Genomic DNA, 114,999 nt, shown 5'->3' on the forward strand with positions numbered 1-114,999 from the left:
GGCCAATTCAGAAAAATCCTGAAAACAACAGGTCAAAAAACTGACCAAAAAAACACCACACCCAGAAAGCACGGGGGTACCCCCAGGCACGGCAAAAAAACAACAACAAACAAAAACCACCAAACACACTATTGAGTTCTCAAACAACACACCCGTTCCGGCCGCGCAACCACCCGCGGCTTAAAGCCGCCGGTCGGTAGTGCGGACAGTGAGGAATTCCCGCCGAAGCGGTATCTCCTCTGGGACGCCGTCGCGCTCTGAGGTTTCCCTCGTCGCGACGACTCGACATAAGTTACGCGAGTGGAAACAGCGAGTCAAATCGCCTGCACGCTGCGGCGTTTGGCCTGTTCAAGATCAACTCAGCCGCGCCGGATCCGCTGTACCCCGGCCACGTTCCGCTTGCCGCGACGCAGCACCAGCCAGCGGTCGTGCAGGAAGTCCGACGGGGCCGGCGTCCACTCCTCGGTGTCGATTCTCACGTTGTTGACCGAGACGCCGCCCTCGGCGATGGTGCGCCGCGCCGCCCCCTTGCTGGCCGACAGTCCGGTGGCGACCAACAGGTCGACGATTCCGTCCGGCCCACCGGGCGCCAGTTCGGCCACCGACGCCTCCCGCAACGCCGCCGCCAGCGTCGGTTCGTCGAGCCGGGACAGCTCCCCGCGCCCGAACAATGCCTGGCTGGCATGCTCGACGGCCGCGGTCGCCGCCTCCCCGTGCACCAGGGTGGTGAACTCCCGGGCCAGCCGGCGCTGAGCGGCGCGCTCGTGCGGGCGGCTGACGGTGGCTTCCTCGAGCTCGGCGAGCTCGTCGGCGGACAGGAAGGTGAACCAGCGCAGGTAGCGGATCACGTCGGCGTCCGCGGTGTTCACGAAGTACTGGTACCAGGCATAGGGGCTGGTCATCTGCGGATCCAGCCACAGGCTGCCGCCGCCGGTGGACTTGCCGAACTTCGTCCCGTCGGCCGCCGTCACCAGCGGAACGGTCAGCGCGTGCACCGTCGCCCCGAGTCGCTGGCGCACCAGGCGCACCCCGGCGATGATGTTGCCCCACTGATCGGATCCGCCGATCTGCAGCGAACAGCCGTGCCTGCGGTGCAGCTCGACGTAGTCGTTGGCCTGCAGCAGCATGTAGCTGAATTCGGTGTAGGAGATGCCCTCGCCGTCCAGGCGCCGGCGGATGGTGTCGCGGTCCAGCATCACGTTGACCGAGAAGTGCTTGCCGACGTCGCGCAGGAACTGCACGGCCGACATCTCCTGGGTCCAGGTCAGGTTGTTCTCGATGATCGCGCCGGTGGCCGAGCCGTCGAAGTCGACGAAGCGCTCCAGCTGTCCGCGGATCCGGTCGGCCCACTGTGCGACGGTGTCGCTGGTGTTCAGGGTGCGTTCGCCGGTTTCGCGCGGATCTCCGATCAGGCCGGTCGCCCCGCCGGCCAGCACGATGGGCCGATGCCCGGCGCGCTGGAAACGCTGCAGCGCCAACAGCGGCACCAGGTTGCCGGCGTGCAGGCTGGGGGCGGTGGGGTCGAAGCCGGCGTACACGGTGACCGGCCCGTCGTTCAGCTGGGACGCCAACGCATCGCGGTCGGTGGACTGCGCGATCAGGCCGCGCCAGTCCAGTTCATCGAGGATCTCCCTACTCATGCCCGACGATCTTTCCAGTATCAGTCGCTGGCGCCGGGCGCCGGTGCACGCGGACTGCGCCGATAGGCCGACACCTCCGGCACCCCGGGCAGCCACAGCCGCCACGGCCGGTCGGCGGCATGGGTGACCCCGACCCGCGGGCCGGCCACCGCCGGGGCGGCCGCGTTGAGCGTCAGCGTCACCGGGCTGTCCGGGTCGAACAGCTCGACCCCGTTGTCGGCCATGGTGATGCCCAGCGCTGCGCACAGATTGCCCGGGCCGCGGGCCAAGCCGGCGGGACGCACCGCCTCGCCGCGGCGGGATCGGGCGACCTCGGCGCCGTCGGCGATGACGGCGGCACGCAACAGCACCGCGGCCGCCGTCCCGTCCGGGCCGGATGCGACGTTGGCGCACACGTGAATCCCGTGGCTGCGGTAGGTGTAGAGGCGCCCGGGCGGCCCGAACATCACCGTGTTGCGCCCGGTTGGGCCACGGTAGGAGTGCGCCGCCGCGTCCGGCCAGGGACCGTCGGGCACCCCGCCGTAGGCCTCCACCTCGACGATCACCGCACTGACCCCGCGGCCGGTGAGGGTGGCACCGAGCACCCGATGCGCAGCGGCGAGCGGATCGACTGCCAGCTCGTCGGTGCTCACCGCGGTCATTCTGCCGTCCGCCGGAAAACCCTTGACAACCCGTCGCGCCGAGCCCAGTATTCATCACATGATGAGTTCATCGTGTGATGAATTATCGACCGGCGGCCCGGCCGTCGACATCGAACACCTACGGGTGATCCGCGGTAAGCGTCCGGCGCTGCACGACCTGTCGGTCCGGATCGCCCGCGGCAGCATCACCGGGCTGCTGGGCCCGTCCGGCTGCGGGAAGACCACCCTGATCCGCTGCATCGTCGGGACCCAGGTCGTGACGTCGGGGTCGGTGACCGTGCTCGGTCAGCCGGCGGGCTCGGCGTCGTTGCGCCGCCGGATCGGTTACCTGCCGCAGGACCCCACCATCTACGACGATCTGCGGATCATCGACAACGTCCGCTATTTCGCCTCGCTGTACGGGTTCGACACCGCGGCCGCCGCCGACGCCATCGAGCGGGTGGGCCTGACCGATCACGCCAGCGCGTACTGCGGCAATCTCTCCGGCGGTCAACGCACCCGGGTCTCGCTGGCCTGCGCGCTGGTCAGCGGACCGGAACTGCTGGTGCTCGACGAACCCACGGTGGGCCTGGACCCGGTGTTGCGGGTGGATCTGTGGCACCAGTTCACCGATCTGGCCCGCGACGGCATCACCCTGCTGGTGTCCAGCCACGTGCTGGATGAAGCCGATCACTGCGGGGATCTGCTGCTGATGCGCGACGGTCAGCTGGTCGCCCACACCACGCCGGACCGACTACGAAAGGACACCGGATGTCCGTCACTGGAGGACGCCTTCCTGTCCATGATCACCCGCGGCACCGCACGCCAGGCCGGTTAGCGCTGCGCGGCTACACCGCCACCACCGGGCGGATTCTGCGCCAGCTGGCCGCCGATCACCGCAGCGTGGCGATGATCCTGCTGGTGCCGGTGCTGGTCATCACGCTGATGTACTTCATGTTCGAGAACGCGCCGCACCGTCCGGGGACGCCGTCGCCGTTCAACAACGCCTGCCTGATTCTGCTGGGCCTGTTTCCGCTGTTCCTGATGTTCGTGATCACTTCGATCACCATGCAGCGGGAACGGGCGTCGGGAACCCTGGAGCGGATCCTGACCACGCCGCTGCGCCGTTTCGACCTGCTGATTGCCTACGGGACGGCCTTTTCGATCGCGGCGGCCGCGCAAGCGGTCCTGGCGTGCGGCGTCGCGTTCTGGCTGCTGGGGTTCGACACCGCGGGCAGCCCGATGTGGGTGTTCGTCATCGCGATCACCAACGCGGTGCTCGGTGTCGGACTCGGCCTGCTGTGCAGTGCGTTCGCCCGCACCGAGTTCCAGGCCGTGCAGTTCATCCCGTTGGTGATGGTGCCGCAGCTGCTGCTGGCCGGCATCATCGTGCCGCGGGCGCTGATGGCGACCTGGCTGCAGTGGGTCAGCGACGTGCTGCCGGCCAGCTATGCGCTGGAGGCGTTGCAGCAGGTGGGTGCGCACACCGAGCTGACCGGCATCGCGGTCCGCGACATCATCGTCGTGCTCGGATTCGCGGTCGCGGCCCTGGGTTTGGCGGCGGCAACCCTGCGGCGGCGGACCGCATGACCCCGGCGAGCCCCGCGCAGCGCAAGCGGCCCGGCCGCCCACCGGGCACCTCCGACACCCGGATGAGGATCCTGGCCAGCGCACGGGAGTTGTTCGCCCGCAACGGAATCAATAACACGTCGATCCGGTCGGTGGCGGCGTCCGCCGGGGTGGACTCGGCGCTGGTGCATCACTATTTCGGCACCAAACAGCAGCTGTTCGCCGCGGCGATCGAGTTGCCGGTCGACCCGATGACCCTGATCGGGCCGCTGCGCGAGGCGCCGCTCGACGAACTGGGCCATCTGCTGCCGTCGGTACTGCTGTCGGTGTGGGACTCCGAACAAGGCGCGAGCCTGATCGCGACGCTGCGGTCCATCCTGGCCGGCGCCGACGTCACGCTGGCACGAACCTTCTTCCGCGACGTGGTGGTGACCGAGATCGCGGCACGCACCGACAGCCCGCCGGGCAGCGGTGTCATCCGCGCCGAGTTGGTCGCCACCCAGATGCTCGGCGTGGTGATGGCCCGCTACATCGTGCAGCTCGAGCCGTTCGCGTCGCTGCCGGCAGCGCAGATCGCCGAGATGATCGCGCCGAACCTGCAGCGTTACCTCACTGGGGATCTGCCGCCTGTGCCATGAGCCGCGCGTGTTCGTCGTCGTCTGTGATGTAACGGGCCTCGTTGACCAGCAGCACCGGGATGCCGTCATCGATGCGGTAGGCGCGACGCAGCCGCGGGTTGTAGAGCACGTCGCCGATCAACAGCAGCGCACCGCGGTCCGCCGGGCAGACCAGGATGTCGAGCAGGGCGGCATCGATCATCCGCTGATCCCGAACCGCTCGGTGCGCACCGCCGCGGTCAGCCGCTGGTACTCGTTGGTGACCGGGTCCAGATACCAGCTCTGACGGCCGGCCTTGGGGACGCCGGCGGCGGCCAGACCACCGACCATCGGCCGGTAGACCGCGCTCAACGGCAGCTTGGGCACCACGTGCACGATGTCGGGGCCCAACCCCACCGACATGTTCGCCACCGCCTCGGTGAGGTCCGCCGCGGTGATCGTCGCACCCGCCAGCAGCGTCACCGCCGCCACCGCGATCCGCTGATCCCCCACCGGTAGTTGGTAATTCACCAGCAGGTCGACCCCGAGGATCGAGCCCAGGGCGTCGGTGACCGTGACCGGGTAGACGATGCCGCGGGCGGTGTGGATCAGCGAACCGCGCCCGCCCACCAGCCAGTAGTCGCCGTCGGCGTCGCGGCGGAACAGGAACTCGGTGGAGATCCAGGTGTCGGCGGGCGCGAACACGCCGCGCTTGACCGAGGCGGTCGGGTCGATCGGCCCGCGCGGCTGCGCCAGCAGCACGCCGACCTCGCCGGGCTCGGCGACCTGCACGAAGCCCCGGTCGGTTTCCAGGATCAGGTCGTGCTCGGGGTCGTAGGCGGCCAGTTCGATGTGGCCGGTACCGGGCAGCAGCCGGCCCTTGCTGCCGACCTTGGCGCCGGCGACGTTGGCCAGCACCGCTTGACCGTCGGTGGTGGCGAAGAACTCGACGATGTGGGCCGGGGCGAACGCCTCCTCCACCCGCCGCCACAGACCGGTCGGCATCCCGGAGCCGATGAACAGCCGCACCGGGTGGTTGCCGTGCAGCACGAACCCGGGGTCGTCGATGACCTCGCGCAGCATGGCCCAGGTGTAGGACACCACGGTGACGCCGTACTGGCGCACTTCGGCGACGAACCGGTCCGGGTGCAGACCACGCGACAGCGCGATGCGGGCACCGCCGACCACCGCGCCACCCAGGCTGACCAGCAGCCCGGACTCATGATGTAGCGGGGTGAGGCAGTACACGGTGTCGCTGCGGCCGAGTGCGGCCGCCGACGCGGTGCCGAACGCCGAGAGCGCCCAGCGGTAGTTGGTGATCTGTTTGGCGACCAACTGGCCGCCGGCGGAGCTGAACGCCACGAACGCCAGGTCGCGGGCGAACCCGGGGTTGGGCCGATACCAGCCGGGCAGCTCGACCGCGTCCGGGTCGATCTGTTCCATGTCGATCACTTGAGCCTTTTCCAAGGCATCTTCTGGAAGGTGCAGATCGCGTGACTCACCACCGCCGAGCACCAGCACCTGGCACGGCAGTTGGCGTGCCGCATCGAGGTTGGTGGGGTCGGTCAGGATCTCGGCCACTCCCCCGATACGGGCGGCTTGAGCCAGGTCGCCGTCCGGCGGCATCAACACCGCGACCGCGCCGAGGCGGGACAGAGCGGCGATCGCGACCAGGGCGCTGGGCCGGGTTTCCATCAGCACACCGACGTGGACGCCTTGGCGTACCCCGACCTGGATCAGGCCGCGGACCACGTTGTTGATCCGGCGGTCGACGGCTTCGTAGGTGTGCACCCGGCCGTCGAACAGCAGGAATTCGCCGTCCGGCGCATCGTCGGCCTGTTCGCCGATGATCCGGCCCAGCGAGATGCGGGTGTGGTCGTTGATCTGACCCAGCCGGGCCAGTCGCGGCAGGGTGCGGACGGTCTCCACAGCCAGCGTGCGCATGGACTTGTTCGCCGCGACGACGGCGTCGGCCGCGCCGCGGGCCAGCGCCAGCGCCGCCCCGGACACGTCGCCCAGGCCGTGCGCCACCCGGGAGCTGAACGGGACGCCGCGGTCGGTGGGTTCCTCGGGCTGATCGGCCATCGGCACCACACCGGTGGGCTGCCCGCCGTCACCGGAGATCCACTGCACCCAGCCGGCCACCGTCGGCCAGGTCAGTTCCGCGGCCTTGGACCCGACGACCAGACCGAAGTGCCCGGCGCGCAGCAGGTATTCGTACACCTCGGCGTTGGGTGCGGCACGTCGGATGCCGCGCACCGCGACGGGCTGGCCGATGTCGTCGACCTCGCCGACGAAGGCGAGCACCGGGCAGGTGATGTCGGTCAGGGTGACCAGCTGACCGTGGATCGCGAAACCACCGGTCATCATCCGGTTGTGGGCGATGAACTGTTTGAGCAGTTCGGCGATCGCCGGACCCGACCAGGCGATCCAGCCTTCGGAGTCCAGGAATCGGCGCTGCTGTTCGCGGGGCAGCAGCGCCTCGCGGTCGTGCAGCTGCCGCAGGAAATCCAGCCGCGCTTTGGCGGTCTTGAGCGGGTCCATCATCTGGAAGCCGGTGCGCGCCATCCAGCCGGAGATGTCCACCCGGCTGAACACATGATCGGCCATGAAGTTGGCGGTGCCGGCGGCCAGGTTGGGCGGCAGCCCCATCGGCAGCGCGGCCAGGGTGTCGACCGGCGAACCGAACGCGATGATGCTGGCCAGGTTCTTCGACCGGCGGTAGGCCCCGACCTGATAGCAGAACATGCCGCCCTGGGAATAGCCGGCCAGATGCACGTCGCGGCCGGTGGTGTCGCTGACGGTGTCGATGGCCTGGCTCAGGGCGACGATGTGGTCGGCCATGTCGCGGCTCATGCCGCCCTCGACCTCGTCGGGCGACCCGAAGTCGATCACCCAGGGGTCCAGCCCGGCGGCATGCAGAATGCCGACCGCACCTTCCTCCTTGGTGACGTCCCACATGTTCGCCGACATCATCATCGGATGCACCATCAGCACCGGCGGGCCCGCCGGCGGCTGGCCCGGACGGCTGTCCGGCGGGAAGTAGCGGCGCAGCTTGTACATCGGGACGCTGTCGACGATCTGGAACGGCGAGGGCACCGCACCGGTTTCCAGCCCGCCCAGCCGCATCACCTCCAGGCCGTTCTGCGCCGTCGCCATCAAGCGCTCGATCGGTCCCGTGACCGCTGAAAGATTCAACTCCACCCGACTCTCCCTGGGTTGACGTGCCGCTGCCCAGTGTCCGGACGGCCTGCACATCATAAGGCGTGGGCGGGGTCGGGCACCGGCCGATGACCGGGCCTACCGGCGGATACTCCCGACCAAGCGGTGGATAGGCTGGCAATCGATGACGGCCACCGAGGACGCGACGAGCCGCGATGCGGGCACCGGCTCGCCGAGCTGGATCGCCCGCTTGCTGCGCTACGACCGGCACGGCGACACCTTCGTCGCCTCGGATTCGCTGCGCGGACCGGGCTCGCGGCTGTTCGGCGGCTTGATCGCCGCGCAGGCGCTCGGCGCCGCCGGGGCCACCGTGGACGCCGACAAGCATCCGCAGTCATTGCATCTGTACTTCGTCCGCGGTGGCCGCTACGACGTCGACGTCGAACTGCACGTCGAGCGCACCCGCACCGGCGGCTCGTTCGACACCCGCCGTGTGACCGGCATGCAGGACGGCGAGGTCATCCTGGAGATGATCGCCTCGTTTCACCGGCCCGAGCCGAGCGCCGACTGGCATCCGGCCGCTGAGCCGGTCCTGCCGTTGGAGAAGTCGGTGCCCAAACGGCCGCCGATCGACCTAGCCGACCACTTCGAGATCCGCACCGCACCGGAGGACACCTCCCCGTTCGCGCTGCCGCCGTTTTGGATCAAGGTCCGCGACCCGATCGAGGACGACCCGCTGGTGCGCGCCTGCACGCTGGTGTTCCTGTCCGATATCGGGCCGGTTCCGGCGGCCCGCCCGCCCGGTACGCCGATGCGGCTGGGCCTGGGATTCACCACCAGCCTGGACCATTCGGTGTGGTTCCACCGCCCGTTCGCACCCGAGCAGTGGCACTGCTATGACGTTCGGCCGGTCAATCACGCCGGCGCGCGCGGATTGGTCGCGGGATCGCTGTACGACACGTCGGGATCGTTGGTCGCCACCACCAGCCAAGAGGCGCTGTGGCGGCTGTGACCGGTGGGGCTGGGTAGGGTCCCTCCGGTGGCGCACCTGCTGGGGGCCGAGGCCCTGCACCTGGAGTATCCGACCCAGGTCGTGTTCGAGTCGGTGAGCCTGGGCGTCAACGACGGCGCCCGCATCGGCATCGTCGGCCGCAACGGCGACGGCAAGTCCAGTCTGCTGGGCCTGCTCACCGGGCAGGTGCGGCCGGATTCCGGCCGGGTCACCCGGCGCGGCGGGCTGCGGGTGGGCGCGCTGGACCAGACGGACACGCTGGATCCCGGGCACACCGTCGGGTGGGCGTTGGTCGGTGAAATGGCCGACCATGAATGGGCGGCCGACCCGCGGGCCCGTGACGTGGTCACCGGTCTGGTGTCCGATCTGCCCTGGGATGCGCCGGTGGCCGCCCTGTCCGGCGGCCAGCGCCGCCGGGTGCAGTTGGCGGCCCTGCTGGTCGGCGAATGGGACGTGATCGCGCTCGACGAACCCACCAACCACCTCGACATCGAAGGCATCACCTGGCTGGCCGCTCATCTGCGGACGCGGTGGGCCCGAAACAGCGGCGGTCTGTTGGTGGTCACCCACGACCGCTGGTTCCTCGACGAAGTCGCCACCACCACCTGGGAGGTGCACGACGGGATCGTCGAACCGTTCGACGGCGGCTACGCGGCCTACGTGCTGGCCCGCGTCGAGCGTGACCGGCAGGCCGCGGCGATCGAGGCCAAGCGCCAGAACCTGATGCGCAAGGAGTTGGCCTGGCTGCGCCGCGGCGCCCCGGCGCGCACCTCCAAGCCGAAGTTCCGCATCGACGCCGCCAACGCGCTGATCGCCGACGTGCCGCCGCTGCGCAACACCGTGGAGTTGGCCAAACTGGCCACCGCGCGGCTGGGCAAGAACGTCGTCGACCTGCTCGACGTCACGGTGTCCTTTGCGTCGCACCGCGACGGACCGGTGCTGCGCGATATCGAGTGGCGGATCGGCCCGGGCGACCGCGTCGGGATCGTCGGCGCCAACGGCGCAGGCAAGTCCACCCTGCTGGCCCTGATCGCGGGAACCCTGGCGCCCGACACCGGACGGGTCAAGCGCGGCAAGACCGTTCGGCTGGGGATGCTCGACCAGCAGTCCACCGAACTGACCGCGCTGGCCGCCGATCGGGTGGCCGACGTGCTGGGCCGGCTGCGCGCCGGCTACCAGGTCGACGACCGCGAGATGACCCCGGCCCAGCTGCTGGAGCGACTCGGGTTCGGCCGTACCCACCTGTCGGCGCGGGTCGGTGAGCTGTCCGGCGGGCAACGGCGGCGGCTGCAGCTGATGCTCACCCTGCTGGCCGAGCCCAACGTGCTGGTGCTCGACGAACCGACCAACGACGTCGACACCGACATGCTGACCGCCACCGAGGACCTGCTGGATTCCTGGCCGGGCACCCTGATCGTCGTCTCCCATGACCGCTACCTGTTGGAGCGGGTGACCGACCAGCAGTACGCGATCCTCGACGGCCGGCTGCGGCATCTGCCGGGTGGGGTGGATGAGTATCTGCGCCTGGCGGATTCGGCGCGCCCGGCCGGATCTCGCCCGGTGCCGGCGGCGAGCGCGGTGGCCTCGGGCAGCTCGGGGGCCGAGCTGCGGGCGGTGCAGAAGGAGATCGCCGCCATCGACCGTCGGCTGGCCCGGCTGGCCGAGCAGATCTCCGCCAAGCACGAGGAGCTGGCCGCCTATGACCACTCCGATCATGTGGGGCTGTCCCGGCTGACCGCTCAGTTGCGGGCACTCGAGGACGAGGTCGGCACCCTGGAGGGGCGCTGGCTGGAGCTGTCCGAAGCGATCGAGTGAGGACACGGTCTCCAGCAAACGATCACCGAATCCGGTGACTACCGGCCACCTGTAACATCTGCCACCGAGATTGCAGGGAGGCAAAGGTGGATCAGGGGTTGGCGCGCTACCGGCTGCTCGGCGTGATCGGCGAAGGCGGCATGGGGACGGTCTACCGAGCCCATGACACCGTGATCGACCGCTACGTCGCCGTCAAGGTGCTGCCCGAACAACTGGCCGAGGAGCCGGGATACCGGGAGCGGTTCCGGCGCGAGGCGTACACCGTCGCCCGGCTCACCGAGCCCCACATCGTTCCCATTTTCGACACCGGTGAGGCAGACGGCCGGCTGTATCTGGTGATGCCGATCATCGAGGGCACCGACCTGGGTGCCTTGCTGCGGCACGAGGGGCCGATGAGCCCGCAACGCGCCGTGCACATCATCGAGCAGTTGGCCGCGGCCCTGGACTCCGCACACGCCGTGGGCCTGGTGCACCGGGACATCAAGCCGTCCAACGCTTTGGTGACGGCACGCGACTTCGCATATCTGATCGACTTCGGTGTCGCGCACGACGCGACCGCCACCAAGCTCACCAGCACCGGCATGATCGTGGGCACGCTGGCCTACATGGCACCGGAACGTTTCACGGCCGGCGTCGCCGATGCGCGCGGCGACGTGTACGCCTTGGCGTGCGTGCTGCACGAATGCCTGACCGGTAAACCGCCGTATCAGGGCCAGAGCATGGAACAGCAGATCGCCGGGCATCTGTCGCTGGATCCGCCTCGTCCCAGCGCCGAACGCCCCGACATACCAGCTCATTTCGACCACGTCATCGCCACCGGCATGGCGAAGAATCCCGATCTGCGTTACCAGAGCGCCGAGCAACTGGCGGCCGCTGCCCGACACGCGCTGAACAGCCCGCCGCTGCATGCCGGGTTCATCGGCCGGGCCGCGCCCGCCCCGCACTATCCGGCCGGTGCCGGGCCGGGTGCACCGGGACCCGCCGACCGGACCGTGGCCGCGCCCGTACCCGGTGCCCCGGCACCGATTCCAGCCCGACGGCCGTTCTACTCGCGCCCCGCCGTGCTCGTCGGGTCCGCCGCGCTGGTTGCCTTGATCGTGGTGGTGGTGTTGGTGGTCAACCTCAGCGGCTCGGTGCGCGGGTCCAGCACCCAAACCGCAACCGCGCAGGCTCCGCCGCCGCCGCCGACGCCCACCTCGTTGATCCCGCCGAATCCGGCGCCGCCACCGGTGCAAGAACCCGCCCTGGAGGGGCTGCTGCTCGACGGGGATGCCGTCAACCCGCTGCTGAACACCACCGGGATGCGGGTGACCGAGGTCTATACCGCGCTTTCGGGTTTCGACGTCGAGGTGTCGCCCGCCCCGTGCCTGCAGGTGGTGACGGGCGCGAATGCGAAGACCTACGCCGAAAGCGGATTCACGGTGGTGCACGGCGACAACCTCGGCCACCCGCCACCGACCCCGGGCGTCGACCAGATGTTGGTGTTGTTTCCGACGGCGCAGGACGCCTACCGATTCTTCAATGCGTCCGCCGACGCCTGGGCCGGCTGCGCGGACACGAACGTGAAACTCAGCAATCCCGAACAGCCGGACAGGTTTTGGCCGATCGGTTCGGTCGTCAACAACAACGGCGTCCTGAGCGCCAATGTGCGCCGGCAGTTCAGCGACGGGACGGTGCTGACTCAGCGGGCGCTGACCGTGGCCAACAACGTCATCATCGACATCTGGGTCGGCGGCCTCGAAGACGATACCCACGATGTCGCCGTGCAGGTCGCCACCCAGATCGCCGCGAAGGTTCCCAAGAGCTAGCCGCTGCGATGCAGGCGTTGCCGCAGTTCGCCGGTGCGGGTCGCGATCACCGCGAGTTGGGCGGCGACCTGCGTCGGTGCGGTGCCGCCGCGGGCATCGCGGGAGGCCACCGAGCCTTCCACGGTCAGCACGTCGCGGACCTGCGGGGTCAGCTCGGGGGCGATCGCGGCCAGTTCGGCGTCGGTCAGTTCGTCGAGGCCCACCCCGCGCCGCTCGGCGACCCGCACCGCCGCACCCGCCGCCTCATGCGCGACCCGGAACGGGACACCTTGGCGCACCAGCCATTCGGCGATGTCGGTGGCCAGCGTGTAGCCGGCCGGTGCCAGCGCGGACATCCGGTCGGTGTCGAACCGCAGGGTGCCGACCAGCCCGGCCATCGCCGGCAGCAGCAGCTCCAGCTGCGCCACCGAGTCGAACACCGGTTCCTTGTCTTCCTGCAGGTCCCGGTTGTAGGCCAGCGGCTGCGCCTTCAGCGTCGCCAGCAGCCCGGTCAGGTTGCCGATCAGCCGGCCGGACTTGCCGCGCGCCAGTTCGGCGATGTCCGGGTTCTTCTTCTGCGGCATGATCGAGCTGCCGGTCGACCAGGAGTCGTGCAGGGTGGCGTAGCCGAATTCCGTTGAGCTCCACAGGATGATGTCCTCAGCCAGCCGGGACAGGTCGACGGCGATCATCGCGAACACGAAGGCCGCCTCCGCGGCGAAATCGCGCGCCGCGGTGGCGTCGATCGAGTTGTCGGCGGCGCTGGCGAATCCGAGTTCGGCGGCGATGGCGTCGGGGTCCAGGCCCAGCGACGAGCCGGCCAGTGCACCGGACCCATAGGGCGACACCGCGGCGCGGGCGTCGAAGTCGGCGATGCGGTCCACGTCGCGCAGCAGGGGATGGGCGTGGGCCAGCAGGTGGTGCGCCAGCAGCACCGGCTGGGCGGACTGCAGATGGGTCTTGCCGGGCATGATCGCGTTCGGGTGCGCGGCCGCCTGGGTCGCCAACGCCTCGGCCACCTCGAGCACGCCGGCCGCCACACGGCGGACCGCGTCGCGCAGCCACATCCGAAACAGCGTGGCCACCTGGTCGTTTCGCGACCGCCCGGCGCGCAGCCGACCGCCCAGATCGGCGCCGACCCGGTCGATCAGCCCACGTTCCAGCGCGCCGTGCACGTCCTCGTCGGTGACCAGCGGCCCGAAACTGCCGTCGGCGACGTCGGCGCCCAGGCTGTCCAGGCCGGCCAGCAGCCCGTCGCGCTGCTCATCGGTGAGCAGGCCGGCGTTGTGCAAGACCCGGGCGTGGGCCTTGGACGCGGTGATGTCGTAGGGCGCCAGCACCCAGTCGAAGTGGGTGGATTTGCTCAGCGCGGCCAGCGCGTCGGCGGGTCCGTCGGCGAACCGCCCGCCCCACAGCGACCCCTCGTTGGTGCTCATGCGCTGCCGCCGAGTCGGAATTCCACGACGCCCCGCCGGCGTGTCGCGTCGTGAGAGTCCGCCTCGCGGGCAGGTAGGTGGCCGAAACTCACGAGCCCAGGTCCCGGCGGGCGGCGATCTTCGAACTGAGGCCGTGGATCTGGACGAAGCCGCGGGCCGCGGTCTGGTCGAAGGTGTCGCCCTCGTCGTAGGTGGCCAGGTTGAAGTCGTACAGCGACTCGGCGCTGCGGCGCCCGTTGACCGCGATGTGGCCGCCGTGCAGCACCAGCCGGACCTCCCCGGAGACCCGCGCCTGGGTGTGCGCGACGAACGCCTCCAGCGCGGACTTCAACGGCGAATACCAGAGGCCGTCGTACACCAGTTCGGCCCACTTCTGGTCGGTGTGGCGCTTGAACCGGCCCAGCTCACGCTCCAGCGTCACGTGCTCGAGCTCGGTGTGCGCGGTGATCAGCACCATCGCCCCGGGGGCTTCGTAGATCTCCCGGCTCTTGATGCCCACCAGCCGGTCCTCGACGACGTCGAGGCGGCCGACGCCCTGCGCTCCGGCGCGCCGGTTGAGCTCCTCCACCGCCTGCAGCACGCTCACCGGCCGCCCGTCGATGCTGACCGGAACCCCGCGCTCGAAGCCGATGATGACCTCGTCGGGCACCCCCCAGTTGACGGTGGGGTCCTCGGTGTAGTCGTAGACGTCCTTGGTGGGGGCGTTCCACAGGTGTTCCAGGAAGCCGGTTTCCACGGCACGGCCCCACACGTTCTGGTCGATGGAGAACGGCGAACGCTTGGTGACGTTGATCGGGATGGCGTTCTCCTCGGCGAACGCGATGGCCTTCTCCCGGGTCCAGGCGTAGTCCCGCACCGGTGCGAGCACCTGCAGATCCGGTGCCAGCGAGGCGAATCCGACCTCGAAGCGGACCTGGTCGTTGCCCTTGCCGGTGCAACCGTGCGCGACGGTCCCGCCGCCGTGCTCGCGGGCGGCGGCCACCAGGTGCTTGACGATCAGCGGCCGGCTGATCGCCGACACCAGCGGGTAGCGGTCCATGTAGAGCGCATTGGACTGAATGGTCGGCAGGCAGTATTCGTCGGCGAACTCGTCGCGGGCGTCGACCACGACCGCTTCGACGGCGCCGCAGTCCAGGGCCCGCTGGCGCACCACGTCCATGTCCTCGCCGCCCTGGCCGAGGTCGATGGCGACTGCGACCACTTCGCGGCCGGTCTCTTTGCCGATCCAGCTGATTGCCACCGAGGTGTCCAGACCACCGGAATACGCCAGGATGACGCGCTCGGACATGAATTGATCTCCTTGTTTCGGGGTCTACTTGAGGTTTACTTGAGCGTTTCCAGGGTGGTGACGAGCTCGGCGCCGGTCATCGGCTCGCGAGCTGCCACGAAAATGGTGTCATCCCCGGCAATGGTGCCGACGACGTACGGTAGCGCGGCCCGGTCGATGGCACTCGCCAGATAGTCCGCCGCACCCGGCGGGGTGCGCAACACCGCCAGATTGCCGCTGGCGTCGGCAGACACCAGCAGCTCACCCAGCAGCCGCGCCACCCGTTCGGTGCCGCCGCTGACGCCGCGCACCGGGCTGCCGTCTTCGGGGATGATGTAGCCGCCGGCTCCCCCGCCCGCACCGCGCAGTTTCACCGCGCCGAGTTCTTCCAGATCCCGCGACAGCGTGGCCTGGGTGACCTCGATGCCGTCGGCGGCCAGCAGCGCGGCCAGCTCGGTCTGGCTGCGCACCGGCGCCGAGGACAGCACCTCGACGATGCGGGCTTGGCGGCCCACCCGGGTGATGCCGCTGTCGGGTCGGGTCACCGGGATCGCTCCAACAGCCACACCAGCAGCGCCTTCTGCGCATGCAGCCGGTTCTCGGCCTCGTCCCACACCGCGCTGTGCGGCCCGTCGATCACCGCGTCGGTGATCTCGTCGCCGCGGTGCGCCGGAAGGCAGTGCAGCACCGTCACATCCGAATCGGCGAGGGCGACGAGCTCGTCGTTGATCTGGTAGGGCCGAAACGGCGCGACCCGGTCCAGGCCGTCGTCCTCCTGGCCCATCGAGGTCCAGGTGTCGGTGACCAGCACGTCGGCGCCGGCCGCGGCCTTGCCCGCGTCGGCGGTGAGCGTGACCGAGGCCCCGGTGTCGGCGGCGCGCTGTTCGGCGGCGGCGACCACCACGGGGTCCGGGGTGAAACCCTGCGGTGCGGCGACGGTGACGTGCACGCCGGCGGTGACGCCGCCGAGCATCAGCGAGTGCGCCATGTTGTTGGCGCCGTCACCGAGGTAGGTCAGTCGCAGCCCCTTGAGCGCTCCCTTGCGTTCGGCGATGGTCTGCAGGTCGGCCAGCACCTGGCAGGGGTGGAACTCGTCGGAGAGCGCGTTGACGATCGGCACCGACGCGGTGCCGGCCATCGCGGTCAGCCGGTCCTGGGCGAAGGTGCGCCACACGATGGCGTCGACGTAGCGCGACAGCACCCGCCCGGTGTCCTCCAGGGTTTCGTCGCGACCCAGCTGGGTGGAGCGGCCGTCGACGACGACGGCGTGCCCGCCGAGCTGCGCAATGCCGATCTCGAAGGAAAACCGGGTGCGGGTGGAGTTCTTGTCGAAGATCACCGCGACCCCGCGCGGGCCCTCCAGTGGCCGGCGGGAGAACGGAGACTTCTTCAGTTCCGCTGCCAACGCCAGGATTTCGGCCTGCTCGGCGGGACTGACATCGTCGTCGCGCAGGAAGTGGCGGGTCATTATGAGACCTCCAGGATGCCCGGCAGGGCGGTCAGGAAGCTGCCGATCTGCTCTTCGCTGATGATCAGCGGCGGGGCCAACCGAACCACGCCGGGTGCGGCGGCGTTGACCAGGAAGCCGGCGCTGCGGGCCGCCAACTCGACGTCCTTGGCCTTCGGCGCGGTGAGCACGACGCCCTGCAGCAGCCCCTTGCCCCGCACGTGATCGACCAATGGGTGGTGCAGTTCCTCGATGCCGTGGCTCAGGGTCTTGCCCAACATCCCGGCCCGCGCGATGAGATCGCCGTCGGCCAGCGCCCGCAGCACCGCGAGGGCGGCCGCGGTGCAGACCGGGTTGCCGCCGAAGGTGCTGCCGTGGCTGCCCGGCGTCAGCAGGTCACCGGCCGCGCCGACGGCCACACACGCTCCGATCGGCAGGCCGCCGCCCAGGCCCTTGGCCAGCGTGACGATGTCCGGGGTGATGCCGTCGTGCTGGTGGGCGTAGAAGGCTCCGGTGCGCCCGATCCCGGTCTGCACCTCGTCGAACACCAGCAGCGCACCGTGCGCGGCGGTGATCCCGCGAGCCTCGGCCAGGTAGCCGGCGGGTGGGACGACGACGCCGCCCTCCCCCATGATCGGTTCCAGGAACACCGCCGCGGTGTCCGAATCAACGGCGGCGGCAAGTGCTTTGGTGTCGCCGTAGGGCACGTGGGTGACGTCACCGGGCAGCGGCTCAAACGGCGCCCGCTTGTCGGGCTGACCGGTCAGTGCCAGTGATCCCATGGTCCGGCCGTGGAAGCCTCCCTGGGCGGCTACGACTTTCGTCCTGCCGGTGAGCCGGGTCATCTTGAAGGCCACCTCGTTGGCCTCGGTGCCCGAGTTGCAGAAGAAGACCCGGGCCGGTGCGCCGAGATGCGCGGTGAGCGCCTCGGCCAGCGCGATGCCCGGTTCGGTCGCATACAGGTTCGAGGTGTGCCCCAGCGTGTTCAGTTGGGTGGTGACGGCCTCGATCACCGCCGGGTGCCGGTGGCCGAGCACGTTGACCGCGATACCGCCGAGCAGGTCGAGGTACTGGCGCCCCTCGGTGTCGGTGACCACCGCACCGTCACCGCTGGCCAACGCGACCGGCGGGGTGCCGTAGTTGTTCATCATCACCGCCGACCAGCGGTCCTGCAGGCTGACAGGCTGGTCGGGTCGCGACCCGCTGCGCCCGGCTTCGCCGCGCTTGCGATCGCTCATCTGCTGGTCGGGTCGCGACCCGCTGCGCCCGGCTTCGCCGCGCTTACGATCGCTCATCTGCTGGTCGGGTCGCGACCCGCTGCGCCCGGCTTCGCCGCGCTTACGATCGCTCATGCGTTCACCACCTTGGTTCCGGTGCCGGCGTCGGTGAACAACTCGACCAGGACGCAGTGTTCGACCCGGCCGTCGATGATGTGGGCGCTGGGTACGCCGCCGGTCACCGCACGCAGGCAGGCTTCGACCTTGGGAATCATGCCGGACTCGAGCTTCGGCAGCAGCTGCGCCAGGGTGGCGGTATCGATCTCGCTGACCAGCGATTCGCGGTCGGGCCAATCGGTGTAGAGGCCGTCGACGTCGGTGAGCATCAACAGTTTCTCGGCGCCCAGTGCTTCGGCCAGTGCCGCCGCGGCGGTGTCGGCGTTGATGTTGTGCACCACACCGTCCGGGTCAGGGGCCAGTGTCGACACCACCGGAATCCGGCCGGCGGCAATGAGATCGCGCACCGCGGCGGTGTTGACCTGGTCGACGTCGCCGACCAGTCCGATGTCCGTGACGACCCCGTCGACGGTGACGCTGCGGCGCACCGCGGTGAACAGTGCCGCGTCCTCTCCGGTGATGCCGACCGCGTACGGCCCGTGCGCGTTGATCAGGTTCACCAGCTCGCGGCCGACCTGACCGAACAGCACCATGCGCGCCACGTCGAGCACTTCCGGTGTGGTGACCCGGAAACCGCCCTTGAAGTCGCCTTCGATCCCGAGCCGTTTGAGCATGGCGCTGATCTGCGGGCCGCCACCGTGCACCACCACCGGGTGGATGCCGCAGTTGCGCAGGAACGCCATGTCGGCGGCGAACGCGTGCTTGAGCGTGTCGTCGGTCATCGCGTTGCCGCCGTATTTGACGACGACGATCGTGCCGTGCAGCTGCTTGAGCCACGGCAGGGCTTCGGCCAGCACCCGGGCTTTGACGGTGGTAGTCAACTCGGTCATGAGGAATACGCCGAGTTCTCTTCGACGTAGCCGTGCGACAGATCCGTGGTGCGGATCATCGCCTCGCCGCCGCCTTGGTGAAGATCCACCACGACGTGGATGTCGGCGCCGGACAGGTCGACCTCGCGGGCGCCGGGCACCTGCGCGCCATCGCGGAACACCGGTGAACCGTTGAACGACACGGTGATCCGGTCCGGGTTGATCTCGAACGGCGCCATGCCGACCGCGGCCAGCACCCGTCCCCAGTTCGGGTCGGAGCCGAACAGCGCGGTCTTGACCAGGCTGTCTCGGGCGACCAGTCGGGCGGCGACCAGCGCGTCGTCCTCGGAGCCGGCGCCGGTGACCGTGATACTGGCCCGCTTGGTGACCCCTTCGGCGTCGGCCTGCATCTGCGCGGCCAGGTCGTCGCAGGCCCGCAACACCGCGTCGTCCAGGTCCGCCTGGCTGGGCGCGACGCCGCTGGCACCGGAGGCCAGCAGCAGCACCGTGTCGTTGGTGGAGCAGCAGCCGTCGACGTCGAGCCGGTCGAAGGTCCGCGCAGTGGCCCGGCGCAGCGCCTGGTCCAGCGCGGCGGCGTCGGCCACCGCGTCGGTGGTGATGACCACCAGCATGGTGGCCAGCGACGGCGCGATCATCCCCGCGCCCTTGCCCATGGCGCCCACCGTCCAGTTGTCCGAGTGATGCAGCGCAACCTGTTTCGGGACGGTGTCGGTGGTCATGATGGCCCGGGCGGCTTCCTCGCCGCCGGTCAGGCCGCCGGCCATCTCGTGCACCAGGTTCTCCACGCCGGTCAGCACCTGCGGCATGGGCAGCCGGTCGCCGATCAGCCCGGTCGAGCAGACCGCGACCTCGACCGCTCCGGTCTCGGTGCCCCAGCCGCTCAGCGCGGCGGCGACCGCCTCGGCGGTGGCGTGGCTGTCCTGGAAGCCGCCGGGCCCGGTGCAGGCGTTGGCTCCCCCGGAGTTCAGCACCACCGCCCGCAGCCGTCCGGTGGTCAGCACCTGCCGGCTCCACAGCACCGGCGCGGCCTTGACCTGGTTGCGGGTGAGCACCCCCGCGGCCGCATAGTCCGGGCCCTCGTTGAAGACCAGCGCCAGGTCCAACGCCCCGGACTTCTTGATGCCGGCCGCAATTCCGGTGGCCCGGAACCCCTCCGGCGCGGTGACGCCCTGCGTGCGCACCATCCGAATCATGGCGCCACCCCCACAGTCGACAGCCCCTCGGTTTCCGGCCAGCCCAACGCCAGGTTCATCGATTGGACCGCGGCGCCGCCGGTGCCCTTGACCAGATTGTCGATGGCCGCGATCGCGATGAACGTCCCGGCGTCCTGATCGACGGTCACCGCCAGGTGCGCGGCATTGCTGCCGATCACCGATCCGGTCTTGGGAAGCTGCCCCTCCGGCAGCAGATGCACGAACGGCTCGCTCTGGTAGGCCTTTTCGTAGACGGCGCGCAGCTCGTCGACCGATGCCGTGGTCTTGGCCGTGCAGGTCGCCAGGATCCCCCGTGACGCCGGAATCAGCACCGGGATGAACGCGACGGTGACGTCGCGATGGGTGACCGCCCGCAACCCCTGGCCGATCTCGGGGGTGTGCCGGTGCAGGCCGCCGACGTTGTAGGCCCGCGCCGAGCCCATCACCTCCGAGCCGAGCAGATCGGTTTTCGCGGCCCGCCCGGCACCGGAGGTGCCGCTGACCGCCACCACCGTGACGTCGGGCTCGATCAGTCCACCGGCCAGCGCGGGCAGCAGCGCCAGCAGGGCCGCGGTCGGATAGCAGCCCGGCACCGCGATCCGGCGCGCATCCCGCAACAGGTCCCGCGCGCCGGGCAGCTCGGGCAGCCCATACGGCCAGGTGCCGGCGTGCGTCGAGCCGTAGAACCGTTCCCAGTCGGTCGCCTGGTTTAGCCGGAAGTCGGCCCCGCAGTCCACGACCAGGGTGTCGGGTCCGAGTTGTTCGGCCAGCACCGCCGAATGTCCGTGCGGCAGCGCGAGGAACACCACGTCGTGCCCGGCCAGCACCTCGAGTTCGGTCGGCTCGACCACCCGGGCCGACAGCGGCACCAGGTGGGGGTGCTGTTCGCCGATGGTGCTGCCGACGCTGGTCGCCGCGGTCAGCGCACCGATCTCCAACCGGCCCGCTGCGTAGGCGGGATGCCCGAGCAGCAGTCGCAGGATCTCACCGCCGGCATAGCCGCTGGCACCCGCCACCGCTACCCGTATCGCCTCAGCCATGGCCGTCATTCTGTATCCTTATACGGATTAATGCAAATTAATTCAGTGCTTAGTGCTCGTCCATCGGGATCACATCGAAGTCCTTGGTGCCGGTGACGGCCGCCCCGGTCTGCGGCGTCACCGCCACGGTGATCGTGTACGTCCCCGGCGCATGCACGGTCAGCGACTCGGCGCCGGCGACACCGGTGCCTTGGCTGCAGGAATCACTGTGCGAGGTATTGGTGTAGCCATTGGGCCCGGTGGTGGTCATGACCACGGTGCACTCGTGGCCGAAGACTTGCGTTGCGTTCGCCGACGACGCCCAGCCGTACGCCACGTTCACGAACGGCTCGTTCCAGGAGTAGACCTGGCGCAACTGGTAGTGATCTGGGCCGATCCGGCCGCCACCCTGATCCGTCGTGGTGATCTCGACTTTGTCGATCGCACCCGGCCCGGCGCTGGTCGTGGTGGTGAGGGCGGGGGTGGTGGTCGCCGCGGATGTGGATGCGGCCGCAGTGGTGGTCACGGTCACCGTCTCGGTCACCGGCGCGGCGGGGTGACCCCCGGAGCAGCCGGCCGTGGCAAGGCACCCTAGTAGCGCGCCGGCAGCGCGCCATCCGACCACACGACCCATCGCGGTAACACCTCTCCGATTCAGCACGGGGGCAACGAAATCCATCAGCTCCGCAGCGCCGCGCCGAGGCGCTCGGCGGCGCAGGCCACCGCGGCGTCGCGAGCAGCGCTGGCCTCGTCTTCGGTCAGGGTGCGGTCGGCGGCGCGGAATCGCAGCGCAAAGGTCAGCGACTTGTGGTCCGCACCGACCTGCGGACCGGTGTAGACGTCGAACAAGACGACCTCCTCCAGCAACTCCCCCGCCCCGTCGCGCACCGCGTCGAGCACCGCCTTCGCCGCGACGTCGGCGGGCACCACCAGGCTGAGGTCCTGGAACACCGCCGGGTACGGGGACACCGTCGGTGCGGGGAGCGCGGTGCTCAGCGGCACCGCGTCGAGGTTCAGCTCGACCGCACAGGTGCCCTTGGGCAACCCGGCCCGCTCGACCACCGCCGGATGCAGCTGCCCGGCGTGGCCCACGACGACGTCGCCGATCAGCACCTCGGCGCAGCGCCCCGGATGCCAGGGCAGATACGCCCCCGCCCGCAGCGTGACGTCGACGCCGCCGGCGCGCGCGATGATGCGCACCGCTTCGAAGGCGTCGGCGGCCTGCACCGGCCGGCCCGGCCCCCACGGCCCGCGCGGTTCACGCAGTCCGGTCAGGACCGCGGCGACATGCCGGGGCTGGCGGGGCAGCGAGGCGTCCAGCGCGGCCAACTGCTCGTCGGTGGGCCGGCGGTCGACCGGGATGGGATCGATGCCGCGGGTCTGCTCGGTCGGTTGGACCACCTGGGCGATGGCGAACAGCGCCACATCCACCGCACCGCGGGATACGTTGCGCACCAAGCTTTCCAGCAGCGCCGGCAGCAGCGTGGTGGCCAGCGCGGGGCGGTCGGCTTCCAGCGGGTTGAGCACCCGGGTGGTGCGCCGGCGCGGGTCGTCGGCCGCCAGCCCCCAGGTGTCGAAGACGCCGGCCGGCAGGAACGGGCCGGCCAAAACCTCGACGTACCCGGACAGGGCGAGCCCCCGCCCGATGCTGCGGCGGCGTTTCTGCTCCGGCGTCAGGCCGCGGCCGGCGGGCGCCTGGGGCACCACCGACCCGATCTGGTCGTAGCCCTGCAACCGCATGACTTCTTCGACCAGGTCGGCGGGCTGTTGCAGGTCGGGTCGCCAGCTGGGGGGTGTGACGGTCAGGGTGGCGTCGGCGGCGGCCTCGACCACCGCGCCGATCTGCTCCAGCCGCCGGCGGGTGGTGCCGTCGGGATAGGCGACCCCGGCGATCCGGTCCGGCAGGTCCGCGGCGATGGTGATCGGCGGCTGCGTCCACCCGGTTCGGGGCGGATCCCCGGTCCAGTCGGTCAGCGCCGGTTCGGCGGTGCCGCCGGTGATGTCGGCGAGCAGCCGGGCCGCCCGGTCCAGGGCCGCCAGCGAGATCGCCGGGTCGACGCTGCGCTCGTAGCGGCGCCCGGCCTCGCTGGTCAGGTGCAGGCGGCGCTGGGTGCGTGATACCGCGGCCGGATCCCACACCGCCGACTCCAGCAGCACGTCGGTGGAGTCGTCACGCATCTCGGTGGTGCCCGCGCCCATCACCCCGCCGATCGCCGCGGTGGCGACGTCGTCGACGATCAGCACGTCGCCGGCGTTGAGCCGGCGCTCGACGTCGTCGAGGGTAGTGACCAGCTCGTCGGGGCGGGCGAAGCGGACCTGCAGCCCGCCGGTGATCCGGCCCTGGTCGTGGGCGTGCATCGGGTGGCCGAGCTCGAGCATCACGTAGTTGGTGACGTCGACGGCCGGCGAGATGGCGCGGATGCCGCTCAGCATCAGCCGGCGCTGCAGCCACCACGGGGACACCGCCGCCGGGTCGATGCCGGTCACCGGGCGCACCGCGAATCGCTGCACCCCGGTGCCGGGCTGGATCGTCAGCGGCCACGCCTCCCGGTCGACGGGCAGCGGCGGCACCACGTCGCTGGAGGCCGGGTCGACGAAGTCCAGGTCGTAGGCGCAGGCGATGTCGCGGGCCAGGCCGCGCACCGACAGCCCGTAGCCGCGGTCCGGGGTGATGGCCAGGTGATACACCACGTCGTCGAGGCCGAGCACGCGTACCGCATCGGCGCCGGGTTCGGCGGTGCCCTCAGGCAGCACCAGGATGCCGGCGGAGTCGGCGCTCAGGCCGAGTTCGGCCGTCGAGCAGATCATCCCGTCGGAGGTGCGGCCGTAGGTTTTGCGAGCGGCGATGGTGAAGCCGCCGGGCAGCGTGGTGCCCGGGAGCGCGGCGACGACCAGCTGACCGACCGCGAAGTTGGTGGCGCCGCAGATGATGTCGCGCGGTTCGGGTTCGCCGACGTCAACCCGGCAGGCCCGGATCGGCTTCTTGAAGTCGGTGAGTTCCTCGATCTCGACGACGCGCCCGATGGTGAGCGGGCCGGTCACCGGGCCCACCGCGATGGTGTCCTCGACCTCGTGGCCGATCCGGATCAGGGCCTGCTCCAGGTCGTGCGGCGACGCGTCGAATCCGGGCGCGCCGGCGGCCACGACCTCACGCAGCCAGCTGTACGGCAGCCGCATCAGGCACCCACCCCGAACGGCAGCGAGAACCGCACGTCGCCCTCGACCATGTCGCGCATGTCCGGGATTCCGTTGCGGAACTGCAGGGTGCGTTCCAGGCCCATGCCGAAGGCGAACCCGGTGTACTGCTCGGGGTCGATGCCGGCAGCGCGCAGCACGTTGGGGTGCACCATGCCGCAGCCGCCCCACTCCACCCAGCCGGCGCCGCCCTTCTTGCCGGCGAACCAGATGTCGACCTCGCCGGAGGGTTCGGTGAACGGGAAGAAGTGCGGCCGGAACCGGGTGCGGGCCTCCGGCCCGAATTCGGCGCGGGCGAACGCGTCCAGCGTGCCGCGCAGGTGCGCCATGGTCAGGCCGCGGTCCACCGCGAGGCCTTCGACCTGGTGGAACACCGGGGTGTGGGTGGTGTCGAGTTCATCGGTGCGAAACGCCCGCCCGATGGACACGACATACACCGGCAGCTCGCGGGCCAGCAGGGCCCGCATCTGCACCGGCGAGGTGTGGGTGCGCAGCACCTGGCGCGATCCCTCGGGGGCGACGTGGAAGGTGTCCTGCATGCTGCGCGCCGGGTGGTCGGCCAGGAAATTCAGCGCATCGAAGTTGAAGTGCTCGGCTTCGAGTTCCGGGCCCTCGGCGAGTTCCCAGCCCATCGCGATGAAGGTGTCGGCGACCCGGTCGGCCAGGATGGTGATCGGATGGCGCGCACCGACCGGCTGACGGGTGGACGGCAGGGTGACGTCGATGCGTTCGGCGACCAGCACCGCGGCGTCGCGTTCGGCGCGCAGCGCGGCCAGCCGTTCGTCGTAGGCCTGCTGGGCGGCGCCGCGGGCGGCATTGATCCGCTGACCGGCATCTGCCCGGTCTTCCTTGGGCAGGCTGCCCAACGCCCGCCGGGCCAGGGCCAGCGCGGAATGGTCGCCCAGATACTCGGTCTTGGCCCGCGCCAGCGCGTCGAGGTCGGCGGCGGCAGCGAAGGCGTCCCGGGCCGCACCGACCGCTGTGGCCAGAGCTTCCTCGGACAGATCGACGGGCTGATCGGCCACGCGGCGACGTTCTCCTCAAACGGGTCGGAAAGCGGCACGAGTGTGACGCAAGTGCCGATCATAAGTGGTGACGGGCCGCAACCCGATGGGCGGTCCGGGCGTCAGCCCACCAGGGCGGGGGCGGTCGCCATCTGCGGCCGCACCCAGCGGCGGCGGGCGATCCGGTCGGCCAGCAGTGCGCCGACGGTGCCGAGCCCGATCCCGGCCAGCACCGAGACGCCGGTGTGCGCCAGCACCACGAAGCCGAACGCCGCGGAAACCGCCAGCAGCGCGTAGCGCACCCGGGTCCAGCGGGCCGGGCGCGCCAGCCGGCCGGCCACCAGCATGCCCAGCAGCAGCGCCACCGCGTGCCCGACGTCGGTGAAGGAGCTGCACAGCGCGGCCGTGCCCAGCGCTACCGACACCCACCAGCCGATCCAGGCCGGCCGCCAGCGCTTCGGGATCGCCGTGGTCAGCCCGCCCAGCACCGCGGCCGCGCCGTAGCTCATGCCGACGTCACGGGCCAGCGCGATCGACATCGGCATCCAGCCCAACTTCAGCGCCGCGGCCAGGCCGGTCGCCACCAGCAGCGTCGCGCCGACGTGACCGGTGACGAAGACCAGCATCAGCCGGCCGCCGCGCCACAGCAGTTCGGCCAGGGCCAGCAGGCACACCAGGCTCGGCAGCCAGACGTAGATCGGGCCGTCGTCGGCGACGAACGCGCTGCCCAGCAGGGTCGCCAGATGTCCGTGGCTCAAGTTGTACAGGTTGGTGCTGACGTTGGAAACGACCTGGTCGCGCACGTCGGGGCCGAGCACCAGCAGCGTCATGGCCACCGTCAACAGGGCCGTCGCATAGCCGAGCGTCACCCGCACCCGCGCAAGCCGAGATAACAATTCGATAAACATCGGCTTCTACTATGCCTCGGATGCCCGGTCGGTGGATTGCCGGGTCCCTGGAAACTCTCTATGAGTTTCGAGCCGGTACATCACCAGGTCCGGGGGAACGCCGCTGGGTTTGGCGCCGAACCGCTGCCGGCGGGCCCGCTTGGCGACCACCCCGAGGGACTCCAGGTCGGCCTGATCGATCTGGTCCAGCGTGGCCCCGGATACGACGATGCCGCCCCGGGTCGCGCGCTCCATCACCCGTGCGGCGACGTTGACGTCCACGCCGAGCCAGTCCGAACCCAGCCGCTGCGGTCGGCCGGTGTGGATGCCCACCCGCATGCGGGGGGTGTAGCCGTCGACGTCCACCGACCTGATGGCGTCCTGGGCGGCCAGCACGGCCCCGACCGCGACCAGCGGGTTGCGGAACACCGCCATGATGCCGTCGCCCATCCGCTTGACGATGTGACCGCCGGCGTCGAGCAATGGTGACTCGACGGCCTGCGCCACCCGGCGCAGCAGCTTGAGCGTGGCTTCGTCGCCGGCGTCCAGCGACCACGACGAGAAACCGACCAGGTCGGTGAAGACCAGGGTGACCTCGGGGTTGGCCGGGCGTCGCGACACCCGCTCGGTCAGCGCCTGCCACACCTGCAGCGCGCCCAGGCTGACCTCGCGCGAGGCGGCGCTGCGGTCACCGATCAGGCGGTCGGCGGCGCGGGCGGCGGCCTGCGGGCCGCTGTCACCGGCGGTGGACAACGGATCGCCGAATTCGGGGTCGCCGGGCAGCACCCGCCGAAACCGCCGGATCGCGTCGATCACGCCGGGGCTGCTGTTGGTGCTGCGCAACCAGTCGGCGACGCCGGCCAGCGACAGCGCGGGACGCGGCGACTCGGGGGTCGGATCCGGCACCGTAGCCGCCTCCTTGGACATGCCGGTGGGCTCAAGGTCCACCTGCGACAGGGTATGTGGCCTGCACCGACACCGGCAACGACCACCGAAGTGGTGTCCGCCACGCCGATCCCCCAAAAGACCAGGTCACAACCGTACAACGAGAAGGGGCCGTCCCAGAAACGGGGCAGGCGACGCGCCGCTGAAACTGTCGACAACACGCGTTGTCATCATTATCGTGGAGGCATCGGGAAGCAGGAGGCTGTGATGACCGCATCGTCAACGACGACGACCTCAGCAAAAGTGTCGCGCCACATCAACCCGGAGCCGCTGGGCCCCGATTCGCTGACCTGGAAGTACTTCGGTGACCTGCGCACCGGATTGATGGGTATGTGGATCGGCGCCATCCAGAACATGTATCCCGAGCTGGGCGCCGGGGTCGAGGAACATTCCATCCTGCTGCGCGAACCGCTGCAGCGGGTGGCCCGTTCGGTGTACCCGATCATGGGCGTGGTCTATGACGGCAACCGCGCATCGGCGACCGGCGAGCAGATCAAGAACTTCCACCACACCATCAAGGGGGTGGACGCCGCCGGGCAGCGCTATCACGCCTTGAACCCCGAGACGTTCTACTGGGCGCACGCCACCTTCTTCATGCTGGTGATCAAGGTGGCGGAGTATTTCTGCGGCGGGCTGACCGAGGCCGAGAAGCGGCAGCTGTTCGACGAGCACGTGCAGTGGTACCGGATGTACGGGATGAGCATGCGCCCGGTGCCCGACTCCTGGGAGGAGTTCTGCGAGTACTGGGATCGCAAGGGCCGCGAGGAGTTGGAGATCAACCAGGCGACGCTGGACATCTTCCAAATGCGGATCCCCAAGCCGAAATTCGTGTTGATGCCCACCCCTGTCTGGGACCAGCTGTTCGAGCCCTACATGGCCATCCAGCGCTGGATCGCCGCCGGATTGTTCGAGCCGCCGGTGCGCGAAAAGGCGGGCATGCGCTGGACGCCCGGCGACGAGGTGCTGCTGCGGATGCTCGGCAAGGCCGTCGAGTTGGCGTTTTTCGTGGTGCCCGACGAGATCCGGCTGCATCCGCGCGCGCTGGCCGGTTACCGCCGTGCGCAGGGCCGGATTCCCGACGACGCACCGCTGGTGGAGGCACCGGGGTTCATGGCGCCGCCGTCAGACCGCCGCGGGTTGCCGATGCACTATTTCCCGCGGCGCAAATCGCTGATCGAGCGCGCCGGGACGCTGGTGCACACCACGTTGTCGCTGGCCGGAACGCGGGCCTCGCGCGGCAAAGCAGCGTGACGGTCCCAACGACTCGCATCGAGGGCCCAGCCGGCGGATCACGGGACCGGGTGGTCCATGGACCGGTTGGCGTCGAACCAGAACACGTGCAGCATGGTCATGGCGCTGTCGTGGGTGATCCGCCAGCGCCCACCCTGATCGGCCGACACGATCGGCTTGGTAGGAGGCTTGCCAAAACCCTCCCGTAGTGGAAACGGTGACCCCGGCCAGGTTGTCGGGTGCGGGCTGGATGTCGGTGACGACGAAGGCAGCAGCCTGTGCGCGTTCATCCGGTTGAGACAGTCGTCGGTAGTATCGCTTCCTCGGGGGTGAACCCCGGGGGTAACGATGTCGGTCTTGTTCGCGGCGGGGGTGTAGGTCTCCGAGTTGGGACTCCTAGATCTTGGCCTCGGCGTCGCGCCAGTACAGGTCGCGGATCTTGCGTTTGAACAGTTTCCCGGAATCCTCGCGCGGCAGGTTGTCGTCGAACACGACGGTCTTGGGTACCTTGAAGCCGGCGAGTCGCTCGCGCAGGAAGGCACGCACCTCGTCGGCGGTCAGGCTGAAGCCGTCGTCGACTTCGATGTGGGCGGCCAGCGATTCACCGTATTCTTCGTCCGGGATACCGAACACCGCGCAATCACGGACCGCGGGCATCTCGTAGAGCACCGCCTCGATTTCGGCGGGGTAGATGTTGACGCCGCCGGAGATCACCATGTCGTTGGCGCGGTCGGTCAGGTACAGGTACCCGTCCTCGTCGAGACGGCCCATGTCGCCGACGGTGACGAAGCCGTCGAGTTCCATCTCCCGGCGTTTATTGTCGTCGCGGTGGTAGCTGAAGCCGGGCCAGTAGTCGGCCGGCTTGATGTAGATCACCCCCACCTCGCCGGTCGGCAGCTGCTCCCGGGTTTCCGGGTCGACGATGCGGACCTGCGCACCGTCGGCCGGGCAGCCGACCGTCCCCGGATGGGCCAGCCACTCTTCGCTGGTGCACCACACCGCCGGTCCGGTCTCGGATCCGCCGTAATACTCGCTGACGATGGGCCCGAACCAGTCGATGATCGCCCGCTTGATGTGGGGCGGGCACGGGGCCGCGGAGTGCACGATCGTCTGCAGGGAGGAGATGTCGTAGCGGCCGCGCACCTCATCGGGCAGTCGCAGCAGCCGGGTGAACATGGTCGGCACCATCTGCACCTGCTGCACGCGGTGGCGTTCTACCGTCGCCAGGAACTCCTCGGCGTCGAATCGCGGCATCACGGTGATGTCCATCCCGAGTTTGGTGGCCAGCACCGCCATGGTGTTGGGTGCGGTGTGATACAGCGGCGCGGGAATGAGGGTCCGTACCCCCGGCCCGAGCCCCATACGCTGCATGGTCGCCATGGCCACCTGCAGGATGCGCTCGGCGGAAACCGGTTCCCGGACAATGCCCTTGGGCCGCCCGGTGGTCCCCGAGGTGTAGATCATGCCGAGACCGGCCGACGGGGTGAACTCCGCGCCGTCGGCATCCTGAGAGTTCAGCCAACTCTCGTAGTCTCGGGGGTCCGCCGCCGGGGCGCCGTCGGCCGGAACCACCAGCAGTAGGATCGCGGTGCCGGTCTGTTCGACGGTGGCAAGGAAGTCCGAACCCACGAACGCCGCCTTGCTTTCGCTGTTGTCGAGCAGATAGTGGAGTTCTTCGGATTTCCAGTGCCAGTTCACCGGGACCGGATTGGCGCCGGCCAGCGCGATACCCGTGGTCACCTCCAGGAACTCGACGGAGTTCGGCAACACGACCGCTACGTTGTCGCCCGCCGCGATGCCCAGGCCGCGCAGGCCCGCTGCGATCCGCGCGGCGCGGGCGTGCAGCTCGTCGTAGGACCGCTGCACCGTGTTGCAGCGAATCATCGCGGCGTCAGACATATCAGACCTTTCCGTTGACTTGCGAGTCGTGATCAATCAGCTGTGGCGGGCGCGTTCCTCATAGTCTCGACGCCGTTCGGTGTCCACGTCGTCGAGAAAGACCGTTTCGCCGCCGAGCACTCGGGCCAACCACTCGGCGAAGCCACGCGGCAAGAATTTCTGCGTCGCCGCGAGGCCACCGGCGAGCTTGGTCACCCGGACCCGCGGCCGGGGCTTGCCGACCAAGCGGACGATCGCCGCGGCAATATCAGCGGGTTCGGCGTTTCTGACGCCGCGGATGCCTTTGGTACCGGCGGTCAGCTCGGTGTTGACGAAGGACGGCATCACAATCGAGAACTCGACACCGGTGTTGCGGTGCTCGACGCGGGCGGCATCGGTGAATCCCACCACCGCGAACTTGCTGGCGCAGTAGGTGGACATCCCTGAGCCGTAGATTTCGCCGGCCAGCGACGCCACATTGATGATATGGCCGTGGTGCCGGCCCCGCATACGCTGCGCGGCGAGCTTCGAGCCGATGATCACGCCCATGACGTTGATGTCGATGATGCGCCGGGTCACTGGGTCAGGCTCGTCGACCAGCCGGCCGACCGGCATGATTCCGGCGTTGTTCACCAGTACGTCGATCGGTCCGAGCTTGTGTTCGACCTGGTCGAGAAATGCCGCGAAAGAATCCCGGTCAGTGACGTCGAGCTTGCCGTAGAACGCCAGATCGACCTCGTCGGCGGCGTTCTTGACGGCGACGTCGTCGATGTCTCCGATGGCCACCTTCGCACCCAGCTTGTGCAAGGCGGTCGCCGTCGCCAGCCCGATACCCCGCGCACCGCCGGTGATGACAACGACTTTGCCGCGCACCGCTGCTGCCCGATCTGCCTTTGAAACTGTCATGGCAACTCCTTCATACGGTGCCGGTACGAATCCCGCCCGCGGCGCCTGCCAGTTCCAGGGCGAGGGCGGTGACGCGGTCCGGCGCGTCCAGGTGGGGACAGTGCCCGATGCCGTCCAGCAGCTCGAGTCGACTCGCTGGATTGGCGGCATGCAGGCGCTTGCTGGCCGCGACCGAGACGAGCTTGTCCCGGGTGCCGTGCACGAACACGGTGGGATAGCTGATGTCATGTGCGGTGGCGACCACCGCGACCTCGAACATCAGCGGGCCGCCGAGGACGGCGAGATCGCGCCGTATTTGCCGCGAGCCGAGCTGATCGGTAAGCAGGGCGACTGTGGCGGCGTCGGCGAGCCGGTAGTCGCCGTAAAGCAGTCGGGCGCCGACGATGTTCGCGCCGCGCCCGAGGATCCCACGTGGCAGCGGGAGGCCGGCCAGTCCGGCCAGTGTCCGGCCGCGGCGGATCATCCCGGCCTTCATCAGCGGCGTCCACCGGTCGGTGGCGGTAGCCAGGGCGACCAGCCCGCAGACCGGCAGATCGGGTTCGGTGTCGAGCAATCGCACGGCGCTGCTCGCACCGAGCGAGTTGGCCACCAGCACAACGGGAGTGCCGGCTCCGTGCGTGGTCACCACGGCCCGTAGAAACGTCACCAGCTGTGGCAGGAAAGGACCCGGCGAGGGTGGGTCGGCCTCGCCGAAGCCGGGCAGGTCGACCGCGATGGCCGCCTGCCCGGCCGCGGCGCACCGCTGCAGGATGGGACGCCAACACGGCGCGGGATGGCCGAATCCGTGCACCAGAACCAGCGTCGGACCCGCTCCGTCGACATACAGCTCGCGGGTAGCGACACCGGCGTAGGTTGCGCGCCGTTCGCCGATCATTCGGTTGCGGCCCAGTGATCCAGTTGCGCGGGCAGCTTGTCCAACAGCCAGGGGCCGTCGGTCTCGACGACATCCTTGGTGGTCCAGCCCTGCAGCAGCGACACCGCGCCACCCTGCACCGCGAGGACCTTGCCGGTCAACGGGCAGTCCTCGGAGGCGAGGTACACCACGACCGGGGCGATGTTGGCCGGGCTGAAGGCGTCGAACTCGCCGTCGGGAACTTCTTCCAAGAACATCGCGCTCATGCCCGGGGTGGCCAGGGTGAGGCGGGTGCGCGCCACCGGGGCGATCGCGTTCACCCGCACGCCGTAGCGCTCGAGTTCCAGTGCGGCCACCTCGGTGAGGGCAGCGATACCGGCCTTGGCCGCACCGTAGTTGGCCTGCCCCGCGTTGGGCAAGAACGTGCCGGATGCCGACGCGGTGTTGACCACCGCGGCCTTGACCTCTTTACCGGCCTTGACCTGATCCTTCCAGTAGGCCGCGGCATGGTGGAGCACCGAGAAATGGCCCTTGAGGTGCACCGCGATCACTGAGTCCCACTGTGACTCGTCCATGCCCGCGATGAACGCGTCGCGGAGGATACCCGCGTTGTTCACCACGACGTTCAGGCCGCCGAACTCGGAGATGGCTTGGTCAACAAGACCTTTCGCCCCGCTCCAGGTGGCGATGTTGTCGGTGTTGGCCACGGCCTTGCCGCCGGCGGCGATGATTTCGTCGACCACCTGCTGAGCCGGCCCGGCGTCCGTGCCGCTGCCGTCGTTGCTGCCACCGAGGTCATTGACGACCACGCTGGCACCTTCCTTGGCGAAGAGCAGCGCATGTTCGCGACCGATACCGCGCCCGGCGCCGGTGATGACGGCGACGCGATTCTCCATTGAACCCATTGTGTTTTCCTTCGTAGTCGGGGCTGACGTCCCGGTCAGACGATCAGCGCGGTCAGGTTGTCCAGGGAGGCTTCGAGCTCCTTGGTGGAGGCCCGCTCGATCGCACCGCCGATGGCGCCGACCATCATCTGGCTGATGAACTCCGCGTCGAGCGTCGCGATCGACGCGTCGTCACCCTTGGGCTCGACAGTCAGCGTGAAGGTGATCTTGGCGCCTGCCATGCCGGTGCCCGAGAACTTGGTGCTGTTCGGCGCGTCGTACTCGTCGACGGTGAAGGTGATCGTGTTGGCCATGCCCATGATGGTGAGGACCTCGGCCATCGTTGCACCCTTGGACAGCTGCGCGGGCGGCGCTTCCTTCCACTTGGTGTGCAAGGTCAGCCACTCCTCGAACCGGTTCGGGTCGGAGAGCACCGCCCACACCTTTTCCTGCGGCGCCGCAAACTCTCGGGTCACGTTCGATGATGCCATTTTCATGCTCCTTGTTCGTGATCGGTATTGTGGGACAGTGTGTTTCAGCGCTGGGCTGGCCGGTAGGCGGTGACGACGGCGGCGCCACCGAGACCGATGTTGTGGGCGAGGGCAACCTTGGCGTTCGGCACCTGGCGGGCGTCGGCCTGGCCCCGCAACTGCCACGTCATCTCGGCGCACTGCGCGAGCCCGGTCGCGCCGAGGGGGTGGCCCTTGGAGATGAGCCCGCCGGACGGGTTGACCACCCAGCGGCCGCCGTAGGTGGTGTCGCCGGCGTCGACCAGTTTGTGGCCCTCACCTTCGGCGCACAGGCCCAGCGCCTCGTAGGTGAGCAGTTCGTTGGGGGCGAAACAGTCGTGCAGTTCGATGACGTCGATGTCCTCGGGGGTGATTCCGGCCTGCTCGTAGACGTTGCGCGCCGCGGTGGCGCTCATGTCGTAGCCGACGAGCGCACGGGCGGTTTTCGCGGAGAACGTCGACTCGGTGTCGGTGATCAGCGACTGGCCCACGATTTCCACGGCGCGATCGGCGAGATCGTGCTCCTCGACGAAGCGCTCGCTGGCCAGAACCGCGGCGCCGGAGCCGTCCGAGGTGGGCGAGCACATCAGCCGCGTCATCTGCAGCGGCTCGTAGACCATCTTCGCGGACTGGATCTCCTCCAGCGTGTACACATCCTGGAACTGGGCATACGGGTTGCTCGCCGAGTGCCGGTGGTTCTTCTCGGCGATCTTGGCGTAGTGCTCCGGGGTGGAGCCGTACTGCTCCATGTGCTCGGCACCCGCGGCGCCGAACATCCAGGGCGCCACCGGCATTGCGAAGTCCCGCAGCTGAGCGAGGGCCTCGATGTGGCGCAGCAGCGGCTGCTCCCGGTCGGAGAAGCCGGCGTCGAGTGAGCCGCTCTGCATCTTCTCGAACCCGATCGCGAGCGCGCAGTCGGCCAGCCCGCCGCGAATCGCCCGGGCGGCCAGGTACAGCGCCGAGGACCCGGTGGAGCAGTTGTTGTTGACGTTGACCACCGGGATGCCGGTCATGCCGAGCTCGTAGATGGCCCGCTCGCCGGAAGTCGAGTCACCGTAGACGTATCCGGCGGCGGCCTCCTGGATCTTGCCGTACTCCATCCCGGCGTCCTCCAGCGCCTTGGTGCCGGATTCCTTCGCCATCGCCGGGTAATCCCAGCCCTCGCGGCGGCCCGGCTTCTCGAACTTCGTCATGCCGACGCCGACGACGAATACCTTGTTGGACATAATGTTCACTCCTTGAATTCGGCGAGACCGTCGGTGATGACGAACTTGTCGGGCTTCTCGTCGCCCGCGGTCTCGTAGGCGTACACACCGTCTTCCTTGCGCCAGATCCGGCTGGTAATGGTCTCTTTCGGCCGGCCCGGCTTCGACAGACGCACCGCCAGCCGCTTCAACCGGGCGGGATCTTCGGGGCAGATCTTGGTGATCAACGCGTGTGAGGTGAAGGCGATGGTGCACAGCCCGTGGATGATGATCCCGGGCAGGCCCATGGCCTTGGCGAATTCGTCGTCCAGATGGATCGGCATCGGATCGCCGGCCGGCTCGCTGTACCGGAAGGTCTGGTCCTCGTCGAACTGCTGGACCGCGGTGAAGTCCGGGTCGCGCTCGCGCAGCGAGTCGTCGAACGCGTGATCGGGCGCGGGAACTCCCAGAGAGCCGTCGAATTGGCCGCCGCGGAAGAACCCGATGAAGTACTGCTCGTTGACCAGGTCACCGCGGTTGCTGCGCGTTTCCATCAGCGTGGTCACCACCACCCCGGAAGACTTGCCCTCGATGCCGATCGGCTTGGCCCGAACGGTGAGCACCTCGCCGGGCTCGATCGGCCGGTGGAACCGGAAGTCGTGCTCGCCATGCAGGATTCGCAGCATCAGATCGTCCGGGACCACAGACATGGTGGCGTCGGCCATCATCACCATCGCCGGCACGACGGCGAACACCGGCGGCGCGTAGGTGCCGTCCAAGTGCTGGGCGATCGGGTCGTTGGTGGCCTTGGCGTAAGCGATTGTGCGCTCGGCCTCAACCTTGAACTCCTGCTCGTCGCCCCATACATCGAGGCGGTCGAGGTTGTATCCCTCGTTATCGGCCACTGGTGAACTCCTGTGCGCATCATCGGGCGAGTTGTCGGGGTCGACGCTACGGAGCGGGGCCGCGCCGCGGCGATGACCAAACCTCTCGCCCCGTTGACCGAAACGCTCACGTCTTTCACCGGTGGGCCGGTCCGGTTGCTACGGTCGGCGTCATGTCCGCCGAGTCTGGATACACGATCGCGATTCGGCGCGTGCAGGACATGGTTGAGCTGGGAAGACGCCTGAACTTGGACGTCGAGGCCCTGCTCACCGAGGCGAGCATCGAGCCGATGCTGCTCGACGAGGGGCGCTCGCGCGTCACGATGGCCCAGGCCGCCGCGTTGATTCGAGACGTGTGGCGGGTCACCGATGACGAGCTGCTCGGCCTGGGTTTGCAGCCGGTGCCGCGCGGCACCTTCCGGCTGGTGTGCTTCGGTCTGCTCAGCGCCGCCGACGTGCGTGTCGCCCTGGAACGGTTCGAAAGCTTCAACAAGTCCCTGCCGGGGGTTCCGCCGGTGATGCTGTGCGAGGACGCGGGAGCCGCCCGCCTCTCGTTCGACATCAGCGCGGTGCCGCAGCCGGTGGCCCTGGCCATCGACACCATGCTGGCCGTCATGCACCGCTTCATCGGCTGGGCGATTCGTCGCAGGGTGGCGCTGCGAGGGGTCGAGGTGCCGTACCCGGCCGATCCCGGACTTGACGACTACGACCTGCTTTTCGGTGCGCCCGTGCGGTTCTCGGCACCGGCGCCGGCGCTGGTGTTCGACGCCGAGGTGCTCTCCGCACCGATCGTGCGCAACGAGCAGGAGTTGATGGACTTCCTTCGGGACGCCCCCGCCGGGGTGCTCGAACGACGTGACTACGGGGTCTCGCTGACCAGCCAGGTGCGGCGCATCCTGCAACGCGGGCTCACCGGAGCTTGGCCCAGCGTCGATGACATCGCGGCCGAGCTGGCCATGAGCCCGCAGACCCTGCGGCGCAAGCTGCGCGAGGAGAACACCTCGGCTCGCGACATCCGGGAAGACATCCTGCGCGACGCCGCCATCGACAGCCTGGTGCGCGGCGACGAAACCGTCGCGGCCCTGTCCCGCCGGCTCGGCTTCTCCGAACCCAGCGCGTTCTCCCGGGCCTTCCGGCGCTGGACCGGTAGCGCGCCGGGCTCATATCAGCACTGAACCGCCGTGGCACCGTGAGCGATCCGGTCAACGAGGTGATCGCCGCGGTCATTGGTGGCCGCCCTCCAGACCCATAGCGTCGAAGCAGAGTCATCACAGAACAGAGGAGTTCCACTGTGGCCTTGCACCGATCAGCATGGATGGACAAGGACCTGGACGCGCTGACCGATCTCGCGCGCCGGTTCTACGAGAAGGAATGCACCCCGAACGAGGAGCGGTGGGGCGCCCAGCAGCACACCGACCGCGAGGTCTGGAAAAAGGCCGGTGACCTCGGCCTGCTGTGCCCGAGCATCCCCGAGGAGTACGGCGGCGGCGGCGGCACCTTCGCCCATGACGCAGTGATCGCGATCGAGCAGATGCGTGCCCTGGCACCGAGTTTCGGTGGCCCGCTGCACAGCACCATCGTCGCCCACTACATCAGCAGCTATGGCACCGAAGAGCAGAAGCAGGCCTGGCTGCCGAAGATGGCCAGCGGCGAAGCCATCGGCGCCATCGCCATGACCGAGCCGGGCACCGGCTCGGATCTGCAGAACATCAAGACCAAGGCCGTCAAGGATGGTGACGACTATGTGATCAACGGATCCAAGACGTTCATCTCCAATGGCTACCTGGCGGATCTGGTGATCGTGGCCGCCAAGACTAATCCCGAGAGCAGCGGCGTGGACAGCACCTCGCTCATTGTGGTGGAGACCGATCGCGACGGCTTCCGGCGTGGCCGCAACCTGGAGAAGATCGGCCAGCACGGCCAGGACACCGTCGAGCTGTTCTTCGACGACGTCCGGGTTCCCCAGTCCAACCTGGTGGGGACCACCGAAGGGCTGGGTTTCATCCAGCTGATGCAGCAGCTGCCCCAGGAGCGGCTTTTCCTCGCCGTGATCGCGGCTGCCGTGATCGAGAAGACCGTCGAGCTTACCGTCGCCTACACCAAGGAGCGGGAAGCGTTCGGCAAACCCATCTTCAAGTTCCAGAACACCCAGTTCGTGCTCGCCGAGTGCGACACCATCAAGAGCGTTGCGTGGAGCTTCGTCGATGACTGCATCGCCAAGCACCTGGTGGGCGAATTGGACGTGCCGACCGTGGCCAAGGCCAAGTGGTGGCTCGCCGACCAGCAGTGCAAGGTCGCCGACGAATGTCTCCAGTTGTTCGGTGGCTACGGCTACATGACCGAGTACCCGATCTCTCGCGTGTTCGCCGACTCCCGTATCCAGAAGATCTACGGGGGCACCAACGAAATCATGAAGATGATCATCGGAAAGAGCCTGTGACGATGGGACCGCTGCACGGCGTCAAGGTCGTCGAGATGGCAGGGCTGGCGCCGGCCCCGTTCGGTGCCATGATCCTGGCCGACCTGGGCGCCGAGGTGGTACGGGTCGACCGCGGCGGCGCTCCCGGCGGCGGGTTGGTGCCGCCCGACGGGCCGCTGGACCGCGGCAAGCACACCATCCGGCTCGACCTCAAAGAACCCGCGGACCGCGAGACCCTCTTTGCGCTCGTCGACGCCGCGGACGTGTTCATCGAGGGCTTCCGTCCCGGTGTCGCCGAACGGCTCGGAATCGGTCCCGACGACCTGATGTCGCGCAACCCGCGGCTGCTGTACGGACGGATGACCGGCTACGGGCCGGACGGACCGCTGGCCCCTCTGGCCGGGCACGACATCAACTACATCGCGATCTCCGGGGCGCTCGATCTCGTCGGCCGCGCCGGGGAGCGTCCGCTGCCCCCCCGCCAACATCATCGGCGATTTCGCCGGCGGCGGAATGCTTCTCGCACTCGGCGTGCTCGGCGGGCTCTACGAGCGCGAACGCTCCGGCCTCGGGCAGGTGATCGACGCGGCGATGGTCGACGGTTCGGCGCTGCTCACCGCATTCATGCATGGCATGCACCAGAACGGGCTGTGGGACCAGCCTCGCGGGCAGAACCTGCTCGACGGTGGCGCTCCGTTCTACGACACCTACGAGTGCGCCGACGGCAAATACGTGGCTGTCGGCTGCGTCGAGCACCCGTTCTATCTGCAGCTGCTGGACGGACTCGGCATCGACGATCCGGAGCTGCCGTTCCAGCTCGACGGCACCCGCTGGGATGAACTGCGCGACGTCATCGGCGCCAAGTTCAAGCAACGCACCCGTGACGAATGGGCGGCGGCCTTCGCTGAAATCGGATGCCTGCGTCGTGCCCGTGCTGAGTCCGTGGGAGGCACACCAGCACCCGCACAACCAGGCCCGTAACGCCTTCATCGAGGTCGATGGAGTGCGTCAGCCCGCACCGGCACCGCGATTCAGCCGAACACCGGCAGCGACACCGAAGCCGCTGTCCGACGACCCGGAAGAGATTCGGAATCTGTTGTCCCGCTGGAAGGTTGCCAGGCCCAAGACCGAAGGAGAGCAGGTCATCCGACTAACAGGCTGGGTGACCCGAGTGGCCAATATCCCAGCCAAGGCGGTTTCGAAGGTTCTCACCAGACCGACAGCAGCAGGGCGAAACCGTCCGCTCTAATCGCTGCACCTCCTCGAGAACCTACGCGGCGGAAGCCTTGATACGAGTAAAGAAAGTTCTCACCGCCTCCCGCCGCCGCATCGTCGGGCCAGGTCACTGAGGAGGGCCTGATCGGTCCGTGGCGGCGGACGGAAGTGACAGCGGACGGCAGCGGCCACCGCGTCATGCGGGTCGCGTCCGGGGGCGCCGGCGAGCCGATTCGATACAGCCCCAACGGGTCAGATTGATGGCACCTCACCCTGTGTCACCTCACCCTGTGTCACCTCACCCAACGGGCCGCTGGACGTGCGCGCTCTGGTAGAGGCAGATCGCCGCGGCGGCAGCGACATTGAGACTTTCCGCCCCGCCGGTCATCGGGATCCGCACCCGGTGATCGGCCAGCGCGGCGACGTCGGCCGCCAGGCCATGGGCTTCCGGCCCGAACAGCCACGCCGTCGGCGCCGCCAGCTGCGCGTCATCGAGGGTCGTCTCACCGTCCAGCGTGGTGGCCAGTATCTGTAGACCGGCGTCACGCAAGGCGGCGACCGCGACGGCCGCGTCGGGGACCTCGATGACCGGCACCGAGAAGATGCTGCCCGCCGACGCCCGCAGGCATTTGCCGTTGTACGGGTCGACGCTGTTGCCGGTCAGGATCACCGCGGCCGCACCCATCGCATCGGCGATCCGGATCAGCGTGCCGGCGTTGCCCGGTTCACCGATCCCGACCGCCACCGCGATCAGGCGCGGATCGCCGGCCAGGATCTGGTCCAGCGCAGGGTTCGGCACCTCGCAGACCGCCACCAGTCCCGATGGAGTCACCGTGTCCGACAATGCTTTTGCCGCACGCTCGGTCACCAGGTGGATCGTGGCCGACGAGGTGTCCAGCAGCGCGGCGTGGCGGCGCGCCGCGGCCTCGGTGGCGTAGATCTCGGCGACCAGGCCGCGCCGCGACGCCGCCTCGACCAGGTTGAACCCTTCAGCCAGAAACCGCTGCGCGCGCTGCCGGCCGACATGCCGGTGCAGTTTGACCGCCGCGACCACCCGGGCCGAGCGTTCGGTCAGCAAGCCTGCGGCGGTCAGGCGGCCTCGCCGGACGGCGCATTCACATCACTGGGCAGCGCCTTACGGGCGACCTCGACGAGCGCGGCGAACGCCTGCGGGTCGCTGACCGCGATCTCGGCAAGGTTCTTGCGGTCCACCTCGACCCCGGCGGCCTTGAGACCCTGGATCAGCCGGTTGTAGGTGATGTCGTTGGCCCGAGCCGCCGCGTTGATCCGCGAGATCCACAGCTTGCGGAACTCGCCCTTGCGGGCGCGGCGGTCACGGTAGGCGTAGGTCAGCGAATGCAGCTGCTGCTCTTTGGCTTTGCGGTAGAGCCGGGACCGCTGTCCACGGTAGCCTTTGGAGGCCTTCAGGACTGTGCGCCGCTTCTTCTGGGCGTTGACTGCCCGCTTCACGCGTGCCATGGGGTGTTCCTACTCTCGTTGAAAAAGGTAAGGGGAAGGCTCTCGTCAGCCGTTGAGCATCTTGTTGACACGCCGGGTGTCGTTGGCCGCCACCACGGTACGACCGGCGAGCCGGCGGGTGCGGGTGGTCGACTTGTGCTCAAGCAGGTGCCGACGGTTGGCCTTCTGGCGCACGATCTTCCCGGTTCCGGTACGCCGGAAACGCTTGGCGGCGCCGCTGTGGGTTTTGGCCTTAGGCATGTGTCCTCAGTTCCTAGTTTTCTGGTGTGTCGTCGGCTGCGGGTTTGACCGCAGCCGCGCCGGCTTGTTCAGCGGCCTTGGCGCGGGTCTTGGCACCGCGGTGCGGTGCCAGCACCATCGTCATGTTGCGGCCGTCCTGCTTGGCGGAGGTCTCGACGAAGCCGTAGTCGGCGACGTCGGCGCCCAGCCGCTGCAGCAGTCGGTAGCCCAGTTCGGGCCGGGACTGCTCGCGTCCGCGGAACATGATCGTCACCTTGACCTTCGACCCGGCTTCCAGGAAGCGAACCACGTGGCCCTTCTTGGTCTCGTAGTCGTGGTCGTCGATCTTGGGACGCAGCTTCTGTTCCTTGACGACGGTCTGCTGCTGGTTCTTGCGAGACTCTCGTGCCTTCTGCGCCGCCTCGTATTTGTACTTGCCGTAGTCCATGATCTTGCAGACCGGAGGCCTGGCATTGGGGGCGACTTCGACGAGGTCGAGATCGGCATCTGCGGCGACGCGAAGCGCATCTTCGATGCGCACGATGCCTACCTGCTCCCCTCCCGGGCCGATCAATCGGACTTCAGGTACGCGAATGCGCTCGTTGACGCGGATCTCAGTGCTGATGGGACCTCCCTGGGTAGTCTTCCGGTCACGACCCTCGCCTGGCCAGGCCCGGGAATCAGCAGGGGAAGAATCCGCCCATCAGCGAAAAAGCCCTGCATACAGCAGGGCCCGATGCCGACCGATCATGGCCCTCCCCGGAGGGTGAACCACCTGCGCAACGCGCAGAACGGATATCCAGCGATACCCGCGACCGGACCGCTGAGCCGATCCGGCCAACGGTGGGAGTGGGACTCCACTTGCTGTCCCTGGCGTACGCCGGGACGGTCGCGCGTGTCAGTCTAGCAGTTGTGACCCCCGATCCAGACATCCAGCCGACGCCCACCCCGGACGACCCGCCGGTGCGCGAGCTCGCCGACATCCCCGCCGTGGAAGTGATCACCCGAGCCGCGGTGATGCTGATGAGCGCCGCGGCCGAGAAACTGGGCCTGGGCGCCGCGGACCCCGACACCAGCCCGCACCGCGACCTCGACGAGGCGCGGCGGCTGATCACCGCGCTGGCCGGGCTGGTGACCGCCTCGGCGCAGTACCTCGGGTTGCACGCCGCCCCGGTCCGCGACGGCCTGAAAAGTCTGCAGTTGGCGTTCCGGGAAGCCAGCGCGGCCCCCGACGAGCCCGGGCAGGGTCCCGGCGAACGGCAGACCGGCCCCGTATCGACGTAACCGAGACGTTTCCGTTCACCCATTACACGGTTTGACGGCTTATCCTCGCGCCTTGTGACCGTGACCGTGACCGTGCCCCGGGTGAACCGCCGGCCGGGTACCCGCTTTCACTGGGTGCCCGCGACCGCGGGCTGGATCGTCGGTATCACCGCCACCCTGTCGCTGCTGGGCAGTGTGTCGCCGCTGATCCGGTGGATCATCAAGGTTCCGCGGGAATTCGTCGACCACTACCTGTTCAACTTCCCCGACACCAGCGTGGCGTGGGCGTTTGTGCTGGCGCTGCTGGCCGCGGCGCTGACCGCGCGCAAGCGCATCGCGTGGTGGCTGCTGCTGGGCAACCTGGCGGTGGCGGCCGCGCTCAACGTCATCGACCTGACCACCCGCCAGCCCACCCGGCTGGGCGTCATCGGCGCGACCGTCGGCTTGATACTGCAGGCGGCGACGATCATCCTGCTGCTGCCGGCCTACCGGGAGTTCTGGGCCAAGGTCCGTCGCGGCGCCCTGCTGCGGTCGGCGATCGTGCTGGGGGTCGCCTGGACGGTCGGCATCCTGATTTCCTGGGGGCTGGTGGAACTGCTGCCGGGCACCCTGCAACCGGCCTACCGACTGCCCTACGTGATCAATCGGGTGGTCGGGTTCGCGGTGGTCGAGTCGGGCTTCTTCGCCGGCAAACCCGACGTGGTGCTGCGGTCGGTGTTCGGGCTGTTCGGCGCGATGGCGTTGATCGCCGCCGCGATCGTGCTGTTCTTGTCCCAGCGCGCCGAGAACGCGCTGACCGGGCAGGACGAGTCGGCCATCCGCGGGCTGCTGGAGTTGTACGGCAAGAACGACTCGCTGGGCTATTTCGCCACCCGCCGCGACAAGTCGGTGGTGTTCGCCCCGAGCGGCCGCGCCGCCATCACCTACCGCGTCGAGGTCGGCGTCTGCCTGGCCAGCGGCGACCCTCTCGGTGACCCCAAGGCGTGGCCGCAGGCGATCAGCACCTGGCTGCGGCATTGCCAGGATTACGGCTGGACCCCCGGCGTGATGGGCGCCAGTTCGCAAGGTGCGCAAGCGTTCCGCGAAGCCGGTCTGAACGCGCTGGAGCTCGGCGACGAGGCCATTCTGCATCCGTCGGACTTCCGGCTGTCCGGCCCCGACATGCGTGCGGTCCGCCAGGCGGTGACGCGGGCGCGACGCTCCGGTCTGACGGTGCGCTTCCGCCGGCACCACGAGATCCCGGCCGAGGAGATGACCCAGCTGATCCAGCGGGCCGACGCCTGGCGGGACACCGAATCCGAGCGGGGTTTCTCGATGGCGCTGGGGCGTCTGGGTGATCCGGCCGACGGCGATTGCCTGCTGGTCGAGGCCATGCGCCGGGACGGCGCTGGAGACACCGTGGTGGCGATGCTGTCGCTGGTGCCGTGGGGCCAAAGCGGTGTCTCGCTGGATCTGATGCGCCGTTCCCCGCAGTCCCCCAACGGCACCATCGAGTTGATGGTCAGCGAGTTGGCGTTGCAGGCCAACGGCATCGGCGTCAACCGCATTTCGTTGAACTTCGCCATGTTCCGCTCGGCCTTCGAGCAGGGCGCGCAACTCGGGGCCGGGCCGATCGCCCGGTTGTGGCGCCGTCTGCTGCAGTTCTTCTCGCGATGGTGGCAGTTGGAGTCGTTGTACCGCTCGAACATGAAATACCAACCCGAATGGGTGCCGCGCTATGCGTGTTACGAGGATGCGCGGCTGATCCCGCGGGTCGGCATCGCCTCAGTCATCGCCGAAGGCTTTTTGATCCTGCCGTTCTCCCGGCGCAACGAGCAGCACACCGGCCACCACACATCGGTGCCGGAGAACCTGGTGGCGACCGGACTGCTGCACGGCGACGGCTCGGCACCGGACCTGTCGTCGTTGCCGGCCGACCTGATCGGGAACGCCGAACGGGGCGCCCGCCTGCCCGAACAGGTGCGAGTGCGGATGCACAAGCTGAAAGCCTTGCAGGAGGGCGGCGTCGACGCCTATCCGGTAGGGCTGCCGCCCAGCCACACGGTCGCCGAAGCGCTGGCCGGCCGGGACGACGACGACGGCTCTGCTGTATCGGTCGCCGGGCGTGTGCTGCGGATGCGTGACTACGGCGGGGTGCTGTTCGCCCAGCTGCGCGACTGGTCGGGTGAGCTGCAGCTGCTGCTGGACAATTCAGTGCTATCCCAGGGCCGTGCAGCTGATTTCGGCAACGCCATCGACCTCGGTGACCTGGTCGAGGCGACCGGGCAGATCGGCTTCAGCAAGTCCGGGACCCGATCGCTGATCGTGCGCAGCTGGCGGCTGACCGGCAAATGCCTTCGCCCGCTGCCCGACAAGTGGAAGGGGCTCACCGATCCCGAGGCCCGCGTCCGCAACCGCTATGTGGATCTTGCGGTCAACGTCGAATCCAGGCAGCTGATCAGCGCCCGCAGCAACGTGCTGCAAGCCATCCGGCACACATTGCATGCCAAGGGGTTCCTCGAAGTGGAAACCCCGATCCTGCAGCCGATTCACGGCGGCGCCAACGCCCGACCCTTCATCACCCACATCAACGCCTACGACCTGGATCTGTATCTGCGTATCGCGCCGGAGCTGTACCTGAAGCGGCTCTGCGTCGGCGGCGTGGAGCGGGTCTTCGAGCTGGGCCGCGCTTTCCGCAACGAGGGCGTCGACTTCAGCCACAACCCGGAATTCACGCTGTTGGAGGCCTACCAGGCGCACGCGGACTACCGGGTGTGGATCGACGGTGCCCGGGAGTTGATCCAGAACGCCGCGGCGGCCGCCAACGGCGAGCAGGTGGTGATGCGGCCCCGCGACGGGGGCGGGCTGCAGCCGGTGGACATCTCCGGCGACTGGCCGGTGCGCACCGTGCACGACGCGGTTTCCGACGCGCTCGGTGAGCACATCGACGCCGACACCGACGTGGTCGCCCTGCGCCGGTTGTGCGATGCGGCCGGAATCCGCTATCTGGCGCAGTGGGACGCCGGCGCGGTGGTCCTGGAGCTCTACGAGCACCTGGTCGAAGACCGCACCGAACAGCCCACGTTCTACACCGATTTCCCCACCTCGGTGTCACCGTTGACCCGGCCGCACCGCAGCAAGCCGGGGGTCGCCGAACGGTGGGATCTGGTGGCCTGGGGCGTCGAATTGGGCACCGCCTACAGCGAACTCACCGATCCGGTGGAACAGCGGCGGCGTCTGCAGCAGCAGTCGCTGCTGGCCGCCGGTGGGGATCCGGAGGCGATGGAGCTCGATGAGGACTTCTTGCAGGCCATGGAGTATGCGATGCCGCCGACCGGCGGGCTGGGGATGGGCGTCGACCGGGTGGTCATGCTGATCACCGGCCGCAGCATCCGCGAGACGCTGCCCTTCCCGCTGGCCAAACTGCGCTGAACACGCCAGCTCACAGCGCCTTCTCAGTGTTGCGGCTCACGATGTAGCAGTGAGGGCTTCGGTGCTCGCCGCGGAGCACACGTCGTTGATGCACGGCTGGCTGCCGCTGACCGTGCAGGCTTTGACGGTGGCGGCACTGGTGGTCGCGGTCGGCTGGCGCTCGCGCCGCTGGCGGCTGCTGGCGCTGCCGGTGGCCACGGCGCTGGGCGTCGCCGTCGCGGCGGTGGTGCACTGGTACATCACCGCCGGCGGCCTGGCCGACGATTCAGCGCCCACCGTGCTGTGGATCTGGCTGGCGCTGAGCGGTCTGGCCGCGGCGGTCGTGATCCTCGGGTGGCGCAGCGCACGGTGGTGGCGCCGCGGTCTGTCGCTGCTGGCGGCGCCGGCCTGCCTGCTCAGCGCGGCGTTGGCGCTCAACCTGTGGGTCGGCTACTTCCCCACCGTCCAGAACGCCTGGAACCAGCTGACCGCCGGGCCGTTGCCCGACCAGACCGACCGCGCGACCATCGCCGCGATGACGGCCGCCGGCATGGTGCCGGCCAAAGGTCGCGTTGTGCCGGTGACGATTCCGGCCGACAAGTCACATTTCAAGCATCGCGGCGAGCTGGTCTACCTGCCGCCGGCGTGGTTCACCCACAATCCGCCACCGCCGCTGCCGACGGTGATGATGATCGGTGGCGAATTCAACACCCCCGCCGACTGGCTGCGGGCCGGGGAAGCCGTGACCACCGTCGACGACTTCGCCGCCGCACATCACGGCAACGCCCCGGTCCTGGTGTTCGTCGACTCCGGCGGATCGTTCAACAACGACACCGAATGCGTCAACGGGCCGCGCGGCCGGGCGGCTGACCACCTCACCAAAGATGTGGGGCCCTATCTGGTCTCCGAATTCGGGGTCAGTCCGCGGCCGCAGCATTGGGGCGTCGTCGGCTGGTCGATGGGCGGCACCTGCGCGGTCGATCTGACCGTCATGCACCCGGAGCTGTTCAGCGCCTTCGTCGACATCGCCGGCGATGTGGGTCCCAACGCCGGATCCAAAGCCCAGTCCATCAGCCGGCTGTTCGGTGGCGATGCCAACGCCTGGGCGGCGTTCGACCCGACGACGGTGATGACCAGACACGGCCGCTACTCCGGGGTGTCGGGCTGGTTCGCGATCAACACCTCAGCACCGGCACCGCATGGGGCGACGCCGGTCAACCCCGCCGCGTTCGCACCGACGACCGGCGCGGGCGGACAGCTCGGGGCGGCGCAGTCGCTGTGCGGAACCGGGCGCGATCACGGAATCACGTGCGCGGTCGTCGCTCAACCGGGCAAACATGACTGGCCGTTCGCCGCGCGGGTGTTTCGCGCCTCGCTGCCCTGGCTGGCCGGGGTGATCGGCACGCCGGGCGTGCCGCGGGTGCCGTTGCCGGGGGCGTAACCGTTGCCGTTTGGTGAGCGAATGTGAGTCCGCTTGTCCATTAGGCAGCCTCGCCTTGCGGGGAGGCGGTCCCCGTCTGATCCACCGGGTGGTGGTGCGGGGTTGACGCTTCATCGCCGGCTGCCTCGCCCGCTGGTGCGGGTTCGGTCTCACGCGTGGCTCCACGTCCTGCCACCGGGCCACTCCCGGCGGAACTCTGTTCACCCACCTGTGTGGGTACGCCGAGTCGGGCGAGGGTGATCGCAGCCCCCAGATCACGATCGATCTGATGACCGCAGTCGTCGCAGTCGAAGACTCGATCGGCCAGGGTGAGGTTTGGCTTTCGCCTCCCACAGGCCGTGCACGTCTTCGACGACGGAAAATAACGGTCGGCCTCCACCAGATGGCTGCCGTACCACCGTGTTTTGTAGCCGAGCATGCGCCGGATCTCGGCCAAAGCAGCATCAGCGAGCGCCCGGTTGAGACCCCGCTTGTAGGCGCCGCCTTTGGTGCGCATACCGGCGGCGTTCAACGTTTCGACCACCACCACCTGGTGCTGCTGGGCCAGGGCGGTGGTGGCCTTGTGCAGCACGTCGCGGCGCACCGCGGCGGCATGAGCATGAGTGCGGCCGATCCGGGCCTGAGTGCGCCGCCACCGATTCGACGGCACCTGCTTGGCCTTCGTTGCCGGGTCGTAGGGGCCACGCTGGCGCGCAGCTCGGCGCTGCAACGCCCGCAACCGAGCCTGCGCCGCGGTCAACGACTTCGGCGCACCGACGCGGTCAACCTCGATCCCGTCGGGTGTAGCCACGACCAGCAGACTGTCGGCTTTGACCCCAACGTCGACACCGACCACCGAATGCGGGGACGGCCGTGCGTGAGCGGGCCGGGCCTTGCCCGCCACGATGGTCTGCAGGGCGCAATGCCAGCGCCCAGCACTGTCTTGACGCACGGTGGCCGACAGGATCCGCGCCGTGCCGGTCTCGATCCGTCGGGCGAGCTTGCGGGTCGACTCATGGGTACGGACCGTACCCAGGCGTGGCAACGTGACATGGCGGCGATCAGCCTCGACCCGGATCACCCCGGTGGTGAATCGCACCGCTCTTGGCGCTCGCGCCGACTTGAACCGCGGAAACCCGACCACCGGACCCTTGCGCTGCCCCGTCCGGGACTTCGACCACGCATCCAATCCGCGGGCCAACCCGTCCAGACCGGTGTTGTAGGCCTCCTTGGAGTTCTCGCCCCACCACGGCGCGCACGTGGGCTTGCGCTGATTCCACGCCTTGCGCAGCGCCGGCAACGACCACCCCACTGACGGGGTCAACTCCGCTTCGCCGATGCCGTAACTGCGTTCAGCGCTCCGCTGATCCATCACGGCCTTGACCAACGCGAGCATGTGATTGTGCGCGAAACGCGCAGCCCCGGCATGAGAGGTCAACCCGCGCAACTGCGTTGGTGTGGGATCCGACGCGAACCGATACGCCTGCGCAGTCCAACCCTCGGGGATCTCGAACCTAGCCACCAGCAACCACCCCGACAGGCTCGGCCTGTTTGGTGGCGGTCACCGCACGCATCGCCCGGTTCCGCGCCCCACGCCGGCCATACAGACGTGCACACATCGAGGTCAGCACCTCGATCATGTCGCGCACTAGATCATCGTCAGTTTCGCCCTGGTCGGCAACGATGATCCTGCGGCCCTGCGCGCACAACGCCGCTTCGAGGTGCTCCACCCCGAACCGCGCCAACCGATCCCGATGCTCCACGACCACCACCGAAGCAGACGGGTCCGACAGAACCCGCCGTAACTTCCGGCGCTTCCCGTTCAGACCCGACCCGACCTCGGTCACCACCTCGCCGACCACATAACCATTCGAAGTCGCCCAATCAGCCAATCGTGCAACCTGCCGATCCAGATCAGCCCGTTGATCATGCGAAGACACCCGCGCATAAACGACGGTGCGTCCCGACTCCCCGGCCTCCGGCGCATCGACCCACATCGTCCCCGACTCCAACCGGCGAGCAGGCACCGGCATCCGATCCTCCCGGAATCACGTTTACTCACATAACGCCGAGCAGTTCAGAACCCCCTACCGCGCAACCTGATACGTGCCGTGCCCTTCGATCACCAGGCCGTCGTCGAATTTGAGGACCTCGTTGACGAGGTGGTCGTTCTGGTTGCGGTAGGTGATGACGACGGTGTCGATGCCCTGGTAGACGCCTTCGACGGCGAACCGGAGGTCCGGAACGTGTTGCACGGCAGCCAGCCAGTAGCGGCGTAGCGCCGGCTTGCCACGGACCACGCCCGCCGTCTGCGGTAGCAGCGTGGCAGCCACCGGCGAGGTGAAGACGATGTCCTCGTGGAACTCGGCGAGCACCGCGTCCACGTCGTGCGCGTTCCAGTTCGCACACCACCGCTCGGCGAAGGCGCGGGCATCGAGGTTCATGGCGGGCACCGTAGCACCGGCACGCCGCGCTGCCCCACCGATTTTCACCGCCGGGATGTCGGATGACCGGAGTACGATGGCGCCATGTCCCACGACACCGTGCCCAGCTTCGAATCCGTGCGGGAGAAGATCGAAAGCCGGTACAGCACCGCGGCGGGCGCCGCCGAGTTGGACGCCGAGACGCCGGAGGGGGCCGCCGTCGAGGAGCAGTACGCGGCCCGGCAGCGGGCGGCCGCCGACCGGCTGGACGAGATTCGCGCTGCGATGCGCGACGAGCAGCGCTGAGCGGTGCGGTCGTTTTCCGTCGCGGAGCGGCGCAACCGCTTGGCGCGCAGGCACTTCCTGGCCGCGCAGCAGGACTCGATCGCGCACATCACCACCGCGCTGATCGGTCTGCACGGCAGCGATCCCGCCACCCCATACCTGTCGCTGTGGGCGCGATCGGCCGGCTTCGCCACCGGCGACCTGGATCGCGCGCTGTACCGGGACCGGTCGGTGGTGAAGCACCTGGCGATGCGGCGCACCCTGTGGCTGATCGGCGCCGACCGGTTCACGGCGGTGCAGGCCGCCGCCAGTGACCGGGTCGCCGACAACGAAAGCCGTCGGCTGATCGCCGATGCCGTCAAGGCCGGGGTGGCCGCCGACAGTGAAACCTGGCTCAAGCGGGCCGCCGCCGCCGTACTGCAGCACCTCGACCAGCACGGCCCGGCCAGCAGTGCCGAGTTGCGGACCGCACTGCCGGAGCTGGCCGGCAGCTACGACCCGGCGCCCGGCAAGCCCTACGGCGGCACCACTCCGCTGGCGCCGCGGGTGATGACGGTGCTGTCCGCGCGCGGGGAGATCGTGCGCGGCCCCAACGACGGTGGATGGACCGTGTCGCGGCCGCGGTGGGCCGCCGCCGCGGAATGGCTGGGCGGGCCCAACGCCCCGGTGAGCGCCGACGCGGCGCGCGCCGAACTGACCCGCGCCTGGCTGGCGGCGTTCGGCCCGGCCACCGCCGAGGACATCACCTGGTGGTTCGGCAGCACCAAGACCGCGGTCCGAAAAGCGTTGCGCGACATCGGCGCCGTCGACGTCAACCTGCACGGCGCACCCGGCTGCGCGCTGCCCGACGACCTGGAACCCGACCCCGGCGTTGCGCCGTGGGGCGCGCTGCTGCCCGCCCTGGACGTCACCCCGATGGGCTGGTATCACCGCGACTGGTACCTCGGCGGGCACCGCGGCCAGCTGTTCGACCGCACCGGCAATATCGGCCCGACGGCCTGGTGGAACGGGCGGATCGTCGGCGGCTGGTGCCAGGACGCCGACGCACGGGTGCAGCTGCAACTGCTGGAGGATCCCGGCCGCGACGGGCGGCGGGTACTGCAGCGGCGGGCCGACGACCTGACCGACTGGCTGGGCGGGGTGCGGGTCAGCCCGCGGTTCCCGTCGCCGCTGGCCAAGGCAGCTAGCATCGCTTCACCCTCGACCAACCTACGGACGACCAGTTGAGCGCTGGTTCCCGATCGCGACATTCCCTCCCGCCGCACCGTTCACGGCCCGCGTTGCGGCGTATTGATGTGCGCGCGCCAGCGACAAGCCGCGATGTTGTGGCGCTCGGACCATACTCGTATGGCGTTCAAGAAGACTACGGTGATGGTCGACGAGAACGACCTGGCGGTAATCAAGGAGACGGCCGCGGCGACTACTGTAGTCGCGATTTCGGCGGGTGCGGGTTACGCGCTGACCTACCCCGGGTACCCGCCATCCGATCTGGCGAATCGGTTCGATTGTCGCAGCCAGGGCCTCAGGTGAGTCGTCGAACCGCTTGACTGGCCGACGGCGGAGAATGCCTTGCGGAACTTGTTCAGCGTGGTCTGCCGCCACACGGTGGGCGGGCCGGCGTCCTTGGGGCAGTTGTTTCGAATTTGCCGGACTGCTGCCTGTCGACTGCCGTTCTCTTTGGCGCAGTGATTGTTTGGGCGGTAGCCTCCGACGCGGACGGCAATTTGCACTGCGGTGAAGGCGCCCGACTTGGGGCGGTGGAGGCCTAGCTCAGCAGCTCACGGCACACCAACCGCTGCGGCACCACAGACGCCAGCGTGTCCCAAACGGGGCTTGTCGTTCGCTACACAATATGTTTATTATGTAGCACCACCTCGGAGGGGCGCCTGCGGAGAAGGAGCGTTCATGGCTTGCCAACCGGCCACCGACGGCACTTCACCCGTCCCGGTCGGCATTCAACCGGTACCGTGCGACTTTGTTCCGGCCAGCCCCGAAGCCTTCAAAATTTTCACCACCCTCATGGCGGTGATTGGGGTCGGCGCCGTGATCTATATGGTGTTCGAAGCTCGCCGCACAAGAAGCGTCCTCCCCCTATGGCTGCTGATCAGTTCTGCAATGTGTGCCGTGCTCGCAGAGCCTCTCGGTGACATCATTGGCGGCATTTACATCGCCAAAGAAGCCCCGCTTCACCTGTTTACCATCCTCGGACGGCCGATGCCGCTTGCAGATGTGTGCGTCTGGCTGACACTCGGCGTGGCGACCTATGTCATGTACGGCCTGATGCTGCGCGGCGCGAGTCTTACGCAACTGCTACTCGTCACCGGTGCGATCGGCGTGGGCGAGGTTGTCGTCGAGATGATCGTGGTGCGACTTCACTTGATGCTCTACTACAGCAACCATGCGCTGGTCTTTGGAGTTCCGATATCCTCCGTTGTTCAAAACGCGGTATGCAGCATGATGCTCGCGTCGATCTTGATCGTGATGATGCCCCATATTCGCGGAATTCGCTGGCTGATCTTCATTGTCTGGCTTCCGTGCATGGGCATGGGCTTCATGATGGCCACCACCATCCCATCGTTCATCGGCATCCACGAATACCACCGGATCAGCCCGCTGACCGGATGGCTGCTGGCGTTGACTGCGGTGGGCTTGAACCTGCTGGCGGCAGTTGCCCTCGCGAACATTGATCAGGTCCGGCAGCTTCGCAACCCCAAGGCGACGGTAAGCGGACGGGAACCGTCCCAAGTCTGATCCTCCCAGCTCGAGCAACGCCAGCGCGAGGGGATCACACCGATGACGGTGAGGCCACCGGATCGATGTCGATGAGTTTGCGCCGAACGAGCTTCCCGGACGACGTCGTAGGTAGTTGTGCAACGAAGACGACCGCACGAGGTCGCTTGTAGGCGGCGAGCGTCGTCGCGCAGTGATCCAGCACGGATTCTTCAGTCGGGGCTGTTTGCGGCTTCGCGACGACGAACGCGACAGCGATTTCACCGCGGACCCGGTCGGATCGTCGGCCGACCGCCACCATCGCGACATCCGGGTGCGTGGCGATCACCCGCTCGATTTCAGCTGGGTAGACGTTGTAGCCACCAGTGATGATCATGTCTTTGATCCGGTCGACAATGAAGAAGTGACCAGTCTTGTCGCGGTAGGCGACGTCCCCGGTACGCAGCCATCCGGTAGGAAGGATGGTCTCCGCTGTCGCTTCCGGCTTTCCGTAGTAGCCCAACATGACGATGGGACCGCGCACCTGCAGTTCGCCCCGTTCACCGGGAGGCAATTCGCGGTCCGAGCCATCCAGTGGGCCAATACGCATGTCGACGCCGGGCAGTGAGACGCCAATGGACCCGGGCACTGGTGGTGCGAGCACGCTGTGGGTGGCGCCCAGGCCGGAAAGCTCAGTCATGCCCCACAGCTCAATCACCGGCGCACGGCTGCGGCGTTGCCAGTCCTCAAGCACTGCCACCGCCAGGGTTTGGCCACCGACCGTCGACAGTCGCAGGCTCGATAAGTCAGTCGTCTCGATCCCTGGGTGGGCGAGCAGCATCGAATACATCGTGGGCACCCCTTCGAACAGGGTGGCGCGTTCGCCTTCGATGAGCTGCAGCGCCTCGCCGGCATCGAACCGGTCCATCAGGACGACGGTGCCGCCGGCCAAGAAGGTGGAGTTGATGGCCACATTGCCGTACACGTGTGCAGCGGGCAGGGCGGTGACCATGACGTCGTGGGGTCCGCGGTGATGCATCGATAGGGTAAGTGCACAGTTGAGCAGAATCGATTGGTGAGACTGCATGGCGCCCTTGGGGTATCCCGTGGTGCCGGATGTGTAGGCAATGGCGCCCAGCTCACCGGGGGCCGGGCAGTACGGCATATGCCTGACGCGGTTGCCGTCGGCGAGTAGGTCATCAAATGACAACGCGTCGTCGGACTCGATGTTGGTGGCTCCGAAGGTCACCAGCAGGCCGACAGAGTCCACATCGGTCAGCGCGGTGGCGGCCGTAACGGCTTGTGCAGCACCGCACAGGAGCGCGTCAGATCCGCAGTCGTTGAGAACATGAGTCAGCTCGGGCCCGGTCAGCATCGAATTGATTGGGTTGACCACTGCGCCCGCGCGCAACGCGGCGTGGTAGCCGACGATCCATTCCCAGCTGTTCTGCCCATATAGCGATACCACGCTGCCTGGACCGATCCGCCGCTGCTGGAGTGCCGCGGCCCCCGCGCGTGAACGCCGCTCCAACTCCCGATAGGTCAAGCGGCAACAGTGGGTGATCAGCGCTTCCTTGTGCGGAAAGCGCTCAGCGGCATAGGCAAGGATCTCACCGGGACCGACGGTAGGCTCATACGCTGGCGGCGAAGCCCCCGCTGCCGTCATGCCACGACGTCCGGGGCTTTGTTGAGGGTGATGGTCTGGTGGTTGGTGTACTCAGCGAGACCATGCAACGAATTCTCCGCGCCGATACCGGACTGTTTGTGCCCACCGAAAACCTGGTACGGCGAGTACTGGTGAACTTCGTTGAGCCACACGGTACCGGCTTCAAGTTGCTGCCCGATGCGCTGCACCGCCTCGATGTCCGCCCCCCACACGCTGGCCCCCAAACCCCAGGGGGTGTTGTTGGCGCGGGCGATCACATCGCGCTCGTCCGACCAGCGCAACAAGGGCAGGATCGGGCCGAACGGCTCCTCTGTCACTAGCCTGGAGTCCTCCGGCGGGTTGTCAACCAGCGTGACAGGGACGAACCAGCCTTCCTGCTGCTCGTCGATGTGACCACCGAGCGCGAAGGTGTAGCCGTTGGCGGCGCAGTCGTCGAAATAATTGGACACCTTTCGGTATTGCGGCTCGTTCTGGATGGGCCCGAGGTCGGTATCGGCGTCGGCACCATTGCCGACCTTGACGGTTCGTGCGTAAGCGACCAATTCGTCGCGAACGGCCTCGTAAACGATGTCGTGGATGTAGAGCCGCTTGGTGGCGTTGCAGAACTGGGCACTGTTCTGAAACGCCGCCCAAAACAGCTGCGGAGCAACCTTCTTCGGGTCAACATCACCAAGCACGATGGCCGGGTCGTTGCCACCGAGCTCCAGCGTGATCCGTTTGAGGTTGCCCGCCGCCGACCGCATGACGTGCTTACCGGTCTCGGTGCTACCCGTGAACGCAATTTTCGCGATACCGGGATGCGCCGTCATCCATTGACCGAGCTCGTCCTCCCCCGACACGGCACTGAGCACCCCGGGCGGAAGGAGATCCTGCATCGCCTGCACAAACTTCAGATCGCATAGCGGCGTATACGGAGATGGCTTGACGATGACCGTGTTTCCCGCCACCAACGCCGGCGCGATCTTCCACACCGCGAGCAGAAGCGGAAAGTTCCACGGCACGATCGCGCCGATGACGCCGAGTGGCGTGTGGCGGCTGATGACGCGGCGTGTAGGCCCGTCTTCCAGCAGTTCTTCCGGCAGCGACTGTTTGGCAATTTCCTGCAGCCAGCTCACGCAACCCAGCACTTCCCACTCGGCGCCGGCGCGCGGCTTACCCTGCTCTGCGGTCAGCAACGCCATGAACTCCTCGGCCAGGGTCGCCAAGCGGTCCGCCACCGATGACACCACGGCCTGCCGCTGTTCAACCGGTGTCCTCGACCACCCCACAAACGCACCGCTTGCCGCGGCAACCGCCTCATCCAACTGCGCCCTCGATGCTACCGGTACCCGCGCAATCACCTGCTTGGTCGCCGGGTTATACACAGACGCAAAGTCACTGGCGGTCGCAGGCTGACCGTCGATAGTCATGACAAAATCGGCATCCACGCCGACCACAACAGCGGACCCAACTGTCATCGGGCACTCCTCAACTCGAGCGTTCTCCGGGCATGATCACTCCCCCATCCTCCAGCCGGCCACGACCCGTGAACTGTCCGGATTCTGAACACGCGGTGACCCATCCCCATCCCCCAGTGAACTCATCCGCACATCGCGCATCGGCCCGGCCTCGCCAGCAGGCCGGCTCACGCGGCTATCCGGTACCGCCGCAGACGTGAATACGGCAGCATCGGGCTCGCGATCCCCCAGAGCGCAGGCCGCCTTCGGCTTGTTACCACCGGCAGAGAACCCGCTCTGGCCAACAAGTCAGACGGGTGAACGATCGAGGTTAGGCGCTCCGACAACGATCGGGAGGTACCTTGTTAGGCGAAGCGCGATATCAAGCAGGCTGTGGCCGACTTGCGCGCTGGCCGAGTGGTCAAGGCGGTGCTCTGTTGGTAGTTGGCGATTAGCTCGTGATCACACCGCCGTCAATTCAGCCACGTCGCGGTGGGGGTAATGAAGAACCGGAGATGCCCTCGCTCACAGTACATGCTGCCATCCTGAACCGTGCCGTCCTGCGTTGTAGAGCAGGTGGTCCCATCAAACATCACAGAGTTATGCGGTGGTAGTACCCGCTCGGCTTGGCCGGGCGGCCACCGGACGCCCACCGACGGGTCGTAATGCACCCTCCAATCGCCGCGGAAATTGCCGATCCGACTAGTTCCAGGGGGCGCGCCAGGAATGTTTCCAGCGCAGCCAAAACTTCCGCCGGGCCAAATTCCACAGTTCAGGCCCGAGGTGGAGAGAAACCATATCCCCGGACTGCCCAGGATCCTGAACTCATCCGGGCTCAGTATGGGGTAGCGGCTGACGTCGGGATATGGGCTGGGCTCGCGATCTGCTGGATCTGCCAGTGCTGGCGTGGCAGAGCCCAGTGTCACTCCGGTCAGCACGGCAATGAGGACTGGCCGGCACCATTTCACTGAGCGCGCCGCGCAATCGTTTCCCGACAGTGCCCGTGGTAGGCGTCTGCGCGGCCGGCACCTACGAGGTGTGTGGCGTGCTGCCGTAGCATGTCGCGTCGCCCACATCGAGTGTGCTTTCACATAAGACCTTTCCATGCACATAGATACGAACCGTGACCCAACTGCCCGGCTTCGCGTCGGGCCGCCAATCGGCGCGCACTTGCGCACCATCTCGCCATGGGTCGCGCGCCCTGAGGACTGTCGCATCGATTCGCCACGGCAGCGGAACCCGCTCTAACGCCTTGCGTTCAGAATGATCGAAGTACTCGACGTTGGCTGCGGAGATCTTTTCTGAAACGATCTCATAGGTCACGGTATCGTCGGCGCGGGCGTCCGGAGCCGTAACCGTGGCAACGATTCCGATCATCGCGGCAATCGGTGTGACCAATAGGCGAGTCGGGAGATGTCCCAAGACTTGAATTGCGCGCATGATTCCTCTACGGACCCGCCAGCACCGCCGACGCTAACGTGTAGCCGGTCGACGAATTCGCCAGCATCGCCACGCCAAAGTCCGTGTAACAGTCAGGCTTTGCCGCGACCCCCTCTAACAGCACATACTTTATGGCTGCCGCCTCAGTCCCGTGCCCCTGGAGAATACGTCCTTTGCTGCCGCTGTAGCCAAATCGACGTAACTCCGGAACGGGATCGTCGTTGATCGGCAGAGCCCTGGCCGTGTGGTCAAGGTAATCGCTGGTCGACCGAACCACGGATTCGGCGGCCTGCGCGGCAGCCGCGTTGTAGTGCAGCGGCCCACACGACGTTATGTTGGACAGTGCCGCCACGCCATCTCGCAAGCTGGCTATCGGATCGGCCAGCGCACGGGGCATCGTGAGGACACCGATGACACACACGATCCCGATCAGACCTACCCGCACACTCCAGGGCCAACACTGATATTGTCGCGTCTGGCACAACCAGCGCCTACGGCGCTGTGCCCGTCGGCATTTCATCAACTCAAGCCCTCATCCCCTACTGGCATACATGCGAACGGTTGATCCTGGTTCCCCAGCGCTTTACTCGTTGCACCGACGGCCCTGTAACCCAGTCGGGCTGATGACTTTTGATTCCGGCGCTTACGTTGGAAAGGTGCTGCCACAGCAGATAGAAGCTCTCGGCTTCGTAGAGAGGAAAGTACACGTCGCCGGCGAAGTCTGTGGTCTGCGTGAGCGCCTGGACGCGGGGCGCGAGGAAATCTTCCGTCTGGTCGATATTTGTGGTGACGATATCGACCTGCTGCTGAATACCGTCGCTGCTGTAGTCCCAGTCGCTACCCGAGCCCGTGATGACACCCGGTCCGTTAGGTGTGATCCGATTGAACTGTACTCTGTCGATTTGGCGTATCAGTATGTCGTATTGAGCGTTGTACCATTGGCACATCTCCCGCTCCGCGGTGACGTCAGCGTCGGTGACGCTTCCCCTGGTTTGATCGTAAGGAAATGGGAACTTCGGCGCCCAGTTCGAGGGCGTTGGCGTGATCACGGGCAACGGCTGGATTAACTCACTATCGGAGGGGGGGTCCGCCGTGGACGCCGGCCCGACCACGACAGCTGTCGCAGACAAGGCAACCACCATGCATGATGAGGCCACACCCACACGCCGAGGTCGTGCGCACTGAGACGTCGCCGCCTTGAACCGGGTCGGCACAGCTGGCTGCGCCACCGTGTGAGCTCTTCGAACGCGCAGGCCGAACATCCGCGCACCTATTTCTGATTGACCACGGTGCCGATGCCACCGACATCGCTGATTTGCCAGTCGTTGTTGCTTTCGATCGTGACACTGTATGTAGCCGTCGACTGCAATCCTTCAGGCGCCTGAACGGTTTTCGTGACAACGCCCACGAAACAGTCGACGGTGTAGACCCCTGCTGTTTCGGATCGAACTTTCGCGGCGAGCGGTTGGGCTGTCGAATCCCACTGCAGCGGGACCAGGATCTGTTCCATCGAGGTCGCCGCCTTGGTCAACTTGTCTTTCAATTCGGGGGTGGTGCCCTCAACCAGTTTGATCTTCCAGCCGCTGAGGTCTTGATAGTTCATTGCCGCGGCGTTCACCGCGTAGTCGAGGGCGGCCTGCTCGGCACGCGCGTGATCTCGCGCCAGGCGGGACTGAGCGTCGAGTGTCTTCTGCGCATCCACATATAACCACGTCGTCACCGCCACAGCGGCGAGCAGGACGCCGATCACCATCGTGATCACCAGGCTCCGCACGGACACTGACAGCCGACGCGGCCCCGGCGCCGCCGTCTTCGACTCGCTCACTGCTGCGGGTGCCCCCGAATCGACCTCCGCCAATTCGGCTTCTGCATCTTTTCGCGCTTCGTCAATCACGGTTCCCATCTCCGGAATCTCCCTCCTGGTTTCAACATGAGTGTTGCGCATCTGCTCAGTTCTGCGGGATGCTCACGTGGAGCGTGATCGCGCCGCTGTCGGGTACCGCCGCCAGCACGTTGGCCAGAATCTGACCGCTATCGAAATTCATCAAAGCTCCCGAGATCCCTTGGAGCTTGGGTAAAAACGCCTGCCCGAAGACCTTGATGTCGGGACTGGTCGAGTCTAGGAAATTCTGCAATCTGTCGAAGAGCCCGAGGGCCAGATCGATCGCGATCTTCAGGTCGCCGTATCCATCTGGCGTGTTCTCTGGATGCGGGTCATACTTGAGCCCCCGTAACGCGTCGTTGACAGCGGAAGCAACCACCAGGCGAAACACTGCGGCGGTCCCCGCCATGGTTGTCGCGACAGACGACAAAACCGGGTTTATCCACTCGGAGCTACGTAAGAAACTCTGGAAGTTACCGAGCAGTTCCTGGCCGCGGCCCTGCATGTCCGCGGCGATGTTACGCAGCAGCAGCGCGGTACGGGACAGGTTAGGTAGCACACCCCCCGCGTCCGGCAGGGCGGTATCGACTTCGCTGATGATTCGCTGAAACGGGCCAGGTTCCAGCTGCTGAAGGATTCGCACCACGCTTGCAATGAACTGCGAGATCGAGGGTTGCTGTATAACCGACTCAGCTGCAAGGTGCTGGCCGTCGCGCAACATCGGCCCATCGCCAGTTCGTGGGAACAACCCGATGTATGACTCGCCGAGCGCGGACAGGTTGTCCAGCCGCACGTCGGTGGCTGCTGGGATGTGAAAGCGGTCATCGATGTAGAAGTGAATGGTTGCCCCGCCGGCCGTCGCGTCGATCGCGCTGACCTTTCCTACCGGCACGCCCCGTAGTAGCACATTGGACCCTGGTACCAAACTATTGGCGTCGGATACGGTCATCGAGATATTGGTCCGGTCTGCGGGCATTCCTGTTCGGATGCCCTGCACTCTCAGATATCCGATTGCCACTGCGATGATGACGGCGAAGACGAGGAATGAAAAGACCACTCGCGCATTCATGGTGTCGCTCCCAGGATTCGGAGGACATCGTGGACGTTGTCTGATAGTTCACGCCCGTCGGGGGCGATAATCGAGGTGATATTGATCGCCGGATATTTATCCTGAGGGAGAAATGTATCAGTGAACAACCGACGCCAGGCAGGCCACTCGTCCTCGAAGGCCCACTTGGAATGTTGGACCGCCCCCATGGCATCACTCAACGAATTCAGCAAAGGCAGTGCCCAGTATCCACCGTTGTATACCATCCCAGTTTTATTGAATGTGACGTTGATGTACGTGAGAACCGTAGTGATCCGTTTCCAATCGGCCATGCCGGCCGGCGAGAACCATTTGACATAGTCGGGAATATGGGTATGCGCGAGTTCCACCGTGGCGGACAGGTTGTGCAGCCAGGCGTCGACTAGCTCCATGTTGTTCGCGAGATCCGAGATATCGGCGCCAAGTTGGGTGGAGATTTTGTGTATCTGGTCACGCCCGGGCATTATCCGGTTGAGGTTGATGATGGACCGCTGTGCCCGCTCGATTGACCCGCTCGTCACAAACGTCGCGAGATTGGCTATGGTGTCTTCGAGCTCAGGAGGGGCGGTCGTGTTCACGAGCGGAATTCGCCCCCCCGGCCCGAGCGGAGGTGCCGGCGCCTCGGCGGGAGCACGGGCCAGGGAGACATAGATATCGCCGAGCACAGTAGCCTGTTGCAGCACGGCCCGAGCATTCGATGGCACCCGTATCGCCGGGTTGATCCGCGTTGTCACCTCGACGAAATCGCGTTTATTGACAACGGTGGCAACTGTCCCAATCTTGGTACCGTCTAACATCACCCTTGCGTGGTCGGGCAGATTCAGCACATTGGCGAATTCGACGATAATGTCGAATCCGCTAGGATTTCCCTTGCCGGGTAGAGGCAATCTTTCGGCTGTCAACGTCGTGCACGACGAGACGATGCACGTGCACAATATGAGTACCAGAAGCCGAGCAGCGCGACTCATCGACTAGCCTCCGTTAGCACATACTGCAGTAGCGCAACGTCGACGGCGTAGGGTTGGCCTGCCACATCGGCGCAACTTCCCGGCGTTGCTGCGTTCATTATTCCGCACATCGCGAGGCCGTCCGGAGTGCGGATGCGATACAGCGGCGGGCGATACGAGATACTAAATTGGCGATTATTGAAGTGGTTGGCCAGTGTATTAATCCACCACGGTACTGGATTCAAAAGATCGGCCAGCCATGTCGCGTGCGGGCTCATTTTTCTGAGCGCAACGGCGGCCGTGTCAAGCGTGATCTGAATCTCGTCTCCGAGGTATAGTTGCAGGTCCACCAGGATTGGCAGGATCCGATCGAGCGGCTTCAGAATGCGATCACCGCCGTCAAGCGTTGTGACGATGTTAGGGCCAATCTGCTGAAGATCGACAAGGACTTGTTTAAGCAGCGGGCCATTGTCCTTCATCCATGATGTCAATTGCGCGAAGTCCGTGATAATCGACCCGATGTCGCTGATCGCCGCGTCGGGATGGTCGAGGAGCGCCGACGACGTCCTGAATAGCTCATTGATGCCCGTGCCGGTGTTGCGCAACGATTGATCGAGCCCGTTGACCGCATCACCGACGTTGGTCGACCCCTCGGGTGAGATAGCGTTGATCAAATTGGTCGCTGTCCCGATCACCTGCGAGAGGCTCTTGGGGGTCGATGCCCTGCTCAGTGGAATGCATTGGCCTGACGGCAATGCGGGTCCGGAGCTGTAGTTGCCGACGAGTTCGAGCGATCGGTCGGCGAGCAGTGACGGTGATCTGATGACCGCTTGGACTTCGGCGGGTAGTTTCCGGTTGGCGGTGATGGTGAAGTCGACGCGAACGGCCGCCGCAGCGGGAGTGATCGTTGTGACGGACCCGATGGGGTAACCCATCTGCGTCACCGGATTCTTGACGTAGAGACCTATGCTGTCCGGCAACAATACGCAATACTGCGCGGCATTTCGATCGGCGGACAGTGTACATGATGTTGCGGCCGCCGCCGCCGCGATTCCCACCAGCACGCTGACGACAGCCCGCCCGGCCCGGTTTCCCACTGAGAGGGCCATCAGCACGAGGCTCCTGGTACCGGGAAGCAGAGGTCGGTGGCCAGTAACTCCGGTGGCGCATTTTGGGCGTCGGCAACGCGCTCAATCCAGTTCCGCAGCCGCCGCAGCGCCCGAACCACTAGTCCGTTGCGCGCAGACCACATCCGTGCCTTCTCCTGCCAGTTCCGTACCTTTTCGAGAAACACATCGCGGTGCCCCGCATAGAAGTTGCCCACCGCGGTCAATCGGTCGAGGACATCGCCCAGACCGGCTATGGCAGCCGCGAGGCCGTTACCGTATACCGTCAGAGCTTCCTCGAATATTGCAATCTTTCGCAGCGTCTCTTGAAGTCGATCACGGTAGTTGGCGATGCTCACGATGTATTCCTCGGACATGTCGAGGATTGACGTTAACTGGCCGCGCTGCCGCCCGATCGCCGAAACCACGGCGTTCCCAGCGTCGACGAGGGCCTTTAAAGTGTCGGCGTTGTTTCCCCTCAATCCGCGTTGCAACTCGTTCAGCGATTGATTGATCGGCGCTGCATCGAGGCCCTCGGTCACCTCCGTCGAGTCGGCAAGGGATCGCGCCAAGCTGTAGGGCATCTTCACCCGCGCGGCGGGAATCGCGTTGGTGCCGAGTGGATTGCTGCCCAGCGACACGATGTTCACGTAGTATCCGCCAATCACAGTCAACATACGTACTTGCACCTGGGATTGATCACCGACGAATGCCTGCCGGTCCACCGCGGCACGCACCCGCACCTGGCTTGGTTCGATGGATAGGTCCTTCACTTTGCCGACAGGTATGCCGGCGATCCGGACGCTAATACCGGGACGGATCGATGCCGCGTCGTCGGTGTAGAAGGTAACGATGTTCTGACCTGGCGGACTGACATAGAGCAAACCGGCCACCAGCGCTACAACCGTTGCCGCGGCGAGCCCGCCGACGCCCCATAAAACCGGATTCCGGAGCACCTTCACCGATTGCATATCATCACCCGTCGCCCATTCAGCAGTATGTCGACGTCGGCTGGTAACTGTGCGCGTCCTCGTGAACATGGCAAGGGTGCCCCGGCAGGAGAAGGGGGCGGGATGTTTTCCCACATGACCGGAATCAGCTTGAATGCGTCGGTCAAGTCGTCAAAGTTAGTGAAGGCACGATCGAACCCCTCATCGATATCGCCTCCGGGTGTTAGGCCCATGTTGTTTAGGAGCTGAACGACGTTGCTCGTGAATCTGGGGCCGTATAGATCGGCTTTTCTCAATTCATCCAATGTTTGGAGGACGGCATCGCTGGCCGTGTCCACCAGCTTTAAGAGTTCGATAACGTCTTTTGAATGCCCGCCCATGGCGTCCGCGATGTCGGAGAGATTGCGCACTAATGAGGTGATGACCTGTTGCCGGTCGGAAACGAATCGGGTGAGCTTGTGCATGCTGTCGAGGAACTGCTCCAGTCCGCCATCACCTGACAGGAGCGCAGCGGCATTCGCCGTGAAGGTATTGATATCGTTGGGGCTGAGAGTGGCGAGCACCGGTTCCAGTCCGTTGAACAAGGCAGTGATATCAAACGACGGTTGAGTCATCGCGGTCGAAGCGTGTGCCATAACGTGCACTGTCGGATCATCTTGCGATGGGTGGATCACGTCGATATATCGAAGCCCAGTGAGTGCCTGGTATTTGATCGCAAGCCGCGTTGTTTGCACGACACCGTAGCGCTGGTCGAGTGTGAACGAGACCGACGCGACGCTGCTGCCGTCGAGTCGGAGGAGGTCGACGGCGGTCACTTTCCCGACTCGAATTCCACGCACCCGCACGTCTGCACCAGTGTGCAACCCGGCGGCGTCGGTAAAATCCGCGGTGTAGGCACGTGTCGGGGCCGCCATCGGCGCTTTTATGGTATTGGAAATCAGCACAAATACAACACCGGCTGCAGCTGCGGTAAGAACGATTTTCCATAATGCTCCACGCGGCTTCATCGGGACCCCCCAGCAAATCCCAGGGGAGCTGCTATGCCGGGAAGCTCGTCCAGCACAATTTGAACCTGAAGAGCGCTCTGCTCGGGCGTGCCACCCCACATCTTCTCGAACCGTGAGCGCAGCTCGACAATCGTCTCCGTAACGCCCTCGGGACTGATCAATGGGGGGACCACGTCGGTCAACGACTTGACGGCGGTTACCATCGGAAGGAGTTCGTCGATGTGGCTGCCCTCCAGCCTGCCGACTCTGCCGAACACGATGTCTATCACGTCTGAAACCAAAGGGACTACCCGTCCCTCCACTAACGTCGGAGGGTATGGAATGAGCGCATTATCGACCACCATTGCATTCCCGAGATCTGTCGCGGAGTTCGTAGCTGGAGGCAATTCAGCACTGTTGCCCGTGGCGTTTACAAGAAGCTGTGCCGTAGATACGGTTTGGACATTGGCGATCGCGTTCGCCGTAATCACCATCGTCTCTATCAGAGGGTTCAGCCCATCGGAATACTGAGTCACCCGCTTGATAACTCCGATGAGTTGCGGTGTTAGTACGCCGCCGGACAACTCATTGATATGCGACATCAATGCTTGCATACTAAAATTACCGTTGGGCACGGTGGTGATTGCCATCCCATCCCGCAACGCATTGCCGCCTGTACCCGCGGTTAGGTTAACCGCGCTTACACCGAAATAGTTGGCTGGCCGAAAATCAATGCTGACAGTGTCGGTTAGCCCCTCGGTCGGTTTTCTGTCCAGTTCGGTGTCGAGCCGAAGACCTCCCTCCGACAAACTGACGACACGTGTTACCTGGCCCACCTGGACGCCGTGCATCATGACCGCGGTGCCCTTACCCACGCCGGGGGCGGCGTATGCGGCGTTGAACGCCACGACAAGGCGGTCGTTGGTTCCGCCGCTGAATGGGTGGAACGCCGCCGTCAACCCGACCAGCGCAGCGCAGAACACAAATACGGCGCCGACGAGAGTCAACGTCCGTGTCTCAGATTCTGCAGTAGCCCGCAATAACACGCCTGTCCGCCCTATCCCGTGAATACGAAGGTCGGCTTTAGACCCCACAGTATGACCGTGGTTACGAAATCGAGGGTCATGATCGCGACGAGGCTTGCCCGTACGGCGCGGCCGGAAGCAATACCTACCCCCACAGGGCCGCCCGAAGCGAAGTAGCCGTAGTAGCTGTGTATCAGAATTACTGCCGCGCAGAAGACAGTCGCTTTGATAACGGAGTAGGTAAGGTCGCTAAGTGTTAGAAACTGGACGAAATAATGGTGGTAGGTGCCGCCGGGTTCGTGGTGAAGTCTTGCGATCATGGCGTCTGAGATAAAGAAACTCGTCACCAACGTCAAGGAGTAGCCCGGGACTATGCACACGAGGCCGGCCACCAGTCGGGTGCCGACGACAAACGGTATCGACCGTAGGCCCAGGGCTTCGGTGGCGTCGATCTCCTCCGCGATGCGCATCGAACCGACTTCGGCGGTGATACGACATCCGACCTGCGTTGTGAACGCGATACCGGCCACCAGTGGCACCATTTCGCGCACGTTTGCCAAGCCGCCCACGATCCCCGAAAGCGCACCGAAGCCGATCAGGTTCAGGATTGCATACGCCTCGATGGCCACCGAGGCGCCTACCGCAACGCCGAGGATCAGCAAGACGCTGATCACGCCGCCGTCGACGATGATGGACCCTCGGCCCCAGGCGAGATTGTTCATCTCCTTCAAGGTGTGACGGCGATATTTACGGAAGACAAGGGGCAGCAGGTAGAGTGTTTGCCCGATAAAAACCAACCATTGACCTAGTGTGCGAAACAGATTCCGAGCCGGCTGTACCCTCAGTAGTCGGGCCCCGAAATCCAGCGACGGGGCCGCGACACGAGGTGATGTCGTCACGATATCTCCATCGGGGCGAACATCGTCTGCAATTGCGTTATCCCCACGTTAGCGATGGCAATGCACACGACACTGAGCACCACCGAGGCGTTCACGGCGTCCGCCACACCGCGGGGGCCCCCTTTCGCCTCAACGCCACGAAGCGACGCCACAATCGCCACTATCGCCGCAAACACCAGCGACTTGCCAATAGCGAACCAAACATCCACCATCCTCGCGAACGTCCCAAATGACATCCAGAAGCCGCCAGGCGTCACGTCGAGCACCATCACCGACAGAAGGTAGGACGCCAGCGCGGACGTCCCGATGATGAATGTGCACAACATCGGCGCGACTAGGAGCAGCGCAAGGAACCGCGGCACGATGAGATGCCGCACCAGGTTGACGCCGAGCGTCCGCAATGCATCGAGTTCCTCACGGATCGCGCGTGCCCCGAAATCCGACGCGACTGCCGATGCCGCCGCTCCACCCATCAGCAGGCCCGCCGTGATGGGCGCGCCCTGCCGGACCACACCGACCCCGCTGGCCGCGCCAACGAGCGAGCTTGCGCCCACTTGGTTGATGAGGCCAGCCGACTGAGTCGATATCAGCGCACCGAACGGGACGGCCATGAGTAATGCCGGGACCACCATCACCTTTGTCAAAACCCATGCTTGCGTGACGGTTTCGCTGATTCGTAGCCGCAGCAGAATGGCGTCGACAACTGTCCAACGTACGATGCTCGCCGCGAGCAGCAGCCCGCGCCCCGTAGTGGCCGCACTCTGCACCGGAATCCTGCCCAACCGTGACACAATGCCGCGACTGCTGAGCTCAACCGCCTTTAGCCACGGTCGCCCACCGAGGCGATGTGTCGTCATACGACGACGCCTCCCCGCGCGCGCCATCCACAGCAGAGTCCCCGTGACTGGTTATCGTTGCATGTGGAGTGTGGCTTCATACAGCTAGTTCCCCCGTGGCCCGTTACCGCAGGTAGCGGTATGAAAATTCTTGTGCTGGACCGCCCGTCATCGACCGATTGGGCGATGCTATCGCGGGCCGCTGCGTTGCGGACGCAATTCAATATTCCGGCGACTACGTCCACGACTGCGCTTCCAAACGGTCGCCCAGCGACGCCACCTACGGCCTGCCGCTGTTGAAGCAGTGTCCTCGACCACCCCGCAAACGCACCTCTGGCCGCGGCAACCGCCGCATCCAACTGCGTCCTCGACGCTACCGGTACCCGCGCAATCATCTGCTCGGTTTGACGGGCTGTATACAAGCGCAAAATCCCTCCCGGTCGCAGCCTGCGCGCCACATAGTCATGACAAAATCGCCATCCACACCGACCACAACGGCGTACCCAACTGTCATCGGGCACTCCACCAACTCGGGTGTCCTCCAGGCATGACCACACCTACATCGTCAGGCCGACCGCAGCCCGCGAACTGTTCGGATTCTGAACACGCCCCGACAGTCACCGCACCTCTAGTGAGTTCATCCCACACCGCGCACCAGCCCGGCCTCGCCAACAGGCCGGCTCACCCGGCTATCCGGTACCGCCGCAATCGCGCATACAGCGTCGTCCGCGCGATCCCCAGAGCGCATGCCGCCTTCAGCTTGTTACCACCGGCAGCAGTCAAGGCAGCCTGGATCGCGGATCGTTCGGCTACCTCGATCGGCGTCAGCCCCGCAACCACGGCACACCGGTACGCAGCAGGCAAGTCCTCGACACGAATGTCCCCACAGGTTCGGCCCCGAGCAGCGAACGCGAGCACCCTACGAAGCTCCGCCACATTGCCCGGCCACGGATTAGCCGCCAACACCTCCACCGCAGACGAGGTTAAGCGCAAGCAAGACTGCGGATCCAGGTCGTGGAGAACATCGGCTGCGAGCCCGGTGAACTGATGCCGGTATTCCCGGACCGCACGGAGTTTGCGACGGTCAGCGGCCGTCGCAGCCAGAGCCGCCTGCTCACTTGTCAGCACGTCGATGGGTGAGCTCGTAAGTACAACGATGGTTTTCGCACACCGGACCAACGGCGTCAACGCTGCGGCCACCCGCGCGGACAGCGACTGGAGGTCGTCAATCAGCACCGGTCTGGTGCCGCTGAGCGCGGTGCTCGCCGTCCCCAACCACCGGTCTTCCGCGGCGGCCTCATGCCCGTGGAGCACCACCGGGTCCCCGCCAGCGGCCACCCTGCCCTGAGTCGAGCGGCCCGTGCCAGGCTCGCCCACGATCAAAAGCACTCCCGATGTGTCCGCCGACTCGCGATCAAACTGTACGGGCGCCGGTTTGCTCCCCTGGCCATTGTCGATGGGTTTCAACTCGAAGCAGACGCCGCCGTCGGTGTCGGAAACGCGCTGTCCCGTGATAGTCATCGTATGACCAGATGCCAATTGCAACTCGGTGCGCAATGCCCCCCGATCGGGAACCTCGGCGGCAAGCGCACGCAAGCTCGCGTGGTCCGCACTGCGTATCCAATCGGTTGCGACTCGATTGCATAGCACCAGGTTCTCGCCGATGACGACCACCGGATGACGCATGCCAAACGAAAGTTGTTGAAACGCCCGCAACAGTCGCTGATCGGATTGGCGTTTTCCCTCCAGCAACCGCTGCCCGATATCACGCGTGGCGGCCAAGAGATACGGCCGCAACAAGGGATGGGTTTCGCCCGCTGGCCCCGAGATATCGAGTACACCCGCAATCCGACGTGTCAGCGGGTCCACGATCGGGGCACCGACGCAACAGAACACCCGCATCGCTTCGAGAAAGTGTTCATCACCCGTCACCGCAACCGGCCGTTGAATTTCATACGCGGTCGCCAGCGCGTTCGTCCCGGTGAACTCCTCGTCATACCTCGAACCGGGTGCCGCCAGCACACGATCCAGCGCATTGGCGACCTGCCGTTCCCCCACCCGTCGGTCCACGATCCGGGCTCGATGATCCGCCAACAACACAGAGAAACACGTATCCATCAGGTCGGCGGCCATGCGTTCCAATACCGGACCCGCCGCAACAGCGAGCCTGCTGGCTCGATCGACGTGTGACAACTCCACGTCTTCCCGTACCGGTGCCGTTGGGTCGAGGCCGTACAGAGTGGCGCGGTGCCACGCCTGCGCGATCTCGGGCCGACGCTCCGCGTCAGCAGACAAAGGGCGCAACATACGCTACAGTATATATTCATTCTGTTTCGGCACAAGGTGCCGCTGTCTGGCCCCTTCCACGTTCAGCATCTGGACAGTCGAGGTGAGTCCTCGATGCTCAGGATGAGGCCAACAACGACGAGTCGCGGTCAGTCAGTCGTGAGGACGGCGATGGCTTATCAGAACGCGCAATTGCTGACCGCGCTCATCTTGCAGCGTTACCGGATTCGTCTCCGGCCGGGCTGGACACCCTCGCACAAGCAAACGGGGTCCATCACCATCAAAGGCGGTGTTCCGTACACCATCACACGTCGGTGATACACCCTCGGGCGGGTTCGAATTCGCGAACTCGTCGAGAATGGGTTTGGGTCATCCGCTCCAGCACCGTGCCCATCACCTGCACCCCGACCTGCAGGAAAGCCTGCATTATCGAAGGTCCGCAGTCAGGGGGCGTACTTCTGGGCCCCGCCACGACGGTCGAAGCTTCTGAATAATCGTCACCAGCCGGCCAGCGGTCTTCTGGCGCATGCCATGGATCGGCCGGAACGGAAATAACTGGCCAAACGATGTGAAGTCGCCGTCGGTGTCTATGCGGGAGATCAACCAGCCGCGCGCAGGATCACGCACCAGGTTGTAACGGTCCACTCCGACTGTATTGATGGCACGCCAGGGAGCGAACTTCAGCGTGGCGATTAGCCGCCAGGGCACCGTGACGCGGACCTGACCGTCCAGAAAGTCGAAAAGCGGCAGCGCCTTCTGTGATGCATCCTGCGGATAGAAGACCATATCCGGGAAGATCTTAAACAAGATGGCGTACACGTCGATCAATTCGCGTTTTGTTGCGACGTAGTCAATGCCACCGCCGGACGGGTCGGCATAAACCAGATCGTCGGTTACGCAGTCCCGAATGCCCTCGACTGATCGAAGCTCCCACGCGTGAAACCACTTGCACAGGAAGTCGGTCAGGCCTTGGGCCGGGAAACCTGCATCCGCATACATTTCTTCCTGCCGCGCGATCTTGGCGAAAAAGTCGTCCATCAGGGCGATGTAAGGGCGGTGCGCTTGGGAGTAGCGACCCGGCACCGTTCCGGGCCATGTGTACTCAGCGCGGTAGCTGCCACCGGAACGAGCAGCGTTGCGACTTTTCATAGGTGCTGCGGTCTTGCTGGTGCCGGATGTTATGTCCTGGACGTTCTCGGATGCGGTGGTCACGATAGTTCTGCTTTCTGCCGGTTGGTGTCTTGATGGGATGTGGGTCATCGGCGGGTGATGGTGGCGGGAAAGCCTCCCTTGATGGGTACGGAGGTTGCCGCGACGGGACGGGGCTCCCATCCGGGCAGACGGTGGACTTCGTATCGCTGCAAGATCAGCGCGGTCAGGAACGCCGCGTTCATATAAGCCATAGCCATTCCGACGCACTGGTGCGGTCCCGCACCAAACGGGATGAACGCTGTCTTCGGCCGCGCCTTGACCTGCGTCTCGTCCGCGAAATGTCGAGGATCGAAAACATTCGGGTTTGCCCACCAGCGCGGGTCACGGTGGACCGCCGTGAAACTCCAGCCGATCGTGGTTCCCTTCGGAATGTTGAATCCCGCCAAGGTCGTGTCGACCTTGGCCCAGCGCGGAAAGAACGGGTTGCCCTGAAGTCGCTGCGCTTCGTCGAAGCACGCACGGGTCCAGGTCAAGCGGTCGACGTCCGCCGCCGTAGGCAGTGTCCCGCCGAGACCATCAACCTCGCTGTAGAGCTTGGCTTGGGCCTCCGGGTTCGTCGGCAGCAGTGCCAGCATCCACGACATCGCCGCCACGACGGTGTCGTATCCGGCAATGATGATCCCCGTCGTGTCGTGGATCATATCCTTGCGGGGCAGCGGCGTACCGTCCTTCAGCTGACCCTCGACGATCACTTGTAACAGGTCGCGGTGCTCGGAGCGGTCGGCCTTGCGGGCTTCTATCAGACCGGCGACCTCTCGTTCCATGCGACGGAACGAACGGACCAGGTTTGGTCGACCGGGTATCGGTAGCAGATCGGTGGGAGGCCGCAGCCAAAACCCTGCTGCCGGAGCCGATAGGGATAAGCTCAGATCCTGGTGGTAGCGGTCGAACTGTTCGTCGGTGATCGACATCGAGAACATTGCCCGTAGAAACGCCGGCAGGGTGAGCCGCGCCAACTCATACTCTATGTCGACCACCTTGCCGGTGTCGGCGAAGTGCTCCCACCGCTGCAGCCTCGTCGCGAACTCGTCGACGATCGGTTCGGCCAACCCGCTCAGGTACCGCTTGCCGAACATCGGCGAGATGATGCCCCGACGCTCGGTATACCGCTGCCCATCCAAGAACGGGAATGGCATACCCGCGATGCGCTCGAGCCAACCTGGCCACCCTGGCCAACCAAACCGCTCGCCTCGGTCGTACAAGACTTCCAGCACCAGATCGGGATGAGTTACCACCACTAAGTCCCACAACGGCATTGGAACCCGGAAGATATCGCCGTACTTGCGCTGGCAGCTGAGCACATAGTCGAAAGGATCCTTCATGTACCGGGGTACATCTCCGACGACGGGCAGCCCTTGTGGTCCGGGCATGCGGCGGTCGACGCCACGGCGGGCGAGCAACGGTGCCCTGGTCAGCCGCAGCAGATCCCGGCCTCCCGTGGATTCCGTGATCCGGACTTCGGCCGAAGGCGATCCGGCGAATGGGCATTCTGAGCCGGCGGTTGCGGTCACGCGGTCCTCCTCCTTGCATCGAGTGAACGATGACGCTGCCAGGCCCGCCATCTCAGGCGAGGGTCAGTTACACGGCGCACGCCATGCTCCGCCTTTACCCGGCTGCTCATCGACGCGTGATCGTGCATGGCACACCGCCTTTGATCGTGACCGACTGGGTGGCCTTATGTTTAGGCGTCCACCCAGGGCGGAGATGGATCCGGTAGCGCTGCAGGATCAGCGCGGTGAGCAGTTGCCCGTTCTGATACGCCATCGCCATACCGACACATTGATGCGGGCCGGTGCCGAACGGGATGAACGCGGTGTTCGGTCGCGCCCGGACTTGGTCGGTGTCGAAATGAGTGGGATCGAAGGCCTCGGGCCGCGCCCACCAACGCGGATCTCGGTGCAGGGCAGTCATGCACGCGCCGATCAGCGTGCCTTTCGGGATACGGAACCCGGCGAGTTCGTTCTCGCCCTTCGAATACCGGGGGTTGAACGGGTGGCCCTGCAGCCGTTGGGCTTCGTCGAAGCACTGCTTGGCCCAGGTGAGCTCGTCCAAGCGCCCAGCTGGTGTTGCTCCGCCGAGCGCATCCACCTCATTGTAAAGCCGTTGCTGTGCTTCTGGATTAGTAGGAAGCAAGGAGAACATCCAAGACATCGCGGCAGTCACCGTGTCGTATCCCGCGACGATGATTCCTATCGTGTCGAAAATCATATCGCGCCGATCCAGCGGGCTGCCGTCGTTGAGCCGCGCGTCGACGATTACCTGGAGCAGGTCCTTGCGTTTGGTCGGGCTTGAATTGCGCCCGTCGAGTATTCCGGCGATGTTCTTGATAGTTCGGACGACGGAGGCTGGGAGGCTGGTGACCCCCGGTATCGGGAACAGGTTCGGTGGGCGCCTGGTCCATGTTGCCGATGCGAACGCAGCGAGGATCTCCCGCAAGTCTCGATCGTAGGTTGCGAGGGCATCGTCCGTTGGCATGGTGGAGAACATGTTCCGCAGAAATGCGGGCAACAGGATTTTTCCGAGTTCGTGCTCGAGGTCTATTTCCTTGCCGGTGTCGGCGAATGCCTCCCAAGGGTCGAGGCGTACGGTCATCTCGTCGACGAACTCGTCGGCCAGGGTCGTGAGGTAACGCTTGCCGAACATCGGCGTGTAGAGGTTTCGCCGCTCCTTGTACGCGTCGCCGTCCAGCAGCGGCAACCCGAGTCCGGTCCTTCTTCGCAGGAACTGGGGGTAGGGCGGGGTGCCCCACTTCTCACCGCGGTCGTGAAAGACCTGCCGAACCAGGTCGGGGTGATTGATGATCACGAAGTCGTATCCGGGCACCGGAACCCGAAACACATCGCCATATTTTTTCGCGGCCTCATGCAGATATGCGAAGGGGTCCCGAATCAGCTGGGGCGCAACACCCGCAACGGGCAAACCGGTGGGGCCGGGGATTCGCGGGTCAGGACCGTGCCGCCACGTCGCGATCGGCGCCCGTGTCAGTCGGAAGACGTCGCCGCGACCGGTCGCCACAGTGGTGCGGACGGCTGGATCGGATGCGGCGGCGTGGCCAGGCCACGGGCACGCGGATGCCGCGCTAGACATGACATCTCCTCTGATAGACGGACCGGAGCCGGTCACCGGGTTTCGTGCGTCATGGCCGGCACGCGGGGTCCGCGCAGGGCCGGGATAACCTTCTGTGCAGCGCGGAACAGGAACTGCACGGTCTTCTGCTTGGGCGCCCGGATCGGTATGGGCAGCAGCTGTCCGAGGGCGCCGAGTAGGTCGACGTCGGTGTCGATGCGGGCGATCAGCCAGCCGCGTTGCGGGTCGCGAACCAGGTTGTAGCGGTCCACACCGACAACGTCGATAGTGCGGAGTGCCAGCCGGAACCGCCCAATCGCGCGCCAGGGCACTGTGATCCGCACGTTGCCGTCGAGGAAGTCGAAGTACGGCAGCGTGCGGATGGTGTCATCCTGGGGATAGAACACCAGATCGGGGCAGAGCCGAAACGCCAAATGGTAGAGGTCGAACTCGGTCTGGCCGGCGGCCCAGTCGCGGCTGCTGATAGTGGGATCGGCGTAGACCATCGTGTCGGCCATGCAGTCACGCAGCAGCACAACCGAGCGCTGTTCCCAGGCGTCGAACCACTTGGCCAGGAAGTCGGTGAGCCCGTCGGCGGGAAGGCCAAGGGACGCGTAGAGCTGTTCCTGGGAACGGACTTTGGCGAAGTAGCCATCTATCAACGCGATATGGGCCTGGTGCTCTGCGGAATATTGCTCCGACCTAGTGACCAGAACAGGCGCAGCGGGGGCGGGTGCGGGTGTCCGGCGCGTGGTCTTGCGCGTGGCCGTCGTGCGTGCAACGGAAGTCACGTGGTTTCTCCTTCGAGCGGTAATGGCAGGTGATGTTGGCCCGGTCGGACGAAGCACTTCACACGGCGCGGTCGTACGGGGACCTCCTGTCGCCTCAATAACATGATGCTACATCCTAGACATAAGTTGTAGCGTCTGACAACAGCCGTTTGGAAGGCCTCTCAGCGACGGTGGTTGGCGAGTTGCTCCCGCAGTTTGGACTCGGTGTACCTGATCCCAGGTTCAAGCAAAGAGTCGATAACCTTCGCCAGTGCCCGACCGGTGAGGCTGTTTGAGATCTGATACCCGAGTTCGGCTGAGACCACGGTGCCGCCCATGTCGGTCGGGGTGAACCGCCAGGTAGTGACTCCGGTGATGGGCCCGCGGTCCAGGGTCAGCGCGATCAACCGGTTTACGTCGTAGTCGCTGACATGCCCCTGAGCCCTGAATCTGACCGGCCCCAGCTTCAGCGATCCCTCGACCTCCGAGCCCAGTTTCGGCTCCGCCGGTCCTACCGGACGGAATTCCTGCATTCCGAAGACGAACTTCGGAAAGTTATCGAAATCGTCGACGTAGCGGAAGCAGACATCTGCCGGCACGTCGAGCTCGATCAAGTGGGCGATGTGGTGCATAGGCTCCCTCCCCGGCGGCCCGGCAGACGCTTGTGCATGACCTTGACACAACCGATCATTTGAACGCTACACTACAGACAGTAGTTGTAGTCACTGACTACCCATGTTGCGCTGGAGGTTCTGATGCGAGTGCGTGCCGATCCGGACATCTGTTTCGCGTCCGGCCTGTGTGTGCAGCTGGCATCGGCCGTGTTCGATTCGGATGCGCAAGGGATCGTCACGCTGCGTGACGCTATGGATGACGATCAATCGGCCATCGTGCCCGGCGAATTCGCCGACGCCGTGCGCGAGGCCGCGCTGGCGTGCCCCTCGGGCGCGATCACGATCCACGAGGCCCCGAACTGATCGGACCCAGGCGAGTCCGAGCACTCGCGCAGGCGCATACCAGCGCGTCGTAAAGATGTGGAGTCACTTGTGGTCAACCAGCGCAACAGCAACCGCCGCGATGTGATCGTGGTCGGAGCCGGTCTCGCGGGGCTCGGCGCCGCGCGGGATCTGAGCCGACGCGGCCTGTCGGTCCTCGTGCTGGAAAGGGAATGCACCGCCGGCGGGCGAGCTCGAACCGATCCCTGGGGCGATGCGCGAGTCGAGCTGGGAGCCTGGTACGTGGCACCCGGCTACCGGCGCGTGATGCGACTGCTCGCCGAGCTGGGTATGAGCGACGAGGCCAAACCCAGCGATCCCGGACTCGGTTACGCGGTCCGCGACGGCGCCGCCTGGCGTTACATCGATGCGCTGGATGGGCGATCGATCCTGCGCGCGCTGCGACCCGGCGACCTGCGCAAGCTCCTGGGCGCTGTGCGACTTGCGGTTCCCGCGCTCCGCTCGATACGCCGACTGCCGTCCATCGAAGCCGCGGACGTCAGCGGTGCTGTCGCCTTCGACCACGTCAACGTTGCCAACCTGCTGGGACCGTTGCGGGAGGTGCTCGGTGCGGTTGCCGAAATGTATATCGGCTACGACCTTGACGACCTCAGCGGGTCGTTCCTGGCCGCGGTGACGATCGGCGTTATGCGTGGGGAGCTGGGACGGGGTCCGAGCTACCAACCGATGGTACTGGACCGGGGCACCGGGTCGCTGACCCAGGCGATCGCGGCCGACTTGGATGTCGAAGTCGGCACCAATGTCGAATCGGTGACGACCGATGGCATTGGTGTTCGGATCGAGGCGACAGACAGCCGTGGCAGGAACCGCGGGTATGAAGCCGACTGCGTCGTGCTTGCCACGCCGGCAGACCTCACCGCCCGGATCTGGCGCGATGCGCCCGCCGGGTTGGGCGCCTTTCTTTCCTCGGTCAGATACACCCAGACCAGCCACCTGTACCTGCGGCTGCGCGAGGCGTATCGGCACGTCAACCCTCACGGTGTGCGCGTCGGCGAGGTCGTGCCGCGCAGGCAGCGCAATGGTCGCCTCCCCTTCGGGGCGCTGCACATGGACTGGGCGGTGAAATCCGGAGGGCTGCTTGTTACCGGCGAATCCGCATCCGACCACCATATCGGATTGCCGGTGCACGGTGATGCGCTCGCCCAACGCCTCGAGGAACAGATGTACGAACTCCAGCCGCGGCTGCGCGGACAAGTCACCGACCGCCGGCTGGTGGAAATCGAGCGCTATGTACCGGTATTCGAACCCGGCTACACCCGACGGCTGGTGGATGTGCGCCGAGCTCTCAAACCCGGACCGGTCGACATCGCGGGCGACTACCTCAACGCGCCCATCCTCGAAGGTGCGCTGGCTTCAGGGCAGGCCGCCGCCGCACGGGCCGCGAGCTACCTCATGGGGATGCCTGAACCCGCGCAGGCGTGAACCCGCTCTAAGTTTGAGATGTCGGGTGCGCCCATCGTGCGCGTGCTGCGCGTGGGCCCTTGAGAGTACGGGTTTACCAGCCCTCTAATCCCGCATTCGACGGCCACTGACCATACTCCTTGGGCGCGAAAGTCAGCCGCTAACGGCGCGTGACGGTGCAGGGAACGCCACCCTTGATCGTTGTGGTGCCGGTCCACTGGTGCTCCGGCACCCAACTGTCCGGGAACGTGAGGCGATAGCGTTGGAAGATCAGCGTCGCCATCAGAAGTGAATTCTGGTAGGCCATCGCCATGCCGATGCATTGCCGCATCCCTGCCCCGAACGCAATGAAGGCATGGCGAGGTCGTCCGGCTACCTGATCGTCGTCGAAGTGGTGTGGGTCGAAGATCTCCGGGTTTGCCCACCAACGCGGATCGCGGTGCAGATTGGTGAAGCTCACACCTACCACGGCGCCTTTCGGAATCGAGTATCCGCCGACCTGCGTGTCCTGCAACGCAACTCGAGGCAAGAACGGACCGCCCTGCAGCCGCATGGCCTCATCAAAGCACTGCTTGGCCCAGCGAAGGTCGCCGAGATTGTCGGCGGTCGGCAACGCTCCGCCGAGGGCGTCGATCTCTTCGAAAAACCGTTGTTGGGCTGAAGGATTAGTGGGCAGTAAGGCGACCAGCCAGCTCAGCGCCGCGGTAATGGTATCGTAACCAGCCGCGAGCAGCGTTATGGCGTCCACGACCTGGTCATCGCGGGACAAGGCGCTGCCGTCGGGTAGGCGGGCATCGACCACGACCTGCAGCAGGTCCGTGTGTTTGACCGGGTCATTCGCCCGCTCATCCACCAACTCGCCGATTCGCCTCTTCACACGGCGCAGCGAGGTTGTCAGGTTGGGCACGCCGGGAATTGGGAGTACCGACGGGACGCGCCCCGTCAGCAGCGCAGTCGCGACTTCAAGCGCGACGTGCGCATCACCTGTGATGGTGTCGATGTCCTCAAGCGTGAAGGAAGTTGAGAACATGTTTCGCAACACCACGGGCATCAGCACTCGTGCCAACTCTTGCTCGAGATTGATGACCTCGCCGGTGTCCGCAAACCGCTCCCACGCGGCGAGGCGCATCACCATCTCGTCGACAAAGTCGTCGGCGAGGCTAGAAAGGTAGCGTTTGCCGAACATCGGGGTATAGAGCTTGCGCCGTTCGCTGTAAGCGTCAGCATCGCTGATCAAAGGAAGCGGCAGCCCCCAGAGTCTCGACATAAAGTTGGGCCACGGCAGAAAGGCGTAGGTCCCGCTTCGGTCAAACACTTCGGGGACGAGATCCGGGTGATTGACGATCACCAGGTCGACGCCCGGCATCGGAACCCGGAAAATGTCACCATATCTCTGGGTCGAGGTACGCATGTAACGGTATGGATCGCGCATGACTGAACGGGCGCGTCCGAGGACCGGCAAACCAATCGGACCTGGCAATCGGCGGTCGGTGCCATGCCGGAGCGACATCACCGGAAGCCGCGTGAGCCGGAAAATATCGCCAAACCGAGTGGCGGCGCCGATACGTATAGCCGGATCCGTCGGACCGTTTTGCTGGGGGAACGGACAGGTAGTCGGGAAACTCATATCGTCGCTCCTTGATGCTCGGGGCCAATGCCCTGGTAGTGCACACTACCATCTGGTAGTACCCACTACCAGATGGTGGGGCGGCGCGCCCGGGCTGTCCGCATTGGGCCTTGGCGATCCTCGACTGCGGCTTGCCGGCTGTAGCGGCGTGTCCAGCACGGCGACATGAAGGCCAGCGACGCCAAGCGTCTCAAAGGAGCGCGACACCGCTCAAGAAGCCGGTCATGGCGCGACGAGAACCTGCGGGTTACGCAGTGCCGCAAGAAGACGCAGCTGACCGCCATCGGTACTGCCGTCGGCACGGTGTCACCGATCCGGCCGAATGCGATCTGGGCGGTGGGCTTTCAATACGACACCGTCGCCGACGGACGCACCGTAAAGATGCTCAACCTGGCCGACGCGTTCACCCGCGAAGCTCTGGCGATCGACGTTAATCGTGCCATCGAAGTCTTGGGTCGCCTGGCCCTACAACGAGGTGCGCCGCATTATGCGCGCTTCGACGATGGCCCCGAGTTCGTCGTGCACGCCGTCAACGATCGGCGCCGGTCTAACGGCACTGGTTCGCTGTTCATCGTTCCCGGTCGCCAGGGCAGCACGCCTGGATCGAATGGTTCAGCGGCCGGCTATACGAGGAACTGCTCACTCCTGGCGCGTCGACTTCCTGTTGGGATGCCGGGTGGTCATTGAAGATTGTCACTGCGACTACAACGCCAACAGGCCGCCCTCCGCCCACGGCGACCTGACACCGACCGAGTTCGCCCTATCGTCGGCCACGACCCACCAACCCCAAGCCCCATACTTACTGGACCACCAACCGGGTCCCTTCAGTTGATTTCGTGAACCAGACGTCCGGTCACGACTGTTGTTGAGTAGATTCGGGTAGGATTAGCTGGCTAGCCAAATTAGTTACGGTGCTAATGATTCCCTCCCGTGGGACGGCAATTGTACCGTTCGCCCACGCGTTCAGCAGGCTGAGGGTCGCGCCCGTGGCAATGATCGAAATCACCGTCAATTGGTCGGACGTTCGCTCGCCCGGGGCAAACGAGTCGAGGAATTCGTGCGTCAGTCGCTCCAGTAGGACGCGCATCTCGCGGGCCCGGTCTCGCAAGACGGGATCGCCGTCAGCCTCGACAAACAGGATGCGCAGCAGGTGGGGGTTACTGTCAACGAAGTCCAGCCCGGCGTTGAATGCGTTACGCAGGCGGTCCGTTGGGCTCGAGTCGTCGCCATTGACGATGCGGTCGACCAAGTAGCCGATGGCAGTGCTGAGGGCAGTATCGAAGACTGCCAGCAACAGGCCGTCGCGTGAACCGAAGCTCTCATAGACGTAGCGCTCGTTGAGCCTAGCCATGCTGCTGACGGCCTTCGTGGTTAGTGCGCCGGTGCCATGCGACCCGACCAGCTCTGTGGCGGCATCAAGCAACGCGGCGCGACGTTTCGCCTTGCGCTGATCCAGAGGCAGTGCCCGCGCGATCGGCTCCCGAGGCGTCGGCATGGGCGCCAATTGTAGCTACTGCCTATGGAGCCGGTTCCGGCATGGGTATTGCCAACCTGACATCGGTAGCGCATACTACCAACCTATTGGTAGCAGTCACTACCAAACGGACGAGGGAGGCTGCGGATGATCGGCGCGTCAGGTGTGCACCGGGGTCTATTCCTAGATCCGCCGCGTGGCGATGTGGCGCACCATTCGCTTACCTTCCTCCTTCTTGGTGTCGTGGTAGCAGTTGCCGTGGCCGCTTTCGGGGTGGTTTATACCGTGCGAACTCGCGACCCGTTGTGGTTCTGGGGCGCCGTCGGCGGTTTTCTCTTCGGGGCGACGGTTGTCGAGGCAGGTGCTGACTGGTTTGTCGCGGTCTGGTACCCGACGAACCATTACGTTGCGTTCACCTCCCTCGGAAGGCCGATGCCCTGGTTTGTGGTGTTCGGGTACTTTGCCCTATTTTCGCTAGGGTCAGTTATCAGCAACTGGGCTGCAAAAGGCGGTATATCCGCCTCCAGGATCCTGATGGTGATGGCACCTGCCGCAGCGGTCGAGGTTGCCGCTGAAGCCTTGCTTTCACACTTCAACATCATGCACTACTACGGCAATTCAGCGGTTGTTTTCGGTGTTCCCATCTATTGCATCATCCAGAATGTCGGATTCATCGCGGTTCAGATGTGGTTGTTCGCCGTAGTCATGCCGCACATCCACGGATGGCGGTGGATTCTGGTGCCAGCGATTGTGGCAATTCCATTGCCTGCCATGGCTATTCTCGGTACCTGGCCGGCCTACGTAGGGATAGCACTTCGGGTGGGTCCGGGAATGAGTTGGACCCTCGGCATCGTGTCCACGCTTCTGAACTGCGCCATTGTGCTTGCGGCGCTCTATTCGCCGCAGTTGCGAAGGCTACGTTCTCAGCCGCTTCTCGAGAATAGTTCGGAGCATGCCCCGGAAGTCACTCGTCGTCAAGGTTCTTTTACCTGACGTGGCTCGTTTTCTACGATCTTGTTGCTTACTAGCGCTTTAACCTAGCGTTTTGTTGTCGGCACGGCCGATATTTCGTTCACTGGTTTTGACCAAGAACACCGCACCCGGGCGCGGTGAAAGACCCCGACACCGGAGCATGGATCTCCGATGCCGAGGCGCCGAAATCCCTTACACCGCGTTTGGATCCACCCGCGCCCGTGACCGTACGAATGATCGTGCGCCGCATCAAAGACGTCCGCCATCCCGAGGCACTGTTCCTAGCACGGCGCGACCACCCGCTCTTCAACGACTCCGACCAACCCGTCGACCACGGCCACATCGCCCACCGTCCCGACGTCACCATCGAAACCGTCTGCTCCGACCTGATCGAAGGGCCATTGCCGCACATACGCTCGGGGAGTTTCGGTGTGAGCACCGCCTGGATTTATGCGCGGCAATCACCCGTCGCTCGTGGGGCCGCCCTGTGCCGCAAAATTGGCAACGTCGCCCGCCTCGCCCACCCGCCATAGACCGGACTTGCACCTACCCAGTCACTGGCCCTGGGAACACGCATGGCAAACGCTGTGGCACAACAACATCAGATGGCACCCACCACCGTTTGCCACATCCGCCTGACTACCCACTGAAAGGCCAGGCGGACTAATCGGGTCTAATCGCCGTCCATCGGTGGATCGAGTCTAGGTGCCCGCCGGTTCAGCACCCAGTAGCGGCGCCACCATGAATTCGACCGTCTCCCGCAGGTCACCGTCTGGTGGGCAGAGGATCAGGATCACGATCTGGCGCGCCAGTGCCTCGCCGGCCAACTGCGGATCCGCGACCCGCAGCTGACCACCAGCCATCGCGGCCTCGAGCACGGGAGCGGCAACCTCGCCTAAACGGCGAATGAGCGTACGCGCACCGCCTTGAACAATCACCTCCCCCAACATCTCTGGTTCGTGGTCGAGCAAGCGGCGCAGCAACGGATTGTTATACGTCAGCGATACGGCCCGAACGATCGCATCTACGAACAGCTCCGACCACGGCGCGCCACCGAGCATCGCAGCGCTCACGTCGTCCAGGAAACCGTAGGCAATCCGCCCGCCGGCCAACAGGATCGCGTCATCTACCGAGTCGACTTGGCGATACAGCGTCGTACGGGCTACCTGCATCTCCCGCGCAAGGTCAGACATTGAGGTGCGGCGTATCCCGTTTCGGCTCACGGCGCGCTCCGTTGCGTCGATCAACAGGTTCAGCGATTCCGGCGGTCGGGGTACTGTGCCGAGCTCCGCGATGAGCCGCACCAGGGTGGAAACCCGGCCAGACCCGGCGGGTTCACCGCTCGGCGGACCGACACTGCGCTCGGGACTGCCACGTCGGCGTCCGCGTCCATTACCGCTGCCCATGTGGTCCAGCATAGCGGAGGGCTACATATGATCCACATAATGTAGCGATGAAGCCGGCGTCCGGCGACCTGATACCCGCCCTCAGCAAAATTGCGGTAGTTATGGTGCGGGTACCATAACCATATGGCACTCAAGAAGACGACCGTGATGGTCGACGAGGACGATCTCGCGATAGTCAAGGAGGCGGCCGCGCGTGCGGGGCGTCCTGAGTCCGAGTACTTCCGCGAGGCGTTCCACCTCGCCGCATTGCGGGCCCGCCGTTGGCCCGCCGAGTGGGACATTCCCTCGATGGATTTCGGGCACCCGGTGACCGCTGACGAGGTCCACCAGATCGTCTCCGACGCTGCCGGCACGGGATGATCATCGTCGGGGACACCTCCGGGCTGGTAGCTGCGTTCAACTCCGCTGACCCCGAGCATGTTGCGGCACGCATGGCACTGATCGGTGCGGCGCTGACCGTCGTCTCCCCACTGGTTTTCCTCGAAATCGAACACGTCACCACTCGAAACGTCGGCCGACGTCAGGCACTGGAGCTCAACGACTGGCTGCTCGCCCAGGAACGCATCGGCCGGGTGGCCGTACCCACCGTTTCGGCGCCCGAATTAAGGACGGCGCGAGCGATCCAAAACCGTTACGAGGCTTTGCGACTCGACCTTACCGATGCAGTCACCGTAGTGGTTTCCGAACAGTACGAAACCGACACTGTGCTCACCCTCGACCGGCACGATTTCCACGCCGTCGCTCCCCTGACCGGCGCGCCAGCCTTCCGGCTGCTACCCGACGACCGCTAGGCGCTGACTTTGCGACGCCGCCGCGCCGGGGGCGCAACAGGTTTCGCGGGCTCCAACACCTCGGCGAGGAACTTGCCGGTGTAGCTTTCCGGCACCGCCGCCACGTCCTCCGGGGTGCCCTGCGCGACGACGGTGCCGCCGCCGGAGCCGCCCTCCGGCCCCATGTCCACGATCCAGTCCGAGGTCTTGATCACGTCCAGGTTGTGTTCGATGACGATCACCGTGTTGCCCTTGTCGACCAGGCCGGCCAGCACGGTGAGCAGCTTGCGGATGTCGTCGAAATGCAGTCCGGTGGTGGGTTCGTCGAGGATGTAGACGGTGCGGCCGGTGGACCGCTTCTGCAGCTCCGATGCCAGCTTCACCCGCTGCGCCTCCCCGCCGGACAGGGTCGGCGCCGGCTGACCCAGCCGCACATAGCCCAGCCCGACATCGACCAGGGTCCGCAGGTAGCGGTGGATGCTGCTGATCGGCTCGAAGAACCCCGCCGCGTCCTCGATCGACATGTCCAGCACTTCGGCGATGGTCTTGCCCTTGTAGTGCACCTCGAGGGTTTCCCGGTTGTAGCGGGCGCCCTGGCAGACCTCGCACGGCACGTACACGTCGGGCAGGAAGTTCATCTCGATCTTGATGGTGCCGTCGCCGGTGCACGCCTCGCAGCGCCCGCCCTTGACGTTGAACGAGAACCGTCCCGGCTGATAACCACGCACCTTGGCCTCGGTGGTGGCGGCGAACAGGCTGCGGATCTTGTCGAACACCCCGGTGTAGGTGGCCGGGTTGGAGCGTGGCGTGCGCCCGATCGGCGACTGGTCGACCCGCACCAGCTTGTCGACATGATCGAGCCCGGTCACCCGGGTGTGCCGGCCCGGCACATGGCGGGCGCCGTTGAGCTTGTTGGCCAGCACCGCCGCCAGGATGTCGTTGACCAGCGTCGACTTGCCCGATCCGGATACCCCGGTCACCGAGGTGAGCACCCCCAGCGGGAACGACACGTCGATCTCGCGCAGGTTGTGCTCCCGGGCGCCGACGACCGTGAGCTGACGGCGCCGGTCGGTGGGGCGCCGAATCGCCGGCAGCTCAATGCTTTCCCGGCCGGACAGATAGGCACCGGTGATCGAGTTCTTGTTGCGCAGCAACTCCGCGTACGGCCCGCTGTGCACGATCTGTCCGCCATGTTCACCGGCCGCCGGCCCGATGTCGACGACCCAGTCGGCGTGCGCGATGGTGTCCAGGTCGTGTTCGACGACGATCAGCGTGTTGCCCAGATTCTTGAGCCGGGTCAGCGTCTCGATGAGCCGCCGGTTGTCGCGCTGATGCAGTCCGATCGACGGCTCGTCGAGCACGTAGAGCACCCCGACCAGCCCCGAGCCGATCTGGGTGGCCAGCCGAATCCGTTGCGCCTCACCGCCGGACAGGGTGGCCGCCGCTCGCGACAGGGTGAGGTATTCCAGCCCGACGTCGAGCAGGAACCCCAGCCGGAACTGCACCTCCTTGAGGACCTGCCCGGCGATCGCCTGCTCGCGTGAGCCCAGGGTGAGCGCGTTGAGGAAGTCCGAGCAGTCCGCGATCGACAGCTCACACACCTCGGCGATGGACTTGGACTGCTCACCGGCGGCCAGCGTCACCGCCAGGATCTCCGGCTTGAGGCGAGTGCCCGCGCAGACCGGGCAAGGCACGTCGCGCATGAAGCCTTCGTAGCGCTCCTTCATCAGCTCCGACTCGGTCTGCTCCATTTTGCGCTGCAGGAACGCCAGCACACCTTCGAAGTCGGCGTAGTAGGACCTGGTGCGGCCGTACCGGTTTCGATACCGGACGTGCACCTGCTCGTCGGCGCCCTCCAGGATCGCCTTGCGCGCCTTGGCCGGCAGCTTGCGCCACGGGGTGTCGACGTCGAAGCCCATCGCCTCCCCGAGGCTGGCCATCATCTTGGTGAAGTACTCCGCCGTGTGCCCCACCGACCACGGTGCCACCGCGCCCTCGGCCAGGGTGCGGTCGCCGTCGGGCACCACCAGGTCGGGGTCGACTTCCTTGCGGATGCCCAGGCCGCTGCACTCCGGGCAGGCGCCGTAGGGCGAGTTGAACGAGAACGACCGCGGCTCCAGGTCGTCGACGGCCAGCGGATGCCCGTTGGGGCAGGCCAGCTTCTCGGAGAACCGCTGTTCGCGGTGATGGCCGAGTTCATGAACCCGTTCATCCAGAAACTCCAGCACCACGATGCCGTCGGCCAGGTTCAGCGCGGTCTCCACCGATTCGGTGAGGCGCTGTTTGGCGGACGGCTTGACGGTGAGGCGGTCGACGACCACCTCGATGTCGTGCTTCTCCTGCTTCTTCAGCTTCGGCGGGTCGGTCAGCGAATGCACCACGCCGTCGACCCGGACCCGGCTGTACCCCTGCGAGTTGAGCTTCTCGAACAGGTCGGCGAACTCGCCCTTGCGGGTGCGCACCACCGGCGCCAGCACCTGGAACCGGGCGCCTTCGGGCATCACCAGCACCTGGTCGACGATCTGCTGCGGGGTCTGGCGGGCGATGCGCTCCCCGCAGACCGGGCAGTGCGGGGTGCCGGCCCGCGCGTAGAGCAGCCGCAGGTAGTCGTAGACCTCGGTGATGGTCCCGACGGTGGACCGCGGGTTGCGGTTGGTCGATTTCTGGTCGATCGAAACCGCCGGGGACAACCCTTCGATGAAGTCGACGTCCGGTTTGTCCATCTGGCCCAGGAACTGGCGGGCATACGCCGACAGCGACTCCACGTAGCGGCGCTGGCCTTCGGCGAAAATGGTGTCGAACGCCAGCGACGACTTCCCCGAGCCGGACAGCCCGGTGAAGACGATCAGCGCGTCCCGCGGAAGGTCCAGGTCAACGCCCCGCAGGTTGTGTTCGCGCGCGCCCTTGATGATTAGTCGGTCCGACAACTCAACATTCTCTTTCTGGCCGTCAGTGCACACGTCAACCCCATGCTATGTGCCGGTACCGACAAGTCCGTGTCGAGCAGTACGGTGGCCACCATGACAGCCCTCGACGACAACTACACCGGCCACGTCGAACCGCGCACCGCCGCGCGGCGCACCCTACCGGGGGCGTCGATCGTCAAGATGTCGGTAGGTCCGATGGACAACAACACCTACCTGGTGACGTGCACGAACACCGGCGAAACGCTGCTGATCGACGCCGCCAACGACGCCGACCTGCTGATCGAGCTGGTCCGCGAGCAGGCGCCCGCGGTGTCGCTGATCGTCACCAGCCACCAGCACTTCGACCACTGGCAGGCGCTGGAGGCAGTGGCCGCGGCTACCGGAGCACCGACGGCCGCGCACGCACTGGACGCCGAGCCGCTGCCCGTGCGCCCGGACCGGATCCTGGCCGACGGCGACACCATCAGCATCGGCGACCTGCGATTCGACGTCGTCCACCTGCGCGGCCACACCCCGGGCTCGGTCGCGTTGGCGCTGGGCGGCGACGCGACCGGCGGGGTGACGCAGCTGTTCACCGGCGACTGCCTGTTTCCGGGCGGCGTCGGAAAAACCTGGCAACCCGGAGATTTCGAGCAGTTGCTCGGCGACGTCAGCCGGCGAGTGTTCGATGTGTACGCCGACTCGACCGTCGTCTATCCGGGCCACGGCGACGACACCACACTGGGTGCCGAGCGCCCGCATCTGACCGAATGGCGCGAACGCGGCTGGTAACTAGCCGGTGGTGTGAACGATCAGCACGTCGACCTTGGCCCGCCGGGACACGTTGGCGGGCACCGAGCCGAGCAACCGGCCGGCGATGGTGCTCAGGCCGACGTTGCCGACCACCAACAGATCCGCACCGACCTCTTCGGCAAGGTCGACCAACGCGTCCACCGGGGCGCCGACGATGGCACGTTCTTCGACGTTGGCGGCACCGGCATTCTCGGCCCGCTCCCTGGCTTCCTTGAGGATCGCGTAGATCGGGGCGTTGCCCGACGCCTTGTAGCCCTCGTCCTTCAGCATGTCGGACGCCCGCGCGTCGTCACCGTGGGGAAGGTATGCGGTGGTCACGATCACCTTCGCGCCCGACCCGGCCGCGATTGCACCCGCCCGGTCGACAGCGCGAAGCGACGAATCCGAGCCGTCCGTGCCGACGACCACGGTCTGATACCCGCTCATCCGATCCCTCCCAGCAGTAGTTGCACGATCACCGAGACAGTAACGCGTTGCCGAGCCACGATGGGTGCGATTGACGACACAACTGCCTCGACAGCCACATATTCCGCGCGCGCTACCGGCGCAAACCCGCCCGACCGGGCCCGACGTGACCTTGCTGACAGTGTGAGGCGTGTCGCCGTGCCATCGTGACCTGCGTCTCCGCATCGTCGTGCCGAGGGGCGGAGGCTGCCGGTAACCTGACCGTCTGAACGGCCAGCGAAGAATACGAGTAGCGAACCCCAGTGAATACTGTCCTGACCCCGCGCCGGGCCACCCCCGAGACGCCGCCGGCACGACGCCCGGCCCGGTGGCCCGACGCCGTGGTGATCGCGCTGTTCGCCGCCGCGCTGGCCGCCGCCGGTGCAAGCCACCCGTCGATGTGGTTCGACGAGGCGGCCACCATCTCCGCATCGGCGAACCGGTCACTGCCCGAATTGTGGCGGCTGCTCGGGCACATCGACGCAGTGCACGGGCTGTACTACCTGATCATGCACGGCTGGTACGCGGTGTTCCCGGCGACCGAGTTCTGGTCTCGGGTGCCCAGCTGTCTGGCGGTCGGTGGCGGCGCCGCCGGGGTGGTGGTGCTGACCAAACAGTTCGGCACCCGTCGGGTGGCGGTCTGCGCCGGGCTGCTGTTCGCGATCCTGCCGCGGATGACCTGGGCCGGCATCGAGGCCCGCTCCTACGCGTTCTCGGCGATGGCCGCGGTGTGGCTCACCGTCTTGTGTGTGACCGCGCTGCGGCGCAACCGGACGGCGCTGTGGCTGGCCTACGGCGGTGCGGTGGTCGCCTCGACGCTGCTGAACGTGTTCATGGTGCTCATCGTCCCGGTGCACGCGGTGCTGGTCCGGGTGATGCGTTGCGGCCGGTCGGTGGCGCTGCGTTGGATGGCATCGACGGCCGTCGCGGTAGCCGCCCTGATCCCCTTCCTGCTGTTCAGCCGTACCCAGATCCGGCAGGTGGGCTGGATTTCACACCTCAACTGGCGCAATGTCACCGACGTCGTGCAGCACCAGTATTTCGACCGCAGCGTGGCCTTCGCGGTGCTGAGCGGTCTGGTGTTCGGCGCGGCGATCGTGGCGCGGTTGACCCGCCGTTGGCGGCCGGACGACGCGACGACGCAACTGGTGTTGCTCTGCACGGCGTGGATCGTCGTTCCGACCGCCGTCGTACTGATCTACTCGGCGGTCAGCAAGCCGGTCTACTACCCGCGTTATCTGCTGTTCACCGCGCCGGCGATGGCGATCCTGCTGGCGGTGTGCGGGTGCGCGCTCGCGGTGCGGCGCCGGCATCTGATCGGTCTGCTGGTGGTGTTCGTGCTGGCCGCGACGCCCAATTATCTTGCCGAGCGGGGGCGTCACGCCAAGGAGGGCTGGGACTACAGCCAGGTGGCCGACGTGATCCAGGCGCACAGTTCTCCCGGCGACTGTCTGGTGGTGGACAACACCACGGCCTGGGCTCCGGGACCGATCAGGGCGCTGCTGGCCGGGCGTCCGGCGGCGTTCGCGCACCTGGTCGACCCGGGTCGAGGCCCGCATGGGCCGGCGATAGGGCGGCTGTGGGACGGACACCTGGCCGTGTGGGCGGTGGCCGACCAGTTGGCGAAGTGCCGCGTGGTGTGGACGATCACCAACCACGACAAGGCGCTACCGGATCAGCAGTCCGGTGCCGCACTTCCCCCGGGGCGCCGGTTTGGTCGCACCCCGGACTACCAGGTGATCCACCGGCTCGGGTTTCGCCTGGTGCAGCGCTGGCAGTTCAGCTTCGCTCAAGTGATCAAAGCCACCCGCTGACGCCCCTGCCCGCGGCTGGCCCGGTAGGAGACGGCCGCGCCCATCGTGGCGAACACTGCGAACACCGCGAACAGCCACCGGGCCGCGGCAACGTCGACGCCATCGGCCATGTTGACCACCACGCCGGCCACGCCGGCCCCGACCGCCCCGGAGATCAGCTGCACGGTGTTGATCGCGGCAGCGGCCGCCCGACCCTCGGCGGGGTCGTCGACGCAGCCCATCGCCCACGCCGACAGGTGCGGCCAGGCCACACCGACGCCGGCGCCGACGGTGAACAGCGCCAGCGCCCAGATCGCCCCGATGGCGACCGGGCTGTGGTGGTCCAGATGGGTGTACGCGGCGACGATCAGGCCACCGGCCACCATCAGCGGTGCGGCCGCGACGAGGTTCGCGATCAGCCGGGCGCGGTTGAGTGAGGCGCTGACGAACTCGCTGACCGTCCAGCCGATCGACAGCGCCGCGCCGAGGAATCCGGCGGCCATCGGCAGCAGATGCGCCAGGCGTTGGCCGAGCAACGGCACGTACAGGTTGGCCTTGGTGGTCGCCATCAGCAGACCCAGCGTCAGGAAAATCCATTTCTCCCGCCCGCCTCCGAAGATGCTGGGCGGCAGCACCGCGACCGGAGCGCGCCGGTCGACGAACAGGAATCCTCCGACCAGCAGCCCGCCCAGCGCCAGCAGGCCCGCCGCGGCGGCGAAACTGTGCGGCAGTTGGGCGGCGCTGACCACCAGGGCCGCGGCCCCCAGAATCAGCAGGGATCGCAGCGGAACGGCCATCGGCTCACCGCGGTGTGCGTGCCCGCCGCCCGGCAGAACCACCGTGACCGCGATCGCCATCACCGCGGTCAGTGTCGCCAGGGCCACGAAGGTCCAGCGCCAGGCGCCCCATTGCGCGAACAGCCCACCCACGGCGGGGCCGACCAAGGTCCCGACCCCCCACATCGCCGACACCAGCGCCGATGCCCGGGTCCACAACCAACTCGGCAGCACCGCGTTGATCAGCGCATAGCCCAGACCGGCGAGCAGACCACCGCCCAGGCCCTGCAGCAGGCGACCGGTCAGCAGGACCTCCATCCGGGGCGCCAGCGCGCACACCAGGCTGCCGGCACCGAACACCGCCAACCCCAGCAGATAGGCGGCCCGCGACCCGATGCGCACCAGCACCGAGTTGACCGCGGCCGCGGCGATCACCGATCCGACCAGATACAGCGTGGTCACCCACGCGTAGAGGCGCTCCCCGCCGATGTCGGCGATGGCGCTGGGCAACAGGCTGATGGTGAGGAATTCGTTGGTGGCGTAGAGCGCGACACCGCCGGCAAGAACAGCCGACGTCCCCAGATACCGCGGGCCCAGTAGCTCCCGCCAGCTGCCTGTGGTTCTCGTCGTCGTCGCGTCAGTTAGGTCCACCACCGACACGCAGTCAACCACGGATCACAGCATCATGCGAACGGCGCGGCCCGCCCGGGCGCGTCACTTCAGCCCCGCGGCGTCCATTCCGCGCAGTTCCTTCTTGAGGTCGGCGATCTCGTCGCGGATCCGGGCGGCCAGCTCGAACTGCAGGTCACGGGCCGCGGCCATCATCTGCGCGGTCAGGTCTTTGATCAGGTCGGCCAGTTCGGCACGGGGCATGCTGGCGGTGTCACGGCCCTCGATGATGCCGGCGCTCACCGACTGGCCCGCACGGCCCGGTTCGCCCTGCGCGCGTCGACCGCGGGAGGCGTTGCGCCCGGACCCGCCGATCTCCACCGACTCGGTGTCGGCGGCCTCCCGGTACACCTGGTCGAGAATGTCGGCGATCTTCTTGCGCAGCGGCTGCGGATCGATGCCGTTGGCCTCGTTGTAGGCGATCTGCTTGGCCCGTCGCCGCTCGGTTTCGTCGATCGCCTCCTTCATCGAATCGGTGATCTTGTCGGCGTACATGTGCACCTCGCCGGACACGTTGCGGGCAGCGCGCCCGATGGTCTGGATCAGGCTGCGCGTGGACCGCAGGAAGCCCTCCTTGTCGGCGTCGAGGATCGCCACCAGCGACACCTCCGGCAGGTCCAGACCCTCCCGCAGCAGGTTGATGCCGACCAGCACGTCGTAGTCGCCGAGCCGCAGCTGGCGCAGCAGCTCCACCCGGCGCAGGGTGTCGACCTCGGAGTGCAGGTAGCGCACCCGGATACCCAGCTCCAGCAGATAGTCGGTGAGGTCTTCGGCCATCTTCTTGGTCAGTGTGGTCACCAGCACCCGCTGGTCGGCGTCGGCGCGGGTGCGGATTTCGCCGATCAGGTCGTCGATCTGGCCCTTGGTCGGTTTGACCAACACCTTCGGGTCGACCAGCCCGGTCGGGCGGATCACCTGCTCGACGAACTCGCCGCCGGTCTGGCTGAGCTCGTAGGGGCCCGGGGTGGCGGACATGTACACCGTCTGCCCGATGCGCTGCGCGAACTCCTCCCAGGTCAGCGGTCGGTTGTCGCACGCCGACGGCAGCCGGAAGCCGTACTCCACCAGGTTGCGTTTGCGCGACATGTCGCCCTCGTACATGCCGCCGATCTGCGGCACGGTGACGTGCGACTCGTCGATGATCAGCAGGAAGTCCTCGGGGAAGTAGTCCAGCAGGGTCGCCGGCGGGGTGCCGGGCCCGCGGGCATCGATGTGCCGCGAATAGTTCTCGATGCCCGAGCAGAACCCGACCTGGCGCATCATCTCGATGTCGTAGCTGGTGCGCATCCGCAGCCGCTGCGCCTCCAGCAGCTTGCCGTGGCGTTCGAGGTCGGCGAGCCGCTCGGCGAGCTCGGATTCGATGGTGGAGATGGCGTGCGCCATCCGCTCCGGTCCGGCCACATAGTGGGTGGCGGGGAAGATCCGCAGCGAATCCACCTTGCGGACCACGTCGCCGGTCAGCGGGTGCAGGTAGTAGAGCTCCTCCACCTCGTCGCCGAAGTATTCGATGCGGACCGCCAGCTCCTCATAGGAGGGGATGATCTCGACGGTGTCGCCGCGCACCCGGAACGAGCCGCGGGTGAACGACAGGTCGTTTCGGGTGTACTGCACGTCGACCAGCAACCGCAGCAGCGCGTCGCGGGGCACCTCCTCGCCGACCTTCAACTCCACCGAGCGGTCCAGATACGACTGGGGGGTGCCCAGGCCGTAGATGCAGGACACCGACGCCACCACCACCACGTCGCGCCGGGACAGCAGGCTGGAGGTCGCCGAGTGCCGCAGCCGCTCGACGTCGTCGTTGATCGAGCTGTCCTTCTCGATGTAGGTGTCGGTCTGCGCGATATAGGCTTCCGGCTGGTAGTAGTCGTAGTAGGAGACAAAATACTCGACAGCGTTGTGCGGCAACATTTCTCGCAGCTCGTTGGCGAGCTGGGCGGCCAGCGTCTTGTTGGGTGCCATCACCAGGGTGGGCCGCTGCAGCCGCTCGATCAGCCAGGCGGCGGTGGCCGACTTGCCGGTGCCGGTGGCGCCCAGCAGGACCACGTCCTTCTCCCCGCCGGTGATGCGGCGCTCCAGGTCCGCGATGGCGGTCGGCTGGTCCCCGGCAGGCGAGTATTCGCTGACCACCTCGAAGTGGCCGCCGCTGCGTACCAGCTGGTCAACGGCACGGTACTCCGAATGCGCAACGATGGGATGCTCGGTCGCGAACGCCATGCTGTCCAGGGTAAGCGGGGGTACCGACACCCGAGTACGCGCCGAGTGTCGGGTTAAGGCACGCCCGCACGCCGAGAGCGTGACATAACCCGACATTCGGCGCCGAGCGGCGCTTAGAATCGGCCATCCACCCGCCGAAGCATGAGACGTTCGACCTGGTCGAACGCACCAACACCGATCCCAAGGGGATCGTGCGCGCCGTCGCCGTGTACACGGTGCGGCCGTGGGGGCTCTACATGGCCCGCCCCACCCCCGGCCGCGCCCAGTTCCACTACCTGCAGTCCTGGCTGCTGCCGTCGCTGGGTGTACGGGCGAACATCTTTCACTTCAACCCCGGCCACGAGCGCGACCAGGACTACTACCTCGACATCGGCGAATACACCGCCGGCCCCGATCGGTGGCGGTCGGTCGACCACTATCTGGATCTGGTGGTGCGGACCGGCCGCGACGCCGCACTGGCCGACGTCGACGAACTCCTCGAGGCCCACCGGGTCGGGTTGTTGTCCACCGCCACCGCCGAACTGGCGTTCCAGCGGGCGGTGGACGCGATCACCGGGCTCGCCGCCCACGGCCACGACCTCAACCGGTGGCTGGCCGCCGCGGGCATGCCGGTCACCTGGGCTACCCCACCGGCACCGGGATCCGGGTAGTCGCGTCGTCGTCGGTTTCACGGTCACGTTCGGCGGCCCGCCGGCTGACCACCGAGTTGGGCAGCACCTTGATCGGCCACCAGAACCAGCGCCCGAGCAGTGCTGCGATCGTCGGCGTCATGAACGCCCGGATCACGAAGGTGTCGAACAGCAGACCCAGGCAGATCGCCGACCCCGCCTGCCCGATCGAGACCAGGTCGCTGGAGATCATCGACCCCATGGTGAACGCGAAAACCAGGCCCGCCTGGGTCGCCACACTGCCGGAGCCGCCGACACCGCGGATGATCGATGTCTTCAGCCCGCCGTCCAGCTCCTCCTTGAACCGGGACACCAGCAGCAGGTTGTAGTCCGATCCCACCGCCAACAGGATGATGACGGTGATCGGCAGCACGAACCAGTGCAGCTGCAGGCCGAGGATGTGCTGCCAGATCAGCACCGACAGCCCGAAGGACGAACCCAGCGAGATCGCGATGGTGCCGACGATCACCGCCGCCGCCACGATGCTGCGGGTGATCACCAGCATGATGATCAGGATCAGCGACAGCGACGCGATCACCGCGATCATCAGGTCGTACTTCACGTATTCGCCGATGTCGTGATAGGTCGGGGCGGTGCCGCCCAGGTAGAGCTTCGAACCCTCCAGCGGGGTGGTCTTGATGGCCTCCTTGGCCGCGGTCAGCTCCGCCTGCGTCTTGGCCAGTGCCTCATTGCTCGCCGGATCCCCCTCGTGCGTGACGATCATCTGCGCGGACTTGCCGTCCGGCGAAACCATCAGCTTGAGGCCCTTCTGGAAGTCGGCGTTGTCGAACGCCTCCGGGGGCAGGTAGAAGAACTCGTCGTTCTTGGCCGCGTCGAATGCCTGGCCCATCACCGTCGCCGTGTCGGTCATCCGGGCCATCTGGGTGATCATCCCGTTGAAGGTGCTGTACATGGTCAGCGTGGTGGCCCGGATGTCCTTGGAGATGGCGATCATTGGCGGCAGCTGCGCAACCAGCTGCGGCATCAGCTCGTCCATCCGCTGCAGATCGCCGAGCATCGTCGCCATGTTCTCGGCCATCTTGTCGATGCCGTCCAGCCCGTCGAAGATGGACCGCAGCGACCAGCAGATCGGGATGTCGAAGCAGTGCGGCTCCCAGTAGAAGTAGTTGCGCATCGGCCGCCAGAAATCATCGAAATCGGCCATGTGGTCGCGCATCTCGTCGGCGGTCGCCTTCAAGTCGGTGGTGTCGCCGACCATGTCGTGGGTGACCTGTGCCTGCTGCTGCATCAGGCCGTACATGCGCTCCATGATCGCGATCATGTCGCCGAGCTGGTCGGTCATGTGCAGCATGTCCGCCATCCGGCCCTTGAGGTAGTTCAGGTTCTCGGTGATCGGCACCGACTGCATGCTGAGCTGGAAGGGAACCGAGCTGTGGTCGATGGGCGCGCCCAGCGGACGGGTGATGCTCTGCACCTTGTTGATGCCCTCGACGCGCAGCACGTTCTTGGCGATCCGGTCCAGCACCAGCATGTTTCCCGGGGTGCGCAGATCCTGGTCGGTGACGATCAGCAGGATGTCGGGGTTCATCCGCGCCTTGGAGAAATGCCGGTCTGAGGCCTGGTAGCCCTGGATGGACGGCAGATCGGACGGGATGTAGTACCGGTCGTTGTAGTTCACCACGTACGACGGCAGCACGCCCAGCCCGATCAGCGCGACGATGATCGTCACCACCAGGATCGGTCCGGGCCAGCGCACGATGGCGGTCCCGATCCGGTACCAGCCGCGGGAGGTGGTCTTGCGTTGCGATTCCATCCGGCCGAACCGGGTGGCCAGCAGCAGCACCGCGGGACCCAGCGTCAGCGCCGCGATCACCACCACCAGCATGCCGATCGAGCAGGGCAGCGCCAGCGATTCGAAATACGGCAGCCGGGTGAACTTCAGGCAGAGCGTCGCACCGGCGATGGTCAGCCCCGAGCCCAGCACCACATGAGAAACACTGTGGTACGTGGTGTAATACGCCGACATTCGATCCTGACCGGCGGCGCGCGCTTCCTGATATCGGCCGATGAAGAAGATGGCGTAGTCGGTTCCGGCGGCGATCGCCAGCGACGTCAGCATGTTCACCGCGAACGTGGACAGCCCGATGATGTGGTGGTGGGCCAGCACCGCGATCACCCCGCGGGCCGCACCGAGTTCGAGGAAGACGATGAACAAAGTGAGCAACACGGTGGCGACGGAACGGTAGACCAGCAACAGCATGATGGTGATGACCATGAACGTGATCACCGTCATCTTCAGCATGCTTTTGTCGCCGGCGTCGTTCATGTCCATGGTCAGGGCGGCCTGACCGGTGACGTAGACCTTCAGCCCGGCCGGCGGTGTGCTGTGATCGACGATGTCGCGCACCGACTGGACGGATTCCTTGCCCGCGGTGGTGCCCTGGTCCCCGACCAGATTCAGTTGCACGTACGCGGATTTGGCGTCCATGCTCTGGGCCCCACCTGCGGTGATGCGGTCACCCCAGAAGTCCTGCACATATTCGACGTGCTCGGTGTCCTGCTTCAGCTGCGCCACCAAGCCGTGGTAGTAGTCGCGCGCCGGGTCGCCGAGCGGTTCGTCGCTCTCCAGCAGCACCATGACCATGCTGTCGGAATCGAACTGCTCGAACTCGGCGCCCTGTTTCTTGATCGCCTTGTAGGACTGCGCGTCTCGGGACGCCAGCGAGACCGAGTTGGCTTTTCCGACCTCTTCGAGCTGCGGCACGATGACGTTGACGATGACGGTCACGGCCAGCCAGGCCAGGATCACCGGGACCGCCAGCCGGCGGATGGCCGTCGCGACGCGGGAGCCCTGGGCGGGCGCCGAATGCGCGCTCATGCGGACTTCACCAAGCAGAATGCCTGCGCGTCATGGGTGTTGACCGTCTGTTCGTCACGCACCTCGCCGTTGACGATGATCCGGCAACCCAGCGTGGGGCTGTCGCCCTGCGCGACGACGTTGGCGAAGATCGAGGTGAGTTTCGTCGTGATCGTGTACGACCACGGCAACGTGGTGAAATCGGCGTGCTGCGGCTGGGAGTTCTCGTCCAGGAAATTCGCCTGTCCCGTCGTCCCCGCGGGGCCGAACACCTCGTAGATCACATCTTTGGGGATGACGGGTTTGGACTCGTCGATCATGTCGCTGGCGCCGACTTTCTGCGCACCGGCCACACCATGCAGCCGGTAGACCGCGAACCCGGCGACAGCAACCACCACCACGACGACCAGGGGAACCCACACCCGTTGAACGACCTTGAAAATGTTCTCGTCCCCTTCAACCCGCAAACACACACCGTCGGGCACGCAGGTGCGCGTCGCGATGGCGCCGATAGCCTTACCGAACACCGAGACCCCGGGTTCGATTCCCTCGCCGACGACTCGACTTCGCGGTAGGCCTTCGGCAATTCGTAAGGCATGCTACATAACTTTTCCTATGGCGCGCATGTGTGAAATCGGTCACGTTTCGTCGGCCTACTATCCGGCACCGTTCATTGAATGAATCCGCCGCTATCAGTGAATTATGCTAACCACCAACGTGTTTCGGATTGTTAGGTGCTCATCGCGGGTCACGTACGCGGCGATTCGCACAGCAGGTAGCCTGTGCGCCCGTCGACCGGATCACCGGTGGTCAACCGGTTGCCACACCCAACGGCGGTGGGCGGAATCACAGCCTCGCAGGCGCCGTGTTACTGGACACATCCGCGGTGCATATCGGTGCGCAGATGCCCGCGTGCCACCTGTTACCGGGAAAGAGCAATGCCGCGGCAGCAAACATTCGATGAACGGCCGGCGAAGTGCCGCTACGGCCGCCAAGCGGTCGCGTCGGCCCATGCCAACGCCCGCTGGTAGGCGTCGAGGAACCAGGGTTCCTTCGCGTCGGCGTAGCCGGTGATCCCGCCCGTCGCACCCGCCCGCTCCGCCTGGCGTTTGACGGCCAGGTAGTCCGCCTGGACGCCCGGGTTGGCGGCCAGCCAGTCAACGAACAGCAGGGCGAACCGCTGATTGGGCCAGCCGTCGACCCGGATGTGCACGTTGGTCGGCCGGCCCGGATCTGCTGAGGCGTGAAACCTTTTCTGCCACAACGATGCATCATCAGAGTGCGGCATGTCGGCAGTGACATGGTTCAGCCGCGGATAGCCGGCGCCGAGGAGGTGTTCGGCCAGCTCGTCAGCGAGTTCCAGGGATTCGACGGTGACCTGGATGTCGATGACGTCCTTGGCATCCAGTCCGGGAACCGCGGTCGAACCGATGTGGTCGACCCGCAGCGCGCGGTGTCCGCAGGCGGTGCGGATCCGCGCGGTGATGCGCCGCGCCTGATCAGCCCAGGACGGATCGGAAGCCACCAGCCGCACCGGAGACACCACCGGGTGTTGCGCCGCGATGTTGTGGGCGAAGGGCAGGATGCGCTGATGCCACAGGTCGCGGGTCTGCTCCACGAGGGCGCCGGGGCTGCCCGAGTTGTCCAGCCAGACGTCGGCGACGGCGCGCCGTTGCTCCTCGGTGGCCTGTGCGGCGATACGGGCGCGGGCATCGGCCTCCGGCATGCCACGAGACCCCACGAGCCGGCTCACCCGGGTTTCGACGTCCGCGTGCACGATGACCACCAACGGGAACATCGGCGCCATCTGCGACTCGACCAGCAGCGGGATGTCCTCCACGATCACGGCATCGTCGGAGGCCGCGGCGATCAGCTCGCTGCGGCGGTGCGCCACCAGCGGATGCACGATCCCGTTGAGGGTGGCGCGCTTCTGGTCGTCGCTGAAGGCGATCGCGGCCAGCGCGGGGCGGTTCAGTGCCCCGTCGGGCAGCAGGATGTCCGCGCCGAATGCGTCGACCAGCGCCGCCAGGCCTTCGGTGCCGGGCTGAACGACCTCGCGGGCGATGACGTCACCGTCGACGATGATGCCGCCACACTCGCTGAACGCGGTCGACACCGTCGACTTGCCGGCACCGATCCCGCCGGTCAGGCCGATCCGCAGCATGGGCGCACTCCCCCCGGTCAGAATCCCGAACGTACTCCCGCAATACGACTGAAACCTTGCAGGTGGTTACTCGAACCAACCCTGCAAGGTTTCAGTCTCATGTACCGGTCAGGCGTTGCCGGCGAGCTTCTCCCGCAGCGCCGCCAACTGCTCGTCGCTGGCCAGCGAGCCGCCCGCGGACTCCTCGCGCGAGGAGCTGCTGCTGCTCGAGTGCCCGCCCTCGGCGTGCTCGGCAGCGGCGAACTTCTCCATCTGCGTGGTGTGCATCTTGTGCCGCTGCTCGGCCTCGGCGTAGCGGGCCTCCCACTCGGCACGCTGCTTGTCGAAGCCCTCGAGCCACTCGTTGGTCTCCGCGTCGAAGCCCTCGGGGAAGATGTAATTGCCCTGGTCGTCGTAGGAGTCGGCCATGCCGTACTTCGACGGGTCGAACTCCTCGGTGTAGTCCTCGTTGGCCTGCTTGAGGCTCAGCGAGATGCGGCGACGCTCCAGGTCGATGTCGATGACCTTGACCATCGCGTCGTCGCCGACCGCGACCACCTGGTCGGGCACCTCGACGTGGTGCTCGGACAGCTCCGAGATGTGCACCAGGCCCTCGATGCCCTCCTCGACCCGCACGAACGCGCCGAACGGCACCAGCTTGGTGACCTTGCCGGGCACGATCTGGCCGATCGCGTGGGTGCGGGCGAAGTGCCGCCACGGGTCTTCCTGGGTGGCCTTGAGCGACAGCGAAACCCGCTCGCGGTCCATGTCGACGTCGAGCACCTCGACGGTGACCTCGTCGCCGACCTGAACAACCTCGGAAGGGTGGTCGATGTGCTTCCAGGACAGCTCGGAGACGTGCACCAGGCCGTCCACCCCGCCCAGGTCGACGAAGGCGCCGAAGTTGACGATCGAGGACACCACACCCTTGCGGATGGCGCCCTTCTGCAGCTGGTTGAGGAACTCGCTGCGCACCTCGGACTGGGTCTGCTCCAGCCAGGCCCGGCGAGACAGCACCACGTTGTTGCGGTTCTTGTCCAGCTCGATGATCTTGGCTTCGATCTCTTTGCCGATGTAGGGCTGCAGGTCACGGACCCGCCGCATCTCGACCAGCGAGGCGGGCAGGAAGCCGCGCAGCCCGATGTCGAGGATCAGGCCGCCCTTGACGACCTCGATGACGGTGCCCTTGACGGCCTCGTCCTTGTCCTTGAGTGCCTCGATGGTGCCCCAGGCGCGCTCGTACTGAGCACGCTTCTTGGACAGGATCAGCCGACCCTCTTTGTCCTCCTTGGTGAGGACCAGGGCTTCGACCTCGTCGCCGACGGACACCACCTCGTGGGGGTCGACGTCGTGCTTGATGGACAGCTCGCGGGAGGGGATGACCCCTTCGGTCTTGTAGCCGATGTCGAGCAGGACCTCGTCACGGTCGACCTTGACGATTGTCCCTTCGACGATGTCGCCATCGTTGAAATACTTGATCGTTTTGTCGATGGCGGCGAGAAAGTCCTCGGCCGAGCCGATGTCGTTGACGGCTACTTGCGGCGAGGTGACGGTGGGACTGGGCATGTGTTGGGTTGCTCCGGACAGGTCAAATCGTAGGGACAGTGTTTTGGCTTTTGTGCATGCTGCGGCCCCCGAACTGGTCACGGGCCACCTGTCGAGGCTACTCGACGGGCTCCGCAGCGGCCAAACTCACCCCCGGTGGCGTCCAATGGAGTCCGACACCAGCCCTCCGGGCATCAGCCATTGTTCGGGCCGGTGCCGGATGAACGGTGCGATCGCGTCGGCGATGGCCTGCGACGTGGCCTGCACCAGGGCGCCCACGTCGGGGTCGTCGGGGCGAAGCGGTCCACCGGCCAGAATCGGCGGGCCGAGGACCGGTTCGCGCCGGTGTCGGTCCTGGTAGACCGCGCCGGGCACGATCGCGGCGCCGGTACGCAGCGCCAGCAGCGCCGGCCCGGGTCCGACGGTGCGGCGGGTGCCGGCAAGCTCCACTTCGACGCCGGTGCCGCCGCCCTGGCGGGCGCGGTAGTAGTCGCCGGCGATGGCGACCACCCGGCCGCGTCGCACGGCGTCCTCCATCGCGGCGGTGATGCTGGCTCGCCGGTCTCGGTCGACGATGACCAGTTCCATGCCGGCTTTATCGGCGCCGCGGGCCATCACCCACTGCATCAGCGCGCGCTGGCCGTTGGCGACGACGGTGGTGGGCACGTCGTTGAGGGCCAGCACCGCCGGCAGCGACGCATAGGAGCCCAGGTGCGGAAACACCACGATCGCTCCCACCCCCGACGGGCGGCCGAGTTGCAGCGCCGTGTCGATGGGGGTGCGGTCGGCGAACCGGAAGCGCCGGCGCGCGGCGGTGCGGGAGGCGGTGAGGAACCAGATGCCGTCGTTGGCGTTGCGGACCAGGGCGCGATACATCGCGCGCACCGGGTGCCACTTGCGGGTGGAGAACTGCGCCGTCGGGTCGACGTTGTCACGGAAGTCCTGCAGTACCCGGGAATGCTGGGCGCGGCCCCTCCAGTAGACGAATCGGGCCATCACCGCCGACAGCACGTCCATCAGGCGGGCCGGCAGCAGCCGAGATGTCGTGGACACCAGCAGCGCCAACTGGCGGATCAGCACCGAGACCTGCTTGGGTGCTACCGGCTCGGACACGCCGCCAGTCTAAGAGTCCGGTGCCCGGCCGCGGTGCAGCATTTACCCTGCTGTGATGTCGTATCACCCGATGCCGCCCGTGCCGCCGGGGCCGCCTGGGCCGCCGCCGGGGTGGTCGCCGGGACCGCCGGTACCGTTCGGACCGCCGCTGCCCCGCCAGATCCGCAAGGTCGGGGCGCCGCTGGGTGTGCTCATCGCGTTCGGCGCGGTCGCCGGTGTGCTGGTGCTGCTGCTGACCGCGGTCAACCCGGTCGGAGCCACGATCGGCTTCGTGCTGTCCACGCTGGGCATCGGTGTGGTGGTGCTGGCCTACCTGTGGCTGGACCGGTGGGAGCCGGAGCCGCCGCGGCTGCTGCTGATGGCCTTCGGCTGGGGAACATCGGTCGCGGTGGTGGTGTCACTGGCCCTGGAGCTGGCCGTCGGCGCCGCGATCACCCCGCATGAGAAGGGGCCGGGGTTTGCGACGGTCGCGGTCCTGGCGCCGGTGGTGGAAGAGCTGGCGAAGGGGCTGTTTTTGCTGGTCATGATGACCGGACGACGCCGACGGCAGCTGAACTCGCTGACCGACTGCCTGGTGTATGCCGGGATCACCGCGGCCGGCTTCGCCTGGCTGGAGGACATCCTCTATATCGCCAACGGCAAGACGGTGGCGATGTCGGTGCTGACCGCGGCGATGCGGCTGGTGATGGCGCCGTTCGCCCATCCGCTGTTCACCACCATGACCGGTATCGGCGTGTACTTCGCGATGCGCCAGCGCAGCACCGGCGCCAAGGCCGGCTGCGTACTGCTCGGCTACGGCGGGGCGGTGCTGATGCACGGGCTGTGGAACGGCTCGTCGCTGCTGGGGGTCGGGGCCTACCTGATGGTCTACGCGTTGTGGATGCTGCCGATCCTGGGTCTGGCCATCACGCTGGGTGTCATCAGCCGGCACCGGGAACAGAAGGTGGTGGCCGCGAAGCTGCCCGGCATGGTGGCCGCGAACCTGGTGACGCCGAACGAGGCGACCTGGCTGGGATCGATGCGACACCGCAAGGTAGCCATCGGCGAGGCCCGGCGACTGGGCGGGCCGGCCGCCGCCAAGTCGGTGCAGCGGTTCGCCGCCCAGGTCGTCGAGCTCGCGTTCATCCGGGATCGCATCGAACGCGGCTTCGGCGATGCGGAGGCGTTCGCCGAGCAGACCGAGGAGGCCTACGGCGTGGTGGCGGCGCGGGCGGCGGCGCCGGTGCTGTACACGATGGCCTACTACCGCTCGCCGCTGCCGCCACGGCTCTAGGGCGTTGATTTTGCGTCCACGGCGCAAAAACCCGTGAAAAACGCGCCCTGGGCGCAGGCTCAACGCCAGGAATTAAGGTCATACGCTGTGGATGAGGTGTTCGGCCGATACCGACTGCGCGGCCTGCTCGGTGCGGGTGGCATGGGCCAGGTCTACCGGGCCTACGACACCGAGCTGGACCGCGACGTGGCCATCAAGGTGCTGCCCGCCCAGGCCAGCACCGACCCGACCTTCGAGCAGCGATTCCGCCGCGAAGCCCGCACCGCCGCGGGCCTCGGCGAACCCCACATCGTCCCCATCCACGACTCCGGCGAAATCGACGGCCGGCTGTTCATCGCCATGCAGTTGGTCGACGGCACCGACCTCGCCACCTTGCTCACCCAGCACGGCCCCATGTCGGCCGAACGCGCCGTCCGGATCGCGGAGCAGGCAGCCGAGGCACTCGACGCCGCGCACCATGCCGGGCTGGTCCACCGCGACGTCAAACCCGCCAATCTGCTGATTACCCCGAAGAACTTCGTCTACCTCATCGACTTCGGAATCGCCCGCGCCCCGGGCGAAACCAAACTCACCAACACCGGCTCCACCATCGGCACCATGGCCTACATGTCCCCCGAACGCTTCACCGCCGGACAAGTAGACAAACGCGCCGACATCTACGCGTTGGCTTGTGTGCTGTACGAATGCCTCACCGGGACAAAACCTTTCCCCGACGCCACCATCGAACAACAGATGTACGCGCATATCCACGCGCCCCGGCCACAACCCAGCGCGGCTGGTGTCGCTCGCGGATTCGACGACGTTGTCGCCACCGGCATGAGCGTCGACCCGCACAAGCGATTTCTCACCGCCGGCGCACTGGCTGCCGCCGCCCGCCAAGCACTCAATGGGCAAACCGCCACTCCCCCAGTGCCTCTCCCTGCATTGGCATTCGACCAAATGGCGATGGCCCCCACCATCGCCGCGCCGGTGAACTCACCCGCCTCCAGCGCCGATGCGACCGCCCTGGCCCCACCACGGCCGAACCCCGTCAGCGTCTTCTCCGACTGGCTGGGTTTGGGTCGTCGCCCATCGCACAATTCCCAGAAACCACCCGTCGGCTACCGCTTGCGGCCCAGTCGGCTGGCGTTTGTCGCGGTCGGGTTCTTCCTCGCCGTTGCGGTAACAGCCGCCGGAATTGTGCACTGGGCCAAGAGCCCAAACAGCAAGGCGCCGACCGTCACCGCCACGATCCCCGTCGACTCCAACCCGTCGAGCGTGGTGGTCGACCCCTTCACCCACACCGTCTACGCCGCGAACCCGCCGGGCGCCATGGCGTTCGTGATCGACGCCAGCACCAATAGGGTCACCGCCAGCATCGGCGTGGGTGCGTGGCCAGGGGATATTGCGGTCGACCCCACCGCCCACGCCGCCTACGTCACCAACCCCGACGACAACACCGTCTCGGCGATCGACACCACCACCAACACCGTCGTCGCCACCATCCGCGTCGGTGAACACCCGCGGTATGTGGCCGTCGACCCGGGCCTCCACACCGCCTATGTCGCCAATCTTCAGGACAACTACGTGTCGACCATCGACACCACCACCAACGCCATCGGCGCCCCGATCCCCGTCTCCGTCGGCCAGGGGCCCGGTGCCATTGCTGTCGACACCAGCACCCACGCCGTTTACAACATCAACGCGGCAGGTCTGTCGGTGATCGACACCGCGACCGCCACCGTCACCACCACCATCACCGTCGGCAAAGACCCGTCCGCGGTGGCGGTCGACCCCGCCACCCATGCCGCCTACGTCGTCGACGGGGCGGGCGACACGATGTCGGTGGTCGACATCGCCGCCAACGCCGTCACCAGAATCGTCCCCGTCGGTAAGGGGCCATCGGATGTGGCGGTCGACGCCAGCACTCACACGGCCTACGTCACCAACTTCGACGACGACACGGTGTCGGTGATCGACACCGAAACCAACACCGTCACCAGCACCATCGCCGTCGGTAAAGGCCCGATGGGTGTCGCCGTCGACGTCAGCACACATGCGGTCTTCGTCACGAACAGCAACGACAACACGGTCTCGGTGATCACCGGGCCGTAGCGCTAGTGCGCGGCGGCGTCCCAACTCCGCCCGTAGCCCACCGACACCTCCAGCGGCACGTCGAGCGGATATGCGCCGCCCATCTTGTCGCGGACCAGCGCCTCCAACCGCTCCCGTTCGCCCTCGGCGACCTCGAACAGCAGCTCGTCGTGCACCTGCAGCAGCATCCGGGACCGCAGGCCGGCGTCGCGCAGCGCCTTGTCGGCCTCGATCATCGCCACCTTGATGATGTCGGCGGCGCTGCCCTGGATCGGCGCGTTGAGTGCGGCGCGCTCGGCGCTCTCCCGCACCTGGCGGTTGCTGCTGTCCAGCTCCGGCAGGTAGCGCCGCCGCCCCAACACGGTGGAGGTGTAGCCGTCCTTGCGGGCCTGGTCGACGACCTCGTGCAGGTAGTCGCGCACCCCGCCGAACCGGGCGAAGTAGGCGTCCATCTGCTCCTTGGCCTCCTCGGTGGAGATCTTGAGCTGCTGGGACAGCCCGTAGGCGCTCAGCCCGTAGGCCAGGCCGTAGGACATCGCCTTGACGCGGCGCCGCAGCTCGGGTGTCACCTCCTCGATCGGCACCGAGAACGCCCGCGACGCAACGAAGTTGTGCAGATCCTCGCCGGTGTTGAAGGCCTCGATCAGGCCCTCATCTCTGGACAGGTGCGCCATGATGCGCATCTCGATCTGGCTGTAGTCGGCGGTCATCAGCTCGGCATAGCCGGAGCCCACCACAAACCCGTCCCGGATCTCGCGGCCGGCGTCGGTACGGATCGGGATGTTCTGCAGGTTGGGTTCGGTAGAGGAAAGTCTGCCGGTCGCGGCAATCGTTTGATTAAACGTCGTATGGATGCGGCCGTCGGCGGCCACCGACTTGAGCAGCCCGTCCACGGTGACCTTGAGCCGGGTGACGTCGCGGTGGCGCAGCAGGTGTTCCAGGAACGGGTGGCCGGTCTTGTCGAACAGCGACTGCAGTGCGTCCGCATCGGTGGTGTATCCGGTCTTGGTGCGTTTGGTTTTCGGCATCTCCAGCTTGTCGAACAGCACCACCTGCAGCTGTTTGGGTGAGCCGAGGTTGATCTGCTCGCCGATCACCGCGTAGGCGGCCTCGGCGGCGTCGCGGATCTGGTCACCGAACCGGCTCTGCAGCTCACCCAGCTGGTCGAGGTCGACGGCGATGCCGGCGGTCTCCATGCCGGCCAGCACCGACTGGACCGGCAGTTCCATGTCCGACAGCAGCCCGGCGGAGTCGATGCCGGTCAGCTCGGTGTCCAGCGCGTCGGCCAGGTCGGCGACCGCGCGGGCCCGCAGGATGGTGGTCTGCACCGCCTGCGCATCTTCGCCGTCGCTGTCATCGAGCAGTGAAAGTTGTTGTTCTTCAGCGGTTTCGGCGCGCAACTCGCGGCGCAGGTAGCGCAGCGACAGGTCGTCGAGGGCGAAGCTGCGCTGACCGGGCCGCACCAGGTAGGCGGCCAGCGCGGTGTCGGAGGTGACCCCGTTCAGCTCCCAGCCGGGTCCGGCCAGGTCGTGCATGGCCTGCTTGGCCTCGTGCACCGCCTTGGGCTGTGCGGGATCGGCCAGCCAGGCGCCCAGCGCGGCGTCGTCCTCGGGGGTCAGGGTCGCGGTGTCCAGGTAGGCGCCGTCGCCGTCGGGGGCGGCGACCGCCAGCGCGGTGGCGTCGCCGTCGAAGGCCAGATGGGTGCCGACCACAGCCAGCCCGGAGCGTCGGCCATCGGCGGCGTGCTCAGCCAGCCAGGCCGCGACGGCGCCGGGGGCCAGCGCCTCGCCGCGGACCTCGAATCCCTCGTCGACCTCGGGTTCGACGGCCACCAGGGTGTCGAACAGCCGGTCGCGCAACACCCGGAACTCCAGGTCGTCGAAGAGCCGGTGGATGCGGTCGCGGTCCCAGGGCTGCACCCGCAGCGTGTCGGGTGTCTGCGCCAACGGCACGTTGCGGACCAGGTCGGTGAGCTCCCGGTTGAGCACCACCGTGGACAGGTTGGCCCGCAGCGCGTCGCCGACCTTGCCGCGGACGGTGTCGACCTGGTCGACCAGGTTCTGCAGCGAGCCGTATTCGGCGATCCACTTGGTGGCGGTCTTCTCCCCCACCCCGGGGATGCCGGGCAGATTGTCGCTGGGGTCGCCGCGCAGCGCGGCGAAGTCCGGGTACTGCTGCGGGGTCAGCCCATATTTTTCGACGACAGCCGCCGGGGTGAACCGGGTCAGCTCGCTGACCCCCTTGCGTGGGTAGAGCACGGTGACGTCGTCGCTGACCAGTTGCAGCGAGTCCCGGTCGCCGGTGACCACCAGCACCCGGTAACCCTCGTCTTCGGCCTGGGTGGCCAGGGTCGCGATTAGGTCGTCGGCTTCGAAGCCCGGCTCGGCCAGCACCGTGATACCCAGCGCGCCCAGTACCTCCTTGGTGATGTCGATCTGGCCGCGGAATTCGTCGGGGGTGGCCGAGCGGGTGGCCTTGTATTCCGGGTAGCGCTCGGAGCGGAAGGTCTGGCGCGACACGTCGAAGGCCGCCGCGACATGGGTGGGGGCCTCGTCGCGCAGCAGGTTGATCAGCATCGCGGTGAACCCGTAGACCGCGTTGGTGGTCAACCCGCCCTGGGTCTTGAAGTTCTCCGCGGGCAGCGCGTAAAACGCCCGGAACGCCAGCGAGTTGCCGTCCAGCAGCATCAGGGTGGATTTGTCGGGCGTGGCGGTCTGGGCGGGGCTCACGGCCTTCACTCTAGGCAGTCGGTGTGTCAGATCTTTTCCGCGCCGGCGCCGACATCCACCAGAAAACTGGAACACGTTTCAGTTTCGCGGCAGTTCTCGGTACTCTGACGAGGTGCCAGACGTAGCCTCGCAGCCCGCGATCGACGGGTGGTTCGCCACCGACGACGCCGGACTCCCCCACCTTATCGGCGCCAAGTGTCCGCAGTGCGGCACCTATGTGTTCCCGCCGCGTGAGAACAACTGCCCCAACCCGGCCTGTGACGGCGACGTGCTGGAGCCGGTTGCCTTGTCGCGCAGCGGCAAGATCTGGAGCTACACCGAGAACCGCTACCCGCCGCCACCGCCGTATCCGGCGCCGGACCCCTTCGAGCCGTTCGCGATCGCCGCGGTCGAACTCGCCGACGAGGGCCTGATCGTGTTGGGCAAGGTGGCCGAGGGCACGCTGGCCGCGGACCTGCAGGTCGGCATGGAGATGGAACTGACCACCATGCCGCTCTACACCGACGACGACGGCGTGCAGCGCACCGTGTACGCCTGGAAGAAGGTGGGCGCATGACTCCCCAGCCGCTGTACATCCTGGGTGCGGGCATGCACCCGTGGGGCAAGTGGGGCCGTGACTTCACCGAGTACGGGGTGATCGCCGCCCGCGCCGCGCTGGCCGATGCCGGCCTAGACGCGCAGCAGATCCAGTTCATCGCCGGCGCCGACACCATCCGCAACGGCTACCCGGGCTTCATCGCCGGTTCGACGTTCGCCCAGAAGCTGGGTTGGAACGGGGTTCCGGTGTCGTCGTCCTACGCCGCCTGCGCATCCGGTTCGCAGGCGCTGCAGAGCGCGCGCGCCCAGATCCTGGCCGGCTTCTGCGACGTCGCGCTGGTGATCGGCGCCGACACCACTCCCAAGGGTGCGTTCGCCCCGGTCGGCGGTGAGCGCAAGAACGACCCGGACTGGCAGCGCTTCCACCTGATCGGGGCGATGAACCCGGTGTACTTCGCGCTGCTGGCCCGCCGGCGGATGGACCTCTACGGCGCCACCTCCGAGGACTTCGCGCAGGTGAAGGTGAAGAACTCCCGGCACGGCCTGGGTAACCCGAATGCCCGCTACCGCAAGGAATCCGCGGTCGAGGATGTGCTGGCCAGCCCGGTGGTCTCCGACCCGCTGCGCCAGCTCGACATCTGCGCCACCTCCGACGGTGCCGCGGCGCTGATCGTGGCCAGCGCGGAGTTCGCCAAAAAGCACCTCGGTTCGCTGGAGGGTGTGCCGTCGGTGCGCGCGGTGTCCACCGTGACCCCGCGCTACCCGCAGCACCTGCCCGAATTACCGGACATCGCAACCGATTCCACGGCTGTGGCGGCCGCCCCGGAGCGGGTGTTCAAGGACCAGATCCTGGATGCGGCCTACGCCGAGGCCGGGATCGGCCCGGAGGACGTCAGCCTGGCCGAGGTCTACGACCTGTCCACCGCGCTGGAGCTCGACTGGTACGAGCACCTAGGCCTGTGCGCCAAGGGTGAAGGCGAGGCACTGCTCCGCAGCGGTGCCACCACGATCGGTGGGAAGGTGCCGGTCAACCCGTCCGGTGGGCTGGCCTGCTTCGGCGAGGCGATTCCGGCGCAGGCGATCGCCCAGGTGTGTGAGCTGACCTGGCAGCTGCGCGGGCAGGCCACCGGCCGCCAGGTCGAGGGTGCCACCGTCGGCGTCACCGCCAACCAGGGACTGTTCGGGCACGGCTCATCGGTGATCGTCGCGCGCTAGCTAGCGTTTCCTGCGGCGAGCGTGCGCAGTTGTACGCCTGCGGGCCCTCGCACTGGCATTCTGCGCACCCTCGCCGTCAGGATGTGAGGGTGCGCAGCAGCCAGATCGTCGCGGTGCGGGTCAAGCCCGGCAGCCGCAAGGGCCCGCTCATCGAAAGCGGGGACGACGGGGCACTGACGGTTTATGTGCGGGAGCCGGCCGTCGACGGCAAGGCCAACGACGCTGTCATCCGGCTGCTGGCCGAGTATTTCGATGTGCCGCGCCGAAATGTGGAGCTGGCGTCGGGCGCCACCGCGCGGCTCAAACGCTTCCGCGTCAGCCCGCGTTAGCTCAGGACTCGGCGTCTTCCTTGGGTGAGCCCAACGTCTCCACGACCACTTCGGCGACCCGTTTCATGGTGGTGCGCCGGTCCATGGCGGCCCGCTGGATCCACTTGAACGCCTCGGGTTCGCTGAGGCCCTGTTTGGCCTGCAGCAGGCCCTTGGCCCGCTCGACGAGCTTGCGGGCCTCCAACCGGTCCGACAGGGTGGCGACTTCGAGTTCCAGCGCCGCGATCTCGCCGTAGCGGCTGACCGCCAGCTCGATGGCGGGAACCAGGTCGGTGGCCGAGAACGGCTTCACCAGATACGCCATCGCGCCGGCCTCGCGGGCCCGCTCCACCAGGTCGCGCTGGCTGAACGCGGTGAGCACCACGATGGGGGCGATGCGCTTGCTGGCGATCTCCGAGGCCGCGTCGATGCCGTCGCGCCGCGGCATCTTGACATCCATGATCACCAGGTCGGGCCGGAGCTGCTCGGCCAGATCGACCGCTTCCTGCCCGTCGCCGGCCTCGCCGACGACGTCGTAGCCCTCTTCGCGCAGCATCTCCGCCAGATCCATCCGGATGAGCGTTTCGTCCTCGGCGATCAGAACCCGATGGGTCACGGGGCTGCCGCTGTCGGTCGTGGGGCCGGTCATCCCGTCATTGTGTCGCGGGCGGTCATCAGCAGCGACGCCGGGTACCGATTCCGATGTGAGGACCGGCGAACACATCCTCTATGGTGGTAGGCCGTACACCCATGAGCCCTCGTATCCCAACTGGCAGAGGAAACGGATTCAAAACCCGTACAGTGTGAGTTCGAATCTCACCGAGGGCACGCAATGCTAGCGTCGGCCGGTGTCTAGAAACCCGGATTTCCCGCTGCGGATCGGCATCCTCGGTGCCGCCCGCATCGCACCGGCAGCGCTGATCCAGCCGGCCACCGAGAACCCCGACGTTGTGGTGGCCGCCGTGGCGGCGCGTGACGGCTCCCGGGCCCAGGCGTTCGCCGCCAAACACGGCATCGCCCGCACCCACGACAGCTACCAGGCGTTGATCGACGACCCGGATATCGATGCCGTCTACAACCCGCTGCCCAACGGTCTGCACGGCCGGTGGACCCGGGCGGCCATGGCCGCCGGCAAGCACGTGCTGTGCGAAAAGCCGTTCACCGCCAACGCCGCCGAGGCCCGCGAGATCGCGGATCTGGCCGATCAGTCCGACCGGGTGGTGATGGAGGCGTTCCATTACCGCTACCACCCGCTGACGCTGCGGGTGGAGGAGATCATCGCCTCCGGTGAGCTGGGCACGCTGCAGCGGGTCGAGGCGTCGCTGTGCTTCCCGTGGCCCAAGTTCGCCGACATCCGCTACAACTACCCGCTGGCCGGCGGTGCCACGATGGACGCCGGCTGCTATCCGGTGCACATGGTCCGCACCTTCGGTGGCGCCACTCCGGAGGTGGTGTCGGCGAAGGCGAAACGGCGCGGCCCGCAGATCGACCGGGCGATGACGGCCGAATTGCGCTTCCCCGCCGGGCACACCGGCCGGATCCGCTGTTCGATCTGGTCGTCGGACCTGCTGCGGATGAGCGCACGCGTGGTGGGCGAGCGCGGCGAGCTGCGGGCGTTCAATCCCGTGCTGCCGCAAGCGTTCCACCGGCTCACCGTGCGGTCCCCGAAGGGCAAGCGGGTGGAGCGCTTCGGGCGCCGCGCCTCCTACGCCTACCAGCTCGACGCGTTCGTCGCCGCGGTGCGTGACGGCGCCCCGGTGAAAACCACGCCGCGGGACGCGATCGAGAACATGACCGTCATCGACGCGATCTACCGCGCCGCCGGTCTACCGCTGCGTCAGCCGAGTTAGCCCAGCCGGGAGGCGTGGTTGGGTTCCCACTGGGTGACGTGCGGACCGTATTCGCGGAGGAACTGCTCGACGTGCGGCGTGGTCCCGTGCTTGTCCAGCGCCTCACGGGTCTCCCAGTGCTCGAAGCACAGGAACAACGACGGGTCCTCGTGATCCCGATAGAACTCGTAGGCCAGGCAGCCCGGCTCGGCGAGGGTGGGGGCGACGAGGTTCACCATCGCCTCGGCGACCTGGTCGGCGACGGTCGGTTCGACGGTGATCCGGATGAAGGCGGTGTGCACCGACTGATTGCAGCAGACGGTGCGGCCTGCAGCCGGACAGGTCCCACTCAGCGGTCATCGCGTTAGGCTTGTTCCGTGATGAGGCGCGTTGGCGCGGCATGGGCGATGGCCGATGGGCCCTACCGCCGGTCGCACTGCGTGCCGGCCCGCACCCAGCACTGGGCCGGCGGCGCCACCCGCCGGATGCGGGTCCTCAAGATCACCGCGGTGATCGCGGCGACGGTCAGCACCATCTTCGGCGTACTGCAGCTGTTCATCGGGGAAGCCCAGTGGTGGCTGGGCCTGGTCAACCTGGTCACCGCGGTGCTCGTCGCCATCACCCCGAAGCTGTACAAATACGGCGAGCTGGTGAGCCCACTGACGTTCATCGGCGTCGCCTACACCTCGATCTTCGTCATCTGCTGGGCGGTCGGGACCGCCTCGGGCGCACAGTTCTACTTCCTGGTGGCGGCCACCATCGCGGTGTTGATCCTCGGTGTCGAGCACATCGTGCTGGCGGCGGGCGCGGCCGGGCTGGGGGCGGCGTTGACCATCGCGCTGCAATTCCTGGTACCGGCCGACACCGGGGCCGCGCCGATCTGGACGCAGACGATGAGCTTCGTGTTCACCATCATCTCCGCGTGCGTGATGGTAGTGCTGACCGTCTGGTACACGCTGCGCGAAACCAGCCGCGCCGAAGCGGCCATGGAGGCCGAGTACGAACGGTCCGAGGCGTTGCTGACCAACATGTTGCCGGCCACCATCGCCGAGCGGTTGAAGGATCCAGCGCGTTCGGTGATCGCCGACAAGTACGACGACGCGTCGATCCTGTTCGCCGACATCGCGGACTTCACCGAGAACGCCAGCGACACCTCACCGGCCGACCTGGTGCGGTTCCTGGACCTGCTGTACACCGATTTCGACCTGATCGTCGACAGCCACGACCTGGAGAAGGTCAAGACCAGTGGCGACTCCTACATGGTGGTCAGCGGTGTGCCCACGCCCCGGCCGGATCACCTTGAGGCACTGGCGAATCTGGCCCTGGACATGGCCGACGCCGTGGCGGTGATGAAGGATCCGCACGGACGGCCGCTGCGGATCAGGATCGGGATGGCCGCCGGCCCGGTGGTGGCCGGCGTGGTCGGGTCGCGACGATTCTTCTACGACGTGTGGGGCGACGCCGTCAACGTCGCGTCGCGGATGGAGTCGACCGACACCGCGGGCCGCATCCAGGTGCCGCAGGATGTCTACGAACGGCTGCGGCACGCGTTCGATTTCGAGGAGCGCGGCGACGTGCCGATCAAGGGCAAAGGCGTCATGCACACCTGGTATCTGACCGGCCGCAAACCCGCCGTCGACGGACAGCGCCCGTCGGTGCACCATCCGGCCGAGGCCCGCTGAGCCGGGTCAGACCAGCTGTTCTACCGCCTCGCGATCGCGCTCGGGATCACTGCCCAACACGTAACTCGGCACCGTGTGCGGGCAGCTGGTGCCTCGGGCCACCCGGGCCTGCGCGGCCCGGAACTCCGGCAGCGGACCCATCGCGGTGTGCAATCCGTTGATGGTCGCCCACATCGCGGTTCGCCGGGCGAGGCGTTCGAGGGGGTTGGGTGCCGTGTGCATCACCATGGCCGCGGCCCAGCCCGGCAGCGTGTCGCGGATCGCCCAGTCCAAACCGGGCCCCAACGGGCCCAACGGGCCCAACGGCCGCACATTGGGACCGGTGGCCATGGCGGTGCCGTGGGTGATCGCCAACCGCGGCAGGTAGGAGTGCAGGCACTCCAGCGTCTCGGCCTTGGTGCTCGGTAGGTCGGTGCCGCCCAACGCCTGCCCGACCCGGACGAATTCGCCGTAGTAGCGGTCCAGTTTGGCCCCGCGCAGCGGTCGGGGGTGATACAGCTCGTGGGCGGTGGCGATCCCCCACACCACCGTCGCGTAGTTCCAGCGCAGCCACTCGGGATCGTCGGCGTCGTAGGCCAACCCGTCGGGCCGGATGCCCTTGACCGTGTGGTGCATGGCGCGCACGGTGCGCGCGGCCCGTTCGGCGGTCTCGGTGGAGCCGTAAGCGGTGGCGATGAAGAACGACAACGAATGCCCGAGCCGTACCTTGGCGCCCTCGGGATCGATGCGGCCGGTCATCTCGCCGGTTTCGGAGCGCTCCACGATCCGGGAGTGCTCGACGCCCATCCAGAAAATGCTGGGGTCGAACCGTTCGATGTAGGCGGCACACTGCAACCCGAACAGCAGCGCCGGGAAATGCGAGTGCACATGCCACACCGCGCTGCCCGGCCCGAACCAGCCCGGATCGCCGGCCGGCCCGGCGAATTCCAGGCCCCGGAAGTAGCGGGTACGGATCTGCTTGTCGAAGAAATCGTTCAGCTGCGACTGGATCAACTGGTGCGGCAACGCGATCTGCATTCGCCCTTCCCCATCCTGGATACGACCGTCACCAGAATACACATCTGGATACGCCCGTGGCCAGACCCTGGGAAAGCTAGGCTGGACCGATGTCGAGTCCGACCCGGTGGGCGGGCGTGTCGTTGACCGACCGCCGCAGCGAACGGCGCGGGCTGCTGATCGACGCCGCGTTCGCCCTGTTCGGCGCCGGCGGCGAGGCCGCGGTGTCGGTGCGCTCGGTGTGCCGCGAATCCGCGCTGCACACCCGGTATTTCTACGAGAGCTTCACCGACACCGGAGAGTTGTTCGGGGCGGTGTATGACCGGGTGGCCACCGAACTGATCGCCCAGGTGCAAGACGCGGTGACCGCGGCCGGCGACGACGCCCGCGCCCGGATGCGGGCGGGGATTCGCGCCGTGCTGGGATTCAGCTCGGCAGATCCGCGGCGGGGGCGGGTGCTGTTCACCGAGGCGCGCGCCAACCCGGTGCTGGCCGGCCGGCGCACCGTCGCCCAGGAAGGCCTACGCGAAGCGGTCCTCACCGAGGCCGACCCGAACGTCGATCCGATCGCCGCCCAGGTCGGGGCGGCGATGTTCACCGGCGCGATGGCCGAACTGGCCCAGCAGTGGCTGGCCGGCAATCTCGGCGACGACCTCGACGCGGTGGTCGAGCACGCCGTTCAGTTGGTGACGCCGCGGCGCTGAGCTACTTGTCCAGCCCGTGTTCGATGGCGTAGCGAGTCAGCTCCACCCGGTTGGCCAGCTGCAGCTTGCGAAACGTCGCCTGGACATGGTTTTCCACGGTGCGGTGACTCAACGTCAGCTTCCCGGCGATTTCTTTGGCGGACAATCCTTTTGCGACATAGCGCAGCACCTCGGTTTCCCGCTGCGACAACCGTGGGGCGGCTTCACCGGTGTCGGGCTTCCCGGCGATGCGCCGGTACTCCCCCAGCACCAGCCCGGCCAGGCCCGGGGTGAACACCGCGCGCCCGGCCGCGGTGGCCCGCACCGCCTCAGCCAGCTCGGCTTTGGACGCGCTTTTCACCAGATATCCGGTCGCCCCGGCTTTGACGGCTTCCAGCACGTCGGCGCGCTCATCGGAAGCCGACAGCACCAGGACCCGCGACGACGGCGACACCGCCAGCACCGCGGCCGTCGCCTGTGCGCCGTCACCGTCGGCGAGCTGCATGTCCATCACCACCACGTCGGGTTTGACGACCTGCGCCCGCCGGCTCGCCGCGGCCACCCCGTCGGCGGTGGCGACCACGCTGAAGCCGTCGTCGGCGAGGTCACGGGCCACCGCGTCGCGCCAGATCGGATGATCGTCGACCACCATCACCGTCGGCGTCTCAGCCATCAGCCCCCCGCCTCCCCGCCCGCGGCACACTCAGCTCCCATTCGGCACCTTCCCCCGGCTCGCTGTGCAGGTCGGCGGTGCCGCCCAGGGACGCCAGCCGTCCCACGATCGACTTGGACACCCCGACCCGGCCCTGCCGCGCCGCCTCCGCCAACCGGCCGGCGGCGATACCCACCCCGTCGTCGCGGATGCTGACCGCCACCGCGTCGCCCAGATCCTCCACCAGTACGAACGCCCGGGCGCCGTCACCGGCGTGTAGCCGCACATTGTCGAGCGCGTTGCCGACCGCGGCGTCCAGCTCGACCGCCGCCGCACGCTCCAGCGGCACCGCGGTACCCGGCATGCTCAGCGACACGCCGCTGATCTCCCTGCGGCTCAACAGCGTCCGCAGGTCGACCACGGCGGCGTCGTCGTTTTGGTCGAGGTCCACCGTGCTCACCCAGCGGCGCAGGGCGCGTTCTTGTTCCGCGGCCAGTTCAGCGAGATCGGCCGTGGGCCCCCCGATCTCGCGCCCCCGCTTGGAAACCAGCGCCAGCACCTGGATCACCCCGTCGTGCACCCGGCGGGACAGCCGTTCACGTTCCTCCAGCGCCGCCGACATCCGGGCCGCGCGCTGCAGTTCGGCGTGCGCACGCCGCACCGTCTGGCCGGCCATCCCGACCGCCAGCCCGATCGCCAGCTGGATCACGATGCTGGCGTCACGGCCCAGGTTGACATTGACGTGCCCCTTGAGGATGACGGTGGCGACCATGACCAGGAAGCCGGTCAGCATCCCGCCGGCCGGACCGAACTGGATGGCCGCCGACACGGTGGCGTTGCTGGCCCACAGCGTCGTCGGCCAGGACTGGTTGCTCAGCGTCCACACGTCGGT

Annotated in this window: 101 protein-coding genes, 1 tRNA gene and 4 pseudogenes (1 of these 106 only partly in view); 36 read left to right on the top strand and 70 right to left on the bottom strand. The window is 66.7% G+C overall.

The window, feature by feature from the left end:
* Positions 1–359 precede the first annotated feature (359 nt).
* Both tyrS and AC5Y36_RS07495 read right to left on the bottom strand, forming a co-directional pair.
* Complete coding sequence (gene tyrS / locus AC5Y36_RS07490; protein ID WP_500040238.1) at positions 360–1,640, bottom strand: tyrosine--tRNA ligase; 1,281 nt, start codon at positions 1,638–1,640, stop codon at positions 360–362.
* Between the two features lie 20 nt (positions 1,641–1,660).
* The gene (locus AC5Y36_RS07495) at positions 1,661–2,272 is read right to left on the bottom strand and encodes a DNA-3-methyladenine glycosylase (RefSeq protein ID WP_500040239.1); all 612 of its coding nucleotides are present in this window, start codon (positions 2,270–2,272) and stop codon (positions 1,661–1,663) included.
* Positions 2,273–2,339: 67 nt separating this feature from the next.
* On the opposite strand from AC5Y36_RS07495, the gene AC5Y36_RS07500 reads away from it, so the two are divergent.
* The 3 genes from AC5Y36_RS07500 to AC5Y36_RS07510 are packed head-to-tail and all read left to right on the top strand — an operon-like array spanning position 2,340 to position 4,467.
* Positions 2,340–3,098 (top strand): ABC transporter ATP-binding protein, encoded by a 759-nt coding sequence (locus AC5Y36_RS07500; protein ID WP_500040240.1) that lies wholly within the window; start codon positions 2,340–2,342, stop codon positions 3,096–3,098.
* Positions 3,032–3,850 carry an ABC transporter permease gene (locus AC5Y36_RS07505; RefSeq protein WP_500040241.1) on the top strand — a complete coding sequence of 273 codons (819 nt, stop codon included), beginning with the start codon at positions 3,032–3,034 and terminating at the stop codon, positions 3,848–3,850. The genes AC5Y36_RS07500 and AC5Y36_RS07505 overlap by 67 nt, the downstream gene beginning before the upstream one ends.
* Positions 3,847–4,467, top strand: a complete 621-nt coding sequence (locus AC5Y36_RS07510) for a TetR/AcrR family transcriptional regulator (RefSeq protein ID WP_500040242.1) — start codon at positions 3,847–3,849, stop codon at positions 4,465–4,467. The genes AC5Y36_RS07505 and AC5Y36_RS07510 overlap by 4 nt, the downstream gene beginning before the upstream one ends.
* On the opposite strand, the gene AC5Y36_RS07515 is transcribed toward AC5Y36_RS07510, so the two are convergent.
* The gene (locus AC5Y36_RS07515) at positions 4,439–4,648 is read right to left on the bottom strand and encodes a Trm112 family protein (protein ID WP_500040243.1); all 210 of its coding nucleotides are present in this window, start codon (positions 4,646–4,648) and stop codon (positions 4,439–4,441) included. The two genes, AC5Y36_RS07510 and AC5Y36_RS07515, sit on opposite strands and share 29 nt — an antisense overlap.
* Positions 4,645–7,683 carry an acyl-CoA synthetase gene (locus AC5Y36_RS07520; protein ID WP_500040244.1) on the bottom strand — a complete coding sequence of 1,013 codons (3,039 nt, stop codon included), beginning with the start codon at positions 7,681–7,683 and terminating at the stop codon, positions 4,645–4,647. Before AC5Y36_RS07520 ends, AC5Y36_RS07515 begins: the two co-directional genes overlap by 4 nt.
* An 88-nt stretch (positions 7,684–7,771) precedes the next feature.
* Between AC5Y36_RS07520 and AC5Y36_RS07525 the strand changes: the two genes are divergently transcribed.
* The 3 genes from AC5Y36_RS07525 to AC5Y36_RS07535 all read left to right on the top strand — a co-directional run bounded on the left by AC5Y36_RS07525 (position 7,772) and on the right by AC5Y36_RS07535 (position 12,222).
* Positions 7,772–8,599 (top strand): acyl-CoA thioesterase, encoded by an 828-nt coding sequence (locus AC5Y36_RS07525; RefSeq protein WP_500040245.1) that lies wholly within the window; start codon positions 7,772–7,774, stop codon positions 8,597–8,599.
* Between the two features lie 27 nt (positions 8,600–8,626).
* Positions 8,627–10,414: an ABC-F family ATP-binding cassette domain-containing protein gene (locus tag AC5Y36_RS07530; protein WP_500040246.1), complete on the top strand. Its 1,788-nt coding sequence runs from the start codon at positions 8,627–8,629 to the stop codon at positions 10,412–10,414.
* A gap of 86 nt (positions 10,415–10,500) precedes the next feature.
* The gene (locus tag AC5Y36_RS07535; protein ID WP_500040247.1) at positions 10,501–12,222 is read left to right on the top strand and encodes a serine/threonine-protein kinase PknH/PknJ; all 1,722 of its coding nucleotides are present in this window, start codon (positions 10,501–10,503) and stop codon (positions 12,220–12,222) included.
* Here AC5Y36_RS07535 and argH read toward each other — a convergent pair.
* The 13 genes from argH to AC5Y36_RS07600 all read right to left on the bottom strand — a co-directional run bounded on the left by argH (position 12,219) and on the right by AC5Y36_RS07600 (position 26,800).
* A complete protein-coding gene (gene argH / locus AC5Y36_RS07540; RefSeq protein WP_500040248.1) occupies positions 12,219–13,637 on the bottom strand; it encodes an argininosuccinate lyase in 1,419 nt (472 codons plus the stop codon). The two genes, AC5Y36_RS07535 and argH, sit on opposite strands and share 4 nt — an antisense overlap.
* Before the next feature lie 88 nt (positions 13,638–13,725).
* Positions 13,726–14,925 carry an argininosuccinate synthase gene (locus AC5Y36_RS07545; protein WP_500040249.1) on the bottom strand — a complete coding sequence of 400 codons (1,200 nt, stop codon included), beginning with the start codon at positions 14,923–14,925 and terminating at the stop codon, positions 13,726–13,728.
* A gap of 35 nt (positions 14,926–14,960) precedes the next feature.
* The gene (locus AC5Y36_RS07550; RefSeq protein WP_500040250.1) at positions 14,961–15,470 is read right to left on the bottom strand and encodes an arginine repressor; all 510 of its coding nucleotides are present in this window, start codon (positions 15,468–15,470) and stop codon (positions 14,961–14,963) included.
* Complete coding sequence (argF, locus tag AC5Y36_RS07555) at positions 15,446–16,372, bottom strand: ornithine carbamoyltransferase (protein ID WP_500040251.1); 927 nt, start codon at positions 16,370–16,372, stop codon at positions 15,446–15,448. The genes AC5Y36_RS07550 and argF overlap by 25 nt, the downstream gene beginning before the upstream one ends.
* Entirely contained in the window at positions 16,372–17,589 is a 1,218-nt protein-coding gene (locus AC5Y36_RS07560; RefSeq protein WP_500040373.1) for an acetylornithine transaminase, read from the bottom strand. Before AC5Y36_RS07560 ends, argF begins: the two co-directional genes overlap by 1 nt.
* A gap of 110 nt (positions 17,590–17,699) precedes the next feature.
* Positions 17,700–18,575: an acetylglutamate kinase gene (gene argB / locus AC5Y36_RS07565; RefSeq protein ID WP_500040252.1), complete on the bottom strand. Its 876-nt coding sequence runs from the start codon at positions 18,573–18,575 to the stop codon at positions 17,700–17,702.
* Positions 18,572–19,768 (bottom strand): bifunctional glutamate N-acetyltransferase/amino-acid acetyltransferase ArgJ, encoded by a 1,197-nt coding sequence (gene argJ / locus AC5Y36_RS07570; RefSeq protein ID WP_500040253.1) that lies wholly within the window; start codon positions 19,766–19,768, stop codon positions 18,572–18,574. Before argJ ends, argB begins: the two co-directional genes overlap by 4 nt.
* On the bottom strand, positions 19,765–20,808 hold the full coding sequence (gene argC, locus AC5Y36_RS07575; RefSeq protein WP_500040254.1) for an N-acetyl-gamma-glutamyl-phosphate reductase: 1,044 nt from the start codon (positions 20,806–20,808) through the stop codon (positions 19,765–19,767). The genes argJ and argC overlap by 4 nt, the downstream gene beginning before the upstream one ends.
* A gap of 49 nt (positions 20,809–20,857) precedes the next feature.
* Entirely contained in the window at positions 20,858–21,313 is a 456-nt protein-coding gene (locus AC5Y36_RS07580; RefSeq protein WP_500040255.1) for a hypothetical protein, read from the bottom strand.
* A 152-nt stretch (positions 21,314–21,465) separates the two neighbouring features.
* The gene (pheT, locus tag AC5Y36_RS07585; RefSeq protein WP_500040256.1) at positions 21,466–23,964 is read right to left on the bottom strand and encodes a phenylalanine--tRNA ligase subunit beta; all 2,499 of its coding nucleotides are present in this window, start codon (positions 23,962–23,964) and stop codon (positions 21,466–21,468) included.
* A complete protein-coding gene (gene pheS, locus AC5Y36_RS07590; RefSeq protein WP_500040257.1) occupies positions 23,964–25,007 on the bottom strand; it encodes a phenylalanine--tRNA ligase subunit alpha in 1,044 nt (347 codons plus the stop codon). Before pheS ends, pheT begins: the two co-directional genes overlap by 1 nt.
* 101 nt (positions 25,008–25,108) lie before the next feature.
* Complete coding sequence (locus AC5Y36_RS07595) at positions 25,109–25,894, bottom strand: rhomboid-like protein (protein WP_500040258.1); 786 nt, start codon at positions 25,892–25,894, stop codon at positions 25,109–25,111.
* A gap of 9 nt (positions 25,895–25,903) precedes the next feature.
* Positions 25,904–26,800, bottom strand: coding sequence for an adenylate/guanylate cyclase domain-containing protein (locus AC5Y36_RS07600; protein WP_500040374.1), 897 nt, complete (start codon positions 26,798–26,800; stop codon positions 25,904–25,906).
* 225 nt (positions 26,801–27,025) lie between these two features.
* On the opposite strand from AC5Y36_RS07600, the gene AC5Y36_RS07605 reads away from it, so the two are divergent.
* Positions 27,026–28,069 (top strand): oxygenase MpaB family protein, encoded by a 1,044-nt coding sequence (locus AC5Y36_RS07605; RefSeq protein ID WP_500040260.1) that lies wholly within the window; start codon positions 27,026–27,028, stop codon positions 28,067–28,069.
* A 375-nt stretch (positions 28,070–28,444) separates the two neighbouring features.
* Here AC5Y36_RS07605 and AC5Y36_RS07610 read toward each other — a convergent pair whose 3' ends face one another.
* Genes AC5Y36_RS07610 through AC5Y36_RS07640 form a run of 7 tightly spaced genes read right to left on the bottom strand, consistent with a single transcriptional unit; the run spans position 28,445 to position 35,167 of the window.
* Entirely contained in the window at positions 28,445–29,947 is a 1,503-nt protein-coding gene (locus AC5Y36_RS07610; protein WP_500040261.1) for an AMP-binding protein, read from the bottom strand.
* A gap of 36 nt (positions 29,948–29,983) precedes the next feature.
* Positions 29,984–30,832: an SDR family oxidoreductase gene (locus tag AC5Y36_RS07615; RefSeq protein WP_500040262.1), complete on the bottom strand. Its 849-nt coding sequence runs from the start codon at positions 30,830–30,832 to the stop codon at positions 29,984–29,986.
* 10 nt (positions 30,833–30,842) lie between these two features.
* Positions 30,843–31,706, bottom strand: coding sequence for an alpha/beta fold hydrolase (locus AC5Y36_RS07620; RefSeq protein ID WP_500040263.1), 864 nt, complete (start codon positions 31,704–31,706; stop codon positions 30,843–30,845).
* A complete protein-coding gene (locus AC5Y36_RS07625) occupies positions 31,703–32,590 on the bottom strand; it encodes an SDR family oxidoreductase (protein ID WP_500040264.1) in 888 nt (295 codons plus the stop codon). Before AC5Y36_RS07625 ends, AC5Y36_RS07620 begins: the two co-directional genes overlap by 4 nt.
* Before the next feature lie 35 nt (positions 32,591–32,625).
* Entirely contained in the window at positions 32,626–33,060 is a 435-nt protein-coding gene (locus tag AC5Y36_RS07630; protein WP_500040265.1) for a type II toxin-antitoxin system Rv0910 family toxin, read from the bottom strand.
* Positions 33,061–33,104: 44 nt separating this feature from the next.
* Entirely contained in the window at positions 33,105–34,304 is a 1,200-nt protein-coding gene (locus tag AC5Y36_RS07635; protein ID WP_500040266.1) for a lipid-transfer protein, read from the bottom strand.
* A gap of 5 nt (positions 34,305–34,309) precedes the next feature.
* Positions 34,310–35,167: a MaoC/PaaZ C-terminal domain-containing protein gene (locus AC5Y36_RS07640; RefSeq protein WP_500040267.1), complete on the bottom strand. Its 858-nt coding sequence runs from the start codon at positions 35,165–35,167 to the stop codon at positions 34,310–34,312.
* Positions 35,168–35,319: 152 nt separating this feature from the next.
* Here AC5Y36_RS07640 and AC5Y36_RS07645 point away from each other — a divergent pair, with 152 nt between their 5' ends.
* From AC5Y36_RS07645 to AC5Y36_RS07655, 3 genes and pseudogenes are all read left to right on the top strand, one after another.
* Entirely contained in the window at positions 35,320–36,321 is a 1,002-nt protein-coding gene (locus AC5Y36_RS07645) for an AraC family transcriptional regulator (protein WP_500040268.1), read from the top strand.
* 140 nt (positions 36,322–36,461) lie between these two features.
* Positions 36,462–37,586: an acyl-CoA dehydrogenase family protein gene (locus tag AC5Y36_RS07650; protein WP_500040375.1), complete on the top strand. Its 1,125-nt coding sequence runs from the start codon at positions 36,462–36,464 to the stop codon at positions 37,584–37,586.
* 2 nt (positions 37,587–37,588) lie between these two features.
* Positions 37,589–38,628: pseudogene (locus tag AC5Y36_RS07655) on the top strand (CaiB/BaiF CoA transferase family protein); the annotation flags it as partial.
* A gap of 450 nt (positions 38,629–39,078) precedes the next feature.
* Here AC5Y36_RS07655 and AC5Y36_RS07660 read toward each other — a convergent pair.
* The 4 genes from AC5Y36_RS07660 to infC are packed head-to-tail and all read right to left on the bottom strand — an operon-like array spanning position 39,079 to position 41,103.
* The gene (locus AC5Y36_RS07660; RefSeq protein ID WP_500040269.1) at positions 39,079–39,858 is read right to left on the bottom strand and encodes a TrmH family RNA methyltransferase; all 780 of its coding nucleotides are present in this window, start codon (positions 39,856–39,858) and stop codon (positions 39,079–39,081) included.
* 11 nt (positions 39,859–39,869) lie between these two features.
* A complete protein-coding gene (rplT, locus tag AC5Y36_RS07665; protein ID WP_500040270.1) occupies positions 39,870–40,259 on the bottom strand; it encodes a 50S ribosomal protein L20 in 390 nt (129 codons plus the stop codon).
* 45 nt (positions 40,260–40,304) lie between these two features.
* Positions 40,305–40,499, bottom strand: a complete 195-nt coding sequence (gene rpmI / locus AC5Y36_RS07670) for a 50S ribosomal protein L35 (protein WP_500040271.1) — start codon at positions 40,497–40,499, stop codon at positions 40,305–40,307.
* A 13-nt stretch (positions 40,500–40,512) separates the two neighbouring features.
* Positions 40,513–41,103, bottom strand: a complete 591-nt coding sequence (gene infC / locus AC5Y36_RS07675) for a translation initiation factor IF-3 (protein WP_500040376.1) — start codon at positions 41,101–41,103, stop codon at positions 40,513–40,515.
* A gap of 287 nt (positions 41,104–41,390) precedes the next feature.
* Between infC and AC5Y36_RS07680 the strand changes: the two genes are divergently transcribed.
* The 3 genes from AC5Y36_RS07680 (at position 41,391) to AC5Y36_RS07690 (ending at position 46,572) form a co-directional block, all read left to right on the top strand.
* Entirely contained in the window at positions 41,391–41,762 is a 372-nt protein-coding gene (locus tag AC5Y36_RS07680) for a DUF1844 domain-containing protein (RefSeq protein ID WP_500040272.1), read from the top strand.
* Between the two features lie 114 nt (positions 41,763–41,876).
* Positions 41,877–45,152: a bifunctional lysylphosphatidylglycerol synthetase/lysine--tRNA ligase LysX gene (gene lysX, locus AC5Y36_RS07685; protein ID WP_500040377.1), complete on the top strand. Its 3,276-nt coding sequence runs from the start codon at positions 41,877–41,879 to the stop codon at positions 45,150–45,152.
* An 88-nt stretch (positions 45,153–45,240) separates the two neighbouring features.
* Positions 45,241–46,572 carry an alpha/beta hydrolase gene (locus AC5Y36_RS07690; protein WP_500040378.1) on the top strand — a complete coding sequence of 444 codons (1,332 nt, stop codon included), beginning with the start codon at positions 45,241–45,243 and terminating at the stop codon, positions 46,570–46,572.
* A 40-nt stretch (positions 46,573–46,612) separates the two neighbouring features.
* Here AC5Y36_RS07690 and tnpB read toward each other — a convergent pair whose 3' ends face one another.
* The 3 genes and pseudogenes from tnpB to AC5Y36_RS07705 form a co-directional block, all read right to left on the bottom strand.
* A complete protein-coding gene (gene tnpB, locus AC5Y36_RS07695) occupies positions 46,613–48,073 on the bottom strand; it encodes an IS607 family element RNA-guided endonuclease TnpB (protein ID WP_500040273.1) in 1,461 nt (486 codons plus the stop codon).
* A pseudogene (locus AC5Y36_RS07700) lies at positions 48,066–48,599 on the bottom strand (IS607 family transposase); the annotation flags it as partial. The gene tnpB and the pseudogene AC5Y36_RS07700, both read right to left, overlap by 8 nt.
* 39 nt (positions 48,600–48,638) lie before the next feature.
* Positions 48,639–48,995 (bottom strand): nuclear transport factor 2 family protein, encoded by a 357-nt coding sequence (locus AC5Y36_RS07705; protein ID WP_500040274.1) that lies wholly within the window; start codon positions 48,993–48,995, stop codon positions 48,639–48,641.
* Between the two features lie 84 nt (positions 48,996–49,079).
* Between AC5Y36_RS07705 and AC5Y36_RS07710 the strand changes: the two genes are divergently transcribed.
* From AC5Y36_RS07710 to AC5Y36_RS07725, 4 genes are all read left to right on the top strand, one after another.
* Complete coding sequence (locus AC5Y36_RS07710) at positions 49,080–49,280, top strand: hypothetical protein (RefSeq protein ID WP_500040275.1); 201 nt, start codon at positions 49,080–49,082, stop codon at positions 49,278–49,280.
* Positions 49,281–49,283: 3 nt separating this feature from the next.
* Positions 49,284–50,486, top strand: a complete 1,203-nt coding sequence (locus AC5Y36_RS07715; RefSeq protein WP_500040276.1) for a winged helix DNA-binding domain-containing protein — start codon at positions 49,284–49,286, stop codon at positions 50,484–50,486.
* A 120-nt stretch (positions 50,487–50,606) separates the two neighbouring features.
* On the top strand, positions 50,607–50,789 hold the full coding sequence (locus AC5Y36_RS07720) for a hypothetical protein (RefSeq protein WP_500040277.1): 183 nt from the start codon (positions 50,607–50,609) through the stop codon (positions 50,787–50,789).
* A gap of 375 nt (positions 50,790–51,164) precedes the next feature.
* Positions 51,165–52,010, top strand: coding sequence for a hypothetical protein (locus AC5Y36_RS07725; protein ID WP_500040278.1), 846 nt, complete (start codon positions 51,165–51,167; stop codon positions 52,008–52,010).
* A 34-nt stretch (positions 52,011–52,044) separates the two neighbouring features.
* Here AC5Y36_RS07725 and AC5Y36_RS07730 read toward each other — a convergent pair whose 3' ends face one another.
* From AC5Y36_RS07730 to AC5Y36_RS07830, 21 genes are all read right to left on the bottom strand, one after another.
* Positions 52,045–53,514: a class I adenylate-forming enzyme family protein gene (locus tag AC5Y36_RS07730; protein WP_500040279.1), complete on the bottom strand. Its 1,470-nt coding sequence runs from the start codon at positions 53,512–53,514 to the stop codon at positions 52,045–52,047.
* Positions 53,515–53,630: 116 nt separating this feature from the next.
* Positions 53,631–55,091, bottom strand: a complete 1,461-nt coding sequence (locus AC5Y36_RS07735) for an aldehyde dehydrogenase family protein (protein ID WP_500040280.1) — start codon at positions 55,089–55,091, stop codon at positions 53,631–53,633.
* A gap of 1,008 nt (positions 55,092–56,099) precedes the next feature.
* Positions 56,100–56,447, bottom strand: a complete 348-nt coding sequence (locus AC5Y36_RS07740; RefSeq protein ID WP_500040281.1) for a hypothetical protein — start codon at positions 56,445–56,447, stop codon at positions 56,100–56,102.
* 70 nt (positions 56,448–56,517) lie between these two features.
* Positions 56,518–56,907 carry a hypothetical protein gene (locus tag AC5Y36_RS07745; protein WP_500040282.1) on the bottom strand — a complete coding sequence of 130 codons (390 nt, stop codon included), beginning with the start codon at positions 56,905–56,907 and terminating at the stop codon, positions 56,518–56,520.
* A 142-nt stretch (positions 56,908–57,049) separates the two neighbouring features.
* On the bottom strand, positions 57,050–57,652 hold the full coding sequence (locus AC5Y36_RS07750) for a hypothetical protein (RefSeq protein ID WP_500040283.1): 603 nt from the start codon (positions 57,650–57,652) through the stop codon (positions 57,050–57,052).
* Between the two features lie 128 nt (positions 57,653–57,780).
* Positions 57,781–58,413: a hypothetical protein gene (locus tag AC5Y36_RS07755; protein WP_500040284.1), complete on the bottom strand. Its 633-nt coding sequence runs from the start codon at positions 58,411–58,413 to the stop codon at positions 57,781–57,783.
* A gap of 46 nt (positions 58,414–58,459) precedes the next feature.
* Complete coding sequence (locus AC5Y36_RS07760; protein ID WP_500040285.1) at positions 58,460–59,461, bottom strand: MlaD family protein; 1,002 nt, start codon at positions 59,459–59,461, stop codon at positions 58,460–58,462.
* Positions 59,458–60,447, bottom strand: a complete 990-nt coding sequence (locus AC5Y36_RS07765; RefSeq protein WP_500040286.1) for an MlaD family protein — start codon at positions 60,445–60,447, stop codon at positions 59,458–59,460. Before AC5Y36_RS07765 ends, AC5Y36_RS07760 begins: the two co-directional genes overlap by 4 nt.
* Positions 60,444–61,535, bottom strand: coding sequence for an MlaD family protein (locus AC5Y36_RS07770; RefSeq protein WP_500040287.1), 1,092 nt, complete (start codon positions 61,533–61,535; stop codon positions 60,444–60,446). The genes AC5Y36_RS07765 and AC5Y36_RS07770 overlap by 4 nt, the downstream gene beginning before the upstream one ends.
* Positions 61,535–62,503, bottom strand: coding sequence for an MlaD family protein (locus AC5Y36_RS07775; RefSeq protein WP_500040288.1), 969 nt, complete (start codon positions 62,501–62,503; stop codon positions 61,535–61,537). Before AC5Y36_RS07775 ends, AC5Y36_RS07770 begins: the two co-directional genes overlap by 1 nt.
* Entirely contained in the window at positions 62,491–63,489 is a 999-nt protein-coding gene (locus tag AC5Y36_RS07780) for an MlaD family protein (RefSeq protein ID WP_500040289.1), read from the bottom strand. Before AC5Y36_RS07780 ends, AC5Y36_RS07775 begins: the two co-directional genes overlap by 13 nt.
* Positions 63,486–64,475: an MlaD family protein gene (locus AC5Y36_RS07785; RefSeq protein ID WP_500040290.1), complete on the bottom strand. Its 990-nt coding sequence runs from the start codon at positions 64,473–64,475 to the stop codon at positions 63,486–63,488. The genes AC5Y36_RS07780 and AC5Y36_RS07785 overlap by 4 nt, the downstream gene beginning before the upstream one ends.
* A gap of 50 nt (positions 64,476–64,525) precedes the next feature.
* Positions 64,526–65,395, bottom strand: coding sequence for an MlaE family ABC transporter permease (locus AC5Y36_RS07790; RefSeq protein ID WP_500040379.1), 870 nt, complete (start codon positions 65,393–65,395; stop codon positions 64,526–64,528).
* Positions 65,389–66,249, bottom strand: a complete 861-nt coding sequence (locus AC5Y36_RS07795; protein ID WP_500040291.1) for an ABC transporter permease — start codon at positions 66,247–66,249, stop codon at positions 65,389–65,391. Before AC5Y36_RS07795 ends, AC5Y36_RS07790 begins: the two co-directional genes overlap by 7 nt.
* Complete coding sequence (locus AC5Y36_RS07800; protein ID WP_500040292.1) at positions 66,246–66,785, bottom strand: aldehyde dehydrogenase family protein; 540 nt, start codon at positions 66,783–66,785, stop codon at positions 66,246–66,248. The genes AC5Y36_RS07795 and AC5Y36_RS07800 overlap by 4 nt, the downstream gene beginning before the upstream one ends.
* A 124-nt stretch (positions 66,786–66,909) precedes the next feature.
* Positions 66,910–68,535 carry a sigma-54-dependent Fis family transcriptional regulator gene (locus AC5Y36_RS07805; RefSeq protein WP_500040293.1) on the bottom strand — a complete coding sequence of 542 codons (1,626 nt, stop codon included), beginning with the start codon at positions 68,533–68,535 and terminating at the stop codon, positions 66,910–66,912.
* Between the two features lie 405 nt (positions 68,536–68,940).
* Complete coding sequence (locus AC5Y36_RS07810; RefSeq protein ID WP_500040294.1) at positions 68,941–69,726, bottom strand: nuclear transport factor 2-like protein; 786 nt, start codon at positions 69,724–69,726, stop codon at positions 68,941–68,943.
* A gap of 44 nt (positions 69,727–69,770) precedes the next feature.
* Complete coding sequence (locus AC5Y36_RS07815) at positions 69,771–71,237, bottom strand: cytochrome P450 (RefSeq protein ID WP_500040295.1); 1,467 nt, start codon at positions 71,235–71,237, stop codon at positions 69,771–69,773.
* A 106-nt stretch (positions 71,238–71,343) separates the two neighbouring features.
* On the bottom strand, positions 71,344–72,741 hold the full coding sequence (locus AC5Y36_RS07820) for a cytochrome P450 (RefSeq protein ID WP_500040296.1): 1,398 nt from the start codon (positions 72,739–72,741) through the stop codon (positions 71,344–71,346).
* 104 nt (positions 72,742–72,845) lie between these two features.
* Positions 72,846–73,454 (bottom strand): hypothetical protein, encoded by a 609-nt coding sequence (locus AC5Y36_RS07825; protein WP_500040297.1) that lies wholly within the window; start codon positions 73,452–73,454, stop codon positions 72,846–72,848.
* Positions 73,455–73,744: 290 nt separating this feature from the next.
* Positions 73,745–74,194, bottom strand: coding sequence for an SRPBCC family protein (locus AC5Y36_RS07830; protein WP_500040298.1), 450 nt, complete (start codon positions 74,192–74,194; stop codon positions 73,745–73,747).
* 129 nt (positions 74,195–74,323) lie between these two features.
* Here AC5Y36_RS07830 and AC5Y36_RS07835 point away from each other — a divergent pair, with 129 nt between their 5' ends.
* Together AC5Y36_RS07835 and AC5Y36_RS07840 are read left to right on the top strand one after the other, a co-directional pair.
* A complete protein-coding gene (locus tag AC5Y36_RS07835) occupies positions 74,324–74,539 on the top strand; it encodes a ferredoxin (protein WP_500040299.1) in 216 nt (71 codons plus the stop codon).
* Between the two features lie 69 nt (positions 74,540–74,608).
* Positions 74,609–76,000, top strand: coding sequence for an FAD-dependent oxidoreductase (locus AC5Y36_RS07840; protein ID WP_500040300.1), 1,392 nt, complete (start codon positions 74,609–74,611; stop codon positions 75,998–76,000).
* Between the two features lie 139 nt (positions 76,001–76,139).
* On the opposite strand, the gene AC5Y36_RS07845 is transcribed toward AC5Y36_RS07840, so the two are convergent.
* Positions 76,140–77,606 carry a cytochrome P450 gene (locus tag AC5Y36_RS07845; protein ID WP_500040301.1) on the bottom strand — a complete coding sequence of 489 codons (1,467 nt, stop codon included), beginning with the start codon at positions 77,604–77,606 and terminating at the stop codon, positions 76,140–76,142.
* A gap of 219 nt (positions 77,607–77,825) precedes the next feature.
* Here AC5Y36_RS07845 and AC5Y36_RS07850 point away from each other — a divergent pair.
* Positions 77,826–78,438: pseudogene (locus AC5Y36_RS07850) on the top strand (integrase core domain-containing protein); the annotation flags it as partial.
* A gap of 21 nt (positions 78,439–78,459) precedes the next feature.
* Here AC5Y36_RS07850 and AC5Y36_RS07855 read toward each other — a convergent pair.
* On the bottom strand, positions 78,460–79,101 hold the full coding sequence (locus tag AC5Y36_RS07855; protein ID WP_500040302.1) for a TetR/AcrR family transcriptional regulator: 642 nt from the start codon (positions 79,099–79,101) through the stop codon (positions 78,460–78,462).
* Between the two features lie 126 nt (positions 79,102–79,227).
* Here AC5Y36_RS07855 and AC5Y36_RS07860 point away from each other — a divergent pair, with 126 nt between their 5' ends.
* Entirely contained in the window at positions 79,228–80,073 is an 846-nt protein-coding gene (locus AC5Y36_RS07860) for a hypothetical protein (protein ID WP_500040303.1), read from the top strand.
* A 104-nt stretch (positions 80,074–80,177) separates the two neighbouring features.
* Positions 80,178–80,691 (top strand): annotated as a pseudogene (locus AC5Y36_RS07865) (IS1380 family transposase); the annotation flags it as partial.
* Between the two features lie 62 nt (positions 80,692–80,753).
* On the opposite strand, the gene AC5Y36_RS07870 reads toward AC5Y36_RS07865, so the two are convergent.
* The gene (locus tag AC5Y36_RS07870) at positions 80,754–81,356 is read right to left on the bottom strand and encodes a TetR/AcrR family transcriptional regulator (protein WP_500040304.1); all 603 of its coding nucleotides are present in this window, start codon (positions 81,354–81,356) and stop codon (positions 80,754–80,756) included.
* Positions 81,357–81,581: 225 nt separating this feature from the next.
* Between AC5Y36_RS07870 and AC5Y36_RS07875 the strand changes: the two genes are divergently transcribed.
* Together AC5Y36_RS07875 and AC5Y36_RS07880 are read left to right on the top strand one after the other, a co-directional pair.
* Positions 81,582–81,818: a ribbon-helix-helix protein, CopG family gene (locus AC5Y36_RS07875; RefSeq protein WP_500040305.1), complete on the top strand. Its 237-nt coding sequence runs from the start codon at positions 81,582–81,584 to the stop codon at positions 81,816–81,818.
* Positions 81,815–82,249 (top strand): type II toxin-antitoxin system VapC family toxin, encoded by a 435-nt coding sequence (locus AC5Y36_RS07880; RefSeq protein ID WP_500040306.1) that lies wholly within the window; start codon positions 81,815–81,817, stop codon positions 82,247–82,249. Before AC5Y36_RS07875 ends, AC5Y36_RS07880 begins: the two co-directional genes overlap by 4 nt.
* Here AC5Y36_RS07880 and uvrA read toward each other — a convergent pair.
* Entirely contained in the window at positions 82,246–85,155 is a 2,910-nt protein-coding gene (uvrA, locus tag AC5Y36_RS07885) for an excinuclease ABC subunit UvrA (protein WP_500040307.1), read from the bottom strand. The genes AC5Y36_RS07880 and uvrA overlap by 4 nt on opposite strands.
* A gap of 93 nt (positions 85,156–85,248) precedes the next feature.
* On the opposite strand from uvrA, the gene AC5Y36_RS07890 reads away from it, so the two are divergent.
* Positions 85,249–85,926: an MBL fold metallo-hydrolase gene (locus tag AC5Y36_RS07890; protein ID WP_500040308.1), complete on the top strand. Its 678-nt coding sequence runs from the start codon at positions 85,249–85,251 to the stop codon at positions 85,924–85,926.
* Here the strand turns inward: AC5Y36_RS07890 and AC5Y36_RS07895 are convergent, their stop codons facing one another.
* The gene (locus tag AC5Y36_RS07895) at positions 85,927–86,373 is read right to left on the bottom strand and encodes a universal stress protein (protein WP_500040309.1); all 447 of its coding nucleotides are present in this window, start codon (positions 86,371–86,373) and stop codon (positions 85,927–85,929) included. It lies immediately after the preceding gene.
* 281 nt (positions 86,374–86,654) lie between these two features.
* On the opposite strand from AC5Y36_RS07895, the gene AC5Y36_RS07900 reads away from it, so the two are divergent.
* Positions 86,655–88,205, top strand: coding sequence for a glycosyltransferase family 39 protein (locus tag AC5Y36_RS07900; RefSeq protein WP_500040310.1), 1,551 nt, complete (start codon positions 86,655–86,657; stop codon positions 88,203–88,205).
* On the opposite strand, the gene AC5Y36_RS07905 is transcribed toward AC5Y36_RS07900, so the two are convergent.
* Positions 88,181–89,632, bottom strand: a complete 1,452-nt coding sequence (locus AC5Y36_RS07905; protein ID WP_500040311.1) for an MFS transporter — start codon at positions 89,630–89,632, stop codon at positions 88,181–88,183. The genes AC5Y36_RS07900 and AC5Y36_RS07905 overlap by 25 nt on opposite strands.
* Before the next feature lie 42 nt (positions 89,633–89,674).
* The gene (gene uvrB / locus AC5Y36_RS07910; protein ID WP_500040312.1) at positions 89,675–91,843 is read right to left on the bottom strand and encodes an excinuclease ABC subunit UvrB; all 2,169 of its coding nucleotides are present in this window, start codon (positions 91,841–91,843) and stop codon (positions 89,675–89,677) included.
* Positions 91,844–91,968: 125 nt separating this feature from the next.
* Here uvrB and AC5Y36_RS07915 point away from each other — a divergent pair, with 125 nt between their 5' ends.
* Positions 91,969–92,493: a ribonuclease FAU-1 family protein gene (locus tag AC5Y36_RS07915; protein ID WP_500040380.1), complete on the top strand. Its 525-nt coding sequence runs from the start codon at positions 91,969–91,971 to the stop codon at positions 92,491–92,493.
* On the opposite strand, the gene AC5Y36_RS07920 is transcribed toward AC5Y36_RS07915, so the two are convergent.
* From AC5Y36_RS07920 to AC5Y36_RS07940, 5 genes are all read right to left on the bottom strand, one after another.
* Complete coding sequence (locus AC5Y36_RS07920; protein WP_500040313.1) at positions 92,465–95,350, bottom strand: MMPL/RND family transporter; 2,886 nt, start codon at positions 95,348–95,350, stop codon at positions 92,465–92,467. The two genes, AC5Y36_RS07915 and AC5Y36_RS07920, sit on opposite strands and share 29 nt — an antisense overlap.
* Positions 95,347–95,796 carry an MmpS family transport accessory protein gene (locus tag AC5Y36_RS07925; RefSeq protein WP_500040314.1) on the bottom strand — a complete coding sequence of 150 codons (450 nt, stop codon included), beginning with the start codon at positions 95,794–95,796 and terminating at the stop codon, positions 95,347–95,349. The genes AC5Y36_RS07920 and AC5Y36_RS07925 overlap by 4 nt, the downstream gene beginning before the upstream one ends.
* Before the next feature lie 515 nt (positions 95,797–96,311).
* The gene (gene coaE, locus AC5Y36_RS07930; protein WP_500040315.1) at positions 96,312–97,493 is read right to left on the bottom strand and encodes a dephospho-CoA kinase; all 1,182 of its coding nucleotides are present in this window, start codon (positions 97,491–97,493) and stop codon (positions 96,312–96,314) included.
* Positions 97,494–97,601: 108 nt separating this feature from the next.
* A complete protein-coding gene (gene rpsA, locus AC5Y36_RS07935; RefSeq protein ID WP_500040316.1) occupies positions 97,602–99,038 on the bottom strand; it encodes a 30S ribosomal protein S1 in 1,437 nt (478 codons plus the stop codon).
* A gap of 126 nt (positions 99,039–99,164) precedes the next feature.
* The gene (locus AC5Y36_RS07940) at positions 99,165–100,130 is read right to left on the bottom strand and encodes a lysophospholipid acyltransferase family protein (RefSeq protein ID WP_500040317.1); all 966 of its coding nucleotides are present in this window, start codon (positions 100,128–100,130) and stop codon (positions 99,165–99,167) included.
* A gap of 55 nt (positions 100,131–100,185) precedes the next feature.
* Between AC5Y36_RS07940 and AC5Y36_RS07945 the strand changes: the two genes are divergently transcribed.
* Complete coding sequence (locus AC5Y36_RS07945) at positions 100,186–101,403, top strand: PrsW family intramembrane metalloprotease (protein WP_500040318.1); 1,218 nt, start codon at positions 100,186–100,188, stop codon at positions 101,401–101,403.
* An 87-nt stretch (positions 101,404–101,490) separates the two neighbouring features.
* Positions 101,491–103,497, top strand: a complete 2,007-nt coding sequence (locus AC5Y36_RS07950) for a serine/threonine-protein kinase (protein ID WP_500040319.1) — start codon at positions 101,491–101,493, stop codon at positions 103,495–103,497.
* Between the two features lie 2 nt (positions 103,498–103,499).
* On the opposite strand, the gene polA is transcribed toward AC5Y36_RS07950, so the two are convergent.
* On the bottom strand, positions 103,500–106,163 hold the full coding sequence (gene polA / locus AC5Y36_RS07955; protein WP_500040381.1) for a DNA polymerase I: 2,664 nt from the start codon (positions 106,161–106,163) through the stop codon (positions 103,500–103,502).
* Between the two features lie 154 nt (positions 106,164–106,317).
* Between polA and AC5Y36_RS07960 the strand changes: the two genes are divergently transcribed.
* From AC5Y36_RS07960 to AC5Y36_RS07970, 3 genes are all read left to right on the top strand, one after another.
* Positions 106,318–106,761: a Zn-ribbon domain-containing OB-fold protein gene (locus tag AC5Y36_RS07960; RefSeq protein ID WP_500040320.1), complete on the top strand. Its 444-nt coding sequence runs from the start codon at positions 106,318–106,320 to the stop codon at positions 106,759–106,761.
* On the top strand, positions 106,758–107,957 hold the full coding sequence (locus AC5Y36_RS07965; protein ID WP_500040321.1) for a lipid-transfer protein: 1,200 nt from the start codon (positions 106,758–106,760) through the stop codon (positions 107,955–107,957). Before AC5Y36_RS07960 ends, AC5Y36_RS07965 begins: the two co-directional genes overlap by 4 nt.
* 89 nt (positions 107,958–108,046) lie before the next feature.
* Positions 108,047–108,286 (top strand): DUF167 domain-containing protein, encoded by a 240-nt coding sequence (locus tag AC5Y36_RS07970; protein WP_500040322.1) that lies wholly within the window; start codon positions 108,047–108,049, stop codon positions 108,284–108,286.
* 1 nt (position 108,287) lies between these two features.
* Here AC5Y36_RS07970 and AC5Y36_RS07975 read toward each other — a convergent pair whose 3' ends face one another.
* Entirely contained in the window at positions 108,288–108,914 is a 627-nt protein-coding gene (locus AC5Y36_RS07975) for an ANTAR domain-containing response regulator (protein ID WP_500040323.1), read from the bottom strand.
* Positions 108,915–109,019: 105 nt separating this feature from the next.
* On the opposite strand from AC5Y36_RS07975, the gene AC5Y36_RS07980 reads away from it, so the two are divergent.
* Positions 109,020–109,093 (top strand) — tRNA-Leu (locus AC5Y36_RS07980).
* Between the two features lie 20 nt (positions 109,094–109,113).
* Positions 109,114–110,115, top strand: coding sequence for a Gfo/Idh/MocA family protein (locus AC5Y36_RS07985; protein WP_500040324.1), 1,002 nt, complete (start codon positions 109,114–109,116; stop codon positions 110,113–110,115).
* Here the strand turns inward: AC5Y36_RS07985 and AC5Y36_RS07990 are convergent.
* A complete protein-coding gene (locus AC5Y36_RS07990) occupies positions 110,112–110,396 on the bottom strand; it encodes a putative quinol monooxygenase (protein WP_500040325.1) in 285 nt (94 codons plus the stop codon). The two genes, AC5Y36_RS07985 and AC5Y36_RS07990, sit on opposite strands and share 4 nt — an antisense overlap.
* A gap of 78 nt (positions 110,397–110,474) precedes the next feature.
* On the opposite strand from AC5Y36_RS07990, the gene AC5Y36_RS07995 reads away from it, so the two are divergent.
* Positions 110,475–111,776 (top strand): adenylate/guanylate cyclase domain-containing protein, encoded by a 1,302-nt coding sequence (locus tag AC5Y36_RS07995; RefSeq protein WP_500040382.1) that lies wholly within the window; start codon positions 110,475–110,477, stop codon positions 111,774–111,776.
* Positions 111,777–111,782: 6 nt separating this feature from the next.
* On the opposite strand, the gene AC5Y36_RS08000 is transcribed toward AC5Y36_RS07995, so the two are convergent.
* On the bottom strand, positions 111,783–112,793 hold the full coding sequence (locus AC5Y36_RS08000) for an oxygenase MpaB family protein (RefSeq protein WP_500040326.1): 1,011 nt from the start codon (positions 112,791–112,793) through the stop codon (positions 111,783–111,785).
* Positions 112,794–112,882: 89 nt separating this feature from the next.
* Here AC5Y36_RS08000 and AC5Y36_RS08005 point away from each other — a divergent pair, with 89 nt between their 5' ends.
* Complete coding sequence (locus AC5Y36_RS08005; RefSeq protein ID WP_500040327.1) at positions 112,883–113,476, top strand: TetR/AcrR family transcriptional regulator; 594 nt, start codon at positions 112,883–112,885, stop codon at positions 113,474–113,476.
* A gap of 1 nt (position 113,477) precedes the next feature.
* Here the strand turns inward: AC5Y36_RS08005 and AC5Y36_RS08010 are convergent, their stop codons facing one another.
* Together AC5Y36_RS08010 and macS are read right to left on the bottom strand one after the other, a co-directional pair.
* Positions 113,478–114,128: a response regulator gene (locus AC5Y36_RS08010; protein WP_500040328.1), complete on the bottom strand. Its 651-nt coding sequence runs from the start codon at positions 114,126–114,128 to the stop codon at positions 113,478–113,480.
* Positions 114,121–114,999: the 3' portion of a MacS family sensor histidine kinase gene (macS, locus tag AC5Y36_RS08015; RefSeq protein ID WP_500040329.1), read on the bottom strand. Its footprint extends 276 nt past the window's final position; only the last 879 of its 1,155 coding nucleotides appear in the window; its start codon lies beyond the right edge, outside the window; it ends in the stop codon at positions 114,121–114,123. Before macS ends, AC5Y36_RS08010 begins: the two co-directional genes overlap by 8 nt.

This window comes from Mycobacterium sp. NGS50 (assembly GCF_059812545.1).

What these genes read in the sequence shown, in the direction of transcription:
- coaE (WP_500040315.1), bottom strand. Translation starts at nt 97,493, where the DNA reads ATGCTGCGGATCGGCCTGACCGGCGGGATCGGTGCCGGCAAGTCGACG.
- AC5Y36_RS07855 (WP_500040302.1), bottom strand. Translation starts at nt 79,101, where the DNA reads ATGCCGACGCCTCGGGAGCCGATCGCGCGGGCACTGCCTCTGGATCAG.
- AC5Y36_RS07945 (WP_500040318.1), top strand. Translation starts at nt 100,186, where the DNA reads ATGTCGTATCACCCGATGCCGCCCGTGCCGCCGGGGCCGCCTGGGCCG.
- argC (WP_500040254.1), bottom strand. Translation starts at nt 20,808, where the DNA reads ATGGCTGAGGCGATACGGGTAGCGGTGGCGGGTGCCAGCGGCTATGCC.
- AC5Y36_RS07605 (WP_500040260.1), top strand. Translation starts at nt 27,026, where the DNA reads ATGACCGCATCGTCAACGACGACGACCTCAGCAAAAGTGTCGCGCCAC.
- AC5Y36_RS07890 (WP_500040308.1), top strand. Translation starts at nt 85,249, where the DNA reads ATGACAGCCCTCGACGACAACTACACCGGCCACGTCGAACCGCGCACC.
- AC5Y36_RS07650 (WP_500040375.1), top strand. Translation starts at nt 36,462, where the DNA reads ATGGACAAGGACCTGGACGCGCTGACCGATCTCGCGCGCCGGTTCTAC.
- AC5Y36_RS07510 (WP_500040242.1), top strand. Translation starts at nt 3,847, where the DNA reads ATGACCCCGGCGAGCCCCGCGCAGCGCAAGCGGCCCGGCCGCCCACCG.
- AC5Y36_RS07645 (WP_500040268.1), top strand. Translation starts at nt 35,320, where the DNA reads ATGTCCGCCGAGTCTGGATACACGATCGCGATTCGGCGCGTGCAGGAC.
- AC5Y36_RS07895 (WP_500040309.1), bottom strand. Translation starts at nt 86,373, where the DNA reads ATGAGCGGGTATCAGACCGTGGTCGTCGGCACGGACGGCTCGGATTCG.
- AC5Y36_RS07750 (WP_500040283.1), bottom strand. Translation starts at nt 57,652, where the DNA reads ATGGTGGTTGCCTTGTCTGCGACAGCTGTCGTGGTCGGGCCGGCGTCC.
- AC5Y36_RS07630 (WP_500040265.1), bottom strand. Translation starts at nt 33,060, where the DNA reads ATGGCATCATCGAACGTGACCCGAGAGTTTGCGGCGCCGCAGGAAAAG.
- AC5Y36_RS07705 (WP_500040274.1), bottom strand. Translation starts at nt 48,995, where the DNA reads ATGAACCTCGATGCCCGCGCCTTCGCCGAGCGGTGGTGTGCGAACTGG.
- AC5Y36_RS07720 (WP_500040277.1), top strand. Translation starts at nt 50,607, where the DNA reads ATGGCGTTCAAGAAGACTACGGTGATGGTCGACGAGAACGACCTGGCG.
- AC5Y36_RS07610 (WP_500040261.1), bottom strand. Translation starts at nt 29,947, where the DNA reads ATGTCTGACGCCGCGATGATTCGCTGCAACACGGTGCAGCGGTCCTAC.
- AC5Y36_RS07775 (WP_500040288.1), bottom strand. Translation starts at nt 62,503, where the DNA reads ATGCAATCGGTGAAGGTGCTCCGGAATCCGGTTTTATGGGGCGTCGGC.
- argH (WP_500040248.1), bottom strand. Translation starts at nt 13,637, where the DNA reads ATGAGCACCAACGAGGGGTCGCTGTGGGGCGGGCGGTTCGCCGACGGA.
- argB (WP_500040252.1), bottom strand. Translation starts at nt 18,575, where the DNA reads ATGACCGAGTTGACTACCACCGTCAAAGCCCGGGTGCTGGCCGAAGCC.
- AC5Y36_RS07625 (WP_500040264.1), bottom strand. Translation starts at nt 32,590, where the DNA reads ATGGGTTCAATGGAGAATCGCGTCGCCGTCATCACCGGCGCCGGGCGC.
- AC5Y36_RS07805 (WP_500040293.1), bottom strand. Translation starts at nt 68,535, where the DNA reads ATGTTGCGCCCTTTGTCTGCTGACGCGGAGCGTCGGCCCGAGATCGCG.
- AC5Y36_RS07600 (WP_500040374.1), bottom strand. Translation starts at nt 26,800, where the DNA reads ATGTCCAAGGAGGCGGCTACGGTGCCGGATCCGACCCCCGAGTCGCCG.
- AC5Y36_RS07875 (WP_500040305.1), top strand. Translation starts at nt 81,582, where the DNA reads ATGGCACTCAAGAAGACGACCGTGATGGTCGACGAGGACGATCTCGCG.
- argJ (WP_500040253.1), bottom strand. Translation starts at nt 19,768, where the DNA reads ATGATTCGGATGGTGCGCACGCAGGGCGTCACCGCGCCGGAGGGGTTC.
- AC5Y36_RS07615 (WP_500040262.1), bottom strand. Translation starts at nt 30,832, where the DNA reads ATGACAGTTTCAAAGGCAGATCGGGCAGCAGCGGTGCGCGGCAAAGTC.
- argF (WP_500040251.1), bottom strand. Translation starts at nt 16,372, where the DNA reads ATGACCCGCCACTTCCTGCGCGACGACGATGTCAGTCCCGCCGAGCAG.
- AC5Y36_RS07845 (WP_500040301.1), bottom strand. Translation starts at nt 77,606, where the DNA reads ATGAGTTTCCCGACTACCTGTCCGTTCCCCCAGCAAAACGGTCCGACG.
- AC5Y36_RS07520 (WP_500040244.1), bottom strand. Translation starts at nt 7,683, where the DNA reads ATGTGCAGGCCGTCCGGACACTGGGCAGCGGCACGTCAACCCAGGGAG.
- pheT (WP_500040256.1), bottom strand. Translation starts at nt 23,964, where the DNA reads ATGCGGCTGCCGTACAGCTGGCTGCGTGAGGTCGTGGCCGCCGGCGCG.
- AC5Y36_RS07780 (WP_500040289.1), bottom strand. Translation starts at nt 63,489, where the DNA reads ATGAAGCCGCGTGGAGCATTATGGAAAATCGTTCTTACCGCAGCTGCA.
- AC5Y36_RS07735 (WP_500040280.1), bottom strand. Translation starts at nt 55,091, where the DNA reads ATGACAGTTGGGTCCGCTGTTGTGGTCGGCGTGGATGCCGATTTTGTC.
- tyrS (WP_500040238.1), bottom strand. Translation starts at nt 1,640, where the DNA reads ATGAGTAGGGAGATCCTCGATGAACTGGACTGGCGCGGCCTGATCGCG.
- AC5Y36_RS07690 (WP_500040378.1), top strand. Translation starts at nt 45,241, where the DNA reads ATGCACGGCTGGCTGCCGCTGACCGTGCAGGCTTTGACGGTGGCGGCA.
- AC5Y36_RS07620 (WP_500040263.1), bottom strand. Translation starts at nt 31,706, where the DNA reads ATGATCGGCGAACGGCGCGCAACCTACGCCGGTGTCGCTACCCGCGAG.
- AC5Y36_RS07795 (WP_500040291.1), bottom strand. Translation starts at nt 66,249, where the DNA reads ATGACGACACATCGCCTCGGTGGGCGACCGTGGCTAAAGGCGGTTGAG.
- AC5Y36_RS07725 (WP_500040278.1), top strand. Translation starts at nt 51,165, where the DNA reads ATGGCTTGCCAACCGGCCACCGACGGCACTTCACCCGTCCCGGTCGGC.
- AC5Y36_RS07545 (WP_500040249.1), bottom strand. Translation starts at nt 14,925, where the DNA reads ATGTCCGAGCGCGTCATCCTGGCGTATTCCGGTGGTCTGGACACCTCG.
- AC5Y36_RS07595 (WP_500040258.1), bottom strand. Translation starts at nt 25,894, where the DNA reads ATGTTTATCGAATTGTTATCTCGGCTTGCGCGGGTGCGGGTGACGCTC.
- rplT (WP_500040270.1), bottom strand. Translation starts at nt 40,259, where the DNA reads ATGGCACGCGTGAAGCGGGCAGTCAACGCCCAGAAGAAGCGGCGCACA.
- AC5Y36_RS07975 (WP_500040323.1), bottom strand. Translation starts at nt 108,914, where the DNA reads ATGACCGGCCCCACGACCGACAGCGGCAGCCCCGTGACCCATCGGGTT.
- AC5Y36_RS07880 (WP_500040306.1), top strand. Translation starts at nt 81,815, where the DNA reads ATGATCATCGTCGGGGACACCTCCGGGCTGGTAGCTGCGTTCAACTCC.
- AC5Y36_RS07755 (WP_500040284.1), bottom strand. Translation starts at nt 58,413, where the DNA reads ATGGGAACCGTGATTGACGAAGCGCGAAAAGATGCAGAAGCCGAATTG.
- AC5Y36_RS07525 (WP_500040245.1), top strand. Translation starts at nt 7,772, where the DNA reads ATGACGGCCACCGAGGACGCGACGAGCCGCGATGCGGGCACCGGCTCG.
- AC5Y36_RS07635 (WP_500040266.1), bottom strand. Translation starts at nt 34,304, where the DNA reads ATGTCCAACAAGGTATTCGTCGTCGGCGTCGGCATGACGAAGTTCGAG.
- AC5Y36_RS07995 (WP_500040382.1), top strand. Translation starts at nt 110,475, where the DNA reads ATGAGGCGCGTTGGCGCGGCATGGGCGATGGCCGATGGGCCCTACCGC.
- AC5Y36_RS07765 (WP_500040286.1), bottom strand. Translation starts at nt 60,447, where the DNA reads ATGAGTCGCGCTGCTCGGCTTCTGGTACTCATATTGTGCACGTGCATC.
- AC5Y36_RS08010 (WP_500040328.1), bottom strand. Translation starts at nt 114,128, where the DNA reads ATGGCTGAGACGCCGACGGTGATGGTGGTCGACGATCATCCGATCTGG.
- AC5Y36_RS07830 (WP_500040298.1), bottom strand. Translation starts at nt 74,194, where the DNA reads ATGCACCACATCGCCCACTTGATCGAGCTCGACGTGCCGGCAGATGTC.
- AC5Y36_RS07500 (WP_500040240.1), top strand. Translation starts at nt 2,340, where the DNA reads ATGATGAGTTCATCGTGTGATGAATTATCGACCGGCGGCCCGGCCGTC.
- AC5Y36_RS07710 (WP_500040275.1), top strand. Translation starts at nt 49,080, where the DNA reads ATGTCCCACGACACCGTGCCCAGCTTCGAATCCGTGCGGGAGAAGATC.
- polA (WP_500040381.1), bottom strand. Translation starts at nt 106,163, where the DNA reads ATGCTGCTGGACGGCAACTCGCTGGCGTTCCGGGCGTTTTACGCGCTG.
- AC5Y36_RS07770 (WP_500040287.1), bottom strand. Translation starts at nt 61,535, where the DNA reads ATGGCCCTCTCAGTGGGAAACCGGGCCGGGCGGGCTGTCGTCAGCGTG.
- uvrB (WP_500040312.1), bottom strand. Translation starts at nt 91,843, where the DNA reads ATGGCGTTCGCGACCGAGCATCCCATCGTTGCGCATTCGGAGTACCGT.
- AC5Y36_RS07760 (WP_500040285.1), bottom strand. Translation starts at nt 59,461, where the DNA reads ATGAATGCGCGAGTGGTCTTTTCATTCCTCGTCTTCGCCGTCATCATC.
- rpsA (WP_500040316.1), bottom strand. Translation starts at nt 99,038, where the DNA reads ATGCCCAGTCCCACCGTCACCTCGCCGCAAGTAGCCGTCAACGACATC.
- rpmI (WP_500040271.1), bottom strand. Translation starts at nt 40,499, where the DNA reads ATGCCTAAGGCCAAAACCCACAGCGGCGCCGCCAAGCGTTTCCGGCGT.
- AC5Y36_RS07745 (WP_500040282.1), bottom strand. Translation starts at nt 56,907, where the DNA reads ATGCCCCGTGCGCTGGCCGATCCGATAGCCAGCTTGCGAGATGGCGTG.
- AC5Y36_RS07740 (WP_500040281.1), bottom strand. Translation starts at nt 56,447, where the DNA reads ATGATCGGAATCGTTGCCACGGTTACGGCTCCGGACGCCCGCGCCGAC.
- AC5Y36_RS07515 (WP_500040243.1), bottom strand. Translation starts at nt 4,648, where the DNA reads ATGATCGATGCCGCCCTGCTCGACATCCTGGTCTGCCCGGCGGACCGC.
- AC5Y36_RS07560 (WP_500040373.1), bottom strand. Translation starts at nt 17,589, where the DNA reads ATGAGCGATCGCAAGCGCGGCGAAGCCGGGCGCAGCGGGTCGCGACCC.
- AC5Y36_RS07920 (WP_500040313.1), bottom strand. Translation starts at nt 95,350, where the DNA reads ATGAGCGCGCATTCGGCGCCCGCCCAGGGCTCCCGCGTCGCGACGGCC.
- AC5Y36_RS07505 (WP_500040241.1), top strand. Translation starts at nt 3,032, where the DNA reads ATGTCCGTCACTGGAGGACGCCTTCCTGTCCATGATCACCCGCGGCAC.
- AC5Y36_RS08005 (WP_500040327.1), top strand. Translation starts at nt 112,883, where the DNA reads ATGTCGAGTCCGACCCGGTGGGCGGGCGTGTCGTTGACCGACCGCCGC.
- AC5Y36_RS08000 (WP_500040326.1), bottom strand. Translation starts at nt 112,793, where the DNA reads ATGCAGATCGCGTTGCCGCACCAGTTGATCCAGTCGCAGCTGAACGAT.
- AC5Y36_RS07860 (WP_500040303.1), top strand. Translation starts at nt 79,228, where the DNA reads ATGATCGGCGCGTCAGGTGTGCACCGGGGTCTATTCCTAGATCCGCCG.
- AC5Y36_RS07965 (WP_500040321.1), top strand. Translation starts at nt 106,758, where the DNA reads ATGACTCCCCAGCCGCTGTACATCCTGGGTGCGGGCATGCACCCGTGG.